This is a genomic window from Parashewanella tropica, assembly GCF_004358445.1.
Lineage (GTDB): Bacteria > Pseudomonadota > Gammaproteobacteria > Enterobacterales > Shewanellaceae > Parashewanella > Parashewanella tropica.
This window is the reverse complement of the sequence record NZ_CP037951.1, coordinates 1220031-1335373: the sequence shown is the minus strand read 5'-3', so window position 1 is coordinate 1335373 and position 115343 is coordinate 1220031. Positions and strand designations below refer to the sequence as shown.

Genomic DNA, 115343 nt, shown 5'->3' with positions numbered 1-115343 from the left:
CGTAAACCGAAACATTATTTTGGACTTTAACATTGTTACCAATGGTAACTTTATTCCCTACAAAAACATTTTGACCTAGTGACACTCTTTTACCGATTTGAGCGCCTGCACAAACGTGAGCCCAGTGCCATACTCGACTGTCTTCACCGATTTGGGCACCATCATCTACAATTGCAGTTTCATGCTTAAAATATTGCATTTTATAACCTTGAAAATAGAAGGTAGTACCTGAGTACAACCGATTCACACATATTTAGAATTTATTTGGTTTAATACAAAGGCACTGATTACCCGCCTTCACGGGTATGACTTTATTTGAAAAGTTTGTTCACTAACGGATGGAAGTTATTAGGGTTATTCACTATAGGTTGTTTTCTGATTTTTTCTACTGTTGTAATAGCCGTTCTATTATCCTCAAGACCATAACCTTTACCATCAAGGATCCTTTGATAGCTTTTTGTATGAAGATCAGTAAAGCCACCAGAGAACTCTAATTGTTCACCTTCAATATCAATGCTTCGGTAAGTTTTTTTCTCACCCTGTACAGCATTTTCTGGAAGATTGTTTTCATCAATAGACAGGAACCATTTTACTCTGGCTTTTTTAAATTCAAGATAACCGGCTGACGTTTTTTCATCTCTGTAATGTACTTCATTTCCTAGTACATCGCCGAATATATAATGAAGCATATCGTAAAAGTGAACACCGATATTAGTTGCTACGCCACCGGATTTATGGTCAAAGCCCTTCCAAGATTTTAGGTACCATTTACCTCTAGAGGTCATGTAGGTAAGTTCAACATCAAAGACTTTATCTTCAGGTGAATTTTCCACTTTTTCTTTTAAAGCAATGATTGAAGGATGCAGTCTAAGTTGTAAAATTGAATTAACTTTTGAGCCATACTTTTCCTCATATTGATGAAGGGTATCAATTTCATCTGATGACAAAACTAATGGTTTTTCACAAATAACATCGATACCATGTTTTAGTGCAAACTTCATTTGAGGGGCATGTAAGTAGTTTGGCGTACAAATTGACACATAATCCAATTTTTTGCCTTTCAATGCTTGATCTTCAACATATGCTGCAAAATCTTCAAACTCTGTGAAAAATTCAGCATTAGGGAAATGGCTATCCATGATCCCAACTGAATCATTAATATCCATTGCAACTTCTAGTTCATTTCCAGTGTCTTTAATTGCTTTTAAATGACGTGGTGCAATGTAACCAGCTGCACCAATGAGAGCGAATCTTTTCATGAGTTTTTCCTTTATAAACGAATATCAGCTTCAGTTGACTTCAATACGTGTTTAACATCGTATAAAACATGATTTTCTTTGCCAAACGCTCTCAGCTCATTTTCACCCATCTCTTTGAACTCAGAATGATCTACCGCAATCACTACGCCATCATAGTGATCTTGTTTTAGCTCACTAATTAGTTCAATTCCGTATTCGTGTTTAACTTCTTCCGGCGATGCCCATTTATCATAAACATCTACTGACATATTAAAGTCTTTAAGTTCATTCACAATATCAATGATCTTAGTATTACGAACATCAGGGCAATCGCCTTTGAAAGTAAAACCTAAAACAAGTACTTTCGCTTCATCAATATGGATTTTTTGGGAAGACAACTTCTTTACAAATTGTGTAGCAACATATTCGCCCATACCATCGTTAATTCTTCTGCCTGCAAGAATTACTTCGGGTCTGTAACCTACTTCTTGTGCTTTATGAGTTAAATAATATGGATCAACACTAATACAGTGACCACCAACTAAACCTGGCTTGAATTTCAAAAAATTCCACTTAGTTCCAGCCGCATTCAATACTTCTTCTGTATCAATATCTAAGCGGTTAAAAATTTTTGCAAACTCATTGATAATCGCAATATTCAAGTCACGTTGTGTGTTTTCAATAACCTTTGCAGCTTCAGCCACTTTTAGAGAGCTGGCTTTGTAGGTTCCTACAGTGATAATAGAACCGTATAAATCATTAACGAACTCAGCAATTTCAGGAGTTGAACCTGAAGTGATTTTCATGATTTTCGTTAATGTATTTACTTTATCTCCAGGGTTAATTCTCTCTGGTGAATACCCAGCATAAAAGTCTTGATTAAACTTCAAGCCAGATACTTTTTCTATGATTGGTAAACAAACTTCTTCAGTGGCACCTGGATATACTGTTGATTCATAAATTACTACGTCACCTTGTTCAACATATTTACCTAGTAATTCAGAGGCTTTTCTTAATGGGTTTAAATCAGGGGCATTACTGTCATCAATCGGAGTAGGGACAGTAACAATGTAAATATTGCATCCTTTCAAATCTGACTCACTGAATGAGTAATTCAACTTTGGTGCATTCTTTAATTCTTCATCACTAACTTCTAGAGTTGAGTCATGACCACTAAGTAACTCATTTACTCTTCCTTGATTAATATCAAAGCCTAACGTAGGAAATTTTTTCCCAAACTCAACAGCCAAAGGTAAACCCACATAGCCTAAACCGATAATACCAATCTTGGCATTCTCTAATGAAACAACCATTTTATTGCCTTTTCTATAATCTAATTTATGCTGTTTACTAGTGTCTAAAATACAGAATGCACACTGTTTTTATCACTATTAAAATTGAATTTATTCACTTTTCAATCTCAGACATTCAACCATGCCTGAGACACTTTTATTCTATTTTGAGACAGTCGAATCTTCGCTATCCCTGATAAAATCTAGCTTTTATCGTTTTCTTAAAAACCGTCCCAATAGGCCTATTTTTTATGGTTTTGTAAAGGGCTATTGAAAGTCTAAAAGTAGCGGATGCTTGCCTTCGCATGCATGACGATTAGTTTACTTATCACTCTCATATGAGTAGTTATAGTATCCATATCCACCATAGGAATTTGATGCTTTCTTTTCTACAGCATTTAGGATAAAGCCTTTTACTTCAATACCGGATTGGTTGAAACGATGTTGTGCAACTTCAATCTCTTTAACCGTATTTAAACCAAAGCGGCCTACCATCAATGTTGTACCTGCATGTTTAGCAATAATGCTTGGATCTGTCACAGCCAAGATTGGCGGAGTATCGATTAGTACTATGTCGTAATGTTTGCTTACCGTTTCCAATAATTCTGCAAAACGATTGTGCATTAATAGCTCTGACGGATTTGGTGGTACCTGACCACGAACCATTAAGTCTAAGCCTTCGACTTTTGTATTTTGAATACCTTCGTTTAGTACGACTTTTCCACTGATGACTTCAGATAGACCTATATCGCTTTTAGCTTTGAAATATCGAAGTAAGTGGCCTTTACGTAAATCACCGTCGATGATTAATACTTTTTGACCTGCTTGAGCAAGAATGGTACCAAAGTTTGCTGTCACAAAAGACTTACCAACGCCAGGGGCTGGTCCCGATAAAGCTACGACGTTGTTTTTAGCCTCAAGCATGGCAAAGTGAAGGCCTGTTCGCAGTGCACGTAATGCTTCAATGGCTAAGTCGGCTGGATTTTCAGCAGCAAGTAATGCGTGAGTATTTCGTTTTTTCTTGCTGTAACGTACGTCAAGCAATTTTTGTTCTTTTGAGTCAGGGATACTTGCGTATACAGGTAATCCTAGTTCTTCGATTTCATCAGGATTTTCAACTCCGCGATGTAAAGCGGCTTTAATAAGTGTTAAAGCAACACCTAGCATTGCACCTAAAAGCGTTGCTAAGGCTGCAATAAGAGGCTTCTTAGGTTTAACAGGCTTTGTATAGGTTCTAGCATTATCAAGAATACGAACGTTACCAACAGTACCCGCTTTTAGGATGTTTAGCTCTTGAACTTTATTAAGTAGCTGAACGTAAATTTGCTGGTTTACTTCAACATCACGTGTCATTCGAAGAATTTCACGTTGAGTTTCAGGCATGTTCTGTACTTGTTGTTCTAAATCATGCTTTTGTTTTAACAATACAGCCTTATTTTCAAGTAAAGATTTGTACGCAGGGTGACTCTTTGTGAATTTTTGGCTTAACTCGCTTTCCTTGAACTTAAGATCGTTGATTTGTGATTCAAGTTGTAGCATCGACTGTAACGTAGCTTTTGCCTCTAGTGATAAGTCGATTGAGTCATGTGACTGGCGATACTGGTTAAGCTTACTTTCCGCAGCATCCAGTTCTTTTTTAACGTCTGGCAGGTGGCCTTTTAAGAATGTTAAGCTTTTTTCTGCTTCTGCTGATTGACGTTCTACGTTTTGTAAAAAATAGTTTTGAGCAACACTATTAAGAATGGATTCAACTTTTTTAGGATTTTCACCAGTGTAAGACAGCTGAAGAATACCGGTCTGTTTTCCTCTTTCGCTAACGCTTAAGTTGGCATTAAGGTTACCGATTGCATCAATTTCATTGATTTTAGTAATACTGAATTCATCTCCTGTATTACCTTTTAGAAACTGTACGAATAATTTGTAATCCTGTCCTTTTGCAAGCTTACCGACTCTGCCAGTTAAGATGGTGACTTCTTCGGCATTATCAACAAGGCTGTATTCACCCTTTTCAGCATTCGTTATCGTTAGCGTATAGCCCAATGGAATGGTGATAGGTTTCTTATAGCTTGGAATATCGAAAGTCGTAACTGTGATTTCATTTTGACTGCCAGTTCTTCTTGCCCAGCCTTTTCCAATGATAGGAAAATAATTTGGCGTAGCCGAAGTAGTTAGGTTTAAATTCTCTACAGTCTTACCCAAAATCATTCGTGATTTAATAATTTCGATTTCGGTTGATGCTTGTGATTCGCCGCCGAATATATCACCCATATCTTGGCTTAACAGTTGAGACATACCACCTGTTTTTTGCTCGACTTGAATGAGTGCATCAGACTTATAGATTGGAGTAGCAAATAATGCATAGGCGACACCTACAGCCGCAAACAATGCAGTAATGATGATGATTTTAACTTTATCATCAATCAGTAGACCAAAAAGTTTGCCTAAATCGATTTCATCGGCTGTGTTTGCTGTATTTTTTATTTGATTTGTCATAAACATCAAGGAACTTTAAGTTTAAAAATTGTCTTAAAAATCTTTTGCTAATGAATTTCAAAGACTCTGGATGCCTGCCTTCACAGGCATGACAGAAATTTTCTTTTAATTGTTCACACTTAGAAGACCTAGTCTAGTTGCAGTATGAACAAATAAGCTTTAAAGCTTTTTCGCCCATTCATCGCAGCTCTGTTCAATGAGCGCATAGGCGTGTTCGAATGCTTCTCGGCTAAGTTTGTATGGATCTGGAATTTCTTTTTGACCTATCCACTGCCCGAGCAGCATTGTTTTTCCTCTAACGGCTGGGTTGATGCTAGTAACTGCATCAATGTGCCCTTTTTCCATTACAAGAATTAGATCGTACTGATTGCATAAATCTCTGGTTAACTGTTGAGATTGATGTGGTGTAATGTCTAATTGATGTTCTGCTGCAAGTTCTACCATTTGACTATCGGCTGCTTTGCCTTCTAGCTTACTTTTTTTTGAAGCGATACCAGCTGAAGCGATCTGTTTGTTCGGTAATTTTTGCTTTAGTAAATATTCGCCAACTGGAGAGCGGCATATATTACCTACACAGACGACAAGAATTTTGTTGAACATGTTTTAAAGCAGCTCTTGGAAGAGCATCCTTATGATTCTATAAATTAGATGAAATAATGAAGTCACTGGACACCTGCCTTCGCAGGTGTCACATTTGAAATTCGTAGATGTGACTTTGAAGGATCAACGTTATAAGTACTCGATTAGTTTGTTAGCTTGTTGTTTGTATCTGCACCGACGTTAACAGCCGATACTGAAGGAAGCAGTAAGCTAATAACTTTGTTCCAACGCGCTAGTGGTGCCGCTGTAACATACACAATATCTTGTGGTTCTAGCTCAAACTGATTAGCAAGTACTAAAGCAACAGCATTTTTCGCATTCAATTGGTAAACATCGGCGATAACGCCATCTTTTTCAACATTACGTTTTCTTAGAACGAATATGCCATTGGCATCTGCGCTACGTTCATTAATGCCGCCGACATTTGTAAGTGCTTCAGCTAAAGAGATTCCATAACGAGTAACATCAACTGCACCACCACGAACTACATCACCCAGTACAAACACTTTTTGTTTATCTGTTCTATTAACGTGTACGATGTCACCGTTTGTTAGTAGACGGTTTTGAGAAAGGTCACCACGCTCATAAAATCGATTTAAGTTGATGATTTCGGTTTTACCATTGCGAGTAAAAGTAACCTGTTTCCAATCAGCTTCTTTAGTTAACCCACCTGCAGCATTTACAGCATCGATTAATGTAAGCGGTACTTCAGTAATGGCCTCGATGCCAGGTTGTTTGACTTCACCAGTTATGTATACCTTTTGGCTTTTGTAGCCAACGACTTTTACATCTACTTGTGGTTTTTCAATTACTTTACTGAGTTTTTTTACTAAATCTCTATGAAGTTGCTGCACTGTCTTACCAGCTGCTTGTAATTCTGCTGCGTAGGCATAAGTAATAGTGCCATCTTTTTGAACTCGTATACCATCAAATTCTGCGGTTCTTTGCGTGGAAGCAGGAATAGTAAGTTCAGGATGATCCCAAACCCCGATGGCTAACACATCGCCAACTCCAATTCTATATTGATAATCTTTGGTATCTGGTAATTTTGAAGCCTTGGCTAATGAAGTAGTATTTTTTTTGATTTGAGCTTGAGCTGCAATTAACTGCGAATCAATGACTTGGATATTAACGTTACTTAGGTCTGATTCTAATTGTTGCTGTTCACTTGAGCTAACGCCTTCGATGTGGCTGCCTGGTACAACAGTACATGCAGTTAAGGTAACAATTGGAAGTGCCAAGCTTAAATTTCGGATTGTTTTTTTCATTGTTTTACCGGTTCTTTCAAAATCGGATGAGTTGAAAATTCTGTGAAGATGTAAAGATGATGTCTTTAGTTACTTTTTTTTATGTTTCACATCACTGAATATGACAAAAAGGCTCTAGATGTCTGTCTACGCAAATATGATACAAAAGTGCAATAATAGTAGTGATGCAATAGGTCGAAGCACCAAAACCCAAAGAGTTCAAAAAAGCATCCATACTCTGCATGACGCACACTACCGATCCGCGTGGCGCGCCAGAGGCGCTTCGGCGTTAGCTTATGGTATGAAACTATTCATACCATTTCCCTTCGGGCACGCTACCGCCCATAGGTTTCGGCTCCTAAATGCCATCTATAACTTATATTTTTCTTTTTTATTAACTAGTTATGCCTGCAACATCACTTCTAATCTAAAAATGTTGAAAGCAAGTATCTAAAAACTAACAATGCTTATGAATATCTTACGGCTAATATTCATAAGCATTGGTAATTCCAGAAAGACGCTATGTTAGCAAAAATCCGCAGATCCGTCTTTGATTTTTCTCTTATATTTCACTTTTTTTACAGGTTTATTTTCAAGTTGAAAATAATACCTTTATCAACTCTAAAATCAAGTTATTACTCTGAAAACACATTTATAACGAGTCTTTCAATTTTTTCACTTTGTAATTATGCAAATTAATAATTATCAGTTTGTGTTGTTTCACCTTTATGAAGGTGAAACATTACGCAGAAAGCTTGTCTATAGCTTCAAGTGGAACTTCCACTCGCTTCATTGATCCAAGAAGCTTAAGAAGAACGAAACAACGCTTTTCGCCAGATTTCTCATCAAACACGCCTTCTATTTCACTAAATGCCCCATGATTCACTTTGATTTTGTCACCTTTTTTAGGCAAAGGTTCCTCAGTTTCAATCGGGTGATTCATCATTTTTGCAACTTGTATTTTGATCGCTGTTATAAGAGCAGGATCAATAGCCGTCATCAGCTCTTTACAGCCAACGATTTGGCTAACACCACGCGTTGAATGAATACGGCTAACTGAAGTGACTTTGGGGTCAAAGTAAATAAATAGATAATTGGGAAATAAAGGCACACTACTGACGGTCTTCTTTCCTGACCGTTGTTTTTTTGCCTCAAGATACATAGGTAAGTATGTCTCGATACTTTGCATCTGAAGGTTCTGCTGCGCCCTAATTTCGCTTTTGGGTTTGCAATAGACTAAGTACCAAGCTTTCATTATTGTTCCTAATTCGTTTTATTTGTAGCGCGTGACATCCTCTATCACGGTGGACGATACTACAAAGATTTATTCTTGATTGAAAGTGGTTTTATCGTTTTTTTGAAGCCTATCCTTTTAAGTGATTAAAAAATTATCTGAGCCATTCACCTTTCGGAACCTATAATCCAGCGTCTCAACTTTATCCTCATAGCAAAACTCTTTTAATATTAACAACTCACGTTACTTCATCACTTGACTCGGCTTTTATTCGCTCATTTAGTACCGCATTTTAGTGATCAATCGTCTTTATCTTTCTTCGAGTGATTAATCGAATTTAATGAATAATTTGTTTGTAGTTTTGTGAGCTAAACACCTTGCAACAAGTAGTCATATCGGGGCTTAGGGTTTGACTTTGCCTGTTTATAAAAGGTATATATAGCCTGATAATTCATAAAAATTAATATTGGTTAATCTTTGTTTTTCAAAGAAACCTATAAACTTACAAATTAGGTGGGAAACAACAATGAGTGTTACTAAACCTCAGGGAACAATTATGGGGCACCCGAAAGGGCTGTTTCTTTTGTTCACCACTGAGCTGTGGGAGCGGTTCAGTTATTACGCGATGCGTGCAATTTTGGTGCTTTATCTTGTTGATAAAGTAAAATCGGAAGGTGGTCACGGTCTAGGTTGGACTCAAGCCGATGCAATTTCTTTATACGGAACCTTTACTGGTCTTGTTTACTTAACTCCTCTCATCGGCGGCTGGATTGCCGATAATTTCCTTGGTCAACGTAAAACCATCATGATTGGTGGTGCCTTAATGGCATTAGGTCAATTTACTTTGGCGTTACCACATGCGTGGCTTCCTGGAATGGAAACTGAGGTTTTCTATCTAGGTCTATTCACCTTGATCATTGGTAATGGTCTATTTAAGCCAAACATTTCTACAATGGTTGGTGACTTATATGAAGAAGGTGATCACCGCCGCGATGGTGCATTTACTATCTTCTACATGGGTATCAACGTTGGTGCATTCTTATCCGGTATTGTAGTAGGCTCAGTCGTTGCTTACTATGACGGTAACTATCAAGTAGGTTTCTTAGCTGCTGGTATTGGTATGGTTTTATCTTTAATCATCCAAATGGTATTTGCGCAAAAGCTATTGGGTGATATTGGTACTGTTCCTGCTGCGAAGTTAGAAAAAGAACGTAATGCAGCTAAAGGTCAAGTTCGTAAAGAGCCTTTAACCAAGATTGAGCGTGATCGTATTAAAGTGATCATGGTAATGGGTCTGTTCACTATCGTTTTCTGGGCTGGTTTCGAACAAGCCGGTGGACTAATGAACTTATTCACCAATGACTTCACTGACCGTATGATCGGAAGTTGGGAAGTGCCTACGACTTGGTTCCAATCTTTGAATGCTATGTTCATCGTAATCTTTGCTCCTGTGATTGCCTCTATTTGGGTTCGCATGGGCAAGAGTGAACCAAACTCTCCTGTTAAATTTGCAATGGGTTTATTCTTCCTAGCAGTGGGTTTCCTATTCATGATGGGTGCTGTTGTTGAGATGGGTGGTGATCCAACTGTTAAGTCCTCTATGTGGTGGCTTGTTGGTGCATACTTCTTCCATACTATTGGTGAACTTTGTCTTTCCCCTATCGGTCTTTCAATGGTTACTAAGCTTGCTCCTCTGCGTTTAGCCTCTTTGATGATGGGTGCTTGGTTCCTATTTATTGCTGCGGCTAACAAGATTGGTGGCGTTGTTGGTTCATTCATCGGTCATGGTGGTGCTAAAGAAGAACAACTTGCAAACGCTATGTCTATCTTCGCAGGTATTGCGATTACTGCTGTAGTATCAGCTATTTTACTGTACTTCATGGCAGACAAGTTGGTTGATTGGATGCACGGTGCTGAAGATGCACACGATCACACTTTAGAAGAAGCCGTAGAAGAAGAGATTGCTGTTACTGCTGAACATGAGGCAATGAAGCACTAATAGCTTAATTTTGTTTTAATTGAAAAAGCCACTGAGTTACTTCAGTGGCTTTTTTGTTTAACGTTTCTAGATTTGTACTTTTTATATCCTATAGATAAATGAACGTCTTAATTATCTAGCTAAGTTCTTATCTAATTTTTTCGCCTTAGCATTTCTGAAACTAGCAGACTCTTTCACACACTCAATAACGTCTTTTACGTAAACGCCTTTCTTTCCATTCAAATTTAATTTAGTTGCTGGCAAATTAGCTAAACGATTTCGAACGGCCTCTGTCTTAAAACTGAAAAGTACTAATTGCTTTCCAATACTTGTATCCAAGTAGCATTTATAATCAGAATAACCAGTAGTATTAACTGATGATGCGGCCATTAATATTGTAGAAACTAACAGTATTTTCATTTCCAGCACTCCTCTTGAGCTGCTTCATCTTTATAACGTTCACCATTTGATTTTAATGCTATTGTCGTACACTCAGGATCTCTTTTTTTCTGACTTCCTAAAGCTGTTGCAACAAGCGTAAAGCTGCCATTATCTTTCGGCACTTCAGCCTTTATTTCGTAATAACCATTTTCAACTGTATAAGTTATACCACCTAATCCCAAGTTACTTAAATCGCTAGTATATGCTCGGTGGTCTAAATAATATTGCTCTTGTAAGTTGGCTACATGAACTAAGCCAGCAAGTGCATCTCCTCTCGCTGCTTTTGCAACGTACTGAGTATATGACGGGTAAGCAATACTGGCTAACAGCCCTATGATTGCTACCGTTATCATCAATTCAATGAGTGTGAATCCATTTATTAATTTCATACATTATCATCCATCAACCATAGTCATTCCCTTGACTTTTTGGCTTTATACGACTCTACTCTACGACATGGTAATAAATTCTACTGGCTTTAAGACCACCCCCTACACAACGGTGATCGTCTTTACCGCAGCCATTGTTATCAATGTCAATCTTTTTCATTTTATCTCCAGCGGATCCAATGCCAACTAAGTACATGTAGCTTTTCCCCTCACCATTTGGGGGAATAACAAGCTGTGGCGTATCTGGAACACGTTCACTCATTTCGTAATATTCAGATTGATAGGCTCTAAAACCACGATGTAAATCAAAGCCATACAATCGACCTACACCGCCTATCAAACATTGGTTCGTAGAATTATTACCCGGAACAAAAGAGGTGAAAAAGACTTTACCGTTAATGATGGTCGCTGCAGATAAGCTTTTTTCTCCAGCCTGTTTGAAGTTGTAATACCAACCTTTATTGGCGCTAAATTTTATGTGAGTATCCTGATTATTTGCTGGCGCTGTTGTTACATTAAATAAATGGGTCAAGGTTAACGTTTCCGGTACAGGGTTGGTAGTACCATCAAAAGATTTGGTAGTGATATTTCTATCTTGTAACACATAAAAATAGTCATCACGCCCTGTATCTAATGGACTGGTTCTGTTACCCGACCCAACGACGACAGCATCATAGGGTATATCTTGTTTCATTTGTTGCTTTGTTTTTTCATCTACAACAATATTTGTGATGATGGTTTGTGCAACAGTTGGCGCAGCAAAAAAGCGTCTATCTTGCGCTACAGAATTTCCTCCAAGATCTGCAAATTTATATGCCGTCCATTCTGATTTATTAGCACTCGGCATATCAATGCGCCAAATATTAGCTCCTGTGTCCGTTGCATATATTCGATCTGTTAAGCCATCGCCATCACTGTCTAAAGCGGCTACAGAATTAGGAATACTGTCTTTTATACCTGGCATAGCAGATTTACCCGAAGCGCCATGCCCAAAATAATGAACCAAATTCCCCGTCTCAGCATCAATGATTAAAACACCACGACCCTTTGTATCATCCTTTCCTAAACTTCTCCCGTCTTTGGTAGTCGGAGAATAACCAGCACCTACAATTAACACTGGTTTTGCAACACCACCATCTGAGTGACCTGGAATACGGGTTATAACAGGTACAGACCAAGTTTGACCTAGCTCAGGTGTTTTCAAAGTTGTCGCGTCAGCCTTCCACATGAATTTAGGCTCATCTGCATTGGTAATGTCAAGGGCATAATATGCAGATCCACCACGTCGCATACCGACAAATGCCCAAATATCTTTAATTGTATTTGATGAACGTTGAATATAAGCCACTGGTGGAGAGTCAATTCCATAAACGGAGTGGACACCCGTTGGAACGTTAGCTCTTAATATAGGTAAATTTGAAAGTAAATCGGAAGGAATAAAAGCCCACGATTCTTCGACTTTATTTTGGCTTTCAACATCCTTAAACATATGAAGGAAACCATGGTTGGTACCCATAAGCAGCCTAATATCAGGCTTACCTTTTTCTATTCCATAATTGATGGCTAACGGTTTCGAGTGAAGAGGATCGCCGAGTATATCTAGACGTATATCTGTAAATTGTTTATCGTCATTTTCATCGTCAACGTCTATTCCAATAGTCCACTTCATAAGATCATCGACTTTATCTTTATTATCTTTATTGATGCCTATTTTAGTTGCAAGGTCTGCCTGTGCTTGACCCTTTGGTAGATTAAGCACTCCTTTTGTTCTACTTACAATTTTCCACGCACTATCAATGTTGCTGTATATGTTCCTATCAACTGGATCTCTGAGCATTGCTAATGCGCCACCTTTGGTGACATCATGACCATCTGGACCAGATGTGTAACAATCACTCCAATATGAACAAGCGTTAGCATCAATATTGCCATCTGCACCTATGGCTTTTTTCGAACCTGAGCTCGCATCAATGATTTCTCCATTACCTCTGACTTTGAATTTTTTTAAATTCCCAGTCCATCGCGCACCTTTATTAGCGGTAAACATCGCAAAATAAACGGAATCATGAGTCTGAGTTCTATCAAAATTGTTACTCGCAATGGATGGTGAGGTAAAACTAAAACTCCCAGCAAGAATATTGGTAAATGTGTCACGTAAAGCAGTTCTTAAAGCTACGGCGTCTTTTGCGGCATAATATTTTCCACCGCCCCATTCTGCAGTTTTACTGAGAATTTCTGCAGCCTTATCAGCGCCATCAGAAAAACCAATGGTATATGTGCTCACCGTCTGTGTGCCTTGAACAGTACTATTGACATCGTTAGTTTTCATCCAGCTAGCCAACGCTGGTAAATAACTTCCATCAACTTTGTCTCCAAATGTAGCTTTTGTTAGCTGTTCAACATCTGAATCGGCGTGTAGATCATAAAAAGGCTCACCATCTGTTATATAAATTATAGAGGCGGAACTTCCACAGTTATTATCGGAAAAAGGAGATTTGTAAACTCCTGATATTTGTGCGTTCGAATCCATAGGTGGTCTTGGTGAACGATTTTGATTTTTACCGTAGACCACTGATCCACCTGAAAAATATCGATAAGCTTCATACATGGTTTCACAAAGAGGTGTCCATGTTTCAGCATGTAAAGAATCAATTAATTTTAATAAATCTGTTTTTGATTTCTCATCGGTTTTGGAAATAGCTTTGATTATTCTGCCACCATGGTCTTTACTACCATGGTCTCTGGAATCTCCGTTGCGATTAAATACTGCAAGACCAAAATCGACGCCCGGAGTCGTCAATACTGTTTCGCTGATAATATTTTGCGCGATTTCAATACGCCTCTTGGTATCGGCATTATTATTATCTTTATGGAACCAATCAATATATTCTTGAGTATATAAAGTGATAGGCTTGCCTATACCTAAATCTGTTAGTTTAGATTTGGCAATGGCATCAGCGATTGCAGCGGGACTAGCACCGTCCGGAATGTGAGTATATGGCTTTTTATTAGTTTCATCGCCTTCACCATCAACTGGATATCCATCAGGCCAATGAGGATTACTCTTGTTTTTGTTTTCGATATCTTCATAACAATCAATAATTTTAATAGAGGAACCATCATCAGTTGGCAACGGCTGCCAACGTCCTTGGCCAGCAGTAAAGCGGTACTCTCTTATGTAACCAGTAAATACCCCGTAATCATTAAGATATTGGGCTGAACTAGCACAAGCATTAGTTCGTTGAAGAATAAATTGAGATGAATCAGCCGTTGGAACTACTGTTCCATTGCTTGAAAAATATAGTTTAGTGGAGTCATTCAATTTTCCAGTATCTGTAAAAAATGGTTTTGTTGATTCATGCCGACTCATACTGCCTGAGTTATCAAAAATAATCAGAACTTGAGGCCTTAAACCTGTTCTAGCGTTCGATGCAGCTATGTAAAGTTCAGTATCATCGCCAAAACTGACTCCTGTCATACAAGAAGCGGCAATGGTCGAACCAAGTATAAATTTCTTAAACATGATTAACTCCCTGTAATTACTTCTTGTCTTATTCCAGATACGATTACTAATCGACCGAGCTTTTCTCTGCCATATTTCGATTCAGTATTAATTTCTATTCTACGGCAACCAATATTATTTGAAGTGGCATTTCTTTGACGACCGCAGCCTATATCTACTGTTCCTAATGGCTTCGCAGTTATTATGACTTCTGGAGCCGATTTGCCTGTTGGTAATCCCGATACTGTTAATTTTGTTTCACCAGCCAAGTCTGTTAGTTCTTTTTTTCCACTATAAGTTTTAATAACTAGATCTTGAGCTCCTCGGCTTATACTTAACGCTTCCATCCGCTCTACACCAGAACCAGCCATTCTTAGTGATCGCGTTGAATTCATTGCCAAAGATACGCCTATAATTGTCATTAATAGCAGTACAATCATGGCAAAAAACAGTACAACACCCTTTTGCTTTTTCATTGTCAATGTCCTTATTCTGAATTCCTGCTAGCCATTAAATTATCTAGTGAAATCGTCGTCATGACTATTTTTCTTCGATAATGGTCATCAAATTTCAACTTACTGCCAGGATCACCCCAGTCGTATCCTACGTTATTGGTATAGCTAGGATCTTTATCGATTGAACGAACCATAAGAAATACTTGTAAAGCAATGATCCTGTCATCACCTGTACCACTCCATATCTCATCTGTCACATTAGCTGCAGGCAAAAATAAGTCGACATCATTATCGAAATTTCGATCGATGCCGTAAAGTATTCTAATATTTTCTATACCTTCAACTAACTGCTGATCGCCACCGCCGCCACCATTCATATTGAAACCGACTAGCCGACGTCTATGAAGACTTGGGATGCCATTCTTTTTTTTGACATAGTAAATATGATGTGCGAAAGACCAAAAACGTAGCGTTGGGTCTTGCAGCTTTATTAGATCAGCTGCATCGACCTCATCACCCTTGTAGAAAATGGCTTCATTGATATTAGTAGCAACATAGTATTGATTTTTAGTAGTAAGCCGCGTATCGCTCGAAGGGCCTCGAACTCTTTTAATTTGAAGTACATCTGTATTTGGGGCTACATCTTTCAAACACGAAAATGGCTCTGTACTAATACCATTTTTGTATCCCCAGACAAGACGAAAAGGTGATGGACTATCTATGGGTAAACTTTCGTTATTCAGTCCTCCACCAATACAATCGCTCGCTTGTCCTAATGAAGTTGCGAGTACTTGAGTATTTGCCTTAAGCATTAATCGCTCACCTGTCATATCTCCCATGAACGCCGTTTGACTTAAATCCCTTTCCATTAAGGCCAATGCCATACGCCCATTTTCTTGTAAATCATTAAATTGGGAGGTGGTAGTAACATTGGTGGACGACATCCGAAACATAGTAAACAAGCCTAGGGTAAGGAATAGGCTAATTACCATGGAAACCATCAACTCTACTAAAGAGAAACCTTGGGAGAGGTTATTTTTATGGATAAAGAACGAGCGAGTAATCATACGTTGCTCCTGATAAAAGTCGTTACAACATAAAAGCGACGTTTCTTACTTGCTGTACCACATTTTTCATTAGCATCCTTTGCATCAGTTGTTTCACGAATTGCCTTCCATGTAATTTTTACTTCAACTTTCTCATCCTTGACGGTAATACAGGCTGTCGGTTCATCGAGCCCACCGATTGGTGTTTTATCATCAATTTCATATTGCCCTGTTAACGCTTTCTGCCATTGATACAAATTAGCCATTCGCATTTCTACTGCTGTACATGGATCGCTAACATCATTACACAAATTGTTAGGTGTACTCGTAGGCATACTAGAGTATTCTCCTTCGTAGGAAGGTAATTGAGATGAGTTTGCTTTCATCCGATTAATAATGTCATGAGCTAAATAGGATGCTTGAGTTTGTTGGAAGGATTCGAAACTGCCTTGCTTTGAAATAAGGTGTAGATTAAAAACGCCAATGAGCCCTATCACTAATATGACTAGTGATACCAGAACTTCGATTAGTGAAAGTCCTTTTTCATTGTTCTGCATTTGCGTCAAATCTCCTTAATTCGCCACATTATTGACGGCTAATTTCAGGTTTTATTCAACAAAAACCTATAGTTATTGATTATTAGGGACTCGATTCTAGGCCATCCGTGGCACAATTGCTACATATTATACCCAGTAAACTAGAGCAATTAACATACAAATAGACAAAAGTTGTATATATGTTATCTCTGCAATTTAGAGGACATAAAAAAGCCTACATAACAATGCAGGCTTTAATCTATAATTTTCAAACTATTGTTGCTTGTTAGCGCAACTCTGCGGGAACAGCAAAAACCGTATCTTCTTCACGACCTGAAATTTCAGCAATTGTGTTAGGAGCAAAGTGACTAATGGCATCAACAACTTGTTGTACTAATACTTCTGGTGCTGACGCTCCAGCAGTAACAGCAACTTTATGGATTCCTTCAAACCATTCAGCTTTTACATCATTAGGGTCATCAACTAGATAAGCTTCAATTCCTGTTTTTTCAGCTAACTCTCTTAAACGGTTTGAGTTAGAACTGTTCTTTGAACCAACTACCACCATCAAATCAGCATTAGGTGAGAGGTGTCTTACTGCATCTTGACGGTTTTGAGTCGCATAGCAAATGTCATCCTTGCGAGGACCTTCAATTGAAGGGAACTTAGCTTTTAATGCTTCAATAATATCTATGGTTTCATCAACAGACAGCGTTGTTTGAGTAACAAAGCATAATTCATCAGGACGTTTCACCTGCATTTTAGCCACATCTTCTACGGACTCAACAAGATATACGCCACCTTCATCATTGTTGTACTGTCCCATGGTACCTTCGACTTCAGGGTGTCCAGCATGACCAATAAGGATACATTCAATGCCTTTACGACTTGCTCTGGTCACTTGTAGATGTACTTTAGTTACCAGCGGACAAGTTGCATCAAAAACTTTTAAGCCACGGCGTTTGGCTTCTGCACGAACAGCTTGTGACACACCATGGGCACTAAAAATAACAATACAATCATCAGGCACTTGGTCGAGTTCTTCAACAAAGATAGCCCCACGGCTTTTTAGATCTTCTACCACATAACGGTTATGCACCACCTCATGGCGAACATAAATTGGCGGTTCAAATAACTCTAATGCACGTTCAACAATACTAATGGCTCTGTCTACTCCAGCACAAAAACCACGAGGGTTTGCCAGCATAATTTGCACGTCACTGGAGTCTTCGATGTGCTGAATATCTATTTTTTTTGCCTGTTCACTTGCTGTTGGCATATTTGTTACCTGAATAAAATGCTAGATGCTCAATGAGCTTTATATCTTGGGAACTTATTTTATACAAATAATTACTGTTTGTTAGGTAATTTTTTATTCACCTTACAAATTAAATTTGTTCAGACATTTCCGAACTTCGTATAAATGCTGGATTTGGAATAATGCAGAAAACAGTTGAGAGGAGCAATAATGCGATAAGACAACCGTCCGTGACAGGAAGTCACGCTCGTCAGCACATGGATGTGCATTTCTGTTGGCGTTCGTAATATTGCTTCTTGCCTCGTGATAAATACACGAGTTACAGAACTTCCACGACTTCGATATCAAATGTGACTTTGTGTCCTGCTAACGGATGGTTAAGATCAACAGTAACTGAATCACCAGCTACCTCACGAACCATTCCTGGAATTTCACTGCCGCCAGGACCAGCAAAACTAACAATAACGCCTTCTTCCAAAGTCATATCAGCTGGAAAGCGAGTTTTATCCATATAGTGGATGGCATCTGGGTTTGATTCACCAAAGGCATCTTTAGCTTCAAGAGTAAATTTATGTTTATCACCTTGAGCCAATCCTGATAGTTCTGCTTCAAATGCAGGACTAAGGCTGTTATCGCCTAAATTTAATCGAGCTGGTTTGCCAGAAGCTCTAGTGCTATCCGCAGTAGAGCCGTCTTCTAATAAGATTTCCATATGACAAATGTATGATGCTTGTGTCACTGGTATTCCCTCTTGTTATGATTTTTTCTCTGAATCGTTATTAACAAACGAATCTAAAATAAGTAAGCCAGCTCCAATACAAATCGCAGAGTCAGCAATGTTAAATGCAGGGAAATGACTGGTTCCCCAATAAAAGTCTAAAAAGTCGACCACAAAGCCGTGGATCAAACGATCTATCAAGTTACCAATCGCGCCACCAATTACTAAGGTAAATGCTAAATTTAAACGCCATTGAGTGACTGCTTCTTTTCGCAGCCAGAATGTCAGAAGTACGCTTATCCCAATAGCAATGGCTGAAAAGAACCAGACTTGCCAACCGCTGGCATCATGTAAAAAGCTAAACGCTGCGCCATAATTGCGTACATAAGTGAAATTAAAAATCGGTAACAGCTCGATGGATTCATAAAGCTTAAAATTAGCCAGAACCCACTGCTTTGAAAGCTGATCAAGCAGAATGACAACTGGCACAATCCAATACCATTTCAATCCACTCTGTTTCCAATCTGTTGGCATAACTTTCCCTTTTATTAAATATTCTCGCCATAATAAGAAGCCAGTGTTAATAACCACTGGCTTGCTATTTTACAGGCTCTAAATGATTAGCTTATGCGTATTTACGCACTTCGCCCTCACCTTCAATGTTGGTCACACAACGTTGACATAGGCTTGGGTGCTGCTCAGTTTGTCCAATGTCATCACTGAAGTGCCAGCAACGCTCACACTTAGAAGCATCACTCTTGGCAATCGATAATTTCAATGACTCAAGTTCAGTTACCGTAGCATCAGCAGGAGCTTGTTCCAAAGGAGAAACTGTTACTTTTGATGTCAGCAATACAAAGCGTAGCTCATCATCAATTTGTTTTAGTTGCTCGATTAATTCATCACTCGCAAATAACGTCACTTCAGCTTCTAATGAACCACCAATGGTCTTATCACGACGGGCTTGCTCAAGTACACGGTTTACTTCGTTACGAACCGTCAGCAATTGCTGCCAGTATTCGTCACTTAAATCGTTCTCAGTAACAACTGACTCTAAACCGTCATACCAGTGCTGAGTGAATACATACTTATCACGCTCACCAGGAAGCAACTGCCAAATTTCGTCAGCAGTAAAGCTTAGGATTGGCGCAATCCAACGAACTAGTGCTTCAGAAATTAAATAAAGTGCAGATTGACAGCTACGACGAGCATGACCTTCTGTTTTCGCCGTGTACTGACGATCTTTAATGATATCTAGGTAGAAGCTGCCTAACTCAACTGAACAGAACTGCATCAGCTTTTGAGTCACTACGTGGAAGTGATACTCATCATAAGCCGCAAGAATTTCTTCTTGAAGAGCATGTGCACGACGCACGACCCAACGGTCTAGCGCAACCATGTCTTTAACATCAACCATATCAGTTTCAGGGTTAAAGCCACTTAGGTTCGCCAGCAAGAAACGACCGGTATTACGGATACGACGGTAAGCATCGGCGCTACGCTTTAAGATTTCATCAGAAACCGTCATCTCACCACTGTAATCAGTTGCCGCAACCCAAAGACGCAGAATGTCTGCACCTAGCTTGCCAGTCACTTGCTGTGGAGAAATCACGTTACCGATAGACTTAGACATCTTACGTCCTTGTCCATCTACAGTGAAACCGTGTGTTAGTACTTGCTTATACGGTGCTTTACCATTCATCGCCGTTGAAATCATCAAAGATGACATAAACCAACCACGGTGCTGATCACTACCTTCTAGGTAAAGATCAATGTCTGCACCGTTGAATTCTGGACGATTCGCAACAACTGAGGAGAAGGTTGAACCAGAGTCATACCAAACATCTAGAGTATCTGTGATCTTACGGTATTGATCCGCTTCATCACCTAATAGCTCTTGAGCTTCTAAATCGAACCAAGCTTGAATACCTTGTTGTTCAACTTTATTAGCCACACGCTGCATCAAAGAAACACTGTCAGGGTGTAACTCTTCGGTTTCTTTATGAACAAATAACGTAATCGGAACACCCCAAGTACGTTGACGAGAGATACACCAGTCAGGACGGTTCTCAACCATCTTTTCAATACGACTTTGCCCCCAATCTGGGATCCACTGCGTTTTTTCGATTTCATTTAAAGAAGTCGAACGCAAGCCATTGTTGTCCATTGATACGAACCATTGTGGGGTCGCACGGAAAATGATTGGCGTTTTGTGGCGCCAGCAATGTGGGTAGCTGTGGCGGATGTTTTCATGGTTAAGAAGCACTTGCTTCTCTACCAATAATTCAACAATCGCTTTGTTCGCTTTGAATACGTGTTGACCAGCAAAGAGCTCGGTTTCCGCTTTATATACGCCGTTATCACCAACTGGGTTAGCCACTTCTAAACCATATTGTTGACCAACTACAAAGTCTTCTTGACCATGACCCGGAGCAGTATGAACCACACCTGTACCAGCATCAGTTGTTACGTGATCACCTAAAATTGCAGGCACGTCGTAATCGTAAAATGGGTGTGCAAAACGAGCATGTTCTAACTCAGCACCTTTTGTTGTCCCCAATATTTTGTGGCTTTCTGCACCAAAACGGTTCATGCAGTCTTCAACTAACACACCGCCAAGTACTAATGCTTGAGTTACGCCATCTTTAGTGAACTCAACTAATGCGTATTCTAGGTCAGCACTTAGTGCGACTGCACGGTTTGCAGGAAGAGTCCAAGGCGTTGTGGTCCAAATAACCGTTGATACTGGATGAGAGTAACCGCTAACACCAAACTTGGCCGTAACCGCTTCAACATCTACCGCTTTAAAGGCAACATCAATCGCTGGAGAGGTTTTATCTTCATATTCAACTTCAGCTTCAGCGAGTGCAGAACCACAGTCTGTACACCAGTGAACAGGCTTCACACCTTTATGTAGGTGACCATTCTCGATTACCTTTGATAGAGAGCGAATGATGTTCGCTTCAGTATCAAAGTTCATGGTCAAATAAGGGTTTTGCCAATCGCCAAATACGCCTAAACGAATGAAGTCATCACGCTGACCATCAACCTGCTTAGCGGCATACTTACGACATTCATCACGGAACTCGGCAACTGAAACCTTATGACCCGGCTTACCCACTTTTTGCTCAACTTTAAGCTCAATAGGTAGACCGTGACAGTCCCAACCTGGAATGTAAGGCGCGTCAAAACCCGATAGAGTCTTAGACTTGATAATAATATCTTTTAGGATTTTATTTACTGAGTGACCAATGTGAATATTGCCATTCGCATAAGGAGGGCCATCATGCAAAATGAATGGCTTACAGCCTTGGCGGCTTTCACGAATTGCTTGATAAAGTTTATCTTCATCCCAACGCTTTAACATTTCTGGCTCACGATTAGCCAAGTTTCCTCGCATTGGAAACGCCGTTTCAGGCAAATTCAATGTAGATTTATAGTCGCTCATTGATCCCATACCGTTACTTATGTGTACGTCACTCCAAAATTGGAGACTATCGTTCTATCTATTACTTACTTTAATGATGCCTTTCTATCGATTTATTAACCCGCATCATTTCCGAATAAAGCCTTAGCCTCATTCGCATCTTTTTCAATTTGTTGCTTGAGTGCTTCTAAAGATTCAAATGGTTTCTCATCACGAATCTTAGCCACAAGCTCAACCTCGATATATTGACCGTAAAGGTCACCATCGAAGTCAAAAATATTTACTTCTAATTGGCACACTTGACCATTTACTGTCGGACGGAAACCAATATTAGCTACCCCTTCATAAACATCACTGTCTTGCCAAAAGCAGCGAACTGCAAAAACACCGCGAACGGGTACTACGTTACGCTTCAACGCAATATTTGCTGTAGGAAAGCCTATGGTTCTGCCCAATTTTTTACCATGAGCGACACGCCCACTTAACAAATAAGGGTGACCCAGCATACGTCTCGCTGCTTCAAAGTTGCCTTGAGATAAGGTTTCGCGAATGGCTGTCGAACTTACGCGGGTACTGCCCAGTATAAAACTTTCAGTACTGACCACTGCAAAGCCATACTTCTCACCAGCTTCACACAGCATTTTAAAATTACCTTGGCGCTTGGCACCAAAACAAAAATCATCGCCCACAACAAGGTATTTAATGCCTAACTTTTTTACCAACAATTCTTTGATAAAGTCTTCAGCAGGCATTTGCGCAAATTGCTTGTTGAAGTTCACGCACAATACACGGTCAACACCAAGTTCATCAAGAAGAATGATTTTATCTCTTAACAAACTTAATCTTGCTGGAGCATTCTCACCCTGAAATAACTCTTGAGGTTGTGGTTCAAAGGTCATTACCGTCGCAGGTAAAGAAAAATGCTCAGCTTTTTCTAATAAACTCGCAATGACCTTGGCATGACCTCGGTGAACGCCATCAAAGTTCCCAATGGTGAGTACACAACCATGATGAGATGGCAAAATATTGTGGATCCCGCGTATTAATTCCATTATTCAGCTGTTATTGCACGCTAATTCGCAAAAGTATAAACGAAGTGAGGATCAGAGTCAGCTATCTAATTCAGGTTTCAAGCGCCATGGCTTAACCCCAAGACATAATAAACAGGCTAAATAACTCACGGCACCCATTCCAATCAGCTGAGCTAAACTCCAAGCTCGCTCTGCGAATGATTGATTTAACCAAATATCTGTAATAGGTTTGAAGTAATAAATCACCCAGCCCATGATTGCTGCCGCTGCCACCACTTTTAGAAAATACACCAGAGTAGAACGATTAAATTGGTACACTCCCGCTTTGTGCAAACCATAATAAAGCAAGCTGGCATTCAACAGTGCAGAAAAGGAAGTCGCGACAGCTAAACCCACATATCCAAACGGAACAGCAAAGATCACGTTTAAGGCCATATTACTCACCATGGCTACAATACCATAGCGAACAGGCGTTTTGGTGTCTTGCCTTGAGTAATAACCAGGCGCGAGTACTTTCACCATCATAAAGCTCAGTAAACCAGTGCCATAAGCAATAAGGGAATGAGATGCTTGAGTCACATCAAAATAATCAAATTCACCGCGCATAAACAACACCATCAACATAGGTTGAGCGAGTAAAATAAGCCCAACCATTGCAGGAACGCCAAGCATCAAAATAAATTTAACCCCAAAGTCCATGGTATGGCTAAATCCAGCGCCTTCATTATTGACGTGTTTTTTAGATAAAGCAGGTAAAATGACGGTTGCGATAGCAATCCCAAACAAACCTAATGGAAATTCAAGTAATCGATCTGAATAATACAGCCAGCTGATAGAACCAGTAATTAAAAAACTGGCAATAAAGGTGTCAAACAGTAGGTTTATCTGGCTTACTGATACACCAAAAAGTGCCGGTATCATCAAAGTGCGAATTTTCACCACTCCAGGATGTTTCCACCCCCAAGTTGGTTTAACTAACGCCTTTTCTCTGTATAAAAATGGAATTTGAAACAAAAATTGAATTAAACCACCTAAAAACACACCTATCGCTAAACCTACTTCTGGTTGCTCCATTTTGGGAGATAACCAAATCGCAGCCGCTATCATGGCTATATTCAAGAAAACAGGCGTAAAGGCAGAAACAGCAAACCGCCCTTTAGTATTCAATATCGAACCTGCTAATGCCGTGAAAGTGATAAACCAAAGATAAGGAAAAGTAATTTTAAGCATTAAAGCCGCAAGCTCATATTTTCCAGCATTGGGGCCATCGTTTACCCAGTCCCAAAACCAACCCGCACCAAACAATGCCGCGACCACAGGTGAACCAATCATGGCTAACAAAGTCACTATAGTGATGATCAAACCTAACGTACCCGCTACTTTTGAGAGTAACTCGCGAGTTTCTTGCTCTGATTTGGTTTCTTGATATTCCGTCAATACCGGTACAAACGCTTGATTGAATGCACCTTCAGCAAATAAGCGACGGAGGAAGTTAGGAATACGATTAGCAAAAAAGAACACATCGGCACTGGTACCTGCACCGACAAGGTTTGCAATAACCACATCACGAACTAAGCCTAACACCCGTGAAATTAAGGTCATAACGCTGACAACGATGCCGGATTTTAATAATTTTTTACTCAAAGTGTCTCCAATCGAAATACGGGGATATACGAGCATTTTTACAGTATACAAGAACGCTTTAGATATTAAATACAGTGTGTTTGAGTTTAGAGTAAAAAAGTTGTCGCCCAGTGTTCAATTAGCTGGTAGAATTGCGCCACATTTTACACGAGCTAGGTTGATGATCGCCAAATCCTTAGGATTTGATCGTTTTTGTGTGTCTTTAGCATTGACATTTCAAGGATGATCGGGCATATTCCTCGGCCTTAATAAAGTATCAAATCCAGTTTTTAGGAGTTGCACCTTGGCTAATAGCAAGTCTGCAAAAAAACGCGCGATTCAATCTGAAAAGCGTCGTCAACACAACGCAAGCCGTCGCTCTATGCTACGCACTTATCTTAAAAAAGTTATCGCTGCTATCAAAGCTGGCGATCACGCTGCTGCCACTGAAGCTTTCAACGCAGCACAGCCTATCGTTGACCGCATGGCAACTAAAGGTCTAATCCACAAGAACAAAGCAGCTCGTCATAAGGCTCGCTTGAATGCGAAAATCAAAGCACTTGCAGCTTAATTTTTGTTAGTTCTTAGTTAAAAACCGGCATTAGCCGGTTTTTTTATGCCTTTTTCAGCTGGTTGTGGTAGTACTCGATCCTGGGGTCAACTGAGAAGTGTACCCTGCCCATGCCCCTTCCATACCTTCTTTTTGCAAAAGCTGTTCAAACTCTGTTTTTACTTCACTAGAACTTGCCAACGCAACAGCATTATTATTTTTGGAAAACCAGTGAGCCAATAACGTTTGGCAAGCATCATTTTGTGTATTTCTTGCTGCACTGAGTAGCTCTTTACTCGGGAATTCAACATCACTAATTGCTGTCTGCCTAATCCCTTTCTCAATAAAGAGGTCCAACGCTGCGCACTTACCGGTTTTTGCAGCATGTTCAAATGCCGCTTTAAATGGAGCACCATTTATATCTGGACAATCACTTTTATAATGCTCAAACAGCAGTTCAAGAAAGGTAAATCGGTTAAGTGCAACCATTAACTCTACAGCACAGACGCTTTGCGCTCCACGGGCACTTATATCAGCCCCATTCTTTAAAGCAAAAACAACTCCGCCCCTATCGTTTTTATGTATTCTATTCATCAATAGCGTATTTCCAGAGTCATCCAAAGCATCGATATTCACACCGTTATCTACTAATAGTTGTCCCACTCTAGATGTTTGACTTGTTTCGTTTTCAAAAGAGTTAGCTAATGCAATATTTAATAACTTACATCCATTTGTTCGTTCTATTTGTGTACCCGCAACTAACAACGCATTTGCTTCATCAAAGCGGTCTTGGTAAACAGCTAAATCCAATGGAGTTTGCAGCAAATCATTCTCTTCATGTGGATCTACCCCTGATTGAACTAATAAAGGAATGAGATGTGCGTTTCCGACATGAACGGCAAGATGCAACGATGTTTGCCCCTTACATAAAAAATCAGAATATTTTGTTCCTTCAAAGCTAAAACTTTCACTACCTCTATGTAGAATAATATTCTTTCTTTTTCGCGCATCTAAAGAAAAGTTAGATGTACTGGTTTTTATAGAAAGATTAGAAGGTAATTTCAAATATTGCTTAACGAGTTCTGTCGCGCTATCCGTTTCTTGATCCCCCCTACTATTCACTATTGCAGTAAAAAAAACGATGACATCCTTAAACTCTAGAGTATCTCTTAATGCTCGGGTTAATTTAGAGTTTGGATCTTTATGGGCAAGACCACAGCATGAAGGAACGAGTCTTTCATTTGTGCAGACCCATAAACCGTTCTTTAAGCCTCTCTGTTCACGTTGTTGACAGTGAAATAGAACCTTATTTTCATCAGGTAAAGTAAGCTGGACATCAAAGCTTTCATTTTCTACCAGCCCAGTAATTATTTGCGCATCGCAATCTAATTGATATTTCCCTGAAATATTTTTTACTCTGATTGTTGCTGTTGGCTGCTGTGGGTATTCTTGTACTATTGTAGAACTATCTTGATACTCAGACGTTAACCCTTCCATAATTTTCTGTCCCAATTAAATTTTTTAATTGATACTACTCAGAATGGTTTCATTAACACGTGAAATTCGATTAAAAGTTATTCATATATCGCTGCCATTTACTTACAAAAGTTCAGCAGGCCCTAACTTTTCAAGTTTTCGACTTTCTTAACTCATTGGCTTTTTTTGCAGTTGTGGCGCTCCAGCCTCTTTCTTATTCGCCAAATAACAAGCTAACGAATTTCCCATTTCTCGCTGTTTCAACAAACTCTCAAACTTTTCTTTAGCCTGAATAGCAGCAGGTGTTATGCACTGAATGTTTCCATGCTCTTTATACCAATTTCGAAGTAGGATTTGGCAAGCGGCATCTTGCTTATGTTCAGCGGCCAGCATGAGCTCTATGCTTGGAAATGGAATATCATCAGTCGTCGTTTGTTCGATACCTTTGTCAACGAAATATTTAAGCGCTATACAATATCCCCCCTTGCAGCGTATCTAAATGCCATTTTAAATGGTATATCGTTAATATCTGGGCGCTGGTCTTTAAAATGCTGAAAGAACAATTCAAGATTTTCTCTCGTTCCCATTTTTTTAACCATAAATGACACTGCATTGTGATTACTTTCACCCTGAACGGATATATCAGCACCATTCTTTAAGGCAAAGATGATTCCATCCTTATCTTCTTTTATCATCCTGTTCATCAACACGGTATGTTTTTGTCCATCTAACTCATCAAGATTTGCTCCATAGCTAAGAAGAACCGATGCCAGTTTAATTGGTTTACTATACTGGTTTAGAGCAATATCAAGCAGATTTCGTCCCTTAAACTGATGAATCTGAGCGTGTGCTTTTAATAATGCTTCTGTTTCATCTACCTTTCCGGAAAGCACGGCTAAATCCAATGCTCTGTGATCACACTTATTCATTTGCTCTGGATTTGCTCCGGCATCTACAAGGATAGGAATGAGTTTTGCCTGACCACCTATCACAGCTAATTGCAGTACAGGTTGCCCTGCGCAGAGGAAATCAAAATAGGTGTTTCCATCACAATAGTAGGTGTCACGTATTCCAACATTGACCTTGGCATCAGCACGTGCACCGACTGAAAAGTTAGCTTCATGAGTTCTTACCGCTAGGTTTCTGGGAAGTCTCAAATGATCTCGAACAGCAGCTTCATTCCCTTCAATAATGGCGGCAAATAGGTAAATTGGTTTCTTAGATGTAAAAGCATCTTTGACGGCTTCGGTAACTTTAGGGTTTGTATCTCTTGAACAAAAACACCAGCAAACTTCTCGATCAACGTTTTTACAACTCCATCTTGGCTGCCCAGAACTAAATCCAGTTTTTTGCTCACAGAATAAAGTTACAATACTTTGATTTTCTAGCTGAACGCTCAGTTGAAACCTGCCCAGCCTCGTCAGTTCAGTTACTTTTTTTGAATCAAGGTCTAACTGGTAATCTCCACCAATTTCTTCAGCAGAAACACATCCTCCATCTGGATAGCGATATTCTGCAATAAGTGGAGCTTTTTCGGATAATATTGGGTCGCCAGCCATAATAACCTCGAGTGCCTATTGTTATTACTGGCTGACTATACCTTTTTGATTGCCTTTAAAAAGTTAAACTCCATTAATTATCGTTAACTCTGAGGTTTTATCTAGAATCAAGTCGAAGAGTAACTCAAGTCACTTTATGCCGCTTTGGATTAAGGTAAATATAGAGAAGGATAAACCGAAAAATACCCATCCTCTAAGTTATCGTAGCCACCACACTCCTTGAGGATTTGTTTCATATTCGTTGTATAAAATGGATTTACCTCACCTGATTCATTAAATACAGAAAAGCAGGCGTTGTGCCATGCATCACAAATTACCGCGTCTTCGCCAATTTTTGCCTTATCTGGTTTTGACAAATCAAAATCTGTATCTCCTGACACAGTTGAACCGATTAAAACAAATACATGCATAAAATCAGTACTACATAAATGGAGTGAATTTCGGCACTTTTTAGACGAGAGATAGTCGATAACCAAGCATGACATTTCATCACACTGGCCAATTTTTGACTGTTTTGTCATTGCTGCTGATGACATACATTTGGTTACAGCATTAGTCGTATCTTTGCTTGAACGGTTATCATCCAGTTTTTGCCTCACTAACGTTCTAATCGCATCTTTAGACATTGATGACATTCCAATATAGTCCGTGGAGGCTAGTCCCCATGCTCCAGACCTTGATAGTTTATCGATATGATCTGATCGATTTGGAGCGATGACACCATAGCTTTGGTTTACACATACGCAAGCCGCTTCTCCCAGCAGCACATTCTGAAGTCTTTGTCCCATAACACCGCCCTGATGAACGTAAAATGGCTTAGCTTTCAGTTTTCCCTTAAGATACTCTTGTCAGCGTGGTTGGACAATTCAATTTCATCTTTATTCAGGAGGGTCTTTTATGCAGGAAGACATTGCCGCAACAAACCCAGCATGCTCTCAACAAATTACAGTAGATACTCAAGAAGCTACAGAGTTGGCTGAGACGAAAAAAAAACATGAAACATTAAGCAGTAACTCTCAGGACTATACCTTTTCCGTCCACTCGAATACGCCCTTATCCACTTCTACAGCAGTTTTTCATAGCTCTCCTCCTGTTAATAGAACTAGGACAATCACCACCAGCAAAGTTATATCCCAACTTTTTGATATTCTCACACCTGAGGCTCAGTCATTGTGCGAGCAAAAATTTTTCTACAAACTAGGTGGCCAAGAGCAGCATGAAAATGCTATTCGCGGCAACGTTGAGTATCATGCATCAGACTTCCAAACAACACTTTCAGCTCAGTTATTCAAAACACTCAAATGGAAACAAGGGAATAGAAGAGGCCCGACAGAACCTCTTAACTTCGGAAGAATTTATGATGTGGTGTTTGCGTTAGACATAGAAGGTAAACAAGATATTTTGCAAAAAATAATTCGTTTATCAAATGAAAAAGAGGGAGCGTCTATTCCACCTAAACTCCCCCTTAAACCCTAAAAACTTACTGCTCTTCTCTTAGAAAAACAGGCTTATTATGCGTAGATTGTTCTTCACTATAGTAATAACCAGCTACATCAAATGTTTCTAATTGCTCTCTAGTCGTTATATCATTTTCAACTATGAATCTAGCCATCATGCCACGCGCTTTTTTGGCATAGAAGCTGATCACTTTATACTTACCTGACTTACAGTCTTTAAATTCAGGAGTGATCAAGTCTCCTTTAAGAAGCTTTGGCTTAACCGCTTTAAAATATTCATTTGACGCAAGGTTTACTACCAACTCAATATCATCAAGCTCTTGATTCAACTGCTCAGTAATAATATCCCCCCAAAACTGATACAAATTAGTCCCACGCTCATTTTCAAGCTTGGTGCCCATCTCAAGTCGATAAGCTTGCATCAAATCTAATGGCTTCAGTAAACCATATAAACCTGACAAAATACGTAGGCTTGATTGCGCTTTGTTAAGCGACTCTTGAGACAGTGAGTCGGCATCTAAACCTGTATAAACATCACCTCTAAATGCAAACACTGATTGCTTTGCATTTTCCAGAGTAAAGTCGGGGCGCCATTCAGCAAACCGAGCGGCATTCAAACCAGCAATTTTGTCACTGACTTTCATCAAACTCGATATATCAGCTGGCGTTAGCTCACGGCAAACTTCAATTAATGAAGCACTGTGCTCTAATAAATCAGGTTGAGTGAACTCTTTAGTTGTTGCAGGGGTTTCCATATCCAATGTTTTGGCTGGAGACACTAATATTTTCATATCGATTCCTTGACTGAGTTATTCGAGGTTGGCTGCCAAATATCGTCGTTGAGCTCTTTTGAAAGCTCAGGGAATTTACTTGGGTCAAATTCCGGTTCAACGCCTGATTTTACTTGTTGTCGATAATCTTTGATCACTTTGAAAGCAATACCTGATAACAACAATAACGCAGTTAGGTTGACGATAGCCATCAAGCCCATTGCTACATCAGCTAAGTTCCACACTAGACTAATTTTTGCCAAAGAGCCAAACATCACCATACCTAACACAGCTACTTTAAGTAAGTTAACCCAAAGCTTACCGTGCTTAGCGATAAATAGGATATTGGTTTCAGCATAAGAATAGTTAGCAATAATAGAGGTAAAGCAGAATAGCAAGATTGCAAAAGCAAAGAATAAGCTACCATAGCCACCAATATGAGTATTCAAGGCTTCAATCGTTACCGCAATACCATCTTTACCAGCCGGGATATCACCAGCAAGAAGAATAATCGCAGCAGTTGCCGTACAAATAACGATAGTATCAATAAACACACCTATCATCTGTACATAGCCTTGCGACGCTGGGTGATTTGGGTTTGGTGTCGCACTTGCGGCAATATTAGCAGCACTACCCATACCAGCTTCGTTAGAAAATAGACCTCGTGCAATACCCGCTTGCATAGCTTGAGCTACAGCGTATGCCACGCCACCAGCTGCCACTTCTTGCCAACCAAATGCGCTTTTTATTACAAGCATAAAAATACGAGGCAATTCAGGTAGGTTCATAAATACAATAACAAACGCTACTAGGATATATGCAACTGCCATAATAGGTACAAGTAGCTCAGATACCTTGGCTACTTTACGCATGCCCCCCATGATCACAAATGCCGTTGCTATGACAATAATGATGCCAGTCCAAAGATCGCCAACGTTATAAATACTACTAATAGCCGAGCTAATGGTATTGGCTTGTACGGCACTAAATACAAGACCAAATGCAATAATCAATAATATTGAGAATAAAATGCCCATCCAGCGCTGACCGAGCCCTCTTTCCATGTAATAGGCAGGACCACCACGGAACTCACCGTCATCATCACGAACTTTATAAATTTGGGCTAGTGTTCCCTCAATCATTGCCGTTGCCATACCTAACATGGCAATCAACCACATCCAAAATACCGCACCTGGGCCACCAGCACCTATCGCAACCGCCACACCAGCCATGTTACCAGCACCAACACGAGCGGCCATAGAGGTACAAAAGACTTGAAATGAAGAAAGACCATCACCAGCCTTACTTCTACTGATCCTCATAAGATGAATAGAATGTTTAAATTCAGTAAGTTGTATTAACTTAAGGCCTAAGGTGAAATAAACACCAGCTCCCACAAGGGCATAAACTAATAATTTGCCCCACAACAATCCATTTAAGAAATCAATAATGGTTTCCAGCATCCAATCTCTACCTTGTATTACATCAAAGCATCATAGCTTACTAAAAAAATAGCCATACTCAAAATGACCTCAGACTTAGCTCTCGCTTTTCAACTGAGCCGTAGTGATTTTCATCACTTTTGATTCTCAACACCTGAATTCAAACAAAGTCGAGTCAACTAGCATTTTTTCTTGCTAACCGATATCACCTCACCTGCCGTGATCCAACTCACATTTGTTGCTTTATGCAGCAATTTCAACTCGAAACTGCATATTGAATAGGCTAAAGTCGGTTCTCACACTAGGGATAGCTCTCGGCATTACTCTACCCTCACAAATCCAGCCAACATCAAAATCATCAATTGTGAGAGATAAGTAAAAGTTTTTGACTGTTTTCAGCCAAAATAGCCAAAAATTGGATGTAACACACATTTTTGTAACTAAATTACAAATATTATAGCCGCAGGTTTTAGTTGTATTCATCTCGTTTGCTCCAGTGAGGCTAACATGACCCAAGCAAGAGAAATTACCGCTCTAAAAAAATTAGTAAGAGCATCAAACTTTCTAGCAACATCTCAAATTTATCTAAAAAAGAACGTCTTACACAAAAGACCACTTGAACACGGTGACATTAAACCACGACTTTTAGGTCATTGGGGAACATGTCCAGGCATTAACTTCGTTTATGCACATGTGAATCGTCTTATTGTTAAAAATCAACGTCCTTTCTTATACTTAGTTGGCCCAGGCCACGGTTTCCCAGCTGTTCAAGCTAACTTATTCATCGAAGGCTCTTTAAGCCATTACTACCCAGACATCATTCCTTACAACGAAGACGGTATCGTCGATATCTGTAAGAAATTTTCAGCAGCATACGGTTATCCTTCACACGCTAACCCTGAAGCTCCTGGTCAAATCCTTGAAGGTGGTGAGCTAGGTTACTCTCTATCAGTTGGTTTTGGTGCGGTACTTGATAACCCTAACCTAATCGCGACTGTGCTTGTAGGTGATGGTGAAGCCGAAACAGGTCCTCTAGCAGCGTCTTGGTATGCAAACCGTCTGATCAACCCAGCGACCGATGGTGCGGTACTGCCTATCGTTCACATCAACGGCTATAAGATTTCTGGTCCTACTCGTATGGGTCGAATGAGCCACGAAGAGCTAGATCTTGAATTCCGCGGTCTTGGTTATCACCCAATCATTGTGGATGACCAAGAAGAAGGTGATGTGTATGTAACTATGGCTGAAGCTATGGACAAAGCATACGGAATCATCAATGACGTTCAAACTCGTGCTCGTAACGGTGAAGATGTAGAAAAACCACGTTGGCCTGTCATTCTAATGCGTACAGCTAAAGGTTGGACTGGTGTTTCTGAAGACAACGGCAACAAGCTTGAAGGTAACTGTGACTCTCACCAAGTTATCGTTAATAAGTGTGCGACTAATAAAGAACACCTTGAAGCACTAGATGGTTGGTTAGCAAGCTACAAGTTCGACGAACTTTACAAGCAAGACGCTCATGGTCATTTAACTTTTGATAAAGACATTCAGTCTTTACTTCCACCAAAAGAGCTGTGCTGTGGTCGTCAACACCTAAGCTACGGTGGTGAAGTGGTTCGAGCACTGAACAACCCAGATCTAAACAAGCTATCTTATGGTCCAGAAGTACCTCGCGGTCATCGTGGCTTCTCGATGAACAAGATGGGTGAGTGGATGCGTGAAGCGTTTAAGCTAAACCGCGATCAACGTAACCTTCGTATCTTCAGCCCTGATGAAACCTACTCTAACCAGCTGCAAGCCGTATTCGAAGAAACGGATCGTGCATGGCAGTGGCCTATCGAAGAGTGGGATAAAGATATGGCTCGTGATGGTCGTGTACTTGAGCTGCTTTCTGAAAACCTACTGTTCGGTATGCTTCACGGCTACACAGTAACAGGTCGCCACGGTATGTTCCCAACTTATGAGTCTTTCTCACAAGTTATCTCTTCTATGGCAGACCAATATTGTAAATACGTTTATGCAAGTCAAGGCGTTCATTTCCGTAAGCCTTTACCATCTTGCAACGTAGTATTGTCTTCACTATTAGAGCGTCAAGATCACAACGGTTACTCTCACCAAAACCCATCGTTCCTAGGTGCGATGTTAGAGAAACATCCTAAGATCACTTCTGCTTACTTACCAGCTGATGCGAACAGCACCTTGGTATATACAGAAAAAGCTTACGCGGGTCGTGACAAGTTAAACATTTTGGTTGCTGGTAAAAAAGAACTTCCTCAATGGTTGAACCTAGAAGAAGCGCGTAAGCAAGCCAAAGACGGCGTAATGGTTTGGGACTTCGCTTCTGACGATAACCCTGACGTAATCCTAGCGGCATGTGGTGACTACGTAACTCAAGAAGCCATGGCAGCCCTAGTGCTTATCCGTGAAATGCTACCACGCGTACGTGTTCGTTTTGTAAGTGTTACTGAGTTGACTTCAAGTGGTTTAGGTAGCCTAGAATTCCAAGCTCAGCCTTGGTTAATGGACGAGATCTTCACTGAAGACAAAGGCGTTGTATTCAACTACCACGGCTATCCAAACACCATTAAGAAACTGATCTTTGATTACAAAGGCTGTAAACGTTTCCGCATTAAAGGTTACGAAGAAGAAGGTTCTACTACGACTCCATTCGATATGGGTGTACGTAATGGTACTTCTCGTTTCCACCTAGTAATTGATATGGCTTACAAGCTATTCCAACAAGGTATTATCGATGAGCCACAGCACGTCGATATCACTACTGATATGTTGCAGCGTCTTGTTGACCACAACAACTACATCAAAGTACACGGCGTGGATCCTAAGCACATCGAAGACTGGGTATGGACTCGCTAATTTTGCGAAGAGAAGTTTTTGATATGAGCGATCAGAGTTAATCTGATCGCTTTTTTATTGAAGATTTCATTTCAAAATATACACTTAAAAAGTACAAGTATATTTTTTGATCATCTGAAACATACTTTGTGCCATCATGGTTTCTTTTAAAGGAAATTGATCACAATAGCGATCACAATAAAAGCATTTTACTTGTTGGTTAGCCTCTTCTATCAAAATGAATGTGTAATTAACACTAACATTCGAATCATTAAAAAGAATCTTTACAGTAAACTCTCTTCCTATTGATGATTGCCTGTTCGCGAATCTACTTTGCAACCACTGCTTATTGGTGCTATCAGGCTCTAAAAATCTGTGCGGAAGACTCGAAGCTTTAAATACAGGGATAGAATGATGAACCATATTTCATCCAAATTTATCTGACTTATTAACAATTATAAGTTTCAACAGTTTAATATCAGCTGAGTATTTGTTTGATTTTTATGCGAGTCACTAATTCTGAGAGCGTTTAATAATAATCGCCAGCAAAACCCGCTCTAAGCACAACATTTATGGTAAGGTGCTACGGTTATTTCATTCGTAACACTATTTATCATAATGGACTTTTTAATTGATTTTGGGTATGTCGGACTTTTTATTGCAGCCTTTCTAGCAGCTACGATATTACCCCTCGGTTCAGAAGTAATTCTGGTTTCACTCTTAATCTCAGGGTTATCACCAATAGCATTAGTCGTTGTATCAAGCGCAGGTAATGTTCTTGGCTCATACACAAATTATCTAATTGGCGCATATCTTTCCCAAGGAAAAGCGCAACGTTGGCTGAAAGTTTCAGATCAAGAACTTGAACAAGCTCAACAGAGATTTAAAAAGTACGGCACCGTCTCATTATGTTTTGCATGGTTACCTGTCATCGGTGATCCGCTGACTTTAATTGCAGGAATATTGCGGGTTAACTTGGTACACTTTTTCTCTCTCGTCACGATAGGAAAAGCAGGTCGTTACGCTGTTTTAGCCTACTTCACCCTTCTCTCGATTTAATTGAAATCCAATATATTTCAACTATAACTCTTATGTGGCTTCAGTTTGATGCCATCGGATTAATCAAAATATGAATCCAAGTACCATAAGGAAGTAGGTGAAGTTATGAAAGGATTTTCTAAATATCTTATATCACTAGCATCTTTGCTTGTGCTCGCTGGTTGTGGCGGGAGTGATAACAAGGATGACCCAGCTCCAGAGCCTCAACCGAAAGTGGTTAAGCTGGTAATCTCAGATCATAAAGATGTATTGAGCAAAGGCACGTCAGACCAATTAGCACTTACTGCGAGTTATGACAACGATACCACACAAGATGTAACATCAGATGCCGATTGGACAAGTAGCAATCCAGATGTTGTGAGTGTATCTGGAACGGGTTTGCTATCAGCGGTTGATAATGGCATTGCAGATATCACAGCATCTCTTTCAGGCGTTACAACTGAAAAAGTGACTATCACAGTAAGCGATGCCTCGCTATCTTCAATCAGTTTAAGTGTTAATAGAAGCGATACTGCGGTGAATGAAAAGTCACAAGTTTCTGCAATGGGTACATTTTCTAATAATACTAAAATCGCACTAGTAAATGGTGTGACATGGAAAAGTAGTGATGATGCTATTTTTACCATTAATAATAGTGGTGAACTAACAGGTGTTGCTGTCGGTACCGCTAATATCACAGCAACGTTTGATGGTGTAACCAGCGATCCTCTATCACACGAAATTGTTGCTGATGAAGCAACCAGTATTTACATATCTAAATCTACTACTTCAATGGAAAAAGGCGAAAACTTCCAGTTTGCTACTAGTGCGAAGTTTAGAGTTCAAGCTGATGAAGTCGTTTCTGTAGAATGGGCTAGTAGTAACATCAATGTTGCTACTGTAAGTAATTCTGGTTTAGTTCAAGCCACTGCCGTTGGTGAAACAAAAATCAGTGCCAGCCGTGATGATTTTAATGCAGAACCCATTACTGTAACCGTTGTTGAGGCTGGTAATGATCTGGTTAGCATTGAAATTACTCCTGACAAAGATGTGAGTAGCCTAAAAGTTGGTGAAAAGGTGACATTTACCGCAGAAGGCACTTATGAGGATGACTCAAAAGCTAATTTAGATGTTAACTCTGTTACGTGGCAAGAGAATACCGAAGGTCAATTCGCTCAATGGGAAACTAACGGCGTTCTTAGAGGTGTAGCCGCAGGCTTTTCAGAGGTTAGAGCTCAATATGATGGAAAATCTAGCGATTTAGTAAAAGTAACTTTTGTTGCTCCGTCTATAGTCGGTATTGATATCGATGATGACACGCCAACGAGTATTTGGAAAGTCGGTGATACCGTTCAATTAAATGTTTTCAGCATCAATAGTAATCAAGATAAGGAAGACATTACAAACTCTACTAACCTAATCTGGGCTTCAGAGAACCCTAATGCAGCCACTGTAACAAATGGTGGATTAGTAGAGTTTCTTGATGCAGGCGATGTAAAAATAACAGTTACTCTTGATAATCATACTGATGACATCACTTTTACTATCAGTCCTAAAGAGTAATCATCGTTAATGGCTAGCCAATATTAACGACCCAAAGCCCTAGCAATCTGTTAGGGCTTTTTATTGTAATTAAATTTACACATTTTTAGTTAACCATTCTCTAAATCGGTCCGTATTTAAACAATCTCAACTATTTTTAGTAATTTAATTTCAAGATGTTGGAATTTACTTTAAAATAGTTTTTAATACTGAAAACTCTTTTTATGTTAAGAAGTATCTCATGACAAACAGCTTAGAACAGCTAAAGCAACACACTACCGTAGTTGCTGATACTGGCGATATCGAAAGTATCAAACGTTACCAACCTGAAGATGCCACCACCAACCCGTCACTTATCTTAAAAGCATCTGAAATTCCACAGTATGCAAATTTAATTGAAGATACCGTTAACTGGGCGAAATCTCAAAGCGAAAATCTTGAACAACAAATTGAAGATGCTGCTGATAAATTGGCAGTAAACATTGGTGTAGAGATTCTTAAATATGTGCCAGGTCGTATGTCGACCGAAGTTGATGCACGCTTATCTTTTGATAAAAAAGCTTCTATCGCAAAAGCGCACAAACTTATAAAGCTATATCAAGATGCTGGTATCGATAAGTCTCGTATCCTTATCAAGCTCGCTTCTACTTGGGAAGGCATCGCTGCAGCTAAGGAACTTGAGCAAGAGGGCATTAATTGTAACCTAACGCTATTGTTTAGCTTTGCTCAAGCTCGAGCTTGTGCTGAAGCTAATGTTTTCCTTATCTCACCATTTGTTGGGCGTATTCTGGATTGGTACAAAAAAGCACACCAAAAAGATTACACGGCACAAGAAGATCCGGGTGTTCAATCCGTTACTGAAATTTATCAGTACTATAAAGAACATGGCTACAACACGATTGTGATGGGAGCAAGCTTCCGTAACACTGGTGAAATCTTAGAGTTGGCAGGGTGTGATCGCCTCACCATTGGCCCTTCACTACTAGAAGAGCTTACAAATTCAGACGTTAAAGTTGAACGTAAGTTAAGTCCGGTTGCCGCTAGTAAAAAAGAAACGTCACAACTTTCAGAAGCAGAGTTCCGCTGGCAGTTTAACCAAGATGCAATGGCGGTTGAAAAGCTGGCAGAAGGCATTAGAAACTTTGCTATAGATCAAGACAAGCTTGAAGTGATGCTTAAATCAAAGCTTCAAGCTTAAGATAATATTAAAATACTCAGGCGACTTAGGTCGCCTGTTTTATATACTCGTGATACCTGAAGATGCAGGATTTCAGCGAGAATTAATTGCCATTTAGGTAAGGCACTTGCCCGTAGTAATAGTTGCCCTATTTCAAGGGTGAGTAACGTAGCATAAATGGCAATTAAACTCGCACTACGTGGGTTTTTCAGCATTGATTATTCTTTGTTGTGAAAGCTTAAATTAGCCCGCTAGTTCTACGCTTTCACGCCTCGAATAATGCAACGCTGAATAAGCCCTGAAAGTTGCATCTTCAAGTATCACGAGTATTGTTAAAGGACTTATTTCAGGAGAAGTGTTACATGTCCAATCTAACCGAATCTTCAGCTTGGCAAGCGCTTTCATCTCATCAGCCAAGCATCAAGCATATGCGTGAGTTATTTAAAGAAGATCCGCAACGTTTTGAAAAAATGTCTTTAAAAAGTTGTGGATTCTTATTCGACTATTCTAAAAACCGCCTCGATGATAAAGCCCTCGAACTTCTTATTGAATTAGCGAACTCAGCTAATTTATCTGCAAAAATCAAAGCTATGTTTGCAGGTGAAGCCATCAACACTACAGAAAACCGAGCGGTACTACACACAGCACTTCGCGCAGACAAGGATGCAGACATTCGGGTCAATGGTGAGAACATTGTTCCTGAAGTTCAGCAAACATTGGCTAAAATGGAGCAATTTGTTACTGACGTTCACCAAGGGACTTGGAAAGGTCACACAGGTAAAACCATCACAGACATTGTTAGCATCGGCATCGGTGGTTCATTCCTTGGCCCTAAAATCGCATCGCAAGCATTACGTCCATTCTGGACTGGTCACCTTAACTGTCACTTCGTTGCTAACGTTGATGCCACTTCAATTGTTGAGAAACTAAAAGGCCTAGATCCTGAAAAGACATTATTTGTCATGTCATCTAAGTCGTTTTCAACTCAAGAGACACTAACCAATACCTTATCAGCAAGAAAATGGTTATTGGATTCTGGCGCTGAACAATCAGCCGTAGCAAAACACTTTGTGGCTATTACTTCAAATGTACCAAAAGCCACTGAGTTTGGTATTGATGCTGAAAACATCTTCCCAATGTGGGACTGGGTTGGTGGCCGCTATTCCATGTGGTCTGCTATCGGTCTACCCGTTGCTTTACTTATTGGTTTTGAAGCATTTAAAGATTTACTAGCTGGCGCAGCTGAAATGGACGAGCATTTTTCCACTCAACCATTAGAGCAAAATATACCAGTATTAATGGGCATGATCTCACTATGGTATAGCAACTTCTACGGTAGCCAATCACAAGTCGTATTAACTTATGATCACTACCTACGTGGCTTACCGGCTTATATCCAACAGCTCGATATGGAAAGTAACGGTAAATCAGTTAATCTTGCTGGTGATGACTTAGATTACACCACTGGCCCAGTAATTTGGGGTGGTGAAGGCACGAATGGCCAGCATGCTTATCATCAGTTGATCCACCAAGGTACGGCATTAATCCCAGCTGACTTTATTATGCCGCTAAACAGCCATAACCCACTTGGCGAACACCACGCTCAGCTAGCTTCAAACTGTTTTGGTCAAACGCAAGCTCTAATGCAAGGCCGTACTTACGAAGAGTCATTAGCTGAATTGGCTAATTCTTCACTCTCTGATGCTGAAAAAGATGTCATTGCAAAACATAAAGTGATGCCGGGCAACCGTCCAAGCAACACGATTTTGATGGACAAGCTTACCCCTAAAACGCTTGGTTCTTTAATTGCACTTTATGAGCACAGAACTTTTGTACAAGGTGCAATTTGGGATATAAACTCATTTGATCAATGGGGTGTAGAACTCGGCAAGGTACTGGGTGTTAATGTGTTGGCAGAATTAAACCCTGCGCACCAATGCAATCAATTTGATGCCTCAACCAATGCTCTAATTAACTGTTTCAACAACAGTAAAATTTAATCAGCACTATTAACTCAATGCCCTAGGGCGCCATCTTGCGCCCTATTCTACTCTCTAAGCATTTATTTACTTGTCATAGCCTTGTCACAATTTTCCTTTAGCTTCTGCATTGTTAAATAAAGAACATTAAGTTTTAACAAAATAGCAATAAAGTATTTGCACTAATTATACAAATCATGGTATTAATTCAGTGTTCGATAAAACAACAGGAGGTTGCTGTGGGACAATTGGATTATGCGAATGTATTGGACAATGTTGTTGAAAGACCAACAAGAACCAAAAGTAGCAGTAAAAAGCGCAAATGGCGTGAAATCGAAACCCTAAAGGACAAACACAAGCTGTTAAAAGAACTCAAAGAAATCGATAATAATTTTCAGCTAGACTATAACGATATCTTAGCTTAGCCCTTTCTAGTACCCCCAAGGAGCGCCCAACTGGCGCTCTTTTTGATTTGTGTTATCATCCTCCGAAAATTCACATTTGGAGCAATTATGAAAATCACCAAAAACAGTGCTGTAACGGTTCACTATCGCCTTTCTGAAAAAGCAGGGGAACTAATTGAAGATTCTTTTGCAGCTGAACCTATGTATTACCTACATGGCGCTAATAATATGATCCCAGCGCTAGAAGCAGCACTTGAAGGCAAAGCCAAAGGCGAGAAGGTTGACGTTGAAGTTGCAGCGAAAGATGCCTATGGCGAACCGCAAGAAGCTCTGATCCAAGAAGTACCACTATCTGCATTTGGTGACGTTGAAGATATCGTTCCGGGTATGCGTTTTATGGCAGAGACCGATGGCGGTCAAGTACCTGTTGTTGTAACTGAAGTTAAAAATGAAAGCATCATTGTTGATGGTAACCACCCACTAACGGGTAAAGACTTAAACTTCCACCTTGAAGTTGTTGACGTACGTGAAGCGACCGAAGAAGAACTCGCTCACGGTCATATCCATGCTCCGGGTGCCAGCTGCGGACATTAATTGCGACTCAAGATCAGCTCAGCAGTAGCTGATCTTTTTCATATCTTGCAAAAAATACTTGTCAATTTTTCGGTTGCTCGTTTTTTTTAGCTCTCCTAAAGTAGGGACATAACTTACTTTAAGCCCTTTCATCATGCACATAACTGATCCCAAAAAGATAAATACATTTTACCAAGCATTATTAGAAAGAGATTCAAGCTATCTTGGTAGTTTTATTGTTGGCGTTAAGACTACCAACATTTTCTGTATAGCGACTTGCCGAGCCAGAAAGCCTAAGTTTGAAAACGTCGAATTTTTTACAGGCATAAAAGACGCGCTCAATGCGGGATATCGACCTTGCAAGGTCTGTAAACCAACAGCTAACAGCCACGAAGCACCTAAAGAAATTCAGCAAGCGATAAAACTGGTACAAGATAATCCCAAACAAAAAATTAAGGATTACCAATTAAGACAACAAGACATCAACCCTGAAAACCTAAGACGCTGGTTTAAAAAACACTATGGGATCACCTTTCAAGCCTATCAACGCATGTTTCGTATCAATACGGCATTTGAAGAACTCCAGCAAGGGAAAACGACAACGGATATCGCACTTGATAGCGGGTATGACTCGTTAAGTGGCTTTGGATATACCTTTAAAAAAGTCATAGGAAAGTCCCCTCAATATTCAAAAGATAAAAAGCTCATTTTGATCTCTCGGTTTGATTCCCCAATTGGCCCTATGTTTATTTGCGCAACCGATAAAGGAGTGTGTTTAGTCGAATTTGTAGATCGAAGAATGCTAGAAACCGAGTTCAAAGACCTACAAAAGCGCCTTAATGCCAACATCATCATAGGTGAAAACCTACATATACAGGTAGCGAAGCAGCAACTACAAGAATATTTCGAGGGAACAAGAACCGACTTCGACCTCAAGCTTGATACTCCTGGCACTGAGTTTCAGCAACAAGTATGGGAGATTCTACAAACCATTCCCTATGGTGACACACGTTCATATCAAGCTCAGGCTGAAGCGATTAACAACCCTAAAGCTGTACGTGCTGTAGCTTCTGCCAACGGTATGAATCGCATAGGTATCATCATTCCTTGCCACAGAGTAATTGGCAAAGATGGTTCATTGACCGGCTACGGCGGAGGCTTAGAACGAAAACGTTGGTTACTTGAGCATGAAAGGAAAAATATAATTTCCATTTAAATGCTCAGGTTATTTGTTTACAATCAAGCGCAAAACCAATAATAACTATCGGAACGTAACTAATGTTTAAGAAACTGATTGTGGCATCTGCATTAACTGCAGCTATGATGACTCCTGCGCTAGCAAACAACTTTAAAAAGCCTGAACACGCTATTGATTACCGTCAATCTTCATTTAGCATGATCGCCTATAATTTCGGTGATATGTCAAAAATGCTAAGAAAGAAAAAACCAATGGATGCGGCAGTATTTAAGCAACGTGCTGCAAACGTTGCTGCACTTGCTAAGCTGCCTTTAGAAGCTTTTATTCCTGGTTCATACAAAGGTAATACTGAAGCTCTAGCAAAAATCGATACTAACAAGGCTGATTTTGAAGGCAAGATGAAAACCTTCATTAAGAACGCTCAGCTACTTTCACAAGCTGCGAACAGCAACGCTAGCACTGGTGAGTTGAAGAAAGCGTTTGGTGCAGTCGCCAAGACCTGTAAAGGTTGCCATGACGCATACAAGAAAGACTAATCATCTTTCTTAGGTAAAAAAAGCGAGCTAAATATGGCTCGCTTTTTTATTGTTCACTTTTAAAGAATCTCGTTTATTAATGGCCAAATCAGATAGTAGCCCATTAATCCTACAATAATCGCTAATATCCCTAATCCCAAAAAGCTTGAGCGAAAACCGAGTACTTTTTCCGGTTGTTGCAACATTTTTTTCTTTCCGTGGAGCATGGCTGGAACAAGGTTTTCACCTTTAAGAGTATGAATAACCACAGCGAGCACATGCAAGACGACTAAACCTAAAATCACATTAAAGGTATTTTTATGGAGCCAAGTTAAAACATCCGAGGCTTCTGAACTGACATAACTGTATAAAGGGCCTTCAGTAAAAATATCATCAGTAGTAAATAGCCCTGTTACCAACTGAAAACTCACAATTAACAAAAGCGCTATTACCATATAGCCACCCACAGGATTATGACCTGCATATTCAGGCGCATTTTTACGTTTCAGTTGGGAGAGATATTTAAGAGTCTTGACTGGGTGCACGATAAACTGACCAAAACGGGCACTGTCGCTACCGATAAGCCCCCAAATAACACGAAAGATCAAGATTGAAGCCAAGCTATAAGCAAAAATTTGATGTAGCTCCATTTCGCCATTTTCACCGCTCCACCATAACAAGCCCATTAATACAACAAGTGACCAGTGGAATAAACGAGTAGGAATATCCCAAACCTTTACTTCAACACTCGCTTTTGACATCATATCTCCAAGGGTAAAACTGATTTCGACTCAACAAATCCTATCAAATATGCGGCTATTTTGTGCCGTATTCAAGCAAATTTTACTTATTTGTAATCAATTTGAGGCTGTTCGAACATTTTTGACCCAAGTAAACCTTTTTCGAAAAAAATTGTGATAAAGATCATATCTTTTAGGCAAACATTTGGTAGTCTGGGTACACGGAAGCAATAACAAGAAGGTTCGAAATATGTTAAAAATTACGAGCAAACACCTTGAAGTCACTCCTAGCATCAGAGAGCGTATCGAAGGCAGATTAGAAAAACTTTCGAGACATGATGTTCCGCTGATAAATCCTCACATTATTATTACCCAAGAAAAACAGCTCTTTAAAATTGAGGCATCAGTAGGTATTCCAAACGGAGAACTCTTTGCTCAAGCAAAAAGTGAAAACTTATATTCCGCCATTACAGCCATGGGACAGAAGCTTCAAAAACAGCTCAATCGAACCCAAGATAAACCAACAGCAAACCGCAGAGATACACCTGAACATATTGAAGAAGCAGTTGTACTCGATGAAGAAGAATTTGAAGATGAAGAGTATGCGGCCTAACAAGGCCGCTTGTAAAACGCTAACATGGAGGAAACGAATTATCATTGTTAATCCGGTTGAGGATCTATCAACATTGAGATGAAGCCAATTCATCAAACCTATGGTAGTAACCAAAAAGATAAATCCTCAACATTTACTCACTCGTTATCGTTTCTGAATTAAGTCTTCGGGTTCAACACCCAATTTAGTCATTTCATCATTTACTTCTCGAATACGTGTTTCTGGTAAAAATTCAGCCATCCTTCCAAAATAAGCACGGTCCTGAATGACCACTTCAGCAATTACTAATGGTGGTAACTGCTCCAAGCAGCTTATTCGTAAAGTCTCGATTTCGATGAATTCAAAAAAGACTTTAAGATTATCGGCCTTGTTTTCAGATGAACAAAACTTTGTTAAACCAGCAACAAAATGCATACTGCTAATTCTTAGGGTTAATTTGGCCAATCTCTCCATCAGGACTTTATCGAATTGAGAATTAACAAAAAGATCAGCGATAGTCTCCTTATTAAGCTCGTGCACTACTCTCATGACCCAATCACCTGAGAATAAAGTAAATAATTCTAATAACGGCCTAGGATAAAGCCCGACAATTTCAGGGACAAGCTCGTCAACGAGATCTGGATACTTCTGCTGTAAACGTTGAACAAGCTCTTTAGCTCTTTCACCACCTAGCCTTCTGATCAGTTCAATCCGACAGCCTTTAAGCTGAACCACAAATTGAGTGAATTGATCATTAGTAACTTTGTCTTCAGGTAAAGCGCTAAGGATCGAGAATAAAGTTAGAGGAGTTGGCTGATTTTGATCTTGCATCGATTTTAATACTATTTCACGCATCACAGGCATAAAGCCCTGAAGAAAGTTCTGGGTATCGTCAAGACTACTAAGCAACTCATGTACCTGAGCAGGTTCAAATTCTGCAAGTAAATAGGTCAAATGCTGATTTTGAGGAACGCTGAAAAATCGTTGTAGCTCTGTTGTATCTTCATCTTTTCGCCAGACCTTTAATGCAAACTGACTGGCACGTGTATAACTGATTTCTTCAGGAAGGTTTTGAAAATCTTGTAATGTAAGCGCTGATAACCATGCTTGATATCTTAGCTTTAGATGTATTTCTTCAGCTAAAAATTGATAATGTCTATCATCCAAACACAGTACCACTTGTAAAAAAAGAGTTAGAGGTTGAGTCAGCAACCTTTGACACATTGAAATAAATGTCTTATGACTTCCTTCTGAAATAGACAAACTATTTAGCATAACGGCTATTGTGGTTGGAGAGTCAGCATAATCAGCAATTGATTCAGAACTTGACCTATTAAAAGCTACAACAGCAGCTGATACATCTCTCTGCTCAATATCATCCTTTGGCTCAGCTTCTAATCCAGTTCTAACTTGAGCGTCACAAGTAACATTTACTGGCGTTTGCTTTTTAAGTAATGGCCCTAATATATCAGCTGTTAAGTATCTAAGGACATAGTCTATATTATCTAGCAAAGCCATCTTTTTTTCGAAAGGAATAGCATCTTGCTTGTACAACAGTTCAACCTCACAACGTTTATCTTTTAGAACTTGGCACCATGCATTACAAGATTTTTTGTCAAAATTGACAAAGACAGAAGCCATAATTTGCGAGAAGGATTGGAACATAGACATATAAGCAACCGAATCAGGGGTTAACAAAGACCCCCATTTTTTCTGTTTATCCCTACCAACAGCACTCATCATTGAAATAAATCTGTCTGGATAAGTGACAGCGAATTCATTTATTTTTTGAGCTAATTGTTCTGGGTGTTGACGTTCTATTTCTTTGAACCATTCTCCCCGCTTAACTTCATTCATATATGCAAAACACATAGTGTGTACTTCTGGTTTCACGACCAGTACTAAAGCCATAAAACGTTGCTTAGCATGAGTTTGCTTTCTAGGGTTGATTTCTTGTAATTTTAACGTTGAATAAAGTAAAACGTATGGCGTAACCTCATCGACAGATTCTTCCGTATCATCTGCCTTCAAAACCCCTTTATCATCTTCTTCCGATTGTAATTCATATAGTGCATCTGCGGCTTGTTCAACAGGCAGTAATGCCAATATAACCTGAGCTTTATCAAGGGGTAAGTCTGATAATAAGTGAGCGATCAACATTGTTGGCCAATGCTTAACTGCGGCGAGACATTTGGGGCTTAATTGTTCAAAAAAGCTCACATCAAAGTAGGGATTAACTTGCCCGTCTACTGGTGTATCTGTCACTGAAGTTGCAATTTTAGCTTGTAGTACAAGCTGTTGTTCTTCTTCGCCAATTTTTTCTAAATGCCTTATAAGATCACTTTGACGAATCGAAGATACAAACCTGAGGTCACTGACACCGCTAGCACATCCTTGCAGCAAAGTTTTAAAGCATCCTTCTTTAGCCAAAATAGCTGAAAATAAATCTTGAGTGATATAAGGATCGCGAGAAGAAAGATCATTTAATAATTGAATAATTTTTTTGTTCGGTATTACCTCGTTATCCGATGCAATTTGTTGCAACAGATAAATTATTAAGGCTTCACGCTTTGCGGTCGAACATTGTAAGAAAAAAGTTAAAAGCGATTGACGGTTACAACAACAGATAGTTTTAGCCGTCACGTTTTCTGGTGTGCTATCGGCTGTTAACACTGTATTACGGTATTGAAGTGCGTACCTTTCAGATTCTGAACGAGGAAATTCTGTATTTACTTGAACAAGGCCTTTAAACCAGTGTACATAGAAAGCTTGTAATTCTTGAGTATCAATGTTTACAGCAACCTGATAAGCATTTCTATGCCCCAATAATCCACTAGTTTCAAATCTAGCTGGGGTAAATTCGATGTTTTGATAATCTTGCTCTTTAACAGTAAATAAATATTCTGCCGATAAAAACATAAATGCCGATCCTCAACCTAGTAGAGCGAATTTATTTTCAGGCTGAAAAGTAATTCGATTTCCTACACTAATATATTGTTTTATCGGCAAAACATTATGAAAGCAAATTAGCGTTTGTTAATCATATCCGCAGCCGATTGGAGTAATACTCGGCTTTCTTGTTGAAATTGCTGGGCAAAGTCACCTAGATATTCAGAAACTTCAATAAACTTATTTATGAAAGTTTGTCTATCATCTGTTTCTAGCATTGCCAGTGATGATTGGTAACTCTTCGAGTAAGCTTTTATCTTGTCTAAACTCTGTTTTTGAGCATAAATGATATCGGCGTACAGTTTAGGGTTTTGAGCAAATAAACGCCCCACCATAGCCAGTTCTAAACGGTAAATCGGCGAGCTGTACTGTAAGAGCTTTTCAACATCCGCTTCTGATTCGAATAATGCTAAGCCATACACAAAAGTCGAAAAGTGGCGTAACGCTTGGACGGTTTGCATTGCATCATCATGCTCTTCAGCACAGCTTTCAACTAAGTTTGCTCCCCAAATTTCCATTTGCTGGATCAACCATTGATACTTCTCTTGATCACGACCATGACACACAATAATGATTTGCTTTGCCATGCTACTTACGTCACCACCAAACATAGGGTGAAACCCGACTACTGGACCAGCGTGTGCTTCCATCATGGCTTGTAATGGTTCTGACTTTATCGAAGTAAGATCGGCAAGAATACAGTCTTTAGGTAAATTGGTTAACTGAGTACGGATCACCTCACAAGTAGCTGAAATAGGTACGGTAACAATAACTAAGCCTACACCATCAAATAAGCTCTCAGCTCGATGCCAATCGCCTTCATCTAAGCTATAAACTTGGTATCCAGAAAGCGATAACGCTTTGTGGAACAGTTGTCCCATTTGTCCCTTTCCACCCACAATGACCACATGACCACAATTGGGATTAAGTTGCTTAAATCCTTCCTTATTTTCACTTTGGTATGACTCTCTCATTAAACGACGAAGTACATCTTCAATCAACTGAGGTGAAACGCCTTTTTCTTCTGCTTCAGCCCGGCGTTTGGATAACATCGCTGCTTCGCGATAGGGAGCATAAATCGGTAAACCCGCATCATGCTTTACCTTGCCCACTTCTTTTACCAAATCTAAACGCTGTGAAAGTAAATCGAGTAATTGCTGATCCACATTATCGATTTTATCTCTCAAAGCTTCTAAGGCAGCGGTCGTTTTTTCAGTCATAGTAGAATTGTTTTAATAAAAATATATAGGTAAGAATTATGGATGTGAAACGCTTTACAAACAACATGTCAGTCTATTTTTTTTATTAAGTCCATCTATTTTATTGATTGCAAAAAGCAACAAAAAACCGCCTCAGTGGGCGGTTTTCTGTGCGAACACTACGTCTTTGTTTACTATGACTTAAGTAGTAATTACTTAGCCAACTTTTCGCGGATACGTGCAGACTTACCTGAACGCTCACGTAGATAGTAAAGCTTAGCGCGACGAACGCGACCACGACGTTTAACTTCAATCTTAGCTACTGCTGGGCTGTGCGTTTGGAAAGCACGCTCAACACCTTCACCGTTAGAAATTTTACGAACAGTGAATGCAGAGTGCAAACCACGGTTACGTTTAGCGATAACAACACCTTCGAACGCCTGTAGACGCTCTTTGTTGCCTTCTTTAACACGTACTGAAACGATAACAGTGTCACCTGCACCGAACTCAGGTACGTCAGTTTTCATTTGCTCATCGTTGAGCATTTTAATGATATTGTTCATTTATTACTCCGTCCTAGTATTAACTGAAGCCTAGGCTATTTGTTTTCTGTCTTACTCGTTACTTCAGACAAAAGCGCCATTTGATGGTCAGTCAGAGCTAGTTTTTCAAATAGTTCTGGTCGTCTTTGTAAAGTTCTTAACAAACTTTGCTGATGACGCCAGCGTTCAATATTTTTGTGGTTGCCACTTAGCAAAACTTTTGGGACACCAACACCATCCAAGGTTTCAGGTCGCGTATAGTGAGGACAATCCAGTAATCCGTCAGAGAACGAGTCTTGCTCGGCTGAGGCTTGCTTTCCTAGTACACCAGGAACCAATCTCGATACTGAATCAATCAAAGTCATCGCTGGTAATTCACCGCCCGAAAGCACATAATCACCAATTGACCACTCTTCATCCACTTCTTGCTGAATAATGCGTTCATCAATACCCTCGTACCGACCACACACTAAAATCAGCTTTTGATTTTCTGCCAATTCCTCAACCCCATTTTGGGTGAGCTTGCGCCCTTGAGGGGACAGATAGATCACTTTCGCGCCTTCACCCGCAGCGGCTTTAGCTGCATGAATGGCATCTCTTAAAGGTTGCACCATCATTAACATCCCCGGGCCACCACCAAAAGGTCGGTCATCCACAGTGCGATGTTTATCATGGGTGAAATCACGAGGATTCCACAATTGCACCTCTAATAAGCCGCTTTTAACGGCTCGTCCAGTAACTCCGAAGTCTGTAACCGCGCGAAACATCTCTGGAAACAGAGTGATGATCCCTAGCCACATGCTTAGAAGTCCGGCTCCCAATCCACTAAAATTTGTTTCTCAGGCAATTTCACCTCAAGGATGAATTGCTCTGTGACAAAAGGAATCAAACGTTCCTTTTTGCCAAACGCATCTTTGATATTGGCTTTCACCATAAGTACATCGTTGGAACCAGTTTCAAGTAACTGCTCAACTTTGCCCATGTTGTAGCCTTTGGTATTAATTACTTCGCAACCTATTAGATCTTTCCAATAGAACTCGCCTTCCGGCAATTGTTGCATTTCATCTGGCATCACCCCAATTTCACAATGAGTGAGTAATTGAGCTTGCTCACGGTTTTCAATTCCTTCTATTGAAGCAATCACCGCTTTGCCTTGCTGGCGCCAGTCAGTAACCTTTACCTCTCGCCATTGACCGTTTTCTTTAAGCAGCCAAGGTGAGTAATCAAAAATACCTTTAACAGAGTCGGTATAAGCCGTGATTTTCATCCAACCCTTAACGCCATGACTGGCGCCAATTTTACCAAGTACAACTGGTTGTTGGTTACTGCTCATCAATTTATACCTTAACGCTATTAAGCAGCTGCTTTACGAGCGTCTTTGATCAGTTTTGCAACACGATCGCTTAGTTGAGCACCAGTACCAACCCAGTGTTCAACACGGTCTAGATCTACACGTAGAGTCTCTTCTTGACCTTTAGCTAAAGGGTTGAAGAAACCTAAACGTTCGATGAAACGACCGTCACGAGCGTTACGGCTGTCCGTAACTACGATGTTGTAAAATGGACGCTTCTTAGCGCCACCACGAGCTAAACGAATGGTAACCATGCGTTATAAATCCTCTAACGATTTACCTTTCGGTAAAAAATAAAACTGGAACCCTGTGTTCGCATAGAGTTCCAGAAAAGAAAGCCGCAAAATTTTACCTGACTTTTAAAAAAAGGCAACTAAATTGGTTAAATTTTGCAGTGAATGATCATTTATGTGTGATCTTATCTACCCGGCATCTTCATGCCTGGCGGCATCATACCTTGCATACCACGCATCATTTTCGCCATGCCGCCTTTTGATGACATCTTCTTCATCATCTTTTGCATTTGAGTAAATTGCTTAAGCAGTTTGTTGACGTCTTGAATTTGAGTTCCCGAACCAGCGGCAATACGGCGCTTTCGTGAACCTTTAATTAAATCAGGGCGAGCACGTTCTGCTTTGGTCATCGAATTGATGATGGCTTCCATTTGATTCGTCAGCTTACCATCTTGAACTTGCGCTAACGCTTCTGGCGGTAGTTGCCCAACGCCCGGCAGCTTTTCAATCATGTTCATCATGCCGCCCATATTCTTCATTTGCGCTAATTGTTCACGGAAGTCTTCAAGGTCGAATTTACCACCTTTCTTCACTTTCGAAGCCAGCTTCATGGCTTTTTCTTTATCTACGCCACGCTCAATCTCTTCAACGAGAGAAAGCACATCGCCCATACCAAGAATACGAGAAGCCACACGATCTGGGTGGAATGGCTCAAGAGCATCAGTTTTTTCACCCACACCCAAGAACTTAATTGGCTTACCGGTAATGTGACGAATCGAAAGTGCGGCACCACCACGCGCATCACCATCAACCTTAGTTAATACAACACCGGTCAGCGGCAGTGCTTCATTAAAGGCTTTAGCGGTATTCGCCGCATCTTGACCAGTCATTGCATCAACCGTAAATAAGGTTTCTACAGGATTGATACTGGCGTGCAGCTCTTTAATTTCATCCATCATGGCGTCATCTACGTGAAGACGACCTGCGGTATCCACAATAACCACATCAATGAACTTTAATTTGGCGTGAGCAATTGCGGCATTGGCGATGTCAATTGGCTTTTGGCTGATGTCAGATGGGAAAAACTGTACATCAACTTCATTAGCAAGGGTTTCAAGCTGTTTAATAGCCGCTGGACGGTATACGTCAGCACTTACGACCAATACTGATTTCTTATGGCGCTCTTTTAATAGTTTAGAAAGCTTGGCTACCGAAGTGGTTTTACCCGCACCTTGTAAGCCCGCCATCATCACAACTGCTGGCGGCTGAGCTGATAAATCTAATGCTTCGTTAGACTCACCCATGGCCTTTTCAAGCTCACCTTGAACGATTTTAACGAAAACTTGACCTGGGGTAAGGCTCTTAGCAACTTCTTGACCTACCGCACGCTCTTTTACACTTTTTACAAACTCGCGAACTACTGGCAAAGCAACATCGGCTTCTAATAAAGCCATACGTACTTCACGTAGTGTTTCTTTAATATTGTCTTCTGTCAGACGACCACGGCCGCTGATATTCTTCAAGGTACGGGACAGTCTGTCACTAAGATTCTCAAACATATCTTGAGCTTTACCTATAATCCATCTAAAAAATTGGGGCTATTATACTCAATAGAATAGAAATAAGGACATGCTTAGTGAAAGATTTTTGATTTATGAGCGATCAAAAAGTGGTAAGGATTCTCATTTCTATCTAGAAATAGAAAATTAAACTCGCTCTTATCGTAAAAAACAGTTAAATTTTACCGTATCAATCAAAACCTAAAATCTGCCATAAGTCTCTCTGTTTTTCGATGATATTTTTTCTAAGAGAGTGAGTAATGAAGCCGATGAATACATTTTAGGTTAGGGACATCAATTCAGGACGGGTTATTCGCTAATGGTTATTTTTTCTGCAGCCGCTATTTTCTTCTATTGCTGGGCTTTTTATTTAGTTACTAGTCGGTTATTTCATACCGATGGTCCAAATCGCAAATTAGTGGTTTTGGTTGCAGCATTTGCGGTGTCATTGCATGGTGCTGCGCTAAGCGAAGCCATCATTACCGCAGAAGGTCAAAATTTTAGTCTAACCAATGTCATATCCTTGGTTAACTGGATCATCGCTCTTGCTTTCACAATCGTATTGATCAGAATTAAAGTCATTGTCGTTGTCCCTGTTATTTATGCCTTTTCTATTATATCAGTGGCATTGCTTTGGTTAGTACCGCCTGAGTACATCTATCACTTTGAGCAATACCCTGAAGTCCTTGCCCACGTCATTTTATCATTAATGGCATATAGCACCTTAATGATTGCCGCGTTATACGCTATTCAACTTGCCGTTATCCAACATAAGCTCAAAAGCAAACAACTGATCATGAGTCCTGCTATTCCTCCATTAATGACTGTCGAGAAGCAGCTTTATCACTTAGTGGTTATCGGCGTTATTTTACTGAGTTTGGCTTTAGCTACTGGTTTTATCTTCTTAGATGATATGTTCGCAGAGGGTAAAGGTCATAAGGCTGTGCTATCGATAATCGCATGGTTTGTTTATATCGCGATGCTTTGGCAGCAATATCAAATTGGGGTAAAAGTAAAAACCGCCGTGATTTATACGCTTACAGGTGCAACCCTGTTATCGGCTGGTTACTTTGGCGCGAGAATTGTCAAAGAGCTGATACTTTCGTAAAATTGTTGACACTGAGGCTATTTAACACAATGATAGCCTCTCAGCCCAATACATAAGGGCTGACTTTAAGTTTAATCACCTAACGGAGCCCTTTTTGGACGCTATCTCAACCGGAACCCTTCTGGTTACCTTAATAATCCTTATCATGTGTTCGGCTTATTTCTCAAGCTCAGAAACCGCCCTGATGACCCTTAACCGTTACCGCCTTCGTCACTTAGCTGACAGTGGCAACCGTGGAGCACAACAAGCCGCAAAACTTTTAGAAAAGCCTGATCGCTTGATTGGTCTAATTCTTATTGGTAACAATATTGTAAATATCATTGCCCCTGTTATCGCCGCAGAAATTGGGCATCGTATGTCAGGTGACTTAGGTGTCGCCGTCGCAACAGGTATTCTTACATTAGTTATTTTGGTTTTTGCAGAAGTGACACCAAAAACACTTGCTGCACTTCATCCAGAAAAAGTGGCTTTTCCATCCAGCTATATTTTAAGAGTTCTCGCTGTGGTTATGCGGCCATTGGTTTATGGACTTAATCTGATCACCATGTTCTTCTTGCGCTCATTAGGCACAGATAAAGAAACATCAGCCAATGCCCTAACCCAAGAAGAATTAAGAACCGTAGTGAATGAAGCCGGCGCACTTATTCCGCAACGCCACCAAGATATGCTGCTGTCGATTTTAGATTTAGAAAAAATGACAGTTCAAGATGTGATGGTACCTCGTTCAGATATTTATGCCATCAACATGAATGACGACTTTAAACTCATCAATAAACAGGTGATTCAAAGCCCTCATACTCGTGTCCTTGTTTACCGGGATAATGTTGATGATGCTGTAGGCTTTATCCATCTACGTGATGCGCTTCGTCTGCAATCAAAGCAACAATTCAGTAAATCTTCGTTACTTCGAGCGGTGAAAGAGTTGTACTTCATCCCAGAAGGCACGCCACTCAACACTCAACTTGCTAATTTCCAGCAAAATAAAGAGCGCGTAGGCATAGTGGTAGACGAATATGGTGATATTCAAGGTCTTGTTACAGTAGATGATATTCTTGAAGAAATCGTTGGTGACTTTACCACTTCAATGCTACCAGCACCCAGTGAAGAAATCATTCCTCAGCAAGACGGCAGTTACTTAATTGACGCTGGCATTAACGTCCGTGATCTTAATAAGGAAATGAAGTGGGATATGCCAATTGATGGACCTAAGACGTTGAATGGATTGATTTTAGAATACCTTGAAGATATTCCTACCGAACGAACCAGTTTGCGTCTTGCAGGATATCCTGTAGAAGTGATTGAAGTGGCTGATAATATGATTAAAACAGTTAGAGTCATGCCACAATTTTATAAGCAAAGTCAGTAAATTGTATTGGGCTAAGCTGCACTTAGCCCGCTTTTCCCTTTCGATATCAATTCCTAAACACCTTTCATTTCGCACACTATCTCGCAATTTGATAAACAACAATTAATTTAGAATTCAGGACATTACGGTTAAGCATCCTCCATACTTTAAGGGTCACTTTCAAATATGGAAATTTACTATGTTAACAGCTTTTACAGTCGGTACAGTGGTGCCAAGTTCAGCGTCTACCCAACAAAAACAACAATCAGGTACTCATAAGCGATCAAGTTCAGAGCAATCTGTTAGTGTTCAAGCAAAAAATCGTGAGTATCAAATTCGTAAAGGGTACGCTAGGGATGAACTCCCAACTCCAAAACCAGGTTCACTAAATGCATTTTGGAAAAGTGATACATATGAGGCAAAGGTAAGCCGTAAAGATAAAGACCTTGCTGAAAAAGTTACAAAACTACCTATGGTTGTCGAACTGAAAGAAGGCGTTTCTCCCATAGAGGAATACCTAGAGCAGACAGCAGAAGAAACTACGCTATTAGCAAAAGAAACTTTAGCAGAAAAAGCGTTAGCAAAAGAATTGGCTTTAAGAGAAGCATTGGCTTTCACTTAAGAATATGCATAATTGAGTTTATGCATATTCTATGAGTTTCTTGCCTTTATCCTTGTACCTTAAGTGCATCTAATTTCATGCGCTTTTCTATCGCTTGCTCTACCACCTCTTGATTCAATTCCTTCAGCCAGCCAACGGAAAAGTAAATCTCTGCAACAAGAAATAAAGGACCGATAAAAAGCTGGCTAAGATCATCAATAAACGCTGGTTTCATCCCTTCAAACTTATGACCTAAAAACTGTAAAATCCAACCAATAACAAAAACCACTAACGCCACCCAACCACTTTCATTAATGACTGAGATACTATTTGCCAGCCAAAGCAGAGGGCCAAACAACACCAACATCCCTATAGCTAACTTTACATTGAGGTAAAAATAATAAGCCATCACTACTATAGCCAAAATCATGGCCGCAGAAATTTCATATCCCGCACCAAGAGAAAATCTAAAGAAACTTAACCAAACCATGATTGACCATATAATGGTGGGAATACCAATAAAATGAGTGATGATATTATTGGTATTTAAGTGAACGCTTTTATAATTAGAAAGATGTTGTTCAATCGTTTTCATCGCTACTCACTCCTTAGAATAGTTCTACCAATCTAATTCAACCTCCTACCTTGGTCAAGATTCGACCACTGAATCACAATTGAAACATTTGCTAACACTCGCAACTGTTATTGAATTTATAACTTGATTAAAATCACACTTTTCGTAACTTACTTTGGTTTTTGTCATGTCTATAAAAACATCATTAAGTGCTGTAGCTGTGTCTCTTTCACTTCTACTCACAGGCTGTAACACAACTCCTGCTCCTGAATCAGCGGCAAGCGTTGTAACAAAACAATCTGAATCAGAAAAAGCCAATAAACTGTTTGACGACATGTTTATGGAATCCGTCATGGCTAGTCCAGTTGGCCAAACTTATTTAGGTATCAAAAAAGACTACGATAAGTGGGACGATTTAAGTGACAAATCATACGCTGAAGATCTGGCTCGCACGAAACGTAATCTAAAAAAACTTGATAACATTGATTACGCAAAGCTGGATACCCAAACCAAACTGAGCTATGACTTGCTTAAGCAAAGCTTAGAACAAGACATCGCAGACTATCAGTGGCGTTATCACACCTACCCAGTGAACCAAATGTACGGTGTTCACTCTACAACTCCATCATTCTTAATCAATCAACACCGTATTGATAATGTTGATGATGCAAATGCCTACATCAGCCGCTTAAACGGCGTTAAAGCGCGTTTCGAGCAATTAGAAGACGCACTGACTATCCGTGCTGACAAAGGTATTATTGCCCCTAAGTTCGTGTTCAACTACGTGATTTCTGACAGCAAAAACATCATTAAAGGCGCGCCTTTCACTAAAGGTGAAGACAGCGTACTGTTGGCTGACTTTAAACGTAAAGTGAACAAGCTCGAAATCAGCCAAGCAGAAAAAGACCAGCTTATTGGCAATGCTAAAAAAGCACTGATTAACAGTATTGGTCCAGCTTATAAGCAATTCATTGCATACGCGAAGAACCTACAAGCAAAAGCGGACACTCGTGACGGTGCGTGGAAACTACCAAACGGTGAGACCTTCTACAACAACGCTCTTGCTCGTACTACAACGACTGATATGACAGCTGAGCAAATCCACAAGCTTGGTCTAAAAGAAGTCGCTCGTATTCATAACGAAATGCGCGCCATTATGAAGAAAGTAGGTTTTAAAGGCTCATTGCAAGAATTCTTCAAGTTCATGCGTGATGATGAGCAGTTCTATTACCCAGACACCAAAGAAGGTCGCCAAGCTTACTTAAAAGAAGCAACGGCAATGATTGACAACATGCAGTCTCGCTTAGATGAAGTGTTCAAAATCAAACCTAAAGCACCTTTGATCGTTCAGCGTGTAGAAGCTTTCCGTGAAAAATCAGCGGGTAAAGCTTTCTACCAGCAACCTGCGCCGGACGGCTCTCGCCCAGGTATGTACTACGCAAACTTATACGATATGAAGGCAATGCCTAAGTATCAAATGGAAGCTTTGGCTTACCATGAAGGTCTACCGGGTCACCACATGCAGATTGCCATTTCTCAAGAGCTAGAAGGCATTCCAAAATTCCGTAAATATGGTCGCTATACTGCTTATGTAGAAGGCTGGGGACTTTATACTGAATACTTCCCTAAAGAAATGGGCTTATACAAAGATCCATATTCTGATTTCGGTCGTTTAGCTATGGAACTATGGCGTGCATGTCGCTTAGTGGTTGATACTGGTATTCACGAGAAGAAGTGGACTCGTGAACAAGGCATTAAGTATTACACAGACAACACACCAAACGCAGTATCTGATGCAGTTAAAATGGTTGAACGTCACATCGTAATGCCTTCACAAGCAACGGCTTACAAGATTGGTATGATCAAAATCCAACAGCTACGAGCCAAAGCTGAAAAGCAAATGGGTGATAAGTTTGATATCCGTGACTTCCACACTCTAATTCTGAAAAATGGCCCATTACCATTAGACGTACTAGAGCAAAAAGTAGATAACTGGATTGCAAACCCACAAAGCATGTAAATCATTTCTATATGCGAATAAAGGCAGCTGATTAGCTGCCTTTTTTATTTTCTAAATAAATTCTTGCCTACCACAAAGGGCAAGGTTTGTTCCTCTATTATCCTAAAGTATATATTGCTATAAAAACCATCATTCGGTATAAAAAAGCTACATAACAATTATTATAAGGCTGTACCGTGGTACAAGGAGAAGGAACAGAAAAGCTTACAACACAAATAGATAAGCTATCTACACTGTCAGGAAAAGGGATTGCGTGGTTAACATTATTCATGGTACTTACCATGACCACTGTCGTTATTCTAAGGTATGGCTTTGACATAGGCTGGATTTGGCTACAAGAAAGTGTGCTTTACATGCACGCTTTTGTGTTGATGATAGCCATGAGCTACACACTACTCGTCGACAAACATGTACGGGTCGATATTTTCTATCGCAACCTCCCTAAAACTAAAAAAAATAGAGTTAACCTCTTTGGGCATATCTTTTTTCTATTACCCACTTGCGGCTTCATCTTAATCATGAGCTGGCAATACGTTACTCAATCTTGGTCGATTTTAGAGTCTTCTCAAGAAGCTGGCGGATTACCGCTTATGTTCATTCTTAAATCCCTGCTCATCATCACACCTGTATTATTAACCCTTCAGACTATCGCTGAAATTATTAAGATTATCTTCATTAAGGAGGCAAACTAATGGAGTGGATTGCCATCTTAATGTTTGTGGTCACATGTGTGGTATTAATGCTGGGTTACCCCGTTGCTTTCTCATTAGCAGGAACGGCTCTCATCTTTGCCACCATAGGTGTTGTTACAGGAACGTTTGATTTCACCTTACTCAATGCCTTGCCGAGTAGGTTGTTCGGCATCCTAACCAACCAAACACTGATAGCCGTTCCCTTATTTGTGTTTATGGGAGTCATGCTAGAGAAATCTAAAATTGCCGAAGAGCTTTTGCTGTCTTTAACAAGAGCATTTGGCAGCCTGCCCGCGGGCATGGGAATAGCTGTTATTATTGTGGGCGCATTAATGGCAGCAAGCACGGGGATTGTTGGTGCAACCGTTGTGACAATGGGATTATTGTCTTTACCCACCATGCTTAAACACGGGTATAACCAAAGCTATGCAACGGGTGTGATAGCTTCAACAGGAACACTTGGGCAAATCATTCCGCCATCCATCGCCTTAGTTTTGTTAGGTGATGTATTATCGAGTGCATACCAACAAGCACAAATGTCTCAAGGTATATTCTCGCCTGAAACCGTATCTGTCGGAGACCTATTTGCCGCAGCCATTATTCCCGGTTTAGTACTTGTGGGGTTGTATCTGATTTATTCCTTAGCAATTGGTATTTTCAAACCAGAATGGACGCCTAAACAAACCCATCAAAGTAAGCTCAAGCTCAGTGAGTTATTAACCGGATTAATTCCACCCTTGGTATTAATCATACTAGTATTAGGCTCTATCTTATTAGGCTACGCCACACCGACCGAAGCCGCTGGCATTGGTGCTTGTGGCGCTTTAGTGATTGCACTGCTTAAAAAGAAACTATCTATAGAAACATTAAAAGACGTCACGATTAACACTACGACCATTACATCAATGGTGTTTATGATCCTAATTGGCGCTTCTATATTCTCGCTAGTATTTCGTGGCTTTGGAGGTGAAGAGCTTGTTCACTCTATGTTCCAGAATATTCCCGGTGGTCAGTTTGGTGCCATTTTGATTGTAATGGCGGTGATCTTTTTACTTGGTTTCATTCTAGATTTTATTGAAATCACCTTTGTCGTAGTCCCTCTTGTTGCTCCAGCATTATTTATGATGGGTGTTGATCCCATTTGGCTAGGCATAATGATAGCCATTAATTTACAAACCTCATTTTTAACCCCGCCCTTTGGCTTTGCTTTGTTCTATTTACGAGGCGTAGCACCAAAAGAAGTGAAAACATCAGCAATTTATAAAGGGGTTATTCCTTTTATTCTGATGCAAGTTCTGCTGATGATAGCGTTAGCAATATGGCCAGAAATGGCAACGAGTCTTCCTAAAATAATTTACAGCTAAATGGAGAATTAATAATGAACAAATGGATTAAAACACTATTTATCGGGATCGCCTCCCTGCCCTTGTTGGTAGGTTGTGGTAAGGACAACTCAACTAAAAAAGTAGCTGCCGAACAAAAGGTATATAACTGGAAATTAGTCACCAGTTGGCCTAAAAACTTTCCGGGGTTAGGTACTGCACCAGAAAATTTCGCTAAACAAGTGAATGAAATGAGTAACGGTAGACTGAACATTAAAGTCTACGGTGCTGGTGAAATCGTTCCGGGATTCCAAGTATTCGATGCCGTTTCTCAAGGCTCAGCACAAATGGGACACGCCGCTGCTTATTATTGGAAAGGAAAAATGGCTGCTGCCCCTATTTTTACAGCACTGCCTTTCGGCTTGAACGCACAAGAAACCAATGGCTGGTTGCATTACGGTGGCGGCCTTGAGTTATGGCGTGAACTCTACAAACCTTTTGGCGTAATTCCATTTGCAGGCGGGAACACTGGCGTTCAATCGGCTGGTTGGTTTAAAAAAGAAATTAACTCACTAGACGATTTTAAAGGCCTTAAAATGCGTATTCCGGGCTTAGGTGGTGAGGTTATTCAAAAACTTGGCGCGATTCCGGTTGCATTAACTGGCGGTGAGCTATTTACCTCTTTGCAATCGGGCGCCATTGATGCCACTGAGTGGGTTGGTCCATACAATGATTTAGCTTTTGGCTTTCACAAAGTAACCGATCACTATTACGCTTCAGGCTGGCATGAGCCGGGCGCAATGCTTGAGTTCACTGTAAATGAAAAAGCCTTCAATGAACTACCTAAAGATCTGCAAAAGATTGTTGAAGTTGCCACCAGAGCCGTCAACCAAGATATGCTTGATGAATACACTGCACGTAATAACGCTGCTTTAAAAACCTTAAAAACTAAACATGGTGTCGAGGTTAAAACTCTACCAGCAGATGTGATGCAAGCATTGAAAAAAGCCAGTTCTGAAGTGTTAGCCGAGCAAGCGGCTGCCGATCCAATGTTTGCAAAGGTGATGGCGTCTTATGCTAAGTTCCAAAAACAAGTTGGCGCTTATCATATGATTTCTGAAGTTGAGTATTATAAGAATCGAGAGTTGTAATACCTTGGGCTTTCAGCCCAAACCCGACCAAGAAAGGGGTATACAGCAACCCCTCTCTTGGATCTCTCCATGCCGCCCCGACGAAGCTAATCGTTTCAAATGCTATTGAATAAATGACTAACGCCTCTGATGGTACATCCATGTACCTCAGAGCCTAGCCCGACATCCATGTCGGGCTCACGCCATTTTATATTCAATAGCGTCTGAAACAGCTTCGAAGGGAAGTTAGGTGCACCATCTATTTAAGGTAACATTTTATTAAATATAAGTTTTTATTGATTACCATATTGATTTTAATTTATTTGTTCCAATATTGATTAATGCACTACTTCAACTTAATTTGATCTTTAAGGAATTAACGTGATTTTTTTCGTTGGTATACTAGTAATCATAGTTGTCGCAACTTTAATCATTTCAATTTGTTGTATTCTGTATCCCTGTTTTCTTACTAAAGAACAAATTGCTTTACTTCCCGTAATGGCAATAAGCTCTGGTGTATTAATTGCCTCTATTACTTATCTTCGTGATAAGAAAAAGCATGAAAATGAAGAAGCCCTCAAAAACGACGAGCTTTTATTAAAAATTGCCAAAGAAGGGTTTGATGAAGTTTACAACCTAATTTATGAACAAGATAACTCTAGAGTAAAATGGATTCGAGCAGCTAGAGTTCTATTGAATACACTAGATATAGAGAGGTTAATCGTTACACCAATAATAAAAAGATCATATAAAACTCATATGGAATACACTCGAATTAATTTATATCAATCTCTTTTGATTCCCTCTCAGAACCCCGATAACTCAGATGATGAATCACTACCACCGCACTTTTTCTACGGTATAAAAGATTGGAAAGAAAACACACTAAGCCTTGATGAAGCTTCCAAAGCAGCTAGATCAACATGTCAAGCATTTCGAATAAGTATTGATAAAGTAACGCCTGAGCCCAAACTTTTAGAATTAGATCCTCGTTCAGTGATTGCTATATATGACTTCGTATGTGATTACGATAAATCATATAGTGATATACTTTCCCAAGTAAATGAGTGGGATAGTGACTATGCGAGCGCCTTTGGGATAAAACAAGGACCTGCTAGATATATTGCACATACAAATAAATAGCTTTTAAAACAATTAAATCATTTTCAACATTCGCTACAAAATATACAGAAAAGAGAACCTCCCCCTTCGGAGTTGTTTAGATAATGATTGAATGAAAAATGGCGTAAGCCCGACATGGACGTCGGGCTAGGCTCTGAGGTACATGGATGTACCATCAGAGCCGTTAGGCATTTATTCAATCATTATCGAAACGCTTAACTCCGTCAGGGCGGCACGGAGAGATCCAAGAGAGGGGTTGCTGTAGACCCCTTTCTTGGTCGGGGGTGGGCAGAAAGCCCACGACTTTAACTGACTGATACGCAGTATCGGAAGTAAATCTAACCAGTGTGGTGTGTAACACCACGACTTTGTATCCTTCGTAGAAGTTTTCAATTTATCTAAACAAATACTACTAAAAAAGCAAAAAGACACTGGATGCCTGATTACAGCATTCAGGCATGACGAGTTGTTAGTAAATCAACAACTTCCCTTAGCCACCAACTCCCCTTCTATCCCCTCCAAACAAACCCTGACATTCAAAGGTAAGTTATCCATAAAAGGATAAACCGCATAAACCTTGTTAATGGGTAACTGATACTCAGGGTATATCTCCACCAGCTTGGGCCTCATTTGTTTAAATAAAAAGTCAGGCACTACACCAATGCCAACCTTGTTATTCAATAACGAAAGGCAGGTGTGAAATGAATTAGCCACGCATTTGGCTTTAGCAGTAAATTCTAATTCATCCTTAGTCTTATGATGCTTAAATTGATGGTAAATATGAGCCCCTTGCCAACTGTTTGCAATATAAGCGTTATCCACACCTGCACCATCATTCATAAAGCATGGATGCCCACATAACACGTCTCTGAATTGTCCAATCCTGCGTTGTTTCATACCACTGTTTGGAGATGGACCTACTCGAATGGCTAAGTCGATATCTTCTTTACTCAGATTGAGTAATCGATCGTTACTGATTAACTCAGGTTGAAGCTCTGGATAGGTTTGCATTAGTTGAGTAATGGCAGGCACCACAATGGTATCCATCAACGCGTTAGGTGCGGTAATTTTAACTTTACCTTTGGGGATAGACTGAGTTTCTTTGGCTTGTAACCACGCATTTTCAGCGAGTTCATTAAGTTGCTTACAATGGCGATAAAAAGCTTCACCCGCAGGAGTAAGTGACTGACTTCTGGTTGTGCGCTTTAACAGCACAACATCAAGTTCAGTTTCTAATAATTTGAGTTGGTGGCTTATGACCGATTTAGATAAATCCAAGGCTTCTGCCGCTGCTGAAATAGAGCCTTTATCTACCACATGAGCAAATACCGACATATACCTAAATTGCTTCATAGTCCACCCTCATTGTCCCATTTTATCTAACAGTACTTTCTGATTACTTTGTTTTTATGGCTCAATTTTAAATTTACTATTGGGTAAAGTCATCAAGATAAAGGTTCAATATGTCTTCTAATGAAACTCTAGAGTTATGCAAACAGGGTATTGCTGCTTGGCAAACTGCTTTTAATAATCAAGATGCTGCGGGTTGTGCGGCACAATATCAGCAAGATACGGTAATGGAAGCATTGCCGTTCGGTACCTTTACTGGACGAGAAGAGATCCAAGCTTTCTGGCAAAACATTATTGATCAAGGCTTTAAAGACGTTGATTACACTGAAGTAACTTGGACGCCAGAAGAAAATGGTAACGGTTATATTCTGGCTTCGAAATGGACAATGAACAAAGCATTTGGTGTTGTACATCGTGAGCACTGGGTGATTGATAGCGATGGTAAAGCACGCTTAGCGAGCGATAAATTTGAAGTTCAAGGCGAAAGATAAGAAAAAAATAACCCCAGCAAAAGCTGGGGTAACCAAATGAGGGTAATGGTTCTAAAGTCAATAACTCGAAATGGTTAAGTTACTGACACCATCGCAAAACTTGTTAATAAATTAACTGATTTGCCTATCTCAGATAAAAGGGGTCGTTTTTTATCTCAGATAAGAATCAAATCATTTTGTAACGGTTTTGTCATTGTATTGATATCAGAACAGAGTTCAACACCCTGTTATCGTTTTTTTAACAATGACTTTCACTGTTTAAAATGCAACCGACTCACCCAAAAACCCATAACTACCTGTTTTAAAAAGCTTTTACTCTAAAAAACAGAAATTATTAGAACAGTATTCTATAAAGAAAACAATGTTTTCATATTTTCCTTGTATAAAAACAAGCTACTTTCTTTCTTCATAGAGGCTCGCAAGGTTTTTATCCCAGTACGGCGGAGTCCCAATATGCTCTTTAATAAACTCAATAAATACACTTACTTTAGGTGCAAGATGCTTACGACGAGGATAAACGGCTTGTAATGGTAAGTGGTTGGTTAACTGCCAATCACGTAATAACGGAACCAAAGTTCCCTTTTCAATTTCATCTTCTAATAAGTATGAAGCCAAATAAACAACACCTAACCCGCTAACGGCAGCTGACTTCAGTGCTGGTGCATTATCGACTTTAAAGTTACCCGAAACACCTATTTCACAGTAGTCTTCACCACGTTTAAACTGCCATGTGCTGTGCTCATGCCACTCACCATGATAAACAAGGCAGTTATGCTCGACCAATTCTTCTGGGCGTTTCGGCTCTCCGTGTTTTGCAACATAGTCAGGAGAAGCCACCAATACAAATTGGCTTTTCATTAGAGGACGAGCCACCATGCCTAGCGGTAATTGCTCAGACATTGTGAGCAATAAATCTAAACCTTCGTTTACAACATCAACTTTGTGATCAAGTAAGCTCACTTGCAATGAAAGCTCAGGATGTTTTGCCATAAAGTCTGGCAGAGCAGGAATAATGTGCATCGTACCGAAAGACTGGGAGATCCCTACTTTCAATACTCCTCGAGTTGATTCATTGAGATTGTGGACACTGGCAACCGATTGCTCAACATCTCTGAGTAACTCTTCACCTTGCTCATAAAGCATATTGCCAGCTTCGGTAAGGCTTAAGCTACGTGTAGTCCTTTGAATTAACTGTATACCAAGCTTATGTTCTAGATCAGCAACTTGGGTACTAACCTTTGATTTTGAAATTCCTAACTTTCGTGCTGCTGCACTAAAGCTGCCAGCACGAGCAACATGGGTAAAAATAGCAATAGGTTCTAACAATTCGAGCATGAAAGCCGCCTTTAGTAACGCAACATCATTTGACACTGAATCTGATCTAGGAGAATTATCTCTTTGGGTATGATCAAATTGGGTATTTTGTTCAACAACTGCAAAATGAAAGTAAAGCAGAGGTGAATACTTGTTATAGCTTGTGCATTATATCAAACAGTGTTGGTAATACTCCAGCAAATGAAACACTGTGTTTGTACTTTTCAGTCATCAATAATGCATAAAAACACTCTTATGCCGATATGTTAATCAATGGACAAAATAATTCATTTTTTAAATCTAAATAAAAGTAGCGACATATCGTTTATAAATATGCCGCAGAATTAAACTTGTATTTATTTTATCGAGTTGTGAATTCAGGATAAGCTTCCATTCCACACTCGATAAGATCTAAACCTTGCAACTCTTCTTCTTTAGTCACTCGTAAACCAACAAGCTTTTTGATAAGTAACCAAAATACGATTGAAGTCAAAAACACCCAAGAAAAGATACAAACAATGCCATAAAGCTGTGATAAAAATGATGCTTTTTCATTGGCTAAAGGAACAAACAGTAACCCCAATACTCCAGCAATACCATGCACAGAAATCGCACCAACAGGATCGTCAACTTTCAATTTATCCAGTGCGATAATGGATAAAAATACAATCGCACCTGCAAACAAACCCAAAATTAAAGTTAATAGCACAGATGGAGAATAAGGGTCTGCTGTGATCACAACTAACCCTGATAAAGCTCCGTTAAGTAACATGGTTAAATCGATTTTTTTAAAGATTAACTTAGAAAGAAGTAGTGAACCTATAACGCCACCAGCCGCAGCAGTATTAGTATTTACAAAAATCTTGGCAACTGCATTGGCATTTTCAATGTCTGCAATAGCGAGTTGAGAGCCACCATTAAAACCTAACCATCCCATCCATAAAATCATTGTTCCTAACGTTGCTAAAGGCAGGTTTGCACCGGGAATTGGACTTATACCGTTTTTGTTATATTTGCCTAAGCGTGGACCAATTAGCAAAACGCCAGCCAATGCCGCTGCTGCTCCAGCTAAGTGAACAGTGCCAGAGCCTGCAAAATCATAAAAGCCTGCTTCTGATAAAAAGCCGCCCCCCCAATTCCAAAAGCCTTGAACGGGGTAGATAAAACCTGCCATAACCACACTGAAAATTAAAAATGCCGTTAATTTCATTCTTTCGGCTACGGCTCCCGAGACAATAGAAAGTGCAGTTGCTACAAAAACAACTTGGAAAAAGAAGTCAGCGTAATTTGAAAAACTGATAGGATCATCTGCAGCAGCAATCACTGAACCGACCGAGTTTTCATCGTTGAGTAGAACCCCAAAATTAACCCAAAAACCACCTTTATCACTGCCATACATTAAGGCGTAACCTGTGATTAAAAATGCAATACAAGCAATCGAGTATAAAGCCACATTTTTAGTTAAAATTTCTGTAGTATTTTTGGTTCTGATCAAGCCAGCCTCAAGCATAGAAAAACCAGCAGCCATCCACATAACCAGTGCCCCAGACATGAGAATGTAAAACGTATTTAGCGCATAAGATAAAGAAATATACTGTTCCATTGAATTATCACTCCTTGTTAGATGGCATCAACACCGGTTTCGCCCGTACGGATCCTGATAACATCTTCAACAGGAGTAACAAAAATTTTTCCATCACCAATACGACCTGTGTTGGCTAAAGTTATTATTGTTTCAATTAATTGTTCTGATAAATCTTCATCAACTAGAACCTCAATTTTAACTTTGGGCAGAAAATCCATCGAATATTCCGCACCACGGTACAACTCTGTTTTTCCCTTTTGTCGCCCAAAACCTTTTACGTCTGTAACGGTAAGTCCTGTAATCCCTATCTCCGTTATTCCTAATCGAACATCTTCCAATTTAAAGGGCTTGATTATGGCTGTTACAAGTTTCATTTTGCCTCCATACATAATGTTTAAAATTTGTTAACAGCAGTAACTTTGCCAATTTGCAATTGAATGATATTTAGTGATTAGAACCTTCATCAAAAAAATACTTAACCAGTTGTTTTTAAATAAAATAACAATGGCAACTTCAGTAATCTGACTTGAAAATACACTGAAGATAATAAGAAATGAAGAATAAAAACCGCACCATACACAACTGCAAACGCACCAAAATAGTGCAAAATTTAAACTTCTAGATTATGGGTAATTTTTTCCACAGTGATTGGAAGCAACTGTTATTTATCCATACGTTCAAATTCTCTATGATGCCCTCAATTCGACAGTATTGAGGAAAAAGCCATGTCTCACCCAATTATTAAAGATTTGAACAATCGCTATACCGCAAAAAAATACGATGCAACTAAACGTATCTCTGCTGAATACATTGATGTCATTAAAGAGGCGATTCGTCTTTCTGCATCTTCAATCAACTCACAGCCTTGGAAGTTCATCTTTTTAGAAAGTGAAGAAGCAAAGAAACGTTTTCATAATACGTTTGCGAATATGTACCAGTTTAACCAGCCTCATGCTACTGAAGCTTCACACATCATCTTGTTTGCCCATAATCCTAAATTTAATAAAGAGGATTATCGTAAAGTCGTTGATGCTGAAGTTGCCTCTGGTCACTTAGACGCTGAACACTATGACAACATGCTAAATGGCGCATTTGCTTTTGCCGAATTAAACACTGATGAGTCAGGTGTAAATAGAAACTGGACGAAAGCACAAACTTATATTGCATTAGGTAATATTTTGCATGTTCTTGCTCGCTTAGGTATTGCTTCAACACCTATGGAAGGCGTTGACCAACAACTTATCGGTGAAGAGTTCGCAAACGAACTTGGTGGTTTTGAATGTGATTTTGCGCTTGCTATGGGCTATCACTTGGACGGTGAAGATTATAATCATGGCCGCCCTAAAGCTCGTTTACCTATTGAAGACGTTGTTACTGTTCTTTAAATCACTCTAAATTTGAGAGCCAACGTGGAGGAGTGCCGATGTGTTCCTCCACTGCTTGTAAAAAACGACGCGCCAGCATCGAGCTTTTGATGTGAGGATACAGCGCATAAATGCCTGCTTCCTTGTTAGCAACTTTATATTGAGGTAATAAAGTCACCAAACCGGATTCTGAAATTGGTTTATCTAAAATAGAAGCATCAAAAAAGCTGTAACCAAGCCCGTCCACTACTGAATTAATCAAGGTTCGAATATCACTTACTTTATAGCGCCCTTGAAGTCGAATGTTCTTATTTTTCTCACTGTTACCCTTGTGAATAAGAGTTAGTTGATCGAGAGTGATGTCAGAGTTTTTATAAACAACACTAGGTAAACTCTCTAACTCTTCTGGTGTTAGAGGCAAGCCATATCTTTCAACAAAGCTTTGAGAAGCCACCAGCACATAATTAACATCCGCAATTTTCTTAGCGATAAGTCGAGAATCAACTAACTTGCCAAACCTAAAAGCTAAATCAAAATTATCTGAAATAATGTCCGATTTTATATCTGAGAGACAATGTTCAATTTCAATATCTGGATAGGTTCTTATAAAATCAGTAATCACTGGCGATAAATATAAGTGCCCGAAATAATTAGGGGAAGTAATTCTAAGCCTTCCTTTAGGCTCTGATTGATAAGAACTCGCAATATACTTAATTTCATTTAAGTTATCTTTAAGCTTCAGAGTCGTTGCAAGAACTTCATCACCAGCCGGAGTAAGGGAAAATGAGCGTGTCGAACGATTAAGCAATCTCACCCCTAAATCCGCTTCTAATTGTTTAATTTTTTTTGATAAAGACGACCTATCCATATCGTGTAAAGCCGCAGCTTTAGTGAACGAACCTTGTTGTACTACATCTAAAAATAACAACAGCTGACTGCTTAATGCCATTGAAAAATCATCACTCAATTATTAATTGACATACTTTAGCATAAAAAAAGGCGCAACTAGTGCGCCTGAACTTCCAAGGAGATAAGGGAAGACAATGTTAGGAAACTGATCTTAAATACTTTGTTCTTTGCTCGACTTCTGATTGTAAATCGTAGCGGGTAGTGCTTTTAACTCAGGAATAGCTACTCTCACCTCTTGCTCTAGCGTCGCTAGCGCTTTGAAGTTATCACACATCATGTCAGCTTTTTGTTCGAACTCCGCTGCTCTCGCTTCAACACGGGTTTCTATCTCTTGTGCCATGTTTTCCATTTTTTGCTCGAATGCAGTTAGCTTTTCGCTAAAGCTGCCGCCATCCGATGACATAAGTTGAGCGCCTACATTCATAAGAATACTGCCAATTGAACTTTTAACGGCACTTTCAACTTCTTCTTCAAAGTTATGGTCAAAGGCTTGCTCAATTGTCGATTCAGTTGCACCTAAGTGATAAGTATCGCCATCTTGGTATGCCACTTTTCCTACGCGCTCTTGAACCTTTTCCATAACGTCTTCCAACTTACCGCTGGCATCTTCACCTAAAAGAGGAGTAAGGGCTGATCCCATAGCATCTGATGCTAACTCGACAGCGCCATTTACTAACTCAATAACCTGAGGAACTTGCTCTCCCAGCTCTTGGCGGTATTCAGATAGAAGATGTTTTTGACTGTCATCTAATGCGATTTGTTTATCATTTACAAATAAGCGGTCACCGACAATACGATATCGCTCATTTCCATTATCAGTGATAGTCAAAGCATTAGCTGAAGCTGAGATATCGTAATTAAGTGAAATATTACATTCTTTACGGTGTTCATCATGAGCCAGTGCCGAAGAAGTAACGAATGAGCTAGCAATGATTAACGCTGTTGTGGTTTTAGCAAAAGTCATGGTGAAGTTCCTTTATCGTTAAGTTGAACAAGCTATATCAGGAACTGTGCCAAAAATTATAACCAATTGTTTTAAATGGTATTTTCAATAAAAGGAAGGAAGTGTAGAGAAATGATATAAAATTGATAAAACCAAGAGTTAGCAAAATTTACTAACTCTTGGTAAAAATTGACTAACTAATTTTTTCAAACATAAGATCCCAAACACCGTGACCGAGTCTTTGGCCACGCGCTTCGAATTTAGTTAAAGGACGATGCTCTGGACGTTCAACATAGTTATTAGTTGTAGATTGGTTTTTGTAACCTTCAGCGGCATCCATAACTTCTAGCATGTGCTCTGCATAATTTTCCCAGTCGGTCGCCATGTGGAATACACCGCCAACTTTTAACTTTCGTCTTAGTAATTGCACAAATTCAGCTTGAACAATACGACGTTTGTGATGACGCTTTTTGTGCCAAGGATCTGGGAAGAATAATTGCACGCGAGCTAATGAACCGTCTGCAATCGAATTTTCTAACACTTCAATCGCATCGTGGTGATATACACGAAGGTTCTTCACTTCTGCTTCTGCCGCACTCGCCAAGCAAGCACCAACGCCCGGTTGATGTACTTCAATACCAATGTAGTTTTGCTCTGGAGCGGCAGCAGCCATTTCAACTAAAGAAGCGCCCATGCCAAAACCAATTTCAAGAACCGTATCAGCATCACGACCAAATACAGACTCTAAATCGATTGATTCAGGGCTGTAATCTAATCCCATTGTTGGCCATTGAGTTTCAATAGCGTGTGCTTGCCCTTTGGTCAAACGACCTTCACGTAATACAAAGCTTCTAACTTTACGAAGGTACTTGCCTTCTTCATTAAATTCAGCGGTGGTAACTTCGCTCATTATTGCCTCAAATATCTACAGCATCATAAAAGATGAGGCATTATAGCTAAATCAATATAAATTGGCATACTCAGCTGGAGTTAAAAGGAATTTAGGCAAGGCTAATTGGTGAAAACATAGTCATCCTACGTTGAGACAATTTAACGCAGCATAAATTTCTTTTAAGCCAGCCTACTCTTGAGGTTCTGTGGAGACCACATTGTATTGATTTAGCTATACCAACAAAGTGAAAAACAGTGCAAGTCTCTTGTTTAGTTGATCGATGCCGATTACACTGCCGCCATGACAAAAATACCCTCTTTTTCAGATCGTATCATCGATTGGTACGACATTCACGGACGCAAAACCTTACCTTGGCAGCAGAGTAAAACCCCATATAAAGTATGGATTTCTGAAATCATGCTTCAGCAAACTCAGGTTGCTACAGTTATTCCCTACTTTGAAAAATTCATGGCAAGCTTTCCCAGTGTTTTAGACTTAGCTAATGCCGAACAAGACGAGGTACTCCATCATTGGACTGGACTCGGTTACTACGCCAGAGCAAGAAATCTACATAAAGCCGCTCAGCTTATTCGTGATAGATACCAAGGTCAATTTCCTGAATCCTTTGATGATGTGTTAAGTCTTCCTGGTATTGGTCGCTCAACGGCTGGTGCAGTGCTTTCTTTATCTTTAGGTCAGCACCATGCCATTTTAGATGGCAACGTAAAACGAGTGCTTGCTCGCCATGGCGCAATTTCAGGTTGGCCAGGAAAGAAAACCGTTGAAAACCAACTTTGGGAAATTGCGGATCGCTACACGCCTAAGTCAGAAATACAAAAGTACAATCAGGCCATGATGGATATTGGCGCCATGATTTGTACGCGCTCCAAGCCTAAGTGTGAACAATGTCCTGTCGCTTTCGACTGTCAAGCACAGCGGCAAGGAAAGCAAACCAATTATCCGGGTAAAAAACCTAAAACGGAAAAGCCAGTTAAAGCCACCCATTTTTTAGTACTAAAGCAGAATGGAAAAGTGTTACTGAAACAACGCCCATCAAAAGGTATTTGGGGTGGGCTATGGTGCTTTCCTGAATTTGAAACGGCTACTGAATTAGAGCAATACATACAAACGACTAAAATACTCCCTAGTAGTGTTCAAAGCTTATCTGGGTTTAGACATACCTTTAGTCACTATCATTTAGATATTAGTGCTTCTTTGGTAGACTTGGACAATAACCATAATCAAGTAATGGAGCCTCTAGTTTCAGGTGGTTACTCAGAAATGTGGTTTAATTTATTCGCCCCTGAAAAAGTTGGGCTAGCAGCGGCTACAGAAAAGATCTTGGCCGAAGTAAGATCGATAGAAGATGAGGAATAAAATATGGCTCGCACAGTAAATTGCGTGTATCTAAATAAAGAAGCTGACGGTCTAGACTTTCAACTTTATCCGGGTGAAATTGGCAAGCGTATTTTTGATAACATCAGTAAAGAAGCTTGGGGACTTTGGCAAAAGAAACAAACCATGCTGATCAACGAACATAAGCTGAATATGATGAATGCTGATGATCGCCAACTACTAGAAAAAAACATGGTTGAATTTTTATTTGAAGGTAAAGAAGTCAAAATCGAAGGCTATGTACCAGAGGATAAATAATTACCATTTTATAACGGTGGTCAACTTAAGTTGATCACCATTGTGTTCAGCACAATCATTCCATTTATCTAGCTTAAGACCGATTTAGTCAGAATCAAAAATACAAGCCCTGCTCACAGTAATATTTCCCTCAGCTGATACAATTTTTAATTCACTGTAGATTTAACAAAATCCAATTCGACAAAGCCATGTGATTTATGTCACGATTTAGCCAAACGATAAAAAAATAAAGTTTCAAGGAAACTGAATAATGTCACAACATAAACCAGCCTCTTCGCTGGATGCGCTATTGCCTGTTTTTGCACTTATATGCATGTTAATGGCATCGGTATATCTTTTTTCATCTGATAGTTCATCTGGTGCAAACCAAATCGCCTTAATACTTGCTGCCTGTGTCGCACTCGTTGTTGGTGTAAAAAATGGTTTTACATGGAAAGAAATGGAACAAGGGATCATCGAGGGCATCAGTGTAGCCACCCCAGCCTTACTCATTTTATTTAGTGTAGGTTCACTCATTGGTACTTGGATTTTAGCCGGTACTGTACCAACCATGATTTATTATGGAATGCAGATCCTAAGTCCCACATATTTTTATGCCGCTTGCTGTATCTTATGTGCAGTTATCGCCCTGAGTATTGGCAGCTCATGGACTGTTGCAGGTACCTTAGGTATCGCCTTAATCGGCATTGCTGGCGCTATGGGACTAAGTGTTGAAATTACCGCAGGTGCTATCATCAGTGGTGCTTATTTTGGTGATAAAATGTCACCACTTTCAGACACGACTAACCTCGCTCCTGCTGTTGCCGGTACCGATATTTTCAGCCATATTCGCCATATGACTTGGACAACCGTACCGAGTATTATTATTGCGCTAGTGCTGTTTTTCATTATTGGATTAAACACCGATACTTCGCAATTTTCATCTAACCTTTCTACCAGTATGGAAGTTCTGCAACAAGAATTTGCCCCTAGTCCATTGTTATTGCTTCCTCTTTTGGTTGTGCTTGGCTTGGCTTATAAAAAAGTGCCAGCATTTCCAACCGTCATTATTGGTACACTAGCAGGTGCCGTTTGTGCTGCGTTATTTCAGTACGATGCCATCATTAAGTTTGTTAATGACGACTCATTACCTAGTGTTGTAGCAATCATCAAAGGTATTTGGATTGCTATGTTTGATGGCTACACTTCGAACACTGGAGACTCAGTTTTAGATAGCCTGCTTAGTCGTGGTGGTATGAGTAGCATGGTAACGACTGTTTGGTTGATTTTATGTGCGATGGCATTTGGCGGCGTAATGGAAGTAACTGGCTTGTTAGCTCGATTACTTGAAGGCGTACTTAAAGCTGTTCGTGGTAGTTCAAGCCTGATCATTGCCACTTTAGGCTGTGGTATTGGAGCCAACGTGGTTTGTGGTGACCAATACATCGCAATCCTATTGCCGGGAAGAATGCTGAAACTTGAATATCCAAAACACGATTTAGCACCTGTGAATTTAAGTCGTACTCTAGAAGACTCTGCCACGATCACCAGCCCGTTAGTGCCATGGAATACTTGTGGTGCCTTTATGGCAAGTACACTGGGCGTAGCAACCTTAGCCTACCTACCTTTTGCTTTCTTTAACTTGATTTGCCCATTAGTAAGTGGCACTTACGCTTACTTTAAGTTCAAGATTGAGCCTTTAGAGCACGAAGCGACTGCTTAAATGATAAAAGGGAGCCTCGGCTCCTTTTTTGTTTGTATCTATAAAATTGAATCTTTCATGCAGCCATAATGGTAATAAGCCCATTGTCCCCAGCGTCGAAAACGACTGAATGGCACACTTGGTAACGGAGAGGAATACAAAGGCAAATCAGGTACTGGTTGCCCTGCTATCGATTGTGCCAACCGATAGCCTGCTTGAGCGCTGTACGCGACTCCAGAACCACAATACCCCAGTGAATACCCAACGCCATTTTTTTCAAAAATATGGGGCATATCGTCAAAGGCTGCCGCAATCCATCCCGTCCAATTAAAATCGACTTTACTATTGCTCAAAGCAGGAAAGGCACTGTTTAACGCTCGCTTCAGCCTTTGACCGTATTTAGGATTTGCAGCATCTTTTCCCCAAACCGCACCACGACCACCAAATAATAAACGGTTGTCGGGTAATAGACGGTAGTAATACTTGAGAATTCGGGTATCCATCACCACTTGACGAGTTTTTAATCCCGCGGCTTCAAGAATGTTGTTACTCAAAGGCTCAGTAACGATCACATTACTCAGAATCGGCAAAAATTTGTTATCAATTTGAGAATTAAACCTTTTTGGTAGATAGGCATTACCACAACAAACAACTTTGTTTGCTATGACTTCTCCTTGGTTAGTGATCAATCTATGCCGACCTTGCTCTTCTATCCAATCTTCAACACACGAATTTTCGTAAATAGGCACGCCAACTGATTGAACTAACTTCTTATAACCCAGTAATAATTTAAGAGGGTGAATGCCAAAACCTTGTTGAATACGCAAAGCGCCATGTGCTTGTTGGTGATGCATGTATTCATCAAAAAGCACTTGTTTTGACAAGATCTGAGAATCACTACCAAAGTGGCGCTGCATGTATTCATTAGCAGACTCTAATTGCTGCATCGCTTTCGGACTATGGGCGATTTTTAGGTAACCATTTTCTTGTCTATCACAATCAATATGATGATCCGATATCAATGCATCAACACGCTCAACAGCTTCAGAGAATTCATTAAAAATTCCTTTGGCTACTGACAAATCCCAGCGTTTAGCCATCTGCGGATAACTCAAGCGTCCAGAGCCTTTTAGCACGAACCCTGCGTTTCGAGCACTGGCTCCAAAACCAACTTGATTGGCTTCAATTACAATACAGTCAATACCTTGCTCAATAGCGAGATAGTAAGCCGTCATTAAACCAGTGTAACCACCACCAATAATGGCAATGTCTGTTTGAATGGATTGTTGAAGTGAATCTTGTGCTGTACCTAAAGGAACTGAGTTTGCCCAATAGCTTTGAGCAAACTCTTGTTGAAATGGTGACGTGTTAACTAATGGGTCGTACATCCTTGACTCATTCTTGGAAGAACCGAATAAGCCAATCATACAAGTTTAAAGAAGCAATACAAAACTATAGGTCAGCCCTAAATTGACTCAAATGTTGATTCACTACATCTTGTGCAACCTTCAAACATTGCACCTGCTCTGTAGTAAATGGCCTGTCTGGATGTTCAAGCGCACTGTTCACCAAATGCTTAACATAACCCAAATCCCATCGCCCCTTAACTCCTTTCGATTGAGCAATTTTTTCAAAATTATCCTCAGTCATTTTATAACCATCATGCTTTATTTTTCGAACAAAGTCCTTTGCAACATAAAGCTTGTGCCCATCAATTTTATTGCCATTGCTTACTTCTGAGGCATAGGTTCGACTGCAAGCATTAAGTAGTGCAACCTGATGATACATAAGAGGGGCATTTCCCCTGATGACATCATTCAGTTCTTGTTTAATATACCCCGGCACACCAATATTTCTAGCTCTGACATCCAAGCTTATTTTATTAGCCAAGGCGATATCAACCTCTAAGTTTACTGCTCTTGCCCAATTGCGAATACCATTTGCTTGCTGACCTTCGTGTTGTATTAATTTATGCGCGGCATCTAAACAAGTTACTTCTGCTGGTGATAATACTTTTGGTCTTGTATCCACTGCTGACAATAATAGATGCCTGATGTCATCAGCCTTACCTAAATGCGAAAGATTAGGTTGGTGACTTAACTGATCGGCTATACCATCATTGAATTGAACTTGATGCTGAATTGCCCATTGACGAAATCCTTGAAGCTTAGGTGATAGAACAAACTGTTCCCCAGGCTGTGCTCCTGCTACTTGTACAGGAGTACGAGTAGGGGCCGCTTCCATATATTGCCGCCCGACAATGTTTGATAAAAACCCCTCCATCCTACTAGCGATATTATTTAAACCCGCATCAAAATCAGCTTCATAAGCATTTTGGTTAGGAATAACCGTAGCTTGATAGCGTTGAAGATTAAGACTGACCTCTACGTCCTGAGCTTCAGTAGATCTACGACCAAAAAAAAACGCTAAAAATCTAGCCACGTAGCCAGTATTTTTATCATCAACTCTGTACTGACCTGTATCGCTTTGAGAAACCTTAAAGCTTTTCTTTACCTCAACACCTTTCGATGACGTGTAATTTAGGCTCCATTCTGATTGGGGTCTAAGCTTTGGATCACTGTCCTGTTTAATTTGGGTTACGAGCTCAGAAACTTTTGAAGAATAGTTACCACCAACTGACATAAACTTACCTTTAGCTCATCCTTGAGTAATAAAGGAAGTATAGTCAAAAAATCAAAATCATTTCACAAGCTGTACACTGGCACTCACCACGGCATAAAGCACAGTTATAATCTGGATTAAACTCTCGATTCCAACGATTGGGATGCTCTTTGATTAACACTCCTCCCGCCTTAGAAAAGTATTTCACAGCTGAGTTGTTTGGACTTTGCTTCCATAAATGAGAAATACCCGCCTTAGCCCCTTGCTTTTTGACGGCCTGTATTGAAGCATCAAGTAACTTTCCTCCAAGCCCCTCACCTCGCGCTTCTTCTGCTACCGTATTGCATTTGAAATAACAGACATCATTAGGCTTAATTGACCACTTTTCCTCAGAGCACCACCTATCCAAAGGCCATTGACCAGCTGCATAAGTTAATCGGAAACCTACCAATACTTTATCTTTATAGGCCACAAAATGAGGATTTATTCCGTTTTTAATTCCCTTTGAATAGATGTCATGTAACTCTTGTTGATTTATGTAACCTTCACCATGAACACAGCAACCTAACTCTATAACATCTTGAAAATCCTGTTTTGTTAATTGACGAATTATCATGATGCTCACTTTTACCTGTTATACGATTTTTTTATAAAATCCTTGATGACGATGACAGCTTTATGAATGTCTTGTTGATTTATATCTTTATGAGTAACTAGCCTTAAATGTTGAGAAGGGTAAATTAATATTCCTTGCTGTTTTAATATATGAGCCATTTCCTTGGGGTTTATGTGTTTTGGTAAATCAACAAACATCATATTGGTTTGTACTTGCTCACTATCGATTGACAGCTCTTCAATAGTGGACAGCTCTGTTAACAATAACTGTGCATTTTCATGGTCTTCCGCCAATCTATCAACTTGTTCAGTCAGCGCCAATCTTGCTGCCGCCGCTAATATTCCAGCTTGACGCATTCCGCCACCTAAGACTTTTCTCCAGCGCCTTGCTCGGCCGATCAGATCTTCTGAACCTAAGAGTAGAGAACCTACAGGAGCGCACAAGCCCTTGGATAAACAAATAGAAACAGAATCGAAATGATCGGTGATGGCATTAATCGATAAATTTTGGGCAACTGCAGCATTAGCCACTCTAGCGCCATCTAAGTGAATTTTTAAACCATGATTGAACGCGAAAGCTTGAGCTTTAGCCAAATACTCTTGAGGTAAGACAATACCACCTATGGTATTTTCTAAACTTAATAACTTAGTGCGAGCAAAGTGAAAATCATCGGGTTTAATAGCCGCTTTAGCGTCATCTAAATCGATAGTACCATCAAGCTGATTGGCTAATGGTTGAGGCTGAATACTGCCTAAAACTGCTGCTCCACCACCTTCAAATTTATAATTATGGGCTTGCTGACCACAAAGATACTCATCCCCCCGTTCACAATGACTCATTAATGCCAATAAATTAGCCTGAGTGCCAGATGAAGTAAACAACGCAGAATCAAAGCCAAACATGTCTGCGGCTAACTCTTGAAGTTCATTAACAGTTGGATCATCGCCAAAAACATCGTCACCGACTTTGGCGTTCGCCATGGCTTCACGCATAGCTTGAGTGGGTTGGGTAACGGTATCGCTTCTAAGATCAATCATAGAGTGGTGTCATCGCTTAAAATAATGACAACACTCTACCGATTATTTGGATTTAAAAAAAGTCGAAAACTCTTTTTGAACAGCTACTTCTCAGGTTTAGGAGGGAAATTCGATAAAATGTCACCAACCATTTTATTGATATTCTCAGTCTTCTTCTCTGGTGTTTTGTAGTTGCGAATAATATCTCGACTAGAACCACGCCAAATTAACTCACCGGTTTTATTATCAACAAGATCGATAAATAGCGTACCGACTTTGTATTCCCTAACATGAGTCGTGGTTGAGCCTGTTCCTCCCCACCACCAATTACGAGTATATGGAAAATAACCAAAATTCGAGTGGAAAGTATCTACATCAAACTTCTTTTCTTTCTGAGTGATATAGTTCACTAAAACATCAGCCGATTGCTTATTTACTTTCGTCAATCCTTTCGCTTGTAACTGCTCATTAACTGCGTGATGAATACGCTGACTCATTAAGCCATCTAACTGATAACCTTCTTCACCCGCTCTCTTATTAACCCATGCAAACGTTTTGTATTGGCTAAAATCCACTTTGGGATTGTAATCCCAATTTCCACGAGTCGAGCTACATGCCGTTAACATCAACGCCATGATTAAAATTAAGTACTTTTTCATATTACTCCTCCAGCAAACCGTTGCCCATTAAAGCAACCCATATTGCACTATATAGCTACCACTTTACTTACCAATACATTGTTCTTCAAACAAATTTGCACAAATTTACCATTTTAATTGACAAGGGAAAAGATCTTAATGATAATTATTATCAATAAATAGAAGGAGTCAGTGTCATGCTTTGGATCATTTCAGCAATTGCTTTAGGCAGTTTGGTATTTTTGTACTCCCGCCAAACAATCTCGCCAATAGCTGCTCTTGAACAAAGGCTTGAGCTTAGTCATGGCCTAATAAGTAGCTTGGTCACTATTGCTCTTACTGTCTTCGCGGTGTGCTTCGTCATTACCTTATCGGCTCCTTCAATAAAAGGATATACAGCAATTAGTTTTGCTATGACTTCCGTATTTATTGCTATTCCTAAACTTCATCGCTTTATTTTACCTTCTGCCATTACCACAGGTGTATTATTACTATCTTGGTTGTTCTAGAAACTGTTCTAAATAAATCTTAATTTTCCCCTGTTTGGGTATTAATTGAGTCTTTGTTAGACTTATATTATTCACTCATTATTTGCGCTTAGATCCTACCTCGAGTTTTGGTAAGATCCATATCTATCGCTATTTACATTTCAAAGTAATATAAATTACTGATTTTAGGGATTCTAAATCATGAGAATCGACGATGATGTTGCCTTAGTTTTCAGCACAGAAACAGGTCGTATAAAACAAGAAAAACAACCCGATGATATCCCACAAGGTGATGGCATTGTTAGAATTCATAGAGACAGCAAAGGTCGTAAAGGCAAAGGTGTCTCTATTGTGAAAGGCTTAGGTTTAGATGCCAAAGCATTAAAGACACTCGCTCAAAAACTAAAAAAACAATGCGGTTGTGGTGGAACAGTAAAAGACTTCAATATCGAAATACAAACCGATAACCGAGAACAGTTAAAGTCTCTGTTAGAAAAACAGGGGTATACTGTTAAGTTAGCAGGTGGTTAATACCTGAGAGAAGCAGTACAGGAGTTTTTATGGAGAGCTTACAAAACCAATTTCTCGTCGCCATGCCCTCACTTGATGATACCTTCTTCGAGCGCAGTGTTATCTATATGTGCGAACATGACGAAAAAGGCGCAATGGGTTTAGTCGTTAATCGTCCAATTGGTATAGAAGTAAATGAGCTACTAGAACAAATGGAGCTTAACACTCACACCATACTCCACTCAGTCGTTAAAGATTCCCCAGTCTTAGTTGGTGGCCCTGTTAGCCCAGATAGAGGTTTTGTACTCCACTCAACGCAACCTGGCTGGACAAACAGTTTAGCCATCACCCCAGAAATTATGGTAACGACTTCCCGCGATGTGTTAAGTGCAATGAGTAATCAAAAAGGACCTGACAGCTTTATTGTGGCTTTGGGGTATGCAGGTTGGGGACGAGGACAGCTCGAAGAAGAAATAGCTCAAAACTCATGGCTAACCATTCCAGCGTCTAATGAAATTCTGTTTGACATTGAACCAGAAAAGCGCTGGGAAATGGCGTGTAAATCTCTAGGGTTCGAACCTTGGCAAATGTCCTCACAAATTGGACACTCATAAGAGAAAATAATGACAACACAAACCGTTTTAGGGTTCGACTTTGGTACCAAAAGCATAGGTATCGCTGTCGGGCAAAACATCACTTATCAAGCATCGCCTGTTCAAGCGGTAAAAGCCAATGATGGTATTCCAAACTGGGATACCATTGAACAAATCATAAAAAAGTGGAATCCAACACTGCTGGTTGTCGGCTTGCCATTAAATATGGATGGAACAGAGCAACCTTTGACTCAGCGAGCGAGAAAATTTGCCAATCGCTTAAATGGTCGTTTTGGCATCAAAACAGAATTGCAAGACGAGCGTCTCACAACCACCGATGCAAAAGCGCGATTATATGAATTAGGCGGATACAAAAAATTAGCTAAAAACCAAATTGATGCGGTTTCTGCTGTATTGATTGTTGAGAGCTATTTTGAGAACCAATTTGGGGGGTGATGACTCCCTTTTCCCAATAAAAAGGCTTTTAAACCTCACTATATTTATCGGCTAAAAGCCATAAAACGTTCGCGTCAAATTACACTTCAATCAAAGAAATAAATACAAACAAATCAAAAATTAATTTTCAATTAATTCAGTCCCTTAAAATCTGTTCTATGCTAGTTACATAGTTAACTTCGCGTATGAGTTGTTTATGGCAGCCTCAAAACCATCCTCACTTCATCAAGGTCAAACGATGCCTTTTGAGCTTACGGCTCAAAAGTTCAATGATCTTAGTTCTTGCACACTTACATTATCTACTTCAGCTATAAAGTATATAGCTTCTCAATGTCCTCAAGCTGATAAAGAAGTCGTAACACTTCACACTAGTGGCACATTTGCAACAAAAGCAGATTATAAAGTTCACCGTAAAGCAGGGGAATTACCTGGCTTCAAACCTCAATTCAAAATCTCTTTGAATGGAAAAAAATATCAGGTAACTGCCGATACGAGTAAAGAAGGTCTCGGGGGGTTAGTCGACGTACAAGTTGAAATTATGGCTACAGAAATGACTATCAAGCTTAACGAGTACCTTGAGCAACAAAAATCAAGCCCTAAGTTGCCAGATAGAGACTTAGTCCAAAGTGAGCTTGATGAACACAGAGACGATGTTTCTCCTGCCGCAGTTAAGCTCTCAAAAATGCGTCCGACTTTACGTCGATTACCCGTTTTCAATAAACCTCGCACGGCAAAAGAACGAAGAAATCAAGCGAACCGAGAATCCAGAGCCTTTACCCTATGGGAAGGAATTCGAGAGCAAAGAGAAACAACGCAAGACCGTTTACAAATGGGCTTAACTTTGCAATACGTTAATCAGTCCATGCAAGAACAAAATCAACTTATTCAGTTATCGGATCTTATTGGCTGGGAATACCTCGAAGAGCAGAATGAAGTAGAACTAACTGAGGATAGAATTCAAGTTCGAAACTTTATACGTGATACTTTATTGGGTGATGAACCTAACAATGATGTCGCAGCCAAACCTGCAAAAGTTAAAACAGTAGTCGCACCGTCAAAGCCAAAAACATCAACCTCTATATCGGAACATATGGAAAGAGGAAAAGTGGAATCTGTTGCAGATGTGGCATGTAAGTCTCCATACTTTAAAGAAGATGTCGTACACCTAAGTGAACTTGTAGGTGCTGAGTTCGGAGAAAAACCAGTCGTCTTTTTTGACGCCGATGAAGTACTGGTTAAAGGAACTTACACTAAATTACCGCTCCCAAAACGTCCTAACTTTACAACATTGGAAAATCAAGGCCCTGAAATCTTAAAAGCAGTCATAAAGGATTTAAAAGCTAGTGGTGCTAATGTATATGTCCTAAGTGCGTCTGGACATAATTTCCTTCCAACTAAGCTTAGAGAAGCCGGAATTGATCCAAACTGGTTTGATGGCGTTTATGGTAAAGAGGGCCATGGAATGATCTTCGATGAGGAAGGTGAATACATCGGTGTTAAAAACAAAGGAGACAGAGCTTTTGAGATTTATAAGGAAAATGATTTAGATACTAGCCGCCCAATAGTTCTTATTGATGATGGTATGGATAACTTAGATGCCATGGCCGAAGCAGCTAAGCGTTTAGGCTGTAGATATACACCCGTTCACTTTACTGGAGCCATTGAACATCGACATATGCAATTAGCACAATACGGTTTCATCAAATATGAATCCTTAGAAGGATATTATGTCGATCACAATGAAGAGAAAGAAATTGCACTCAGAGCCAGAACCAAAAAGGCTGAATTGTCGACAAAAAACATGACAAATCTAGTATTGAGAGGCTCAACACAAACAGATATATAAGTAAAAACGCCTCATTTACGAGGCGCTTTTTTACAAATATTTTTGAACGATATTTCCCATCATCTCAATATGTAAATCATCATCATTAAGGGCTGGGATATAGCGATAATGCTTGCCACCAGCCTCTTCAAACACTTCTTTATTTTCACATTGAATTTCTTCTAATGTTTCTAAACAATCCGCACTAAACGCTGGACAAATTACCGCAATATCATCAACGCCATTTTTGGCTAGCTCTTCTAATGTGGCATCCGTATAAGGCTTCAACCATTCAGCTTTACCAAATCGAGATTGAAAGGTTGTGATGTAATCTTCTTCATTTAAACCAAGCGATTCAACCACTAAGCGAGTCGTCTTTTTGCAAAAACAGTAATAAGGATCACCCAGTACTAAATTACGCTTTGGCATGCCGTGATATGAAATTACTAACTTTTTGGGTTTACCGTTTTTATCAAAATCACTTTTTATCGACTCGACCAAAGCTTTGATGTAATGGGGATGATCGTGATAAGTATGAATAAATTGCAATGATGGCAAATAACGCCAAGTCATGAGTTCTTTACTAATAGCATCAAAACTCGAAGCAGTGGTTGGCGCGGCATATTGAGGATACAGCGGAAGTACCGTAATATCATCTACTCCTGACTCATGCATATCTTTTAATACCGAAGCGATAGAAGGGTTACCATAACGCATAGCATAATGAACTTCGACATCAGGATTCGTTTGACTCAAGTGCTGCTGTAACTTTTCACTTTGTCTACGAGTAATATCTAACAGAGGAGAGCCTTGATCCGTCCAAATGGATTGATACAAAGCGGCAGATTTAGCGGGGCGTACTCGTAAAATAATACCGTGAAGGATCACTTTCCATACTAATTTAGGAATTTCCACCACACGGTGATCAGACAAAAATTCAGCAAGATATCGTCTTACATCTTTCGTGGTGGGAGCATCGGGGGTACCAAGGTTGATGAGTAATACTGCTTTTTTACGACGTGGACTGTGTCCTTGTTGTTCTGATAACCCTGCAAATGTTGCCACGGATATTCCTTTTTGCGTTCAAGGTATTAATTTCATCTAATTCTATCAGGTCTGAATATCTGCTAAAAGAGGCTCTAGGGTTTTCCAGTTTTCCAAGAGCCATTCGACTATAACGTTAATAATACTTGCTACTTAATCTAAATCCACGGTAACGCCTGACATAAAGCCAGCATCAGTATCTCCGTCATTGCCATCTAGCTTAATCATTAAACGTAAATCGTTTGGAGAATCGGCATGATGTAATGCATCGGCATATGAAATTTTGCCATCGACATAAAGCCTAAACAAAGCCTTATCGAAGGTTTGCATCCCTTGTTCTTCCGACTTTGCCATGGTCTCTTTTAATAAATGCAGCTCATTTTTTGCGATCAAACTAGAAACACGAGGAGAATTAACTAACACTTCTATCGCCGCACAGCGACCTGCTCCGTCAGCTCTAGGAACCAATTGCTGCGCAACAATACCTCTTAAGTTAAGAGACAAATCAAACAACAACTGTTGGTGCTTCTCTTTAGGCACTAAATGCATAATGCGGTCGAGTGCTTGGTTAGCGTTATTGGCATGGAGAGTCGCCAAACATAAATGTCCTGTTTCAGCGAATGCTAGAGCAAACTCCATAGTTTCTTGAGTTCGGATTTCACCAATCATAATGACATCAGGCGCTTGTCGTAATGAACTTTTTAGAGCCGCTTCAAAAGAATCAGTATCAATACCCACTTCACGCTGAGTGATAATGCTTTGATTATGGTCGTGAACAAACTCTACAGGATCTTCTATCGTTAGTATGTGCCCTTTAGCATTAGCATTTCTATGGCCGATTAAGGCCGCTAAAGAGGTTGATTTACCCGTACCCGTTCCCCCAACGAAAATGAATAAACCACGTTTACTCATGACCAATTCTTGTAAAATTGAAGGTAGACCTAATGACTCCACATGAGGAATTTTGGTTTCAATACGACGCATAACACAACCAGGAGATTCCCTCTGCCAAAAAGCACTAACACGAAATCGACCAAGATCCTTTGCAGCAAAAGCAAAGTTACACTCTTTAGTTTCGTGAAATTCTTGCTTTTGCTCTTCGGACATCAAGGCTTCAACAAACGCTAAAGCTTGTTTAGTGTCGTACTTTTTTTCCGTTAATGGTCTCAACTCGCCATCGATTTTTGCACTAGGAGCAAAACCAGCAGTAATAAACAAATCAGAAGCTTTTTTGTCTACCATTACTCGTAAATATGGGGTCACATCCATGGCTTACGTCCTTAAAATGAGGCTTGATTATTGGCGCTCTTGGCTTTAGCGCTTTCACGGCTAATGATCCCTCTATTAACCAAGTTTTGCAAAGCTTGATCTAGCGTCTGCATTCCATGAGCCATACCCGTTTGAATTGCAGAAAACATCTGAGCCACTTTATCTTCACGGATCAAGTTACGGATCGCTGGTGTACCTAGCATGATTTCATGGGCAGCCACTCGCCCACCGCCTTCTTTTTTAATTAGAGTTTGAGAAATCACAGCTTGTAGTGATTCAGACAGCATGGTTCGAACCATATCCTTCTCGGCTGCTGGGAATACATCAACGACACGGTCAATAGTTTTAGCTGCTGATGTGGTATGCAGAGTACCAAATACTAAATGTCCTGTTTCTGCTGCAGTCATGGCTAATCGAATCGTTTCTAAATCACGCATTTCACCAACTAAAATCACATCAGGATCTTCACGAAGTGCGCTTCGTAATGCAGCATTAAAGCTTTGGGTATCACGATGAACTTCACGTTGGTTGATCAGGCATTGCTTGTTCTGGTGAACAAATTCAATCGGATCTTCAATGGTTAAAATGTGTTCTTTTCGACTTTCATTGATGTAATCAATCATGGCCGCTAACGTGGTACTTTTACCCGAACCAGTCGGGCCTGTTACCAATACCAATCCGCGTGGAAAGCTAGCCACTTTTTTAAATATCTCTGGGGCAGCCAATTGCTCTAACGTTAAAATATCACTTGGAATGGTGCGGAAAACAGCACCAGCGCCACGATGCTGATTGAAGGCGTTAACACGAAAACGGGCTAAATTAGGAACTTCAAAAGAAAAGTCTATTTCTAAGTGTTCTTCATAGTCTTTGCGCTGCTTATCGTTCATAATGTCGTACACTAAGCGCTGTACGTCAGCATGCTCTAGCGCTGGTAGGTTAATTTTTCTCACTTCCCCATCAACACGGATCATTGGAGAAACGCCTGCCGATAAATGCAGATCGGAAGCTTTATGTTTGACACTAAAGGCCAATAATTCTGTAATTTCCATAATTAACGATACCTAAGACACTTAGTAAAAATCACATCATGATAACAATAACTCAGAGGTTGGCACAGACCCAAGATAGAATCAAACTTGCGGCGCTCAAATTTCAACGAGAACCAAGTACAGTCCAGCTCTTAGCCGTAAGTAAAACCAAGCCTAGTTCAGATATCATTTTAGCTTATCAAGCTGGACAGCGAGCATTTGGTGAGAACTATGTGCAAGAAGGCGTTGAGAAAATTACAGCTCTATCACAACACTGCCCAGATATTACTTGGCATTTTATAGGCCCTCTTCAATCCAATAAAACCAAAGAAATTGCTCAACATTTTGACTGGATGCATACCTTAAGCCGAGAAAAAATTGCCAACCGATTGAATGAACAACGCCCGAATGATAAAGCGCCATTGAACGTTTGTATTCAAGTAAATATCAGTGGTGAGGACAGTAAATCAGGGTTACTAATCGAGCAGGTCGATTCTTTAGCTGATTTTATACAACAATGTCCAAATTTAAAGTTGCGCGGGCTGATGGCTATTCCAAGTCATCAAGACAATTCGGATAAATTACGCAACGAATTGATTACCCTTACCCAAAAGTATCAAGAGTTACGAGCCAAGTTCTCAGATATTGACACACTTTCTGTTGGTATGAGTCAAGATTTAGAGCTGGCTATCGAGCATGGTAGTACAATGGTTCGAATTGGCAGTGCAATTTTCGGGGCAAGGAATTGATTAACAGTACGATCGCCCCAATATTATAATAACTAACAAAAAATAGGTTTTACGATGACAACAGCAAAAATTTGTTTTATTGGTTCAGGCAATATGACCCGAAGTATTGTCAGTGGCTTAGTTGGCAGTGGATATGACTCTGAATTGATAGAAACCACGAACCCTAGCTTACCAAAACTAGAAGCTATGCATGCCGATTTTGGTGTAAAGGTAACTCAAAATAATGAGCAAGCCGTCATTAACGCTGATGTTGTCGTTTTAGGTGTTAAACCACAAATGATGCAAAACGTTTGCGAAGCTTTGAGTCATTTGGATTTAAGCCAAAAGCTTATCATCACTATTGCTGCTGGTATTCCGTGTCAGCGATATCACGACTACTTTAAGCAAAATATTCAGCTTATTCGAACCATGCCTAATACTCCAACCCAAATAGGCGTTGGCGTAACAGGTATTTATGCGCCAGCAGGGATTACTGACATACAAAAGCAATGTTTTGAAGCCATTATGAAAACGGGTGGCGAAGTGATTTGGGTTAATAAAGAGTCAGAGCTAAATCAAGTAATTGCACTTGCGGGAAGCTCCCCTGCTTACTTCTTCTTGTTTATGGAAGCGATGATAGATGCAGGTAAAAAAATGAGCCTTTCACAAGATCAGGTTAGGCTTATGGTTCAACAAGCCGCTTTAGGTGCCGCAGAAATGGTAAAGCAGAATCCTGAACTTTCTGCTGCTCAGCTTAGACAAAACGTAACCTCAAAAGGTGGAACGACAGCTAAAGCCATTGAAACCTTTGAACAAGGCGAATTAAGAGAATTAGTTGAATCGGCTATGAATAACTGCATTAATCGTGCTGAAGAAATGGAAAAACTTTTCTAGAATATAGCTCAAGTAACATAGAACAAAAGGTAAGAAAAAACTATGAACGCAATGGTATTTTTGATAACGACAGTTTTCCAACTCTATTTGAGTATTGTGATTTTACGCCTATGGCTACAATTTGTGCGTGCAGATTTTTATAATCCTTTCTCTCAATTTATCGTCAAGGCTACTCACCCAATTGTTGGACCGATGCGTCGAGTTATCCCTTCTATTGGTCGTTTTGATACTGCAACTTTCTTGTTAGCACTCATCGTAGTTACGCTAAAAATGACATTGCTGTCATTGATAGCTAGCCAACCAATAGACTTTTTAGCCATCTCGCTATTTTCTTTGGTTTCGGTTATCAAACATGCTGGTTTCTTATTATTTTGGATGCTATTGGTTAGCGCAATTTTAAGTTGGTTTAACCAAGGCTATAACCCATTTATAATGGTTTTAGGTCAATTGACCGATCCTCTATTGGCTCCTATCCGCCGTATTATTCCACCAATGGGCGGTTTAGACTTTTCAGTTTTGATAATGATCATTGGTCTACAGTTTTTAAATATGCTTTGCTCTCAATACGTACCCTATTGGAACTTCATCTAGCTTATTACGTTATTAATATTCAGGGAGCCATCGGCTCCCTTTTTTCTAACTGCATCAAAGGGTATACTCATCACACTTAGTCTAATTGAGGTAGGCATTATGCTACGCAAACTTTGTGCTGTACTGTTATTTGCTGTCAGTTTTGTTGGGGTCGCTCATGCCGAGCAAAAAACGCGTGTTGGGAATTTTGACATTCACTACATTGCTTTTGGAAGCACTTTTTTAACACCATCTATAGCTAAAAGTTACGGACTTAAACGAAGCAACTACAATGGAATCGTAAATATTTCAGTGTTGGACACTCGCAAAGCTGGAAACCCAGCGGTTGCTGTCAAAATATCAGGTATCGCTTCTAATCTAATGAGCTCTCAAGTGAACTTAGACTTCAAAGAAATCAAAGATGGAAAAGCAATTTACTACATTGCGGAAGTCCCTTATCAAGATGATGGCACCATCAACTTTGATATTGATATCAGTAAAGGCAAAGAACTCAACACCAGCTTAAAATTCTCACAAAAATTTTACGTAAAATAAATAGCTTGGGCTCTCTGACATCATAGAGCCCATATCATCAAGCATCATTACCATTCCCCTCTTTACTTATCTCACTTCATCAGTATGATCGGCTCACATTTTCTAAAGAGCATTCATTATGAAGACCATCGTTTTAGCTAGCGGCAATAAAGGCAAACTGGCTGAATTTGACCAGTTGTTTAATCAACATGGTGTTTCTATTACTCCTCAAAGCGACTTTGGAGTAACAGAAGTCGCTGAAACAGGAACCACCTTTGTAGAGAACGCTATTATTAAAGCTCGTCATGCAGCCAAATATGCTAATGGTGCAGTGATTGCGGATGACTCAGGGATTGAAGTCGACCACCTTCAAGGACAACCGGGGATATATTCGGCTCGTTACAGTGGTGAAGGTGCTTCGGCTGCAAGTAATAATGAAAAACTGCTTACCGAACTGAATGGCGTTAGCAACCGTAAGGCTAGGTTCCAATGTGTGCTTGTGTATATGCGTCACGAGTTCGATCCAACGCCAATCATTGCTCAAGCCAGCTGGGAAGGTGAAATTGCTCAGTCACTTAGCGGCGAAGGTGGTCATGGTTACGACCCACTGTTTATTCCTGAAGATCACACAGAATCCGCTGCAAGTATGAGTGCTGACGCAAAAAATGCGGTCAGCCATAGAGGTAAAGCATTGCAACAATTGGTTGCTCTTCTTAAACAACATGGTGTGATTAACTAGACCATGCTCACTCTACCTCCACTTAGCTTATATGTGCACATACCGTGGTGTGTGCAAAAATGCCCTTATTGTGACTTTAACTCTCATGGTCAAAAGGGTAATTTACCCGAAGCTGAATATATTGATGCGCTTCTTGAGGATTTATCTCAGGACTTGAAATACGTTCAAGACCGAAAGCTATTCAGTATTTTTATCGGCGGTGGAACACCATCGTTATTTTCTGCTGCGGCCATCAAACGATTACTTGATGGCATTCAAGCTCAAATACCGCTTGTCGATGATATTGAAATCACAATGGAAGCGAACCCGGGTACGTTAGAGCACGATAGCTTTAAGGCTTATCGACAAGCTGGAGTGACTCGTGTTTCCATTGGTATTCAAAGTTTCGCGAAAGATAAGCTCAACTTATTAGGCCGAATTCACAATGACTGTGAAGCTGAAATCGCAGCCAAGTCAGCTCACGATGCTGATTTCAACAGTTTCAATTTAGATTTAATGCACGGTTTACCAAATCAAAGCTTTGATGAAGCCATGTTTGATATTGAAAAAGCTGCAAGCTTAAACCCGCCGCATTTATCTTGGTATCAACTAACCATTGAACCTAATACCTTGTTCCATTCGAAACCACCACAGTTACCAGAAGATGAAGCGCTGTGGCATATTTACGAGCAAGGACAAAAAAAGCTAGCCGAGCTTGGCTATCAGCAGTATGAGATTTCCGCTTATGCCAAAGAAGGTTACCAATGCCGCCATAACCTCAATTATTGGCAGTTTGGTGATTACTTAGGGATTGGCTGCGGCGCTCATGGTAAAGTAACTTTACCAGAAGAAGATAGCATTCTTAGAACTGTAAAAATTAAGCACCCTAAAGGTTATTTAGCTGCGGAAAATTACACGTTTGAAACAACTGAAGTAGAAAAAGATGACCGAGCACTAGAATATTTAATGAACCGTTTCAGGCTGATTTCGCCTATTTCTAAAGCAGAATTTGAACAAAGAACTGGCTTAAATCGTAGCGTTCTCAATGCAGGAATGCATCAGGCTAAAAATAGAGGGTTGATCACTGAAGATAACACCCGCTGGCAATTAACGAGCAAAGGACAGATGTTCGTTAATGATCTACTATCTCAGTTTTTATGATTAAGAGGGTGTTTCAGTCGGTTTTAATCAGGATCTCTAATACCATTAAAATCAACGTCCACCCTGCCAGTTGAAGGTTGAAAAAATTCCCCTCGCCTACCCATGACATACTTAAACTCTTGGTGGGCGCTCGGATTGGGGAGTTCGTCACTAACAACCTCGTAATAATTTTCGGTACCGTACCATACTGTTCGTTTAGTTCTCTGTACTTTCCAAGCACAAAGAATGTCATTTACGGCCACTGATGGAGATACAATTTCTTTAGTTTTCACAGCCACACTAGTATCAAGATTTTGGCTAGTAAGCTCTTCCGCTTTTTTATATAGCTTTATTCCCTTATGCGCAAAGCAAAGATAAACATAGGTGAGAGTGACACCTCCATCATGAGAGCTGTCCGCTTTAACTTTAGGGTATTGAGCAGCAACATCGAATCTCTTACTAAAACAAACACAGGTATTTTGATCACTGATCAATTCATACCGACTTAGAGAAAAGCCTTTTCGTCTTCCCATAACACAACATGATTCAGTCAAAACTGTATCACTATATTCAGGAGGAATTTTAGGAAAAAAACCAATTTTAAAAATATCATCAGGGGCTCTTGAGTCACCTCTAAACACAAATTTCGGCTTACTAAATGCGGAATCTTTGGCTCTAAAATAAAGCAATTTTGAAGGAGAAGGTTCCCAATATCTGAACTTTGATTCTGAAGGTGAAGAGAGCTCCTCAGGGACTTTTAGAAGCAAGGTGTATTTTTGCCTTTCCTCTTGAGCTTTTTTTTCCTCATCAAATACAGTTCGAGAAGATACTGTAGAAACTCCTGATGCAGTTTCAAGATCAGTAACCGTTATTGAATCAGGAGTTACGATAATTTGTTGTGGTTTATGTATTCGAATCTTACTTCTACCACTCATCAGGCTTCTCAAAACAACTTGTTCAGCAAGACTATTAGATTCTTTTTCATCAACGACTTCACAAACGAATTGATGACCGCCTTTAGTTTCCTTTTGTTCCGATAGTTTTGCATGCCAAGCCGCAATTATGTTTTCAGGCTCTATGCTTGCTGTAATCACCGTCTGCGCCGATTGATAAAAGTTGGTGCCTAAACCAAACTGCTCTAACTCATTAATTTTAAATTCAAGTTGTATCCCTCTACTCACTCGACACTGATAAATGTAAACATCTCGCTGTCGTTGAGTTAAATAGGATTGAACTGTCGCTAAATAAAAACTTCTTGAACATGCAATGCCACTTTCGATATCAACCGTCAGTGTTGATTTATCGCAAAAAAGAGTTGTGTCTCTAGTAACTTCACAGGATTGGTTTCTAGCTTTTAATCCTTCTATAAAAACATCACTAGGCGGCCTTTCAGAGCTAACAAAGACGAGGTTACAATCAGAAAACGCCTCTTCTTTAGGTAAAAAGTTACCATTTGGGGCTGGTTGCCAAAATGATAATTCAGAGGGAGATGTTTGACGTTGTTGAACATGGAAATGAGACGTCCCCCCTTCTTTTTTAAGATCCAATAACGCTCTTTCTATATTGAAAGTTAATAATGAACCAGATCTTCTAATATCATCATTAACACCAAGGCATTGAGTCCAAAGTAGCATTTACAGATCCTAAGTGAAGTTATTCAGGCTATTGGCGTTGACCACCCAATGATATTTGAGTCTTATCTTTACAGTTTTAACAACTCAGATATGAGTGATAAACGCTATTATGCAAAGAAATGAGTTCAGATATGAGTGAAACTTGAATGAAAGATCATTAATGAAATATACCCGTTAGTGAGATCAACACGGTTTTCTGATCATTTTGGCGAACAGATATAGCTCAGAAATACTCGTTGCTCAATGGGTATTGATACTGTCTTCGTCGACTACTAAAAAATGGTAGTAATGGATTCAACATCTATACTTAAAGTTCATAAAAGGAATTATGGATATATGCGCTATGGCCATCACTCAAGTTGATGCTTTGATACATGGAAGTCAGCAATTAGCTGAACAAGTATCACAGCTCTTAAAAGCTTCAAACCAAGCGATCAGTATTGCTGTCATTAATGAAGAACAGTTGGACTCTAAGGTATGGGAGCAAGCATTAACTGATGCTCGCTCCGGTTCAATGGTTATTCAACTTCAAGGAATCGTGAGTAATATTGAAGATGAAAAAAATTGCTTTAGAGCATCATTGGAGCTAAAAAACACCGAAGAATATATCGATGCCATTCTTGCCACTAAGGTTTATGTGGTTACTTAGCTCTCTAAAATCACTGTCGCTGTAGCGTATCGTTTCTCATCGGCGATAGATAAATGTAAGTACTTCCCTGACAGAGCTTCAAACTTTTCTAGAGCGCCATCAGTAAACTTAAGTTTTGGCGCACCATCCTCGTTATTACTCACATGAATATGCTGAAATGACACGCCGCGACCAATCCCTGTGCCTAAGGCTTTTGCAGCAGCTTCTTTGGCAGCAAATCGTTTAGCGAGATAACGTTGAGGTTGGCTATGACGGTTATAGATATTTAGCTCAGTGGGCGTCAGCACTCTTTGTGCTAAACGCTCACCTGTTTTTGTGTTATGTAACGGAATACGCTCAATTTCAACAATATCCGTTCCAAGTCCGATGATAGGCATCAGTTACCTCGACGACCTTCAATCATGAGCAATCTCATATCGCGAACCGCTTTTTCAAGACCATCAATGGACGCCCGAGCGATAATTGCATGACCGATATTCAGTTCATACAATTCAGGAATTGCCGCTATTGGCTTAACATTGTGATAATTTAAGCCGTGGCCAGCATTGACGATTAAGCCTTTTGAATGAGCATAGGTTGCCATTTTTTGAATGCGATCAAGTTCTTTTTGCTCTTCGTCTTCTGTTTTTGCATCAGCATAACAGCCAGTATGAAGTTCGATATATGGAGCACCTGCGGCCACTGCTGCATCAATTTGATTTTTATCTGCATCAATAAATAGAGAAACGAGAATACCGTGTTGTTGCAGTTGCTTTGTCGCTTGAGTCACTTTTTCGAGTTGGCCAGCTACATCTAGCCCTCCTTCCGTTGTGAGTTCTTCGCGCTTTTCTGGCACTAAACATGCGTATGTAGGCTTAACTTCACAGGCGATATCAAGCATTTCTTTGGTAACGGCACATTCTAAATTCATTCTAGTTTTTAATGTCTTAGCCAGAATGTACAAATCACGGTCTACAATATGACGACGATCCTCTCTCAAATGCACGGTAATACCATCTGCACCTGCATGCTCAGCAACGGCTGCTGCGTGCACAGGATCTGGAAAATCCGTTCCTCTTGCATTTCGAATCGTGGCAATATGATCGATATTTACGCCTAATAAAATTCTGCTCATGGTTCCCTTTTCATATTCAATAGAATTATCCCGATATTTTATAGATAAACAAAAGAGAGATCAGTACTCGAATAAGATTATCTTCAACTAAAGCGCTGATCAAAAAAGTTTCCAAATTTTGATTATCCCCTCATTTATTCGATAGCAGATATTTATACTCTTTCAAATTCGGCTCAAATACAGAATGACTATGTGTATTGATTCCAACTTAACCGTATGCGATAAGCAGCTTTTTACTCAGTTTTCAACTGAGCAAGCTATTTCATACCTAACAACAAAATTCAATAAGTACAATGTAACTGGAGCAAGTGAACATGAAATCCAGCTGAAGGTAGCTTCATTATTCGATGAAACCACTAATGCTTGCAGATACGAAAGATTAACAAGTTTGGTTAATCAATCATCTTCTAGGTTTATTTATTTCTTTTGTTGGGTACCAATTTCAGATAAAACAGGGAGGACTACCAGCATAGAAGACTGTAGGCTTTTACTTTGTCGAAAAAGTCATACTGACGCACATCGTTTTTATCCTATTAGTTATCTTGTAGTACCAACACTCAAGTATAAAAACACTTCAGAACGCCTTTCTATTTCCCCACAACAAGAAGCAGTTAGTACCAAACATATGACATCAACTTATCGCTCGATAAAGATAAACGGCTGGGTTGATAATTCTCAAATGACAGAGAGGTTAAGTAGAAGACTATTAAGCACAAGGCCTTACTCTAGAGCACCTCTAAAAGCAGATAAGTACGCATATAGAGAAGATGTACTATACACTCAATTAAAAGAAAATATTGAGCGAAGCCAAGCCAGACGTAGGTCACTAGACCTTGAACAAAGAGCATTGATGCAATCAATAGCTGAGCGTCATAAATAAGAATACGAAATAGAACTAAAATAAAAAACAAGCCAATAGATAAGAAAGGGAGATTAAGATTTATATTTGCTCAGAAACAAAGCTCGACTAACTAAAGGCTTAGCGCCGAGATGAGGCTGCAAAATTTGGCGCATTAAATATTTCAGATCTTTATAATGCTGTTCTGCAATTTCATCATCCCGTAAAGCAATCAACGAAGCACCAGAGTAACTGTTATTCATCTTGGTGTTTAAGTAAGGACGAAAACCTTCTTCTTCGAAAAATCGATAGTAGATATTTGATTCTAACGGTTCGCCTGAACTGTCGTTGCGTAAGCTCGGCATAATGCCTAACTCTTGTAATAACTCATATTCAAAGAGCCTTAAATGGATTTGGTCGAACTCTTTGGCGAGTTCTATTAAGGTCTTGTGATAAGTTTGAAAGAGAGAATGAGCTTCATGATGAACCGATAACACTCTCACCAATAGTTCGTTTAGATACATGCCTGAATAAAGCGATTCAGCTTGAAGTGGTATGGCGGGAGCAGCGGCTTCAACCTGAGTAAGATTCTTTAGCGCACCCTTACCTGAAAGATTAAAAATAAGCGGTTGAAAAGGCTGAATAATGGCTTTATTAGAACGCTTACCATTACCAACTCTGGCAACAGCATCTACTCTTCCATGTCCATCGACAAGTAAGTTAACCAAAGCCTGAGCTTCTTTATAAGGTCGATGATGTAAGATATAGCCGCGTTCCATTTAGCTCCTTTATACACCTCTGGTTAAACCAAATATACCCTATGTGTGAATTACGAAAATCTTAAATAAATACAGCGAGGAGCAATAGTGTAATAAGACAACCGTCCGTGACAGGATGTCACGGCCGTCAGCACATGGACGTGCGTTTCAGTTGGCGTTTACACTATTGCTTCTTTTATCAGAGGAATTAATCCTCTCTAAAGTAAATTACTCTTCACCATAACCAAGACTACGAAGAGCACGCTCATCATCCGCCCAACCAGATTTCACTTTTACCCAAGTTTCTAGAAAAACCTTATTATCAAAAAGTTTTTCCATGTCTTTTCTGGCTTCGGTAGAGATGGTACGAATACGTTCACCTTTGTTACCTATGACCATGCGCTTTTGACCTTTGCGTTCAACTAAGATCAAAGCATTGATGTGGTAAACACCGTTTTCCATTAAAGCAAATTGTTCAATTTCTACAGTAACATCGTAAGGCAACTCATCACCTAGGAAACGCATTAGCTTTTCACGAACGATTTCTGACGCCATAAAGCGCTGGCTACGATCAGTGACATAGTCTTCAGGGAAATAGAACGGACACTCTGGTAATTCTTCACTCGCCATATCGATGATACGGTCAATATTGGTACCATGCTTAGCAGAAATTGGCAGTATTTCATCAAAGTCTGCTTTAGAGGCTAATTGTTCAAGATATGGAAACAAATCATATTTTTCTTTGATTTGATCAACCTTGTTCACAGCTAACACTAGCTTGCGCTCAGGATCTTTACCACCACGTGTTAGCTTTTGCAGAACCATGTCATCGTCAGCAGTCCAGTTCATACCATCGACAAGAAAAACCACCATACAGACATCCGCCAATGAACTTGACGCCGCACGGTTCATTAATCGGTTAATAGCTCGTTTTTCCTCAATGTGTAAACCCGGAGTGTCAACAAATACAATTTGCTTATTCTCTTCAGTATGAATGCCCATAATACGATGGCGTGTCGTTTGTGGCTTACGCGAAGTAATACTGACTTTTTGGCCAAGTAAACGGTTCAACAAGGTTGATTTACCCACGTTTGGGCGACCAACAATCGCCACCATTCCGCAATAGGTAACTTCATATTCTTGTTCAGCAGAAGAAGGCTTACTAATTTGCGCTAATAATTCGTCTAAACTGGGTTCAGCGGCTACCGCATCTGATTTGTCTTGTTTTTGGCTCATTTCTTAATTACTTCCAACATCTGAGCTGCAGCTTGTTGCTCTGCTTTTCTGCGAGAGCCACCTACACCTATAACAGGGTTTGTAACGCCTTCAATATGGCATTCGACGGTAAAGGTTTGATCGTGTGCCTCACCTTTAATATCAATCACTTGATACTCAGGCAATGGTTTTTTATGACCCTGTAAATGTTCTTGTAACAAGGTTTTTGGATCTTTTTGATTCACGCCCGGCTTAATTTTTTGTAAGCGTCCTTCATACCAGTTTAAGAGTAACTTGCGGCACGTTTCGAGATCAGAGTCGAGGTAAATAGCCCCAATAATGGCTTCAACTGCATCAGCAAGGATTGACTCACGGCGAAAACCACCGCTTTTTAACTCACCCGGACCAAGCTTTAAATATTCGCCTAAGTTAAATTCTTGAGCAATAACAGCCAGAGTATCACCGCGAACCAAAGACGCACGCATACGGCTTAAGTCACCTTCAGTCGCTTTTGGAAATTGATGATACAGAGCATCAGAAATAACGATAGATAAAATAGAGTCCCCTAAAAACTCTAATCTTTCGTTATGTTTATGGGCGGCACTACGATGTGTCAGTGCCTGAGCAAGTAAATCAGACTGTTCAAATTCATACCCTAAAGTACGAAGCAAACGCTCTCGATTATGCGAAGATCTCATACTACTTTATTCCGCCGACGCGATTGAAACGGACACCTGTTGGCACCCATTTAGGTAAAAAGTCTGCATCCGTGCGGTCAAATTCGAAACTGATCCAAATGGCTACGGCTTTACCCACTAGATTAGCTTCAGGTACAAAGCCCCAAAAACGGCTATCAAGGCTGTTGTCACGGTTATCACCCATCATGAAATATTCGCCTTTCGGCACAATAAATTCATATGGCTGTGTATTTGGTTGTCTAAAGTATGCTTGCAACATTTCACCGCGAGCTGGGTTAATTAAGATATCATGGTCAACCTTGCCAAGATGTTCAGTGTATCTCAACATTGGGAAACCATCTTGACTGAACTCACCTCGGTTGACTTCATTACGGTCGACAATTTCTAATCCTGGGCACGATTTTTCATCTTTCTTACAAGCTGGCTGAATGTATAGCTGCTTGTTGCGATAGACGATTCTATCGCCCGGTAGACCAATAACACGTTTAATGTAATCCACTTTTGGATTTTCTGGGTATTTAAATACCGCAACATCACCACGCTTAGGTTCACCCGTTTCTACCAGTTTATGTCGCCATACAGGGTCTTTTAGCCCGTATGAATATTTTTCTACCAGAATAAAATCACCAACTAGCAAGGTTGGCATCATAGAACCTGATGGAATTTGGAAAGGCTCGTATAAAAACGAACGCAAAATTAATACAAAGGCAATAACAGGAAAAATGGAATGCGCTGTTTCTACTACAGCGGGTTCTTGGAGAATTTTTTCCTTAGCTTCGTCAGTTAATGATTGCTCTTGCTCTGCTTTTGCCAAAGCCTGCTTTCTTTTAGGAGCAAACATAAATGCATCGATTGCCCAGATGAGACCAGACACTAAAGTAACGATAACAAGAATGATTGAAAAATAAGCTGCCATTAGGATTCTTACTCCGGCTGTTGAATTTAATATTTATGATTTAGTGGATTGTTTTTATTCATAAAGGTTCAGATAGTAAGTGTAAGCGAATGCAACAAGAAACAAAATACAACGTAGTGATATTATTAACTTGCCGTTTAGTTTCAACATTAAACATTCTATCTGATTAAAAAATTATGGCTCTATTGACTAGGTCATAGAGCCATATTAACCACTACCGTTAAATCAAATTTTCTTAATCATTCAATTTCAACACGGCTAAGAAAGCTTCTTGAGGTACTTCAACGTTACCTACTTGCTTCATTCGCTTCTTACCTTCTTTCTGCTTCTGTAGCAGTTTCTTCTTACGAGAAACGTCACCACCGTAACATTTTGCAGTCACGTCTTTACGCATCGCTTTAACGTTAGAGCGCGCCACAATCTGACTACCTACAGCTGCTTGAATCGCAATATCAAACATCTGTCTTGGGATCAGTTCTTTCATCTTCTCAACAAGGGCAATACCTTTGTGACGGATCAATGAACGGTGGATGATCAATGCTAACGCATCAACACGGTCGCCATTAATCAATACATCTAAACGCACCATATCCGCAGGTTCAAAGCGCACAAAGTTATACTCAAGTGACGCATAACCACGGCTGGTTGACTTCAAACGGTCGAAGAAGTCCATTACTACTTCAGCCATTGGAATATCATAGGTAATCGCAACTTGGTTACCGTGATACACCATGTTCTTCTGAACACCACGTTTTTCAACACAAAGCGTAATAACGTTACCTAAGTAATCTTTAGGTACAAGAATGTTAGCTTCAACAATCGGCTCACGCATTTCTGCAATCGTGTTGATTGCTGGTAAATCAGATGGGTTATCAACATAAACCACATCACCATTATTCTTTTCAACTTCGTACACTACGGTCGGTGCCGTAGTGATCAAATCAAGGTTGTATTCACGTTCTAGACGCTCTTGGATGATCTCCATATGCAGAAGACCAAGGTAGCCAATACGGAAACCAAAGCCTAACGCTGATGAGTTTTCTGGTTCAAACTCAAGTGAAGCATCGTTCAAACTCAGCTTATTCAGTGCATCACGGAAGTTTTCATACTCGTCAGTAGAGATTGGGAATACACCAGCGTATACCTGAGGAGTTACCTTTTTAAATCCAGGTAATGGCTCTTCAGCTCCGTGTTTAGCGTGAGTTAAGGTATCACCTACTGGCGCACCGTGAATGTCTTTCAAACCAGCAATAACAAAACCTACTTCGCCTGTTTTAAGTTCAGGCATATCAGTTTGTTTTGGCGTGAAGATACCAACGCGGTCAGCAGTATGAGTTTGACCGGTAGACATTACTTTAAACTTATCGCCTTTCTTAAGTACGCCATTTTTAATACGTACAAGAGAAACAACGCCTAAGTAGCTATCAAACCAAGAGTCAATAATCAACGCTTGTAGCGGACCTTCTGGGTCACCTTCTGGCGCTGGAATTTCAGAAACGATTTCTTCTAAAACGTCTTCGATACCAATACCCGTTTTAGCGGAACAACGCACAGCCTCCATCGCTTCGATACCAACGATGTCTTCGATTTCTTCTGCTACACGCTCAGGATCGGCTTGTGGTAAGTCGATTTTATTAAGGATTGGGACTACGTCCAAATCCATCTCTAAAGCGGTATAACAGTTGGCAAGCGTCTGTGCTTCTACACCTTGACCGGCGTCAACCACTAAAAGTGCGCCTTCACATGCAGCAAGTGATCGTGAAACTTCGTAGGAGAAGTCAACGTGTCCAGGAGTATCAATAAAGTTAAGCTGGTAAGTCTCACCATCTTTAGCTTTGTAATTTAGAGTAACACTCTGAGCTTTAATGGTAATGCCACGTTCACGTTCAATGTCCATTGAGTCAAGAACCTGAGCCGCCATTTCACGGTCTGTTAGACCATCACAATACTGAATTAAGCGGTCTGATAGAGTAGATTTACCATGGTCGATATGGGCAATAATCGAAAAGTTTCTAATATTCTTCATTCTAATGCTGCGTTTAATGCTAAGAAAATAATCGGTGTTACTTCAGGATGCTCACCTAGGCTTTTAGACGAGGCGCATATAAGCTGCATTTTGAAGTAACACTATAAAAGGCTGAATTGTACCTGATTGCGGCAAAGATACCAATTAGGAGTTTGTCAGAGAAGTATTAATCGAATGACCAAGCCGTTCAATGATCACTGGGTTGGCTTCTTGCTCTAACTCTTTGGCTTTTTTACGTCCCAAAAACCACGCGATAACAGCTCCAAAACCTCCAAAGATAATGCTTGGAAGATCACCTGATTGAGAGCTGAAAGTGATTAAATCTAGTCGAACTAAAAACAGAGTTGCTAAGCTCGCCATAACAAAAAAGCCAGCCAAAGGTAACAAATACACCAAAGCGGCGGCTTTTAGAATAACTGACTCTGGCAAGCCAATTTTAACTAATTCATCGGGTTGCAGTTCAAGGTTGGTTTCAATCGAAAATACTTGGGTTTTAGGAGTAAAGGCTTTAGCCACTGCAGATGTTCCGCAAGAGTCTTCGTTATGGCAGCTATGACAAGCACTTTTACTTTCCACTTCCACCATAACCCAACCGTCTTTTACAGGAGAAACCACTTTGGCTTTTTCTTCCATCATAGTGAATTACTCGCTAATTCAGTCTTCTAAGCGCAGGCTTTTAGCAATTTCAACCAAAGTCTTAGATGGTGCTTGTCCAACGACAACCACTTCAGCATCACCTACTCGCTCTGTGACAATGGCCATACCGTTTTGCGATGTTAATTCACTTGGTAACTCTGTAGATTTAGGCTCTGAGATATAAACTGAAATATTAGCAATACCATCGGTTAAGCCAATATATTCTACAGAGTCTCTGCTACCAAATAATCTATGATGGTCACGTGTTTTTACTTTGAATCCTGTTGGTAACCAAGTAAATTTCCAGTTATACGCTTGTTTCTGAGCCCTAATCACTCGTGCTTGAGGCCACTGTCTTTTTATCGCTTCTTGTAAGATTTCTGGAGTTGAATCGAACTGACCAATTTCAACCACCATCAATTGTTGAAGAATTGTTTTTTCAGCACTCACAGTATCGAATCGAAGTGGCAGGAAACTTTCCATATCGAGCCAGACGCGATAACTAAAACGATTATTATCTTTGGATATAATGCGAACAAGTTGCCCGGGGCGACCTGCAATTCTCGCACGTCCACCAAGCACAAACTGATAACTCGGTTTTAAGACACTAAGATCATTGGTAAATGCGGCCGGCCAAAGCCCATCAATTCGTTTGGAAAAAATGCTGTAAGGAGCTTGGTCATGCTCGATAAAGGTAACGGTATTATCAATACGAACTGCTTTTTGTGGGGGGCCGTTAAGGTATTCAAGAAACGCAACTTCTTTGTCATCGACTTTATCATGTAAATACACAAGCGGGCGAATATGTCCTGCCTGAACTTGCACCATTGAAGCCTTATATCCTTGTTGATGTAAAGCTTGGCTCATATTTTCTAACCAAGCTTTGGCTGACATCTCTCCTTGTGCAAATGCGGGTAAAGCAACGAGAGACAATATTGTCAAAATAGTGCGCAAACTAACTCCTACTTAGGTGCAACTGAATCATCTGAATTTTGCGATAAATCACTATTACTATTCAACCTTTGTTGCAATAAATGATCTTGCAAATAGGCATTAATTCGGCGGCGCTGCTCTTGGATCTGCTCATTGTACTCTTGTGGGGAGACAGTTTGAGAACTTGGCGTAGCTTGTAAACTAACCGGAGAAGGACTTCCCATAATTGGCATAGTATTTAATACAGGCAGAGGATGACTCTCTTGCTCAGCCTGTTGGTAATTTTGCACACCAATAACCGCCATAACAGCAACTGAAGCCGCAATCGCATATTGGCCGACTTGTTTGAATAACGGCGTCACCTTAGAACTAGCCACTAACGCTTCTTTAACAGGAGCTTCAGTTACAACAGCTTGGGGGGCTAAAAGCTCAGGCTCGCTTTCTAAAGCACTGGCAATGTTTGCAGTTAAATCCAACGGCATGGCCTCTGGTAACTCATCACGAATTGCATCACCAATTAGATGATAATTACGCCACTTGTCTTGTGCATGGCTATCATTGGCTAGTGATTTTATTGCTTGCTCGTCTATGTCACCATCTACAGCAGCGGATAACCACTCTTGATCTAACTTATCCATTAGTCACCTATTTAAATTCCAGCCTATCTCTCTAAAAGAGGTTGGAGCATTTTATCTACAGCTTCACGGGCTCTAAAAATTCTTGAACGCACAGTTCCTACAGGGCACTCCATAATATTAGAGATATCCTCGTAACTCATACCCTCAAGTTCTCTTAGCGTTAATGCCATACGAAGCTCTTCTGGCAACGTATCTAGAGTATCAAAAATCACTTTTTTGATCTCCCCTGACAACATTAAACGTTCAGGAGAAGCAAACTCTTTTAACGCATCACTGCCATCGTAAAATTCAGCTTCGTCAGCATCAATATCATTTGCAGGGGCTTTACGCCCTTGTGATACCAAATGATTTTTAGCCGTATTAACCGCAATTCTATACAACCAAGTATAAAAAGCACTATCACCACGAAAGTTCGCCAGAGCTCGATAAGCTTTAATAAACGCCTCTTGCGCTACATCAGCCACATCCGCTTGATTTCGTACATAACGAGAAATCAAGTTAATGACTTTGCTCTGATACTTTTGAACTAACAGGTTATAAGCTTGCTTATCACCTCGTTGTATTCGCTCAATAATTTGTTGATCACTATTCTGTCCACTCATTCGAGCCGACTACTCCTCAATCTACTTACTGACAATATATAGTCGCTCGAAGTGTGTTTTTGCAACTTGCACTTCAATAGACATGCGTCTTTCTAATAAGTTCATCTAAAAATTAAAAAATTGCTACAGCAATCAAAATCTATTTGTTTTAACATTAGGGCCATGAATAAAACACCTTAAACCGGAATGACACACGCAAACGAACACCAAACCGATGTACTGGTTATAGGCAGTGGCGCAGCTGGACTAACCGTAGCATTACAACTTGCTGAGCAGTGTAAAGTAGTTTTAGTATCAAAATCAAAACTTTCCGAAGGTTCGACCTATTATGCTCAAGGCGGAATTGCCGCCGTTTTCGATGATGACGACTCTGTCGAAGCTCATGTTAAAGATACCATGATAGCTGGTGCTGGTCTTTGTGAAGAGTCCGCGGTTAGACATACGGTAGAAAACAGTAAGCAAGCGATCATGTGGCTTATTCAGTCAGGTGTGGCTTTCGACAAAGAGGCAGTAACTGAACCACAAGGTTCAGTATATCACCTTACACGAGAAGGCGGTCATAGCCATCGTCGCATTTTACATACGGCTGATGCGACGGGAAAAGAAATTCAAAAAACATTGCAGCAACGTGCGTATGAACACCCAAATATTCAAGTTCTTGAGCGCTATAATGCTGTTGATTTAATTTCCAGTAAAAAACTCAACCTAGCTGGCAATCGCGTTTTAGGTGCTTATATTTGGAACCGTGACAGTGAACAAGTCGAAACGGTTAAAGCACGATCAGTAGTTTTGGCTACTGGTGGCTGCTCTAAAGTCTATCAATACACTTCAAACCCTGATGTTTCTAGTGGCGACGGGATTGCAATGGCTTGGCGTGCGGGTTGTCGTGTGGCAAACATGGAATTTAATCAATTCCACCCTACCTGTTTATATCACCCTGATGCTCGCAATTTTTTGCTAACTGAAGCGTTACGAGGTGAAGGCGCTTTTTTACTTCGTCCTGATGGTACTCGTTTTATGCCAGATTTTGACGAACGTGCCGAATTAGCTCCTCGAGATATTGTTGCTCAAGCTATTGATTTTGAAATCAAACGCTTGGGTGTTGATTGCATGTATTTAGACATCAGTCACAAGCCTGCTGATTTTATCATTCATCACTTCCCTACCATTCATAAACGTTGTTTGCAGCTGGGTATTGATATAACAAAAGATAGAATACCCGTTGTTCCAGCAGCACATTACACCTGTGGCGGTGTAATGGTGGATAGCAATGGTAAAACCGATGTTGAAGGCTTATACGCAATTGGAGAAGTCTCTTATACCGGACTTCATGGCGCTAATCGTTTAGCCAGTAATTCATTACTTGAGTGCGTGGTTTATGCACGTTCCGCATCGACACATATTCTTTCGCAATTAGCTTCTTTATCTTTGCCGACTTCATTACCACATTGGGATGAAAGCCAAGTTTCAGATTCAGATGAAGAAGTTATCATCGCTCATAACTGGCACGAGTTAAGACTGTTCATGTGGGATTATGTGGGCATTGTTAGAACCAATAAACGATTAGAGCGTGCTCTTAGACGCTGTGAAATGCTGCAACAAGAAATTCAAGAATACTATTCTAATTTCCGAGTAAGTAATAACCTACTTGAGTTAAGGAACTTAGTGCAAGTGGCTGAGCTTATTATTCGATGCGCTATCGACCGAAAAGAAAGTCGAGGGTTGCATTTTAATGCGGATTACCCAGATAAGCAGCAAGGTTCAAAGCCTACTGTACTACACCCTTAAATTAGCATTCATAGACTCCAGCCGAATATCTGTAATAGTTTTCGGCTGGCTCTTCCGCTCCTCCTTCATACAGCTATATTTTCCAATCACTTAGCAATCTAAGCTCTTTCAAACTAACCTTAGTGGGATATGAAATACGAGGTTAAGGAGTGACGTTGTGCGTAATTTTCATGTTTGGATTTCAATAGTAAGCACTTTATTGGTAGTGGCATGTGGAAATGATAAAAATCATGACCAGCAGTTGGTATCAATCAAAGGCAAAGTATTCGATGATTACATAAATGGCGCCAAGGTTTGTTTAGACAAAACACGAAATGGAAAATGTGACCCAAACGAACCAACAGCAATGAGTACAGAAGGCGGGAACTTCACATTAGCTAATGTACCAAAGGCTCATCAAGAACAATATTCATTAGTCGCAGAAGTTTCCGTAAAAGCGGTTGATGAAATGAATGGACAAACGGTACCTAAACCCTACACAATGACTGCTTCTGCTGGCTCAGATGTTATCAATCCATACACTACTTTGATAGATAACCAAGTTACCCCAGCTCAACTTGGCAGAGCACTCAAAATAGAAGAAAACCAGCAAGAGTCCATGATGAAGATGCTTCAATCGGACTACATTGCACTTCAACAATCGCCTGAAATCACCCCTCAACTCAAATCAGAGCTTAACACTTTCCAAAAATTAGCTCGTATGACTGTAACTTTAATGGCTGAAAATATGGAACGTTTCAAAAACAGTAATACTGATTCAGTTTCACAAAAAGAAATAATGGGATTGGTTGCAGACAAAGCTTTGATGAGCATGGATAACCTCGTCGAAGAAATGAATTTTGTTGATCAACAAAATTCGAATAAATTCACATCAACGATGAATTTCAGTGATAAAACCATGCTATCAGGAATGATATCCATGGATGATGTTTCAGACCAAGTTGCAGTGCAAAAAGCAAGAAAAAATAGCACTGCCGTTAATGTTGCTGAAATGGCATTACACAGCTTAAGTGGTTTCAACACTTTCTATTCCGAAGTCACTGCTGAAGGTCCAAAATCAGAATACATGAACCTGAGTTTGAATCCGGTTAGCTTTAACGCCAATGTCAGCCGTATGCAGTTTCAGGGTAGCGAATTCTCACCAGCTTCTGAGCGAATTGGTGGTTTTTACTCTTTGACGGCGAGCGGCTGGAAACAAGTAAAAGGGGATTATCAACTTCAAGATCCGAAAGATAAAGAACGCTTCCCAATGCATAAAGAAGGATTTCCTGAGCTTGATGTTGAAATGCAAGTCCGTAAAGTAAATATTGAAAGTTTGCCTATTCGTTTAGTGCTGGATAAACGTTCATCAATGATGCTAAAAGAATCTCCCATTATGGATATGTGGGCTGCCAGTATTGCTGCTGATAAAACATTTTCATCTGGTTCGGTAAGCTTTGATATCAGTACCTCCAGTGTAAACGATGCATACTTACTAGCCGATGAAACGGATTGTGCCAACACTGATGAATTGTGTAACCAAGTCCTGCTTTTCGACAACAGCGGTACATATTCGCCTATACAAGAACTTACCCAAACCAAAACAAGCACCCCATCAAACGGGGATTTAAATAAACTAACAGGTGCTATTATCGCTTCAAATGGTAATCAATTCCTGGTTGCGGAATTACTAGATGACGGTAATGCAATTTATTACCAAATTTCTCCTAATGAGTCTGATCCTACATTGAAGAAAGTCACTCAGATAGCTGAAGGGAAATGGCAACAAAAAACGATTAATAATCGAGTTATGTATGTTATGCCATTGCCAATGAAGGTTATGAATTTTGACTACTCAAAGCGCAAACGCAGTACTCTCATTATGACTGAGTATCAAAACCAAGTGCGTCACGGTCAATATTTAGCTAAAGGCAGTATGGTTCGTGAAGATCTTATGGCATTTAATAAAAATGCCAAGAACGACATCATGGAGGCCATTGATATCAGTAAATTGAAAATTACGGGGCAACCTCCACTGACTTCACTTCCTGCACTGTGTCGTGTTGGAGATTCAATGAAGCTACCTTCAGGTCTGCCTGACTTATCCACGATTCGAAGTGACAATCAATATCAACATGCCGTTGACAGTTGTAAACCATTTAATAAAGCGACTCCCACATTATCAAACTCACAAGCAGAATCGGTGAGCAAAGCATCAAAATATGCAAACGATTTAATGAATTCTCAGATATCAAATACTGGAGGATATCGATTGTCTCGCTTTAATATGGATAACATGCTTGTAGAAGAAATAGATCTAGGCACTGACCTAACAGCTAACATCAAGCGATGGAACAAGGGGAACTTAACAACTCAACAAGGAAGCTATAATTTTATCACTCAAAGTAAAATTCGTATTGAGCTAAGAGATAGCAGTAATAATATCACTGAAGTTAAGACAATGACTTTCCTTAATTTAGCTAACGGTGTTATTACCGTAAAAGTCTTTACCCAGCAACCCGAATGGGCAGCAATCAATAGCGAACAAGGCATAGTGAGTACTGAAAGATTTATGCTTGCTATTCAGTAGCTATAAAGCCGACTCAAGTATCAATTACGTGAGTCGGCAATATATTCTTATCTAAATACTAAAATTTGATAACGATTTTATGAACCCTACCGCGCCAACCTTACATTGCTCAAAAATTAAACTTTGTCAATGGAAGCCCAAAAAGCTTTGATTCGCTGCATTTAGTATTATTCTTAATGTACCGCCCTGTAATGGATTAAATGACATGTTAGAAGGTGTTCCTAGTGTTGTAGGCCAAGCTAATGTGGCCTCCCTTAAATATGCACAAGCCTCTGAAAGGGAGGTTGAACTATTCTGTGATGCAGAAGAAGCAATTGAAGGCGGCGATTATCAAAGACTTGAAGACATTATTGAAGAGCCTGATTTCAATATCACAGTCCAAAACCAGCACGGTCAAACACTGTTTCACTTACTGTTCTCGATGGAATATGATGATTCCCAAGCAGTACCCTCAAAATTATCCCAAAACCGCAGACAAATGCTCCAATTACTTTTGGCAACACAAAATTCCACCTGCGCCATGTCTCTTGTAGATAAAGAAAACCATACTTTTGTACATACTTTATTTGAACACCCTTCAATGGTGAATAATGTCTTGTTACACGAAGTCTCACAAGCACAGCCTCAACTAATAAAAGACTTATCTGCTTGGGAAGCCCGTAACGGGGAGGCATTAATTAATGTAGGGTTTAATGCATTAATCAGGATTCCAGAAAAGAAGTCCCTCTTTGAAAGATTTTCGGCAAAATTAAAAGCATTCGTAATCACTATAAAAATTAGTATGTTACATAAATTTGGCTATTTGGATGAAGAGGAAGCTGACCGTGCTAAGCAAATAGTCGCAAGCATGGCAGCTGAAATGCCATTAATGACATGGAAAGATAAGGCAAGACTACTTGCAGAGCTGGGGTCACTGATTGATTCAATGACCAATCCATATGGTCATTTAAGACAACAAATACATGATGCTAATGGCAATGCCATTCGAGAATCCTTACAACCATCAACGGATGAGCCAACACTAGATTGCGATGATGATGAAGACTTTGAAGAAGTTGCAAGTAATGAAGTAACGGCCGAGCAACACAGAAATTCCTTCCAGCCCATTGCAACAACAGGGCAATTAGAGCCACAGGTGCTCACCTATGCCCCTGTTGAGTATTTGAGAGTCAACGGAATCGTTCGTCAAGATTTAGCATTTTTACATGAAGACAACCATGTCGATGAAAAAGATTTTCCAACTTTTATTGAGCAATTCAAAGCGAAACATCAAGATAACCCTACCCCCCAGATAGGCCTACTGGGCATAGAAGAGAGGTATTTAGGTCCCATAAAATTAGAAAATCATACTTTATTGATTATCCATGTTAATGAAAAAGTCATTATTGTAGACTCAAAATTTACAGGTAGATATACAGAAGCGGACAAAGTAATCCGAACGGGTATGCAATCAATCAATAACCATGATGATTGTACTCGCTATGCGATTGCAACAATTGTTGAACTATGTAGAACACTTGACCACCTTGATGACATGTCATCACAGCAAAAAGAAGCAGCAATAATGCAAGTACTACAGACAATGAATAAGTCATCTTTAAGACATCAAAATGTGGATGATTATTTAATCCCAGAAAGAGAAAGAAAACTAAGAGAGCATAACGAGGTGACCAGACAAATTGAACAACAAGAACAGGCGGCAAAACATCAAGAAATGGAAGCTGTTGATTAATTGGCTTAATATATAATCGAAAAATTACCGAACAGATAAAAGAATTCGACTCAAATGACGATAGTTTGAGTCCGGCAACATGTCTTTAAACACAAATACAGTTTCCACTCGCTTCAGTTTTCCTTTCGAATTTGCACTCATCAAATAAAACGCACAAAACCAATCAGAAACCCACAGCTTTTCAATCTTGTAAGTACTTACCGTATCAAATTTTCTAAATTCACCTAGCTCGCTTAATTGGAACGCCAGTTTCCATTGTTGTAATGCTTTGAACTCTTTGACTAAGAAAGCCAAACTGAGTGAAAACACCGTAACTTGGAATACGTTAAATAATAAAAGTTCTGTTTCAGGCCAAGCTACAAAGCTGGATAGGATAAGCGCAGCGAAACAAAGAAAAGCCATTCGCTGCATAAAAGAAGCCTGTAAAGAGAAACTATGGTTTTGGACGGCCACGGACAGTAATAACCATTTGAGCAAGCTCAGGATCTGGGCAGTCTTCATGCCCCATAAACCAAGCGAACAACTCAGGATCTTCACACTCTAACAAACGCACAAAAATCGCTTTATCTTGTTCTGACAGGTTTTCATAATGTGCGTCTACAAATGGTTGAAAAATCACATCCAACTCCAGCATACCGCGACGACAAGCCCATCTGACGCGAGCAATGTTCATCAATTCCAAAGCTTTTTCCTCAATATCCAAGATTGAGAGAAGTTTATCAGGTTAAAGCCCCGTAACAAAGCGCGCTTACCTTACCGTTACAAAACCCATTCATGCAAATACAAACCATTATCAATATTATTATTTACTCGATATGAGGTACGGTTTACCATAAGCCCAATCACGAATATGGAAAATCGTAATGACATCAACGACAAAACCAAATAGAAGAAGTAGTGTTGATAATAAAATCAGCCGTAATCTTGCTTCTTGCCTTATGGCATTTATTACTTCTGTGGTTATGATCCCCGGAATGACAACTTACCTCCCCTTTAAATTAGCCGATCAAATTGCTTTGCCTATTCTACTTTTTCCTTTTATTTGGATTGGCTTGTTTATTTATAGCTACCTAAGTAAAAAATCTTGGCATGCATGGGCTGTGATGCTTGTTATCACTATCAGCCATGCACTACTGAGCTATTTAGCGTTAAGCGGAGGCTTATAAAATGAAAAGTAGAACCATTAAAAAGCTCTTCAGCATTCACGCTTGGGTTGGCATCATCACGGGTATTTTACTGTTTGTAATTGCTTTTACAGGCTCACTGTCCGTTTTTGGTAAACCAGAATTAAAAATTTGGGCGAACCCCACCTACCCATCAGTTGAGCAAATGGATATGAAAAAAATTGAGCAATTGGTTAACCATTATGCTCAAGATATTCCAAAGCCGTATTTAGAAGAAGTGACCATCTTTTTACCCAGCATTCGTGGTTTTCAAAATCTCACTCTGTTTTATGAAGCACATAGCGGGATTGAGGACTCAGCTTCTGAAGCTAACAAAAAGCCAGAAGAGCGAGGTTATTTAATAGAGCTGGATCCTGTTACTTATGAGCTTGTAACGAAAAAAGAAGGCACCGCTGATGAACTCTTTGAATCCAGAGAGTATGGCATGGCTAACTTTATTATTGGCTTTCATGCTGACTTACATCTTGGTAGACCAATTGGTTTATTGTTGACTGGTGTTCTCGGGTTAACCTTATTACTCTCCGTCGTCACAGGTTTTATCATCCACCGCAAAAAATTAGCCCAGCTGTTTACCTTCCGTAGAGAGAAAAACACCACGTTAACTTGGAATGATGGTCACAAAATCCTTGGTATTTGGGGCATGCTATTTCATGGCATTATTGGATTTACCGGTGCATTCCTTGGGTTAATTATTGTTGTCTTGGTTCCTGCCGCCGCTTTTGTTAGCTTTGAAGGCGACCAAGATAAATTACTTGAAACCTTTACTGCAACGCCAGAGGTCACCGTTCAGCACATTGCCGCGCCTATGAAAATTGCAGAAGTATTAGAAACCGAAAAGACAACGGGTGGAGATAGAGAAATTGCTTCAATCACTATTAAAGAATTTGGTGATAAAGGCGCATTGGCATTAGTTAGTGTTTACGGTGGTAGCAGTATTGCCTTCCAAACTTCCGTTTATAACGCAGCAGATGCAACCTTTGTTGAACGCTATAGCAATTTAAGCAAAGTAGAAGGTTTTTCAGGACCCATTATCGACTTAATGTTCCCACTTCACTACGGTAACTTTGGTGGCATTTTAGTGAAACTGATTTGGACAATTCTTGGCTTATCGACCACATTACTGCCATTAACAGGCATGATGCTATGGATCAGACGCGGATTAACTTCAACCAATCCAGAATTCACTGAGAAGACTTACAAGCGCTTTAATCGCTTTATTCTTGGTAGTTGTGGCGGTGTTGTTCTGGCAAGTTTTGCATTATTCCCTGCTCAATTATTATTGGATAAATTGACTGCTATTGAAAACGTTGGCGCAGCGATGTTTTATGTATTCTTCCCAATTTGGGGCTTATGTACTCTGTTTGCTTTCTTTTATAAAAATGAACAACAAACCGCCAAACTATTTACTTGGATCACAAGCTTATGCTTAATCAGTATTCTTCCAATCAAACTGGCATTGTTTGGTTATCTGTCCAATGGTTCTAACATAAATCCTGTTGCCATTGGTGTAGACATTATTTGTTTATTGTTAGGTATTGGGATCTTGTATTTGTTAAAGCAGTTTCAAGCACAAAATGAAAACGAGCCTAATAACTTAACCATAGAGCAAGGAGTTAATGCATGATCACTTTATTATCAGTTCTATTGCTCGTTTTAGGTGTGGTAGCCATTCGGGAACACACCAGCTTTACCTCTTCCTCTAAACGACGATTATTGGGGCTTGCCTTACTCGTCTTATCAATGCTTTGCTGCATGGCTAGCTATGGGATTTTACGAGGTATTTTTGTGTGGTTAGGCTTATTGAGCTTAATCGGCTTTATTGTCACTTACTACACGAAAAAGCCGTCCTAAATATCTAACCACGATTAAAGGGAGTTGTTGAAAATCCAGCAGCTTCCTTGATCTCAAATTCACCATAACCTTCAATGACATCGTTAACTACATTTAATTTAAATAAACCTGCCAGACAGAATAAACTGTAACCACTTTTTTTATTGGTGCTGGTTTATATGTCTTATAAAATTAAACTTTTACTTTTAATTGGCCTAATTAGTAACACTGCATTAGCGGGGCAGTCTGATTATTTTAAGTACCCTACAGGTGGTGACATATTTCTTTATCAAGATTCGGCTGTACTTATACCATGCCAACCTAGAGACGACTCTTCAAATATATCCTCAATCACAGCAGTGATAAATGGTAAAAACATCCTATTGGATGATAGAGTCGTAAATGACGGTTTACCTAATGGCTTTCTTTACCGCCCTCCTTACGGCGTTGTAGTACAGGGTTATTACGGCAAAAACTTTTCCTTTAGCTGCATAATCACAGCCTACGATACGATTAAAGACAAAGACGTTAAACATCAATCGAAAACAACCAATATTACAATAGGCAATTGGTAACGGTTGAAGTTGTTGAAGTTGTTGAGGTTGTTGAGGTAAAGATACAAAAAGGAGCTCAACAGAGCTCCTTTAGATTCTATTCACCTTTGATAAGATTAGAATTCAGCAGTTAGATTTAATGAAAGCTGGCGCTCTTTACCAAACTCAAATGAACTACGACCACCAGCTCCTGCAGCTAGATAATCATCATCAAACAAGTTTTTAGCCGTTACAAATACACCAAAGTTTTCCCAGTTATAACCGAAACGAGCATTCACAATGGTTCTAGCGTTGGTTCGAACAGATGGTGCTTCACCATTGTGAACTAGTTTTGCAGCACTTGTATCTTGATAGTTAGCATTTATATTGGCAAAAACACCATCTGCATTACGGTAGGTGAAGCCCATGTTTGCCGTCCATTCAGGTGCTTTAGCAAATGATTGACCTGCATAGCTAATCGTCTCTATTTCTTTCTTTGAGTTTTCTACTTGTACACTAAAGTCTTTAAATTCAGATTTAGCCTGACCAAGACCTGCGTTAAAGCTAAACTCTTCATTTATGCTGTACGCTAGCTCAACTTCAAAGCCTTTTACTTGTGCTTTACCCGCATTACGAGTGTATTTATCGAAACGACCTTTGTTACCACCTTCAAGGCCATCGACTAGAACTTGCATGTCTTTCCAATCAAGAAGGAATAGGTTCGCATTTAAGGTTAAATCATTATCTAACCATGCGCTTCGGAAACTCAACTCATAGTTGTTTGTGTACTCTGAGTCATAGGTATAAATTTCGTTGCGCGCAATATTACGACCCACACCACCACTTCGATAGCCCTGCTGGAACGTAAAGTGAGTACTGATGTCATCATTGATAAAGTAGCTTACACCTAATTTAGGTAGCAATTTATTGAAGCTGTCTTCAACAGGGGCTTCATTACCTGAAGCATCTTTTGCAAATTTATGAACTCTTGCATTTAGTCCAGTTACAATTCGAGCTAGCAATGGATTTACCTTTGCGATTTTTTCAGGATCAGGTAAAGCATCTGTATTAGCGATGGTTACATCATTATCTGACTCTCGACGCTGCTTTTCATAGTCATAACGTAAGCCACCATAAATAGCGAACTGCTCATTTAATCGATAATTAAATTCGGAGTAAACCGCAGCAGAAGTCACTTCTTGATTTAAATGACCTTTGGCATTGATCTGAGCTGGGTCGAAGTTTTTGTATTGTGCAAGAACCACTTGAGCAAGGTGCTGAGGTAAACCAAGTCCACCTTTATCTCTAGGAGCAACCAATAAAGTAGGAACATTAAGTTCTGCAAGACTTAAAGAACGAGGTCCATGGAACTTGTCTTCCACTTTCAAGTTTGAGTAATAACCACCAAACACAAGATTTAGTGCATCGCCGTTATAAATCAAGCGTAATTCATGGCTTGTTGTAGTGTCATTACGGTCATCGATAAGGCGTGCTTTATCTTCTGGCCCAGTGTCACCGTCCCACTCATAACCATAATCAGCATTGAGATAGGTGCTAATCGCTTCCAAAGACCAGTCAAGGTTGAAGTCATAATTTACAGATAAAGTAACAATGTCATTTTCTGTGCGTTCATACGTTGGCGCATTGAAGTTGGTAATACGATTACTCGCGCTCGCGCCAGGGCCTTTTACCCAAGGTACACCAATTTCACTATCGTTATAGGTATAACTCAATGTTGCGCTTAGACCATCAATGGCCTCAGGCTCCATAAGCAGTTTCAAACGATAGGTTTGGTTTTCATTGTAATCAGACTTTTCATTACGGGTGATATTACGAACAACGCCATCATAGTGATTTTTTTCACCACTGAAACGGAATGCCATTTGGTTGTCAATAAGTTCACCGCCACCTGCAACGGCAATGTCACGTTGACCATGTTGGCCAACTGTAACTCTAGCCTTACCAGACCATTCATAAGTCGGTTGTTGAGTTGTGATCCAGATTGCACCAGCCAGTGCGTTACGACCTTGCAGAGTAGACTGAGGGCCTCGAAGTACTT

General features: G+C 39.9%; 110 protein-coding genes and 1 pseudogene (2 of these 111 cut by a window edge). 46 read left to right on the top strand and 65 right to left on the bottom strand.

Features of this window, described 5'->3' with window-relative positions; translation table 11 throughout:
* From E2H97_RS05650 to rfaH, 7 genes are all read right to left on the bottom strand, one after another.
* Positions 1–199, bottom strand: the 5' portion of a protein-coding gene (locus tag E2H97_RS05650) for an acyltransferase (protein ID WP_133406241.1). 383 nt of this gene lie to the left of the window's left edge; 199 of the gene's 582 nt are visible here — the first part of the coding sequence; it begins with the start codon at positions 197–199; the stop codon falls past the left edge of the window.
* 112 nt (positions 200–311) lie between these two features.
* Entirely contained in the window at positions 312–1259 is a 948-nt protein-coding gene (locus tag E2H97_RS05645; protein ID WP_133406240.1) for a Gfo/Idh/MocA family oxidoreductase, read from the bottom strand.
* A gap of 11 nt (positions 1260–1270) precedes the next feature.
* Entirely contained in the window at positions 1271–2551 is a 1281-nt protein-coding gene (gene tviB, locus E2H97_RS05640) for a Vi polysaccharide biosynthesis UDP-N-acetylglucosamine C-6 dehydrogenase TviB (RefSeq protein WP_133406239.1), read from the bottom strand.
* 300 nt (positions 2552–2851) lie between these two features.
* Positions 2852–5023, bottom strand: a complete 2172-nt coding sequence (locus E2H97_RS05635; protein ID WP_133408579.1) for a polysaccharide biosynthesis tyrosine autokinase — start codon at positions 5021–5023, stop codon at positions 2852–2854.
* Positions 5024–5182: 159 nt separating this feature from the next.
* Entirely contained in the window at positions 5183–5623 is a 441-nt protein-coding gene (locus E2H97_RS05630) for a low molecular weight protein-tyrosine-phosphatase (protein WP_133406238.1), read from the bottom strand.
* A gap of 143 nt (positions 5624–5766) precedes the next feature.
* Positions 5767–6891, bottom strand: coding sequence for a polysaccharide export protein (locus tag E2H97_RS05625; protein ID WP_133406237.1), 1125 nt, complete (start codon positions 6889–6891; stop codon positions 5767–5769).
* Between the two features lie 721 nt (positions 6892–7612).
* The gene (rfaH, locus tag E2H97_RS05620) at positions 7613–8125 is read right to left on the bottom strand and encodes a transcription/translation regulatory transformer protein RfaH (RefSeq protein ID WP_133406236.1); all 513 of its coding nucleotides are present in this window, start codon (positions 8123–8125) and stop codon (positions 7613–7615) included.
* A 505-nt stretch (positions 8126–8630) separates the two neighbouring features.
* Here rfaH and E2H97_RS05615 point away from each other — a divergent pair.
* Complete coding sequence (locus E2H97_RS05615) at positions 8631–10103, top strand: peptide MFS transporter (RefSeq protein WP_133406235.1); 1473 nt, start codon at positions 8631–8633, stop codon at positions 10101–10103.
* Between the two features lie 111 nt (positions 10104–10214).
* Here the strand turns inward: E2H97_RS05615 and E2H97_RS05610 are convergent, their stop codons facing one another.
* The 12 genes from E2H97_RS05610 to murJ form a co-directional block, all read right to left on the bottom strand.
* Positions 10215–10502, bottom strand: coding sequence for a TapY2 family type IVa secretion system protein (locus tag E2H97_RS05610; protein WP_133406234.1), 288 nt, complete (start codon positions 10500–10502; stop codon positions 10215–10217).
* Positions 10499–10912 (bottom strand): type IV pilin protein, encoded by a 414-nt coding sequence (locus tag E2H97_RS05605; protein ID WP_133406233.1) that lies wholly within the window; start codon positions 10910–10912, stop codon positions 10499–10501. The genes E2H97_RS05610 and E2H97_RS05605 overlap by 4 nt, the downstream gene beginning before the upstream one ends.
* A gap of 55 nt (positions 10913–10967) precedes the next feature.
* Entirely contained in the window at positions 10968–14435 is a 3468-nt protein-coding gene (locus E2H97_RS05600; RefSeq protein ID WP_133406232.1) for a pilus assembly protein, read from the bottom strand.
* A 2-nt stretch (positions 14436–14437) separates the two neighbouring features.
* On the bottom strand, positions 14438–14890 hold the full coding sequence (locus tag E2H97_RS05595; protein ID WP_133406231.1) for a pilus assembly PilX family protein: 453 nt from the start codon (positions 14888–14890) through the stop codon (positions 14438–14440).
* 11 nt (positions 14891–14901) lie between these two features.
* Positions 14902–15936: a PilW family protein gene (locus tag E2H97_RS05590; protein WP_133406230.1), complete on the bottom strand. Its 1035-nt coding sequence runs from the start codon at positions 15934–15936 to the stop codon at positions 14902–14904.
* A complete protein-coding gene (pilV, locus tag E2H97_RS05585) occupies positions 15933–16472 on the bottom strand; it encodes a type IV pilus modification protein PilV (RefSeq protein WP_133406229.1) in 540 nt (179 codons plus the stop codon). Before pilV ends, E2H97_RS05590 begins: the two co-directional genes overlap by 4 nt.
* A gap of 265 nt (positions 16473–16737) precedes the next feature.
* Positions 16738–17667, bottom strand: a complete 930-nt coding sequence (ispH, locus tag E2H97_RS05580) for a 4-hydroxy-3-methylbut-2-enyl diphosphate reductase (RefSeq protein ID WP_170308361.1) — start codon at positions 17665–17667, stop codon at positions 16738–16740.
* Between the two features lie 361 nt (positions 17668–18028).
* Positions 18029–18454 (bottom strand): FKBP-type peptidyl-prolyl cis-trans isomerase, encoded by a 426-nt coding sequence (gene fkpB, locus E2H97_RS05575; RefSeq protein ID WP_121837251.1) that lies wholly within the window; start codon positions 18452–18454, stop codon positions 18029–18031.
* A gap of 9 nt (positions 18455–18463) precedes the next feature.
* On the bottom strand, positions 18464–18961 hold the full coding sequence (lspA, locus tag E2H97_RS05570; protein ID WP_133406227.1) for a signal peptidase II: 498 nt from the start codon (positions 18959–18961) through the stop codon (positions 18464–18466).
* A 91-nt stretch (positions 18962–19052) separates the two neighbouring features.
* Positions 19053–21875 carry an isoleucine--tRNA ligase gene (gene ileS, locus E2H97_RS05565; RefSeq protein WP_133406226.1) on the bottom strand — a complete coding sequence of 941 codons (2823 nt, stop codon included), beginning with the start codon at positions 21873–21875 and terminating at the stop codon, positions 19053–19055.
* A gap of 95 nt (positions 21876–21970) precedes the next feature.
* Positions 21971–22906: a bifunctional riboflavin kinase/FAD synthetase gene (gene ribF, locus E2H97_RS05560; RefSeq protein WP_133406225.1), complete on the bottom strand. Its 936-nt coding sequence runs from the start codon at positions 22904–22906 to the stop codon at positions 21971–21973.
* Positions 22907–22963: 57 nt separating this feature from the next.
* Positions 22964–24529, bottom strand: a complete 1566-nt coding sequence (gene murJ / locus E2H97_RS05555) for a murein biosynthesis integral membrane protein MurJ (RefSeq protein ID WP_133406224.1) — start codon at positions 24527–24529, stop codon at positions 22964–22966.
* 283 nt (positions 24530–24812) lie between these two features.
* On the opposite strand from murJ, the gene rpsT reads away from it, so the two are divergent.
* Entirely contained in the window at positions 24813–25079 is a 267-nt protein-coding gene (rpsT, locus tag E2H97_RS05550) for a 30S ribosomal protein S20 (protein WP_121837256.1), read from the top strand.
* A gap of 54 nt (positions 25080–25133) precedes the next feature.
* On the opposite strand, the gene E2H97_RS05545 is transcribed toward rpsT, so the two are convergent.
* From E2H97_RS05545 to E2H97_RS05530, 4 genes are all read right to left on the bottom strand, one after another.
* Complete coding sequence (locus E2H97_RS05545; protein ID WP_133406223.1) at positions 25134–26555, bottom strand: ankyrin repeat domain-containing protein; 1422 nt, start codon at positions 26553–26555, stop codon at positions 25134–25136.
* Between the two features lie 147 nt (positions 26556–26702).
* Complete coding sequence (locus tag E2H97_RS05540; protein ID WP_133406222.1) at positions 26703–26927, bottom strand: hypothetical protein; 225 nt, start codon at positions 26925–26927, stop codon at positions 26703–26705.
* 74 nt (positions 26928–27001) lie between these two features.
* Entirely contained in the window at positions 27002–28093 is a 1092-nt protein-coding gene (locus E2H97_RS05535; RefSeq protein WP_133406221.1) for an ankyrin repeat domain-containing protein, read from the bottom strand.
* Positions 28094–28242: 149 nt separating this feature from the next.
* The gene (locus E2H97_RS05530; protein ID WP_133406220.1) at positions 28243–28881 is read right to left on the bottom strand and encodes a hypothetical protein; all 639 of its coding nucleotides are present in this window, start codon (positions 28879–28881) and stop codon (positions 28243–28245) included.
* Between the two features lie 109 nt (positions 28882–28990).
* Here E2H97_RS05530 and E2H97_RS05525 point away from each other — a divergent pair, with 109 nt between their 5' ends.
* A complete protein-coding gene (locus E2H97_RS05525) occupies positions 28991–29569 on the top strand; it encodes a hypothetical protein (protein ID WP_133406219.1) in 579 nt (192 codons plus the stop codon).
* Positions 29570–29573: 4 nt separating this feature from the next.
* On the opposite strand, the gene yaaA is transcribed toward E2H97_RS05525, so the two are convergent.
* Together yaaA and E2H97_RS05515 are read right to left on the bottom strand one after the other, a co-directional pair.
* Positions 29574–30341, bottom strand: coding sequence for a peroxide stress protein YaaA (yaaA, locus tag E2H97_RS05520; protein WP_133406218.1), 768 nt, complete (start codon positions 30339–30341; stop codon positions 29574–29576).
* Entirely contained in the window at positions 30338–31783 is a 1446-nt protein-coding gene (locus E2H97_RS05515; protein WP_133406217.1) for an alanine/glycine:cation symporter family protein, read from the bottom strand. Before E2H97_RS05515 ends, yaaA begins: the two co-directional genes overlap by 4 nt.
* Positions 31784–32269: 486 nt before the next feature.
* On the opposite strand from E2H97_RS05515, the gene E2H97_RS05510 reads away from it, so the two are divergent.
* The 4 genes from E2H97_RS05510 to tal all read left to right on the top strand — a co-directional run bounded on the left by E2H97_RS05510 (position 32270) and on the right by tal (position 38393).
* Entirely contained in the window at positions 32270–34636 is a 2367-nt protein-coding gene (locus E2H97_RS05510) for a phosphoketolase family protein (RefSeq protein ID WP_133406216.1), read from the top strand.
* A 597-nt stretch (positions 34637–35233) separates the two neighbouring features.
* Positions 35234–35674 carry a YqaA family protein gene (locus E2H97_RS05505; RefSeq protein WP_133406215.1) on the top strand — a complete coding sequence of 147 codons (441 nt, stop codon included), beginning with the start codon at positions 35234–35236 and terminating at the stop codon, positions 35672–35674.
* 105 nt (positions 35675–35779) lie between these two features.
* Positions 35780–37216, top strand: coding sequence for an Ig-like domain-containing protein (locus E2H97_RS05500; protein WP_133406214.1), 1437 nt, complete (start codon positions 35780–35782; stop codon positions 37214–37216).
* Between the two features lie 220 nt (positions 37217–37436).
* The gene (gene tal, locus E2H97_RS05495; RefSeq protein ID WP_133406213.1) at positions 37437–38393 is read left to right on the top strand and encodes a transaldolase; all 957 of its coding nucleotides are present in this window, start codon (positions 37437–37439) and stop codon (positions 38391–38393) included.
* Here tal and E2H97_RS05490 read toward each other — a convergent pair.
* On the bottom strand, positions 38390–38587 hold the full coding sequence (locus E2H97_RS05490) for a hypothetical protein (protein WP_133406212.1): 198 nt from the start codon (positions 38585–38587) through the stop codon (positions 38390–38392). The genes tal and E2H97_RS05490 overlap by 4 nt on opposite strands.
* A 147-nt stretch (positions 38588–38734) precedes the next feature.
* On the opposite strand from E2H97_RS05490, the gene pgi reads away from it, so the two are divergent.
* The 5 genes and pseudogenes from pgi to E2H97_RS05465 all read left to right on the top strand — a co-directional run bounded on the left by pgi (position 38735) and on the right by E2H97_RS05465 (position 43062).
* Positions 38735–40372, top strand: coding sequence for a glucose-6-phosphate isomerase (gene pgi, locus E2H97_RS05485; protein WP_133406211.1), 1638 nt, complete (start codon positions 38735–38737; stop codon positions 40370–40372).
* 218 nt (positions 40373–40590) lie between these two features.
* A complete protein-coding gene (locus tag E2H97_RS05480; protein ID WP_133406210.1) occupies positions 40591–40776 on the top strand; it encodes a DUF3545 family protein in 186 nt (61 codons plus the stop codon).
* An 87-nt stretch (positions 40777–40863) separates the two neighbouring features.
* A pseudogene (locus E2H97_RS05475) lies at positions 40864–41346 on the top strand (FKBP-type peptidyl-prolyl cis-trans isomerase); the annotation flags it as partial.
* 136 nt (positions 41347–41482) lie between these two features.
* Positions 41483–42544 carry a bifunctional transcriptional activator/DNA repair enzyme AdaA gene (locus E2H97_RS05470; RefSeq protein ID WP_133406208.1) on the top strand — a complete coding sequence of 354 codons (1062 nt, stop codon included), beginning with the start codon at positions 41483–41485 and terminating at the stop codon, positions 42542–42544.
* 62 nt (positions 42545–42606) lie between these two features.
* Positions 42607–43062, top strand: coding sequence for a c-type cytochrome (locus E2H97_RS05465; RefSeq protein WP_133406207.1), 456 nt, complete (start codon positions 42607–42609; stop codon positions 43060–43062).
* 59 nt (positions 43063–43121) lie between these two features.
* Here the strand turns inward: E2H97_RS05465 and E2H97_RS05460 are convergent, their stop codons facing one another.
* A complete protein-coding gene (locus E2H97_RS05460; protein ID WP_133408578.1) occupies positions 43122–43802 on the bottom strand; it encodes a cytochrome b/b6 domain-containing protein in 681 nt (226 codons plus the stop codon).
* 229 nt (positions 43803–44031) lie between these two features.
* On the opposite strand from E2H97_RS05460, the gene hpf reads away from it, so the two are divergent.
* Complete coding sequence (gene hpf / locus E2H97_RS05455; RefSeq protein WP_133406206.1) at positions 44032–44394, top strand: ribosome hibernation-promoting factor, HPF/YfiA family; 363 nt, start codon at positions 44032–44034, stop codon at positions 44392–44394.
* A gap of 144 nt (positions 44395–44538) precedes the next feature.
* On the opposite strand, the gene E2H97_RS05450 is transcribed toward hpf, so the two are convergent.
* From E2H97_RS05450 to ffh, 7 genes are all read right to left on the bottom strand, one after another.
* Positions 44539–47292 carry a magnesium and cobalt transport protein CorA gene (locus E2H97_RS05450; protein ID WP_133406205.1) on the bottom strand — a complete coding sequence of 918 codons (2754 nt, stop codon included), beginning with the start codon at positions 47290–47292 and terminating at the stop codon, positions 44539–44541.
* A 107-nt stretch (positions 47293–47399) separates the two neighbouring features.
* Positions 47400–48542, bottom strand: coding sequence for a bifunctional chorismate mutase/prephenate dehydrogenase (gene tyrA, locus E2H97_RS05445; protein WP_133406204.1), 1143 nt, complete (start codon positions 48540–48542; stop codon positions 47400–47402).
* 191 nt (positions 48543–48733) lie between these two features.
* Positions 48734–49084: a 50S ribosomal protein L19 gene (gene rplS / locus E2H97_RS05440; RefSeq protein ID WP_133406203.1), complete on the bottom strand. Its 351-nt coding sequence runs from the start codon at positions 49082–49084 to the stop codon at positions 48734–48736.
* A gap of 35 nt (positions 49085–49119) precedes the next feature.
* A complete protein-coding gene (trmD, locus tag E2H97_RS05435; protein WP_133406202.1) occupies positions 49120–49863 on the bottom strand; it encodes a tRNA (guanosine(37)-N1)-methyltransferase TrmD in 744 nt (247 codons plus the stop codon).
* 2 nt (positions 49864–49865) lie between these two features.
* Positions 49866–50396 carry a ribosome maturation factor RimM gene (gene rimM / locus E2H97_RS05430; RefSeq protein ID WP_121837275.1) on the bottom strand — a complete coding sequence of 177 codons (531 nt, stop codon included), beginning with the start codon at positions 50394–50396 and terminating at the stop codon, positions 49866–49868.
* Positions 50397–50416: 20 nt separating this feature from the next.
* Positions 50417–50668 carry a 30S ribosomal protein S16 gene (gene rpsP, locus E2H97_RS05425; protein ID WP_133406201.1) on the bottom strand — a complete coding sequence of 84 codons (252 nt, stop codon included), beginning with the start codon at positions 50666–50668 and terminating at the stop codon, positions 50417–50419.
* Positions 50669–50832: 164 nt separating this feature from the next.
* Complete coding sequence (gene ffh / locus E2H97_RS05420; RefSeq protein WP_133406200.1) at positions 50833–52206, bottom strand: signal recognition particle protein; 1374 nt, start codon at positions 52204–52206, stop codon at positions 50833–50835.
* A 319-nt stretch (positions 52207–52525) separates the two neighbouring features.
* Between ffh and E2H97_RS05415 the strand changes: the two genes are divergently transcribed.
* The 3 genes from E2H97_RS05415 (at position 52526) to E2H97_RS05405 (ending at position 55281) form a co-directional block, all read left to right on the top strand.
* On the top strand, positions 52526–53314 hold the full coding sequence (locus tag E2H97_RS05415; RefSeq protein WP_133406199.1) for a cytochrome C assembly family protein: 789 nt from the start codon (positions 52526–52528) through the stop codon (positions 53312–53314).
* A gap of 94 nt (positions 53315–53408) precedes the next feature.
* Entirely contained in the window at positions 53409–54680 is a 1272-nt protein-coding gene (locus E2H97_RS05410; protein WP_133406198.1) for an HlyC/CorC family transporter, read from the top strand.
* 178 nt (positions 54681–54858) lie between these two features.
* Positions 54859–55281, top strand: a complete 423-nt coding sequence (locus tag E2H97_RS05405; protein ID WP_133406197.1) for a hypothetical protein — start codon at positions 54859–54861, stop codon at positions 55279–55281.
* 46 nt (positions 55282–55327) lie between these two features.
* Here the strand turns inward: E2H97_RS05405 and E2H97_RS05400 are convergent, their stop codons facing one another.
* Positions 55328–55855 (bottom strand): Mpo1 family 2-hydroxy fatty acid dioxygenase, encoded by a 528-nt coding sequence (locus E2H97_RS05400; RefSeq protein ID WP_133406196.1) that lies wholly within the window; start codon positions 55853–55855, stop codon positions 55328–55330.
* Between the two features lie 166 nt (positions 55856–56021).
* Between E2H97_RS05400 and E2H97_RS05395 the strand changes: the two genes are divergently transcribed.
* The 5 genes from E2H97_RS05395 (at position 56022) to E2H97_RS05375 (ending at position 62141) form a co-directional block, all read left to right on the top strand.
* Positions 56022–57854 carry a DUF885 domain-containing protein gene (locus E2H97_RS05395; RefSeq protein WP_133406195.1) on the top strand — a complete coding sequence of 611 codons (1833 nt, stop codon included), beginning with the start codon at positions 56022–56024 and terminating at the stop codon, positions 57852–57854.
* A 176-nt stretch (positions 57855–58030) separates the two neighbouring features.
* Entirely contained in the window at positions 58031–58546 is a 516-nt protein-coding gene (locus tag E2H97_RS05390) for a TRAP transporter small permease subunit (RefSeq protein ID WP_246029059.1), read from the top strand.
* The gene (locus tag E2H97_RS05385) at positions 58546–59910 is read left to right on the top strand and encodes a TRAP transporter large permease (protein ID WP_133406194.1); all 1365 of its coding nucleotides are present in this window, start codon (positions 58546–58548) and stop codon (positions 59908–59910) included. The genes E2H97_RS05390 and E2H97_RS05385 overlap by 1 nt, the downstream gene beginning before the upstream one ends.
* A 14-nt stretch (positions 59911–59924) precedes the next feature.
* The gene (locus tag E2H97_RS05380; protein WP_133406193.1) at positions 59925–61019 is read left to right on the top strand and encodes a TRAP transporter substrate-binding protein; all 1095 of its coding nucleotides are present in this window, start codon (positions 59925–59927) and stop codon (positions 61017–61019) included.
* A 360-nt stretch (positions 61020–61379) separates the two neighbouring features.
* On the top strand, positions 61380–62141 hold the full coding sequence (locus E2H97_RS05375; protein ID WP_133406192.1) for a hypothetical protein: 762 nt from the start codon (positions 61380–61382) through the stop codon (positions 62139–62141).
* 456 nt (positions 62142–62597) lie between these two features.
* On the opposite strand, the gene E2H97_RS05370 is transcribed toward E2H97_RS05375, so the two are convergent.
* On the bottom strand, positions 62598–63473 hold the full coding sequence (locus tag E2H97_RS05370; protein ID WP_133406191.1) for a LysR family transcriptional regulator: 876 nt from the start codon (positions 63471–63473) through the stop codon (positions 62598–62600).
* Positions 63474–63583: 110 nt separating this feature from the next.
* On the opposite strand from E2H97_RS05370, the gene E2H97_RS05365 reads away from it, so the two are divergent.
* The gene (locus E2H97_RS05365) at positions 63584–63961 is read left to right on the top strand and encodes a YybH family protein (RefSeq protein WP_133406190.1); all 378 of its coding nucleotides are present in this window, start codon (positions 63584–63586) and stop codon (positions 63959–63961) included.
* Positions 63962–64354: 393 nt separating this feature from the next.
* Here E2H97_RS05365 and E2H97_RS05360 read toward each other — a convergent pair whose 3' ends face one another.
* The 3 genes from E2H97_RS05360 to E2H97_RS05350 all read right to left on the bottom strand — a co-directional run bounded on the left by E2H97_RS05360 (position 64355) and on the right by E2H97_RS05350 (position 67234).
* Positions 64355–65296 carry a LysR family transcriptional regulator gene (locus E2H97_RS05360; RefSeq protein ID WP_133406189.1) on the bottom strand — a complete coding sequence of 314 codons (942 nt, stop codon included), beginning with the start codon at positions 65294–65296 and terminating at the stop codon, positions 64355–64357.
* Positions 65297–65636: 340 nt separating this feature from the next.
* Positions 65637–66878 (bottom strand): ammonium transporter family protein, encoded by a 1242-nt coding sequence (locus tag E2H97_RS05355; protein WP_133406188.1) that lies wholly within the window; start codon positions 66876–66878, stop codon positions 65637–65639.
* Between the two features lie 17 nt (positions 66879–66895).
* A complete protein-coding gene (locus E2H97_RS05350) occupies positions 66896–67234 on the bottom strand; it encodes a P-II family nitrogen regulator (protein ID WP_133406187.1) in 339 nt (112 codons plus the stop codon).
* 351 nt (positions 67235–67585) lie between these two features.
* Here E2H97_RS05350 and E2H97_RS05345 point away from each other — a divergent pair, with 351 nt between their 5' ends.
* Positions 67586–68245, top strand: a complete 660-nt coding sequence (locus E2H97_RS05345) for a nitroreductase family protein (protein ID WP_133406186.1) — start codon at positions 67586–67588, stop codon at positions 68243–68245.
* Between the two features lies 1 nt (position 68246).
* On the opposite strand, the gene E2H97_RS05340 is transcribed toward E2H97_RS05345, so the two are convergent.
* From E2H97_RS05340 to trmB, 3 genes are all read right to left on the bottom strand, one after another.
* Positions 68247–69173 carry a LysR family transcriptional regulator gene (locus E2H97_RS05340; RefSeq protein WP_133406185.1) on the bottom strand — a complete coding sequence of 309 codons (927 nt, stop codon included), beginning with the start codon at positions 69171–69173 and terminating at the stop codon, positions 68247–68249.
* Between the two features lie 111 nt (positions 69174–69284).
* Positions 69285–70097, bottom strand: coding sequence for a YggN family protein (locus E2H97_RS05335; protein ID WP_133406184.1), 813 nt, complete (start codon positions 70095–70097; stop codon positions 69285–69287).
* 172 nt (positions 70098–70269) lie between these two features.
* On the bottom strand, positions 70270–70986 hold the full coding sequence (trmB, locus tag E2H97_RS05330; RefSeq protein ID WP_133406183.1) for a tRNA (guanosine(46)-N7)-methyltransferase TrmB: 717 nt from the start codon (positions 70984–70986) through the stop codon (positions 70270–70272).
* 282 nt (positions 70987–71268) lie between these two features.
* Here trmB and mutY point away from each other — a divergent pair, with 282 nt between their 5' ends.
* The 3 genes from mutY to nhaC all read left to right on the top strand — a co-directional run bounded on the left by mutY (position 71269) and on the right by nhaC (position 74323).
* Positions 71269–72345 (top strand): A/G-specific adenine glycosylase, encoded by a 1077-nt coding sequence (gene mutY, locus E2H97_RS05325; protein ID WP_133406182.1) that lies wholly within the window; start codon positions 71269–71271, stop codon positions 72343–72345.
* Between the two features lie 3 nt (positions 72346–72348).
* Positions 72349–72621 (top strand): oxidative damage protection protein, encoded by a 273-nt coding sequence (locus E2H97_RS05320; protein ID WP_133406181.1) that lies wholly within the window; start codon positions 72349–72351, stop codon positions 72619–72621.
* A 250-nt stretch (positions 72622–72871) separates the two neighbouring features.
* Positions 72872–74323 carry a Na+/H+ antiporter NhaC gene (gene nhaC, locus E2H97_RS05315; protein WP_133406180.1) on the top strand — a complete coding sequence of 484 codons (1452 nt, stop codon included), beginning with the start codon at positions 72872–72874 and terminating at the stop codon, positions 74321–74323.
* A gap of 38 nt (positions 74324–74361) precedes the next feature.
* Here nhaC and E2H97_RS05310 read toward each other — a convergent pair whose 3' ends face one another.
* The 5 genes from E2H97_RS05310 to E2H97_RS05290 all read right to left on the bottom strand — a co-directional run bounded on the left by E2H97_RS05310 (position 74362) and on the right by E2H97_RS05290 (position 79215).
* Entirely contained in the window at positions 74362–75690 is a 1329-nt protein-coding gene (locus E2H97_RS05310; RefSeq protein WP_133406179.1) for an NAD(P)/FAD-dependent oxidoreductase, read from the bottom strand.
* Between the two features lie 64 nt (positions 75691–75754).
* A complete protein-coding gene (locus E2H97_RS05305) occupies positions 75755–76945 on the bottom strand; it encodes a hypothetical protein (protein ID WP_133406178.1) in 1191 nt (396 codons plus the stop codon).
* Between the two features lie 43 nt (positions 76946–76988).
* Complete coding sequence (locus tag E2H97_RS05300; protein WP_133406177.1) at positions 76989–77540, bottom strand: GNAT family N-acetyltransferase; 552 nt, start codon at positions 77538–77540, stop codon at positions 76989–76991.
* Between the two features lie 11 nt (positions 77541–77551).
* The gene (ltaE, locus tag E2H97_RS05295; RefSeq protein ID WP_133406176.1) at positions 77552–78577 is read right to left on the bottom strand and encodes a low-specificity L-threonine aldolase; all 1026 of its coding nucleotides are present in this window, start codon (positions 78575–78577) and stop codon (positions 77552–77554) included.
* A gap of 83 nt (positions 78578–78660) precedes the next feature.
* A complete protein-coding gene (locus E2H97_RS05290; protein ID WP_133406175.1) occupies positions 78661–79215 on the bottom strand; it encodes a DUF4136 domain-containing protein in 555 nt (184 codons plus the stop codon).
* A 176-nt stretch (positions 79216–79391) separates the two neighbouring features.
* Here E2H97_RS05290 and E2H97_RS05285 point away from each other — a divergent pair, with 176 nt between their 5' ends.
* The 5 genes from E2H97_RS05285 (at position 79392) to E2H97_RS05265 (ending at position 83087) form a co-directional block, all read left to right on the top strand.
* Entirely contained in the window at positions 79392–79703 is a 312-nt protein-coding gene (locus E2H97_RS05285) for a hypothetical protein (RefSeq protein ID WP_133406174.1), read from the top strand.
* Positions 79704–79883: 180 nt separating this feature from the next.
* Entirely contained in the window at positions 79884–80213 is a 330-nt protein-coding gene (gene yciH / locus E2H97_RS05280) for a stress response translation initiation inhibitor YciH (protein WP_133406173.1), read from the top strand.
* Positions 80214–80242: 29 nt separating this feature from the next.
* The gene (locus E2H97_RS05275; protein ID WP_133406172.1) at positions 80243–80806 is read left to right on the top strand and encodes a YqgE/AlgH family protein; all 564 of its coding nucleotides are present in this window, start codon (positions 80243–80245) and stop codon (positions 80804–80806) included.
* A 9-nt stretch (positions 80807–80815) separates the two neighbouring features.
* Entirely contained in the window at positions 80816–81241 is a 426-nt protein-coding gene (gene ruvX / locus E2H97_RS05270; RefSeq protein ID WP_133406171.1) for a Holliday junction resolvase RuvX, read from the top strand.
* Positions 81242–81437: 196 nt separating this feature from the next.
* On the top strand, positions 81438–83087 hold the full coding sequence (locus E2H97_RS05265) for an HAD family hydrolase (RefSeq protein ID WP_133406170.1): 1650 nt from the start codon (positions 81438–81440) through the stop codon (positions 83085–83087).
* Positions 83088–83117: 30 nt separating this feature from the next.
* Here the strand turns inward: E2H97_RS05265 and hemH are convergent, their stop codons facing one another.
* The 3 genes from hemH to E2H97_RS05250 form a co-directional block, all read right to left on the bottom strand.
* Positions 83118–84131, bottom strand: a complete 1014-nt coding sequence (hemH, locus tag E2H97_RS05260; protein WP_133406169.1) for a ferrochelatase — start codon at positions 84129–84131, stop codon at positions 83118–83120.
* A 132-nt stretch (positions 84132–84263) separates the two neighbouring features.
* On the bottom strand, positions 84264–85379 hold the full coding sequence (locus tag E2H97_RS05255; RefSeq protein ID WP_133406168.1) for a PilT/PilU family type 4a pilus ATPase: 1116 nt from the start codon (positions 85377–85379) through the stop codon (positions 84264–84266).
* Positions 85380–85390: 11 nt separating this feature from the next.
* On the bottom strand, positions 85391–86428 hold the full coding sequence (locus tag E2H97_RS05250; RefSeq protein WP_133406167.1) for a type IV pilus twitching motility protein PilT: 1038 nt from the start codon (positions 86426–86428) through the stop codon (positions 85391–85393).
* A gap of 38 nt (positions 86429–86466) precedes the next feature.
* Here E2H97_RS05250 and E2H97_RS05245 point away from each other — a divergent pair, with 38 nt between their 5' ends.
* The 6 genes from E2H97_RS05245 (at position 86467) to hemW (ending at position 91012) form a co-directional block, all read left to right on the top strand.
* A complete protein-coding gene (locus E2H97_RS05245) occupies positions 86467–87156 on the top strand; it encodes a YggS family pyridoxal phosphate-dependent enzyme (protein WP_133406166.1) in 690 nt (229 codons plus the stop codon).
* A gap of 54 nt (positions 87157–87210) precedes the next feature.
* Complete coding sequence (proC, locus tag E2H97_RS05240) at positions 87211–88029, top strand: pyrroline-5-carboxylate reductase (RefSeq protein WP_133406165.1); 819 nt, start codon at positions 87211–87213, stop codon at positions 88027–88029.
* Positions 88030–88071: 42 nt separating this feature from the next.
* A complete protein-coding gene (locus E2H97_RS05235; protein ID WP_133406164.1) occupies positions 88072–88620 on the top strand; it encodes a YggT family protein in 549 nt (182 codons plus the stop codon).
* 99 nt (positions 88621–88719) lie between these two features.
* Entirely contained in the window at positions 88720–89154 is a 435-nt protein-coding gene (locus tag E2H97_RS05230) for a DUF4426 domain-containing protein (RefSeq protein WP_133406163.1), read from the top strand.
* Positions 89155–89272: 118 nt separating this feature from the next.
* Positions 89273–89872, top strand: a complete 600-nt coding sequence (gene rdgB, locus E2H97_RS05225; RefSeq protein WP_133406162.1) for an RdgB/HAM1 family non-canonical purine NTP pyrophosphatase — start codon at positions 89273–89275, stop codon at positions 89870–89872.
* A gap of 3 nt (positions 89873–89875) precedes the next feature.
* Positions 89876–91012: a radical SAM family heme chaperone HemW gene (hemW, locus tag E2H97_RS05220; protein WP_133406161.1), complete on the top strand. Its 1137-nt coding sequence runs from the start codon at positions 89876–89878 to the stop codon at positions 91010–91012.
* Between the two features lie 23 nt (positions 91013–91035).
* Here the strand turns inward: hemW and E2H97_RS05215 are convergent, their stop codons facing one another.
* Positions 91036–92625 carry a hypothetical protein gene (locus E2H97_RS05215; protein WP_133406160.1) on the bottom strand — a complete coding sequence of 530 codons (1590 nt, stop codon included), beginning with the start codon at positions 92623–92625 and terminating at the stop codon, positions 91036–91038.
* Between the two features lie 343 nt (positions 92626–92968).
* Between E2H97_RS05215 and E2H97_RS05210 the strand changes: the two genes are divergently transcribed.
* Positions 92969–93274: a hypothetical protein gene (locus tag E2H97_RS05210; protein ID WP_133406159.1), complete on the top strand. Its 306-nt coding sequence runs from the start codon at positions 92969–92971 to the stop codon at positions 93272–93274.
* Here the strand turns inward: E2H97_RS05210 and acpS are convergent.
* The gene (acpS, locus tag E2H97_RS05205; protein WP_133406158.1) at positions 93271–93651 is read right to left on the bottom strand and encodes a holo-ACP synthase; all 381 of its coding nucleotides are present in this window, start codon (positions 93649–93651) and stop codon (positions 93271–93273) included. The genes E2H97_RS05210 and acpS overlap by 4 nt on opposite strands.
* The gene (gene pdxJ / locus E2H97_RS05200) at positions 93651–94388 is read right to left on the bottom strand and encodes a pyridoxine 5'-phosphate synthase (RefSeq protein WP_133406157.1); all 738 of its coding nucleotides are present in this window, start codon (positions 94386–94388) and stop codon (positions 93651–93653) included. Before pdxJ ends, acpS begins: the two co-directional genes overlap by 1 nt.
* A gap of 190 nt (positions 94389–94578) precedes the next feature.
* On the opposite strand from pdxJ, the gene E2H97_RS05195 reads away from it, so the two are divergent.
* Positions 94579–95268: a hypothetical protein gene (locus tag E2H97_RS05195; RefSeq protein WP_133406156.1), complete on the top strand. Its 690-nt coding sequence runs from the start codon at positions 94579–94581 to the stop codon at positions 95266–95268.
* 53 nt (positions 95269–95321) lie between these two features.
* Here E2H97_RS05195 and recO read toward each other — a convergent pair whose 3' ends face one another.
* The 9 genes from recO to rpoE all read right to left on the bottom strand — a co-directional run bounded on the left by recO (position 95322) and on the right by rpoE (position 103648).
* Positions 95322–96005 (bottom strand): DNA repair protein RecO, encoded by a 684-nt coding sequence (gene recO, locus E2H97_RS05190; protein WP_133406155.1) that lies wholly within the window; start codon positions 96003–96005, stop codon positions 95322–95324.
* A 207-nt stretch (positions 96006–96212) separates the two neighbouring features.
* A complete protein-coding gene (era, locus tag E2H97_RS05185) occupies positions 96213–97220 on the bottom strand; it encodes a GTPase Era (RefSeq protein WP_133406154.1) in 1008 nt (335 codons plus the stop codon).
* A complete protein-coding gene (gene rnc / locus E2H97_RS05180; RefSeq protein WP_133406153.1) occupies positions 97217–97897 on the bottom strand; it encodes a ribonuclease III in 681 nt (226 codons plus the stop codon). Before rnc ends, era begins: the two co-directional genes overlap by 4 nt.
* 1 nt (position 97898) lies before the next feature.
* Complete coding sequence (lepB, locus tag E2H97_RS05175) at positions 97899–98813, bottom strand: signal peptidase I (RefSeq protein WP_133406152.1); 915 nt, start codon at positions 98811–98813, stop codon at positions 97899–97901.
* Positions 98814–99048: 235 nt separating this feature from the next.
* On the bottom strand, positions 99049–100839 hold the full coding sequence (gene lepA / locus E2H97_RS05170; protein WP_121840423.1) for a translation elongation factor 4: 1791 nt from the start codon (positions 100837–100839) through the stop codon (positions 99049–99051).
* A gap of 144 nt (positions 100840–100983) precedes the next feature.
* Positions 100984–101475 carry a SoxR reducing system RseC family protein gene (locus E2H97_RS05165; protein WP_133406151.1) on the bottom strand — a complete coding sequence of 164 codons (492 nt, stop codon included), beginning with the start codon at positions 101473–101475 and terminating at the stop codon, positions 100984–100986.
* An 18-nt stretch (positions 101476–101493) separates the two neighbouring features.
* The gene (locus E2H97_RS05160) at positions 101494–102429 is read right to left on the bottom strand and encodes a MucB/RseB C-terminal domain-containing protein (RefSeq protein WP_425466801.1); all 936 of its coding nucleotides are present in this window, start codon (positions 102427–102429) and stop codon (positions 101494–101496) included.
* Positions 102430–102437: 8 nt separating this feature from the next.
* Complete coding sequence (locus E2H97_RS05155; RefSeq protein WP_133406150.1) at positions 102438–103046, bottom strand: sigma-E factor negative regulatory protein; 609 nt, start codon at positions 103044–103046, stop codon at positions 102438–102440.
* A 23-nt stretch (positions 103047–103069) separates the two neighbouring features.
* Entirely contained in the window at positions 103070–103648 is a 579-nt protein-coding gene (gene rpoE, locus E2H97_RS05150; protein WP_133406149.1) for an RNA polymerase sigma factor RpoE, read from the bottom strand.
* Positions 103649–103834: 186 nt separating this feature from the next.
* On the opposite strand from rpoE, the gene nadB reads away from it, so the two are divergent.
* From nadB to E2H97_RS05135, 3 genes are all read left to right on the top strand, one after another.
* On the top strand, positions 103835–105436 hold the full coding sequence (gene nadB / locus E2H97_RS05145) for an L-aspartate oxidase (RefSeq protein WP_133406148.1): 1602 nt from the start codon (positions 103835–103837) through the stop codon (positions 105434–105436).
* Positions 105437–105593: 157 nt separating this feature from the next.
* Entirely contained in the window at positions 105594–108005 is a 2412-nt protein-coding gene (locus tag E2H97_RS05140; protein ID WP_133406147.1) for a hypothetical protein, read from the top strand.
* Between the two features lie 205 nt (positions 108006–108210).
* Positions 108211–109737 carry a hypothetical protein gene (locus E2H97_RS05135; RefSeq protein ID WP_133406146.1) on the top strand — a complete coding sequence of 509 codons (1527 nt, stop codon included), beginning with the start codon at positions 108211–108213 and terminating at the stop codon, positions 109735–109737.
* Positions 109738–109761: 24 nt separating this feature from the next.
* Here E2H97_RS05135 and E2H97_RS05130 read toward each other — a convergent pair whose 3' ends face one another.
* The gene (locus tag E2H97_RS05130) at positions 109762–110238 is read right to left on the bottom strand and encodes a protein YgfX (protein ID WP_425466800.1); all 477 of its coding nucleotides are present in this window, start codon (positions 110236–110238) and stop codon (positions 109762–109764) included.
* The gene (locus E2H97_RS05125; RefSeq protein ID WP_133406144.1) at positions 110171–110419 is read right to left on the bottom strand and encodes an FAD assembly factor SdhE; all 249 of its coding nucleotides are present in this window, start codon (positions 110417–110419) and stop codon (positions 110171–110173) included. The genes E2H97_RS05130 and E2H97_RS05125 overlap by 68 nt, the downstream gene beginning before the upstream one ends.
* Positions 110420–110600: 181 nt before the next feature.
* On the opposite strand from E2H97_RS05125, the gene E2H97_RS05120 reads away from it, so the two are divergent.
* The 4 genes from E2H97_RS05120 (at position 110601) to E2H97_RS05105 (ending at position 113326) form a co-directional block, all read left to right on the top strand.
* On the top strand, positions 110601–110903 hold the full coding sequence (locus E2H97_RS05120) for a hypothetical protein (protein WP_246029058.1): 303 nt from the start codon (positions 110601–110603) through the stop codon (positions 110901–110903).
* Between the two features lies 1 nt (position 110904).
* Entirely contained in the window at positions 110905–112545 is a 1641-nt protein-coding gene (locus tag E2H97_RS05115; protein ID WP_133406143.1) for a PepSY-associated TM helix domain-containing protein, read from the top strand.
* A complete protein-coding gene (locus E2H97_RS05110; protein WP_133406142.1) occupies positions 112542–112772 on the top strand; it encodes a hypothetical protein in 231 nt (76 codons plus the stop codon). Before E2H97_RS05115 ends, E2H97_RS05110 begins: the two co-directional genes overlap by 4 nt.
* Positions 112773–112930: 158 nt before the next feature.
* The gene (locus E2H97_RS05105) at positions 112931–113326 is read left to right on the top strand and encodes a hypothetical protein (RefSeq protein ID WP_133406141.1); all 396 of its coding nucleotides are present in this window, start codon (positions 112931–112933) and stop codon (positions 113324–113326) included.
* A gap of 95 nt (positions 113327–113421) precedes the next feature.
* Here the strand turns inward: E2H97_RS05105 and E2H97_RS05100 are convergent, their stop codons facing one another.
* Positions 113422–115343: the 3' portion of a TonB-dependent receptor gene (locus E2H97_RS05100; protein ID WP_170308250.1), read on the bottom strand. 397 nt of this gene lie beyond the right edge of the window; 1922 of the gene's 2319 nt are visible here — the last part of the coding sequence; its start codon lies off the right edge, out of view; the stop codon is at positions 113422–113424.

Coding starts and splice junctions, on each gene's coding strand:
- E2H97_RS05645 (WP_133406240.1), bottom strand. CDS start 1,259: ATGAAAAGATTCGCTCTCATTGGTGCAGCTGGTTACATTGCACCACGT.
- tviB (WP_133406239.1), bottom strand. CDS start 2,551: ATGGTTGTTTCATTAGAGAATGCCAAGATTGGTATTATCGGTTTAGGC.
- E2H97_RS05635 (WP_133408579.1), bottom strand. CDS start 5,023: ATGACAAATCAAATAAAAAATACAGCAAACACAGCCGATGAAATCGAT.
- E2H97_RS05630 (WP_133406238.1), bottom strand. CDS start 5,623: ATGTTCAACAAAATTCTTGTCGTCTGTGTAGGTAATATATGCCGCTCT.
- E2H97_RS05625 (WP_133406237.1), bottom strand. CDS start 6,891: ATGAAAAAAACAATCCGAAATTTAAGCTTGGCACTTCCAATTGTTACC.
- rfaH (WP_133406236.1), bottom strand. CDS start 8,125: ATGAAAGCTTGGTACTTAGTCTATTGCAAACCCAAAAGCGAAATTAGG.
- E2H97_RS05615 (WP_133406235.1), top strand. CDS start 8,631: ATGAGTGTTACTAAACCTCAGGGAACAATTATGGGGCACCCGAAAGGG.
- E2H97_RS05610 (WP_133406234.1), bottom strand. CDS start 10,502: ATGAAAATACTGTTAGTTTCTACAATATTAATGGCCGCATCATCAGTT.
- E2H97_RS05605 (WP_133406233.1), bottom strand. CDS start 10,912: ATGAAATTAATAAATGGATTCACACTCATTGAATTGATGATAACGGTA.
- E2H97_RS05600 (WP_133406232.1), bottom strand. CDS start 14,435: ATGTTTAAGAAATTTATACTTGGTTCGACCATTGCCGCTTCTTGTATG.
- E2H97_RS05595 (WP_133406231.1), bottom strand. CDS start 14,890: ATGAAAAAGCAAAAGGGTGTTGTACTGTTTTTTGCCATGATTGTACTG.
- E2H97_RS05590 (WP_133406230.1), bottom strand. CDS start 15,936: ATGATTACTCGCTCGTTCTTTATCCATAAAAATAACCTCTCCCAAGGT.
- pilV (WP_133406229.1), bottom strand. CDS start 16,472: ATGCAGAACAATGAAAAAGGACTTTCACTAATCGAAGTTCTGGTATCA.
- lspA (WP_133406227.1), bottom strand. CDS start 18,961: ATGCCAACAGATTGGAAACAGAGTGGATTGAAATGGTATTGGATTGTG.
- ileS (WP_133406226.1), bottom strand. CDS start 21,875: ATGAGCGACTATAAATCTACATTGAATTTGCCTGAAACGGCGTTTCCA.
- ribF (WP_133406225.1), bottom strand. CDS start 22,906: ATGGAATTAATACGCGGGATCCACAATATTTTGCCATCTCATCATGGT.
- E2H97_RS05545 (WP_133406223.1), bottom strand. CDS start 26,555: ATGGAAGGGTTAACGTCTGAGTATCAAGATAGTTCTACAATAGTACAA.
- E2H97_RS05540 (WP_133406222.1), bottom strand. CDS start 26,927: ATGCTGGCCGCTGAACATAAGCAAGATGCCGCTTGCCAAATCCTACTT.
- E2H97_RS05535 (WP_133406221.1), bottom strand. CDS start 28,093: ATGGCTGGCGACCCAATATTATCCGAAAAAGCTCCACTTATTGCAGAA.
- E2H97_RS05530 (WP_133406220.1), bottom strand. CDS start 28,881: ATGGGACAAAGACTTCAGAATGTGCTGCTGGGAGAAGCGGCTTGCGTA.
- E2H97_RS05525 (WP_133406219.1), top strand. CDS start 28,991: ATGCAGGAAGACATTGCCGCAACAAACCCAGCATGCTCTCAACAAATT.
- yaaA (WP_133406218.1), bottom strand. CDS start 30,341: ATGAAAATATTAGTGTCTCCAGCCAAAACATTGGATATGGAAACCCCT.
- E2H97_RS05515 (WP_133406217.1), bottom strand. CDS start 31,783: ATGCTGGAAACCATTATTGATTTCTTAAATGGATTGTTGTGGGGCAAA.
- E2H97_RS05510 (WP_133406216.1), top strand. CDS start 32,270: ATGACCCAAGCAAGAGAAATTACCGCTCTAAAAAAATTAGTAAGAGCA.
- E2H97_RS05505 (WP_133406215.1), top strand. CDS start 35,234: ATGGACTTTTTAATTGATTTTGGGTATGTCGGACTTTTTATTGCAGCC.
- E2H97_RS05500 (WP_133406214.1), top strand. CDS start 35,780: ATGAAAGGATTTTCTAAATATCTTATATCACTAGCATCTTTGCTTGTG.
- tal (WP_133406213.1), top strand. CDS start 37,437: ATGACAAACAGCTTAGAACAGCTAAAGCAACACACTACCGTAGTTGCT.
- E2H97_RS05490 (WP_133406212.1), bottom strand. CDS start 38,587: ATGCTGAAAAACCCACGTAGTGCGAGTTTAATTGCCATTTATGCTACG.
- pgi (WP_133406211.1), top strand. CDS start 38,735: ATGTCCAATCTAACCGAATCTTCAGCTTGGCAAGCGCTTTCATCTCAT.
- E2H97_RS05470 (WP_133406208.1), top strand. CDS start 41,483: ATGCACATAACTGATCCCAAAAAGATAAATACATTTTACCAAGCATTA.
- E2H97_RS05465 (WP_133406207.1), top strand. CDS start 42,607: ATGTTTAAGAAACTGATTGTGGCATCTGCATTAACTGCAGCTATGATG.
- E2H97_RS05460 (WP_133408578.1), bottom strand. CDS start 43,802: ATGTCAAAAGCGAGTGTTGAAGTAAAGGTTTGGGATATTCCTACTCGT.
- hpf (WP_133406206.1), top strand. CDS start 44,032: ATGTTAAAAATTACGAGCAAACACCTTGAAGTCACTCCTAGCATCAGA.
- E2H97_RS05450 (WP_133406205.1), bottom strand. CDS start 47,292: ATGTTTTTATCGGCAGAATATTTATTTACTGTTAAAGAGCAAGATTAT.
- tyrA (WP_133406204.1), bottom strand. CDS start 48,542: ATGACTGAAAAAACGACCGCTGCCTTAGAAGCTTTGAGAGATAAAATC.
- rplS (WP_133406203.1), bottom strand. CDS start 49,084: ATGAACAATATCATTAAAATGCTCAACGATGAGCAAATGAAAACTGAC.
- trmD (WP_133406202.1), bottom strand. CDS start 49,863: ATGTGGCTAGGGATCATCACTCTGTTTCCAGAGATGTTTCGCGCGGTT.
- rimM (WP_121837275.1), bottom strand. CDS start 50,396: ATGAGCAGTAACCAACAACCAGTTGTACTTGGTAAAATTGGCGCCAGT.
- rpsP (WP_133406201.1), bottom strand. CDS start 50,668: ATGGTTACCATTCGTTTAGCTCGTGGTGGCGCTAAGAAGCGTCCATTT.
- ffh (WP_133406200.1), bottom strand. CDS start 52,206: ATGTTTGAGAATCTTAGTGACAGACTGTCCCGTACCTTGAAGAATATC.
- E2H97_RS05415 (WP_133406199.1), top strand. CDS start 52,526: ATGGTTATTTTTTCTGCAGCCGCTATTTTCTTCTATTGCTGGGCTTTT.
- E2H97_RS05405 (WP_133406197.1), top strand. CDS start 54,859: ATGTTAACAGCTTTTACAGTCGGTACAGTGGTGCCAAGTTCAGCGTCT.
- E2H97_RS05400 (WP_133406196.1), bottom strand. CDS start 55,855: ATGAAAACGATTGAACAACATCTTTCTAATTATAAAAGCGTTCACTTA.
- E2H97_RS05395 (WP_133406195.1), top strand. CDS start 56,022: ATGTCTATAAAAACATCATTAAGTGCTGTAGCTGTGTCTCTTTCACTT.
- E2H97_RS05385 (WP_133406194.1), top strand. CDS start 58,546: ATGGAGTGGATTGCCATCTTAATGTTTGTGGTCACATGTGTGGTATTA.
- E2H97_RS05380 (WP_133406193.1), top strand. CDS start 59,925: ATGAACAAATGGATTAAAACACTATTTATCGGGATCGCCTCCCTGCCC.
- E2H97_RS05370 (WP_133406191.1), bottom strand. CDS start 63,473: ATGAAGCAATTTAGGTATATGTCGGTATTTGCTCATGTGGTAGATAAA.
- E2H97_RS05365 (WP_133406190.1), top strand. CDS start 63,584: ATGTCTTCTAATGAAACTCTAGAGTTATGCAAACAGGGTATTGCTGCT.
- E2H97_RS05360 (WP_133406189.1), bottom strand. CDS start 65,296: ATGCTCGAATTGTTAGAACCTATTGCTATTTTTACCCATGTTGCTCGT.
- E2H97_RS05355 (WP_133406188.1), bottom strand. CDS start 66,878: ATGGAACAGTATATTTCTTTATCTTATGCGCTAAATACGTTTTACATT.
- E2H97_RS05350 (WP_133406187.1), bottom strand. CDS start 67,234: ATGAAACTTGTAACAGCCATAATCAAGCCCTTTAAATTGGAAGATGTT.
- E2H97_RS05345 (WP_133406186.1), top strand. CDS start 67,586: ATGTCTCACCCAATTATTAAAGATTTGAACAATCGCTATACCGCAAAA.
- E2H97_RS05340 (WP_133406185.1), bottom strand. CDS start 69,173: ATGGCATTAAGCAGTCAGCTGTTGTTATTTTTAGATGTAGTACAACAA.
- E2H97_RS05335 (WP_133406184.1), bottom strand. CDS start 70,097: ATGACTTTTGCTAAAACCACAACAGCGTTAATCATTGCTAGCTCATTC.
- trmB (WP_133406183.1), bottom strand. CDS start 70,986: ATGAGCGAAGTTACCACCGCTGAATTTAATGAAGAAGGCAAGTACCTT.
- mutY (WP_133406182.1), top strand. CDS start 71,269: ATGACAAAAATACCCTCTTTTTCAGATCGTATCATCGATTGGTACGAC.
- E2H97_RS05320 (WP_133406181.1), top strand. CDS start 72,349: ATGGCTCGCACAGTAAATTGCGTGTATCTAAATAAAGAAGCTGACGGT.
- nhaC (WP_133406180.1), top strand. CDS start 72,872: ATGTCACAACATAAACCAGCCTCTTCGCTGGATGCGCTATTGCCTGTT.
- E2H97_RS05310 (WP_133406179.1), bottom strand. CDS start 75,690: ATGTACGACCCATTAGTTAACACGTCACCATTTCAACAAGAGTTTGCT.
- E2H97_RS05305 (WP_133406178.1), bottom strand. CDS start 76,945: ATGTCAGTTGGTGGTAACTATTCTTCAAAAGTTTCTGAGCTCGTAACC.
- E2H97_RS05300 (WP_133406177.1), bottom strand. CDS start 77,540: ATGATAATTCGTCAATTAACAAAACAGGATTTTCAAGATGTTATAGAG.
- ltaE (WP_133406176.1), bottom strand. CDS start 78,577: ATGATTGATCTTAGAAGCGATACCGTTACCCAACCCACTCAAGCTATG.
- E2H97_RS05290 (WP_133406175.1), bottom strand. CDS start 79,215: ATGAAAAAGTACTTAATTTTAATCATGGCGTTGATGTTAACGGCATGT.
- E2H97_RS05285 (WP_133406174.1), top strand. CDS start 79,392: ATGCTTTGGATCATTTCAGCAATTGCTTTAGGCAGTTTGGTATTTTTG.
- yciH (WP_133406173.1), top strand. CDS start 79,884: ATGAGAATCGACGATGATGTTGCCTTAGTTTTCAGCACAGAAACAGGT.
- E2H97_RS05275 (WP_133406172.1), top strand. CDS start 80,243: ATGGAGAGCTTACAAAACCAATTTCTCGTCGCCATGCCCTCACTTGAT.
- ruvX (WP_133406171.1), top strand. CDS start 80,816: ATGACAACACAAACCGTTTTAGGGTTCGACTTTGGTACCAAAAGCATA.
- E2H97_RS05265 (WP_133406170.1), top strand. CDS start 81,438: ATGGCAGCCTCAAAACCATCCTCACTTCATCAAGGTCAAACGATGCCT.
- E2H97_RS05255 (WP_133406168.1), bottom strand. CDS start 85,379: ATGGATGTGACCCCATATTTACGAGTAATGGTAGACAAAAAAGCTTCT.
- E2H97_RS05250 (WP_133406167.1), bottom strand. CDS start 86,428: ATGGAAATTACAGAATTATTGGCCTTTAGTGTCAAACATAAAGCTTCC.
- E2H97_RS05245 (WP_133406166.1), top strand. CDS start 86,467: ATGATAACAATAACTCAGAGGTTGGCACAGACCCAAGATAGAATCAAA.
- proC (WP_133406165.1), top strand. CDS start 87,211: ATGACAACAGCAAAAATTTGTTTTATTGGTTCAGGCAATATGACCCGA.
- E2H97_RS05235 (WP_133406164.1), top strand. CDS start 88,072: ATGAACGCAATGGTATTTTTGATAACGACAGTTTTCCAACTCTATTTG.
- E2H97_RS05230 (WP_133406163.1), top strand. CDS start 88,720: ATGCTACGCAAACTTTGTGCTGTACTGTTATTTGCTGTCAGTTTTGTT.
- rdgB (WP_133406162.1), top strand. CDS start 89,273: ATGAAGACCATCGTTTTAGCTAGCGGCAATAAAGGCAAACTGGCTGAA.
- hemW (WP_133406161.1), top strand. CDS start 89,876: ATGCTCACTCTACCTCCACTTAGCTTATATGTGCACATACCGTGGTGT.
- E2H97_RS05215 (WP_133406160.1), bottom strand. CDS start 92,625: ATGCTACTTTGGACTCAATGCCTTGGTGTTAATGATGATATTAGAAGA.
- E2H97_RS05210 (WP_133406159.1), top strand. CDS start 92,969: ATGGCCATCACTCAAGTTGATGCTTTGATACATGGAAGTCAGCAATTA.
- acpS (WP_133406158.1), bottom strand. CDS start 93,651: ATGCCTATCATCGGACTTGGAACGGATATTGTTGAAATTGAGCGTATT.
- pdxJ (WP_133406157.1), bottom strand. CDS start 94,388: ATGAGCAGAATTTTATTAGGCGTAAATATCGATCATATTGCCACGATT.
- E2H97_RS05195 (WP_133406156.1), top strand. CDS start 94,579: ATGTGTATTGATTCCAACTTAACCGTATGCGATAAGCAGCTTTTTACT.
- recO (WP_133406155.1), bottom strand. CDS start 96,005: ATGGAACGCGGCTATATCTTACATCATCGACCTTATAAAGAAGCTCAG.
- era (WP_133406154.1), bottom strand. CDS start 97,220: ATGAGCCAAAAACAAGACAAATCAGATGCGGTAGCCGCTGAACCCAGT.
- rnc (WP_133406153.1), bottom strand. CDS start 97,897: ATGAGATCTTCGCATAATCGAGAGCGTTTGCTTCGTACTTTAGGGTAT.
- lepB (WP_133406152.1), bottom strand. CDS start 98,813: ATGGCAGCTTATTTTTCAATCATTCTTGTTATCGTTACTTTAGTGTCT.
- lepA (WP_121840423.1), bottom strand. CDS start 100,839: ATGAAGAATATTAGAAACTTTTCGATTATTGCCCATATCGACCATGGT.
- E2H97_RS05165 (WP_133406151.1), bottom strand. CDS start 101,475: ATGATGGAAGAAAAAGCCAAAGTGGTTTCTCCTGTAAAAGACGGTTGG.
- E2H97_RS05155 (WP_133406150.1), bottom strand. CDS start 103,046: ATGGATAAGTTAGATCAAGAGTGGTTATCCGCTGCTGTAGATGGTGAC.
- rpoE (WP_133406149.1), bottom strand. CDS start 103,648: ATGAGTGGACAGAATAGTGATCAACAAATTATTGAGCGAATACAACGA.
- nadB (WP_133406148.1), top strand. CDS start 103,835: ATGACACACGCAAACGAACACCAAACCGATGTACTGGTTATAGGCAGT.
- E2H97_RS05135 (WP_133406146.1), top strand. CDS start 108,211: ATGTTAGAAGGTGTTCCTAGTGTTGTAGGCCAAGCTAATGTGGCCTCC.
- E2H97_RS05130 (WP_425466800.1), bottom strand. CDS start 110,238: ATGAAGACTGCCCAGATCCTGAGCTTGCTCAAATGGTTATTACTGTCC.
- E2H97_RS05120 (WP_246029058.1), top strand. CDS start 110,601: ATGACATCAACGACAAAACCAAATAGAAGAAGTAGTGTTGATAATAAA.
- E2H97_RS05115 (WP_133406143.1), top strand. CDS start 110,905: ATGAAAAGTAGAACCATTAAAAAGCTCTTCAGCATTCACGCTTGGGTT.
- E2H97_RS05110 (WP_133406142.1), top strand. CDS start 112,542: ATGATCACTTTATTATCAGTTCTATTGCTCGTTTTAGGTGTGGTAGCC.
- E2H97_RS05105 (WP_133406141.1), top strand. CDS start 112,931: ATGTCTTATAAAATTAAACTTTTACTTTTAATTGGCCTAATTAGTAAC.